Source organism: Flavobacterium sp. CLA17, from assembly GCF_013112255.2.
GTDB classification, from domain to species: domain Bacteria; phylum Bacteroidota; class Bacteroidia; order Flavobacteriales; family Flavobacteriaceae; genus Flavobacterium; species Flavobacterium circumlabens.
On record NZ_CP068294.1, the window covers coordinates 1,268,770 to 1,384,112 of the forward strand.

A 115,343-nucleotide genomic window follows, 5' to 3' on the forward strand; every position below is an offset into this window, starting at 1 on the left:
ACCCTGGTAGTCCACGCCGTAAACGATGGATACTAGCTGTTGGAAGCAATTTCAGTGGCTAAGCGAAAGTGATAAGTATCCCACCTGGGGAGTACGTTCGCAAGAATGAAACTCAAAGGAATTGACGGGGGCCCGCACAAGCGGTGGAGCATGTGGTTTAATTCGATGATACGCGAGGAACCTTACCAAGGCTTAAATGTAGATTGACCGGTTTGGAAACAGATCTTTCGCAAGACAATTTACAAGGTGCTGCATGGTTGTCGTCAGCTCGTGCCGTGAGGTGTCAGGTTAAGTCCTATAACGAGCGCAACCCCTGTTGTTAGTTGCCAGCGAGTCGTGTCGGGAACTCTAACAAGACTGCCAGTGCAAACTGTGAGGAAGGTGGGGATGACGTCAAATCATCACGGCCCTTACGCCTTGGGCTACACACGTGCTACAATGGCCGGTACAGAGAGCAGCCACTGGGCGACCAGGAGCGAATCTATAAAACCGGTCACAGTTCGGATCGGAGTCTGCAACTCGACTCCGTGAAGCTGGAATCGCTAGTAATCGGATATCAGCCATGATCCGGTGAATACGTTCCCGGGCCTTGTACACACCGCCCGTCAAGCCATGGAAGCTGGGGGTGCCTGAAGTCGGTGACCGCAAGGAGCTGCCTAGGGTAAAACTGGTAACTAGGGCTAAGTCGTAACAAGGTAGCCGTACCGGAAGGTGCGGCTGGAACACCTCCTTTCTAGAGCCTTAGTGTTAGCACTTGTGCACGCTGAGGAAAAAAGAAGAAGCTTTAAAGGTTTTAATTTTAAGACTATTTTACTCTTGCTGTTAGTTCAAATAATAAATTTTAGGAATAAGAGTGTCTCGTAGCTCAGCTGGTTAGAGTACTACACTGATAATGTAGGGGTCGACAGTTCGAGTCTGTCCGAGACAACTATTTAAACTTAAAAAAAGGAAATTTTAGAAGTTGAAAGATTAAGGATCAAAAAGTTCATAATTTTTAATTCACGATTTTTAATTTTTAATTAAAAAGGGGGATTAGCTCAGCTGGCTAGAGCGCCTGCCTTGCACGCAGGAGGTCAACGGTTCGACTCCGTTATTCTCCACAAAAGGTTTTAAGCTATATGCTTTAAGCCGTAAGCAAAAAAGCCTAAGGCGTAATGCCTAAAGCTTATAGCTAAACAAAGTTCATTGACATATTGAGATAAGAAATAATAAAAAGTAGAAAGCGTTTTTTACTATTTATAGTAAAAGACAAAAAAAACGGTCATAATTGATTTTATGATTGGTACAATAAGCAAAATAAGGGCGTATGGGGGATGCCTTGGCTCTCAGAGGCGATGAAAGGCGTGATAAGCTGCGAAAAGCTACGGGGACGGGCACACACCGATTGATCCGTAGATACCTGAATGGGGCAACCCACTATGTTGAAGACATAGTACACCGATAGGTGGGCAAACCCGCTGAACTGAAACATCTAAGTAGGCGGAGGAGAAGAAAACAAAAGTGATTCCGTAAGTAGTGGCGAGCGAACGCGGATTAGCCCAAACCAATGTTGTTACGGCAATGTTGGGGTTGTAGGACCACGACATTTTATGTACAAAGAATTAGAATTTACTGGAAAGTAAAGCCGGAGAAGGTGATAGCCCTGTATAAGTAATGAGTATAATAGATAGTGGTATCCTGAGTAGGGCGGGGCACGTGAAACCCTGTCTGAATTTGGCGGGACCATCCGCTAAGGCTAAATACTCCTGAGAGACCGATAGTGAACCAGTACCGTGAGGGAAAGGTGAAAAGAACCGTGAATAACGGAGTGAAATAGATCCTGAAACCATACGCTTACAAGCGGTCGGAGCCCTTTCGTGGGGTGACGGCGTGCCTTTTGCATAATGAGCCTACGAGTTAACGTTGCTGGCAAGGATAAGTGGTTAAGTCACGGATCCGTAGCGAAAGCGAGTCTGAATAGGGCGCTTTAGTCAGTAGTGTTAGACGCGAAACCGTGTGATCTACCCATGGGCAGGATGAAGCTGTGGTAACACACAGTGGAGGTCCGAACCGGTTGACGTTGAAAAGTCTTCGGATGACCTGTGGGTAGGGGTGAAAGGCCAATCAAACTCGGAAATAGCTCGTACTCCCCGAAATGCATTTAGGTGCAGCGTTATTTTAGTTATATAGAGGTAGAGCTACTGATTGGATGCGGGGGCTTCACCGCCTACCAATTCCTGACAAACTCCGAATGCTATATAATGATTGATAACAGTGAGGGCTTGGGTGCTAAGGTCCAAGTCCGAGAGGGAAAGAACCCAGACCATCAGCTAAGGTCCCCAAATATATACTAAGTTGAAAGAACGAGGTTTGTCTGCCCAGACAGCTAGGATGTTGGCTTGGAAGCAGCCATTCATTTAAAGAGTGCGTAACAGCTCACTAGTCGAGCGGACGAGCATGGATAATAATCGGGCATAAGTATATTACCGAAGCTATGGATTTAGAGTTTACTCTAAGTGGTAGGGGAGCATTCTAACAGGGTTGAAGGTGTATCGTAAGGTATGCTGGACTGGTTAGAAAAGAAAATGTAGGCATAAGTAACGATAATGCGGGCGAGAAACCCGCACACCGAAAAACTAAGGTTTCCACAGCTATGCTAATCAGCTGTGGGTTAGTCTGGTCCTAAGGCGAACCCGAAAGGGACAGTCGATGGCTAACGGGTTAATATTCCCGTACTACTAATTACTGTGATGGGGTGACGGAGTGATGAAAGCGCCGCGAACTGACGGAATAGTTCGTTGAAGTACCTACCTATAAGCTGCGCAGGCAAATCCACGCGGCTTGGGGAAATACGATAGTACTCGGAGTCTTCGGACAAAGAGATAGTGCGCCTAAGGGCTTCCAAGAAAAACCTCTAAACTTCAGGTAATTAGTACCAGTACCGTAAACCGACACAGGTAGTTGAGGAGAGAATCCTAAGGTGCTCGAGAGATTCATGGCTAAGGAATTAGGCAAAATAGACCCGTAACTTCGGGAGAAGGGTCGCCCTGTAGCAATACAGGGCCGCAGTGAAGAGGTCCAGGCGACTGTTTATCAAAAACACAGGGCTCTGCAAAATCGTAAGATGAAGTATAGGGCCTGACACCTGCCCGGTGCTGGAAGGTTAAGAGGAGATGTTATCTTCGGAGAAGCATTGAATTGAAGCCCCAGTAAACGGCGGCCGTAACTATAACGGTCCTAAGGTAGCGAAATTCCTTGTCGGGTAAGTTCCGACCTGCACGAATGGTGTAACGATCTGGACACTGTCTCAGCCATGAGCTCGGTGAAATTGTAGTAACGGTGAAGATGCCGTTTACCCGCAGTGGGACGAAAAGACCCTGTGCACCTTTACTATAGCTTAGTATTGACCTTGGATAAATGATGTGTAGGATAGGTTGGAGACTGTGAAGTGGCGTCGCCAGGCGTTGTGGAGTCATTGTTGAAATACAACCCTTTGTTTATCTGAGGCCTAACCCCACAAACGTGGGGGACATTGCTTGGTGGGTAGTTTGACTGGGGTGGTCGCCTCCAAAAGAGTAACGGAGGCTTCTAAAGGTTCCCTCAGTACGCTTGGTAACCGTGCGTAGAGTGCAATGGCATAAGGGAGCTTGACTGAGAGACATACAGGTCGATCAGGTACGAAAGTAGAGCATAGTGATCCGGTGGTTCCGCATGGAAGGGCCATCGCTCAAAGGATAAAAGGTACGCCGGGGATAACAGGCTGATCTCCCCCAAGAGCTCATATCGACGGGGGGGTTTGGCACCTCGATGTCGGCTCGTCACATCCTGGGGCTGGAGAAGGTCCCAAGGGTTGGGCTGTTCGCCCATTAAAGTGGCACGCGAGCTGGGTTCAGAACGTCGTGAGACAGTTCGGTCTCTATCTACTGTGGGCGTTAGAAATTTGAGTGGATCTGATTCTAGTACGAGAGGACCGAATTGGACAAACCTCTAGTGTATCTGTTGTTCCGCCAGGAGCATCGCAGAGTAGCTACGTTTGGAAGGGATAAGCGCTGAAAGCATATAAGCGCGAAACCCACCACAAGATGAGATTTCTTTTAAGGATCGTGGAAGATGACCACGTTGATAGGCTATAGATGTAAAGGCAGTAATGTCATAGTCGAGTAGTACTAATAATCCGTAAGCTTATGTACACCCTTTTCCCGGGCCGCAAGGCTCGGGGAGAAACTTTCTAAAATAAAAAACTTTCTTTATCTCAGTATGTTAAGATATTATTGCAATTTTTTTAATTTTTAATTCTAAATTTTTAATTAATTGCAAGTTACCTCAAGTAACAACGACCTTAAGGTGGTTATTGCGGCGGGGCTCACCTCTTCCCATCCCGAACAGAGTAGTTAAGCCCGCCTGCGCAGATGGTACTGCAGTTATGTGGGAGAGTATGTCGTCGCCTTTCTTTTTAAAAGCCCTGTTTCAAACGAAACAGGGTTTTTTGTTTTATGTTGAATCGTGGAATTTAAACGCAAAGTCCGCAAAGGAGTTTTTGGAGTTTGTGAATGGTATTAAATTGCAAGGGATGCAAGGCTGGAGGGGCTGTTTGGGATTCTTTTGAAAACAGATCTCAAATTGCCCTTAAACTGCGTTAGGGATCGCAGCGGTATCCTTTTGCGGGGAACGTGTATCTCTAAAAGCACCCCAAAACCAATCCCGCAAAAGATTTAGTGAAGAGCCCGGCCCAAAGGGAAACGCCATTGGAAAAATTATAAATTGAAGAGATGTACTATGGTTCTATCTTTTTTTTAAGATACTCAAGCATAGGCTGTGTTATTGGCTTGGAAAGAAAGTCTATAATGATTGGATATTTCTTTGCTTTGGCTAAGTCTTCAGGGTCAATAGTGGAAGATAATACGATTACCTTTGCCTTGTTAAATTCGGTGTAATCCGAAGAGGTGAAGTGATCGAGAAATTCCCAGCCTCCCATAACAGGCATGTTTATACCCTTAAAGTGCGTTAGGTATCGCAGCGGTATCCTTTTGCGGGAAACGTAAATCTCTCAAAGCACCCCAAACCAATCCCGCAAAAGATTTAGCGTAGAGCCCGACCCACAGGGAAACGCCCACAAACAATAACTAAGGATATACCGGAGATGAGTTCTGTTAAATTATAATCAATTTTAGGTTTTAAATTATAGTGGGTTAGCCTATCTAAATGTGAATCTGTATTTTTGTAGTAAATATTATAATTTACATATGAAAAAAAGTATTGTATTGTTGACATTGTTTGTTATCTCAAATTTAAGTGCTCAACAGCGCCCGAAGTTGGTAGTAGGTATTGTAGTAGATCAAATGAAAATGGAATATTTATATCGATTCTCTGATGATTTTTCTCAAAATGGATTTAAGCGACTGATGAATAATGGATATACTTTTCAAAATATGCATTACAATTATATGCCAACGTATACTGCTCCCGGACACGCTTCTATTTATACAGGGACTACTCCTGCAACACACGGTATTGTAGGAAACGAATGGTTTAGCAGAACACTTGGTAAAGAAATGTATTGTACAGATGATGCATCTGTTAAAATTCTTGGAGACGGTACAGTTGAAGAGGGAGCTATGTCTCCTAAAAACCTGCAAGCTACTACTATTACTGACGAAGTAAGAATGGCTACCAATTTTGCCGGAAAGGTGATTGGTATTAGTTTAAAAGATCGTGGTGCAATTTTGCCTGCCGGTCATTTTGCGAACTGGGCCTTTTGGTATAGTAAAACGGGTTCTTTTATTTCCAGTACTTTTTATGGTGATAAACTACCTGACTGGGTTACTCAATTTAATAATGAAAAGCATTATTTGCCTTATATTAATAAAGGGTGGGATTTATTTAAACCAGCTGGAACCTATAACGAGAGCTTACCGGATAATAATCCTTATGAAGGAAAATTGTACGGCAGTACAGCTCCGGTTTTTCCATATGATTTGAAAAAAATGTATGAAAAAAACGATGCCGGTATTTTAAGAGCTACTCCTTATGGGAACGATTTATTGGCAGAGTTTGCTATGAAAGCAATTGAAAGCGAAGGTCTGGGTAAGGATAATGTTACCGATTTCCTGACCGTAAGTTTTTCTTCTACAGATTATGTAGGTCACTTACTAGGACCTCGTTCTATGGAACTTCAGGATACGTATTTGAGATTGGATCAGACTATCGCCGATTTTTTAATTTATCTTGATAAAACTGTTGGAAAAGATAATTACTTGCTTTTCCTGACCGCAGATCACGCTGGAGCTGAAAATGTAATCTATTTAAAAGATCATAAGTACAATGTTGATAATTATCCTTCAAAACACGTTAAGAAAAGCATGCAGGATTTCTCAACTTTAACTTTCGGAGTAGATTTAATTTCCAATTATTCCAATTTTAATGTTTTCTTCAATAAACAAATCATTAAAGAAAAAGGATTAGATCTGATAAATGTTAAAAAGGCTTTTAAAGATTTTTTAATGGGACAGCCACAGGTTAAAAAAGTCTATACAGAAGAGGAAATAATGGCTAATTCCGGAAATGATTATTACTTAGATTTTGTTGCAAAAGGTTATGATGTAACTCAAAACGGAGATTTAGTTATTATTGACAAACCAGGAGACATCGAATATTCAACTACAGGAACGTCGCACGGGACACTTTATAGCTATGACACACATGTTCCTGCAATTTTTTACGGGTGGCATATCAAAAAGGGTGAATCTTACGATAAAAAAGCGATCACTGAAATTGCACCAACAATTGCTCAAAAAATAAAGGTTGCTTTTCCTAATGGTACTGAAGCTAAAGTACTGCAGGAAATTTTAAATGAAAAAGAAATAATTCCTGCTAAAAAATAGTAAAGCGGTTTTAAATAAATAATTTTTGCATAAATAATTTTTATTGTAATATAAAAAAGGCTTTTCAATTAAGAAAAGCCTTTTAAATTCAGTGTTTTAGTAAGCACTTATTTTAATGTCAGCACTATGCGTTTGCTAACACTAATTCTTCGTTAAAAGGAAGATTCCAAGCTTCTGCAACTCCTTTGTAAAGGATTTTTCCATTAGCAACATTTAATCCTTTTTTCAATTCTTCATTTTCAGCACAAGCTTTTTCCCATCCTTTGTTTGCTAATTGCAATGCGTATGGTAAAGTTGCATTTGTTAAAGCCAAAGTAGATGTATAAGGAACAGCTCCTGGCATATTAGCGACACAGTAGTGAACAATATCATCAATAATAAAAGTAGGGTTCTCGTGAGTTGTCGGGGTACAAGTCTCTATACAACCACCCTGATCTACTGCTACGTCAACAACAACAGTTCCCGGACGCATTAATTTTAGCATATCACGAGTAATTAAGTGAGGTGCTTTTGCTCCTGGGATTAACACAGCACCAACAATCAAATCTGCATCTGCAATTGCTCTGGTGATGTTATAATGATTAGACATTTCTGTATTTACATTCGCTGGCATAATATCATCTAACTGACGTAAACGTGGTAAGCTTAAATCCATAATAGTAACCTGAGCTCCAAGACCAGCAGCCATTTTAGCTGCTTGCGTTCCAACGATTCCTCCGCCTAATACTAAAACTTTTGCCGGTGGAACACCCGGAACACCACCTAAGAGAATTCCTCTTCCTTTTAATGGTTTTTCAAGGTATTTAGCTCCTTGCTGAATAGCCATACGACCTGCAACTTCAGACATTGGAACTAATAATGGTAAACTACGATCTGCTTTTTCTACAGTTTCATAAGCTAAACACACCGCGCCTTTTTCCAACATGGCATGAGTCAATTCTTCAGAGGAAGCAAAGTGAAAATAGGTAAAAAGTAATTGATCTTTTTTGATTAATGGATATTCAGAAGCAATTGGTTCTTTTACTTTAATGATCATTTCAGCAATAGCGTATACTTCTTCGATAGTTGCCAAAACTGTTGCACCTGCCTCTTCATATTCATTATCAGCAAAACCACTACCTAAACCTGCAGTTGCCTGAACGTAAACTACATGACCGTGTTTTTTCATTTCAGAAACACCGGCTGGAGTTACTGCTACACGATTTTCGTTATTCTTAATTTCTTTTGGAACACCTATTATCATATTGTTATATTTTTTTGTTTTGTGAAATTGTTTTTTACAAATTTACAGTTAGAGAATATATTATTGATAATTCGCTGATAAATAAGAAAATATTATTTTATTTAGTATTTTTACAGAAAATTTTTCTTTTTGCAAGCGCTATTGTCTTCGGAAAGAGAAAAAATGACTTTTTTTCAATCAAAATTTAAAACGTTTTCGTTATGGCTTTAGATGAAACTGACAAAAAAATCCTACGTCTTTTACAGGAAGATGCGCACTACACCTTAAAAGACATTGCAAACAAGATCAATTTATCGTTAACACCGGTTCATGATCGCGTGAAACGTCTTGAAAAAGAGGGAGTTATTGAGAAATATGTATCGATTTTAAACAAGAAAAAATTAGGAAATAATCTCACTGTTTATTGTCAGGTTACCTTAACCAAACAAACCTATGATACTTCGGAAGGTTTTAATCAGTCGATTTTGAATTTACCTGAAGTGGTAGAATGCAATTATGTTTCCGGGAACTTTGATTATATGCTTAAAATTATTATTCCGGATATGGAAAGCTATCATCATTTTCATCAGAAAAAATTATCTGTTTTACCTGAAGTTTCTCTGATCAATACTGTTTTTGTTATTTCTGAAGTTAAAAGTACGACCGTTTTACCCATCTGATGAAAACAAAAAACCACCAGAATATCTGATGGTTTTAAGCAATAATTGGTTTTGGTTTATATTAATAGTAAGTGAAACGTCTTACTTTGGCAATATATTTGGCTAAACGAATCACCTGGTGACTGTAGCCATATTCATTGTCGTACCAAATATATAACACTATGCTTTTTCCGTCTTTAGAGACAATTGTAGCATTACTGTCATAGATAGATGGTGCTGAAGTCCCAACAATATCAGATGAAACTAATTCGTTGTTTAGGGAATATTTAATCTGCTCTACCAATTCTCCTTCCAGAGCATATTTTTTCATTATTTTATTAATCGCGGCAATACTTGTTCCTTTTTTAACTTCTAAATTCAGAACTACCAACGAACCGTTTGGTACTGGAACTCGTATCGCATTAGACGTTAATTTTCCTTCCAGCGATGGTAATGCTTTTGCTACCGCACTTCCTGCACCAGTTTCTGTAATGACCATATTTAAGGCTGCAGCCCTTCCACGACGGTATTTTTTGTGCATATTATCCACTAAATTCTGATCATTGGTATACGCATGAATGGTTTCTAAATGACCTTTTACAACTCCAAGAGTATCTTCAATAGCTTTTAAAACCGGCGTGATCGCATTTGTAGTGCAAGATGCTGCAGAAAAAATATCGATTTCATCAGGATTGTAATCGTTATGATTTACACCATGAACAATATTAGGGACTCCTTTTCCGGGAGCAGTCAGTAAAACTTTACTAGCACCATTTGATGTTAAGTGTCTTTTTAAAGCGGCTTCTGTCGTAAAAACTCCTGTGTTGTCAATAACCAATGCGTCATTGATTCCGTATTGTGTGTAATCTATTTCTTCCGGTGAATTTGCTGTAATCATATGAACTGTAGTTCCATTGATGATTAAAGCATTATTTTTGGGGTCTGTAGTTACGGAGCCCTGAAAGTCTCCGTGAATGGAATCATAACGTAATAAAGAAGCTCTTTTCTCTAAACTATTAGCGTCGTTGGTATCGCGGGTTACAATTGCTCTCAGACGTAATTGATTTCCCTTTCCGGTTTTTGACATTAGCTCTCGTGCTAATAATCGACCGATTCTTCCAAAGCCATACAGAACTACGTCTTTTGGTTGTATTTCCTCTGATGATTTTGCTTTTTTCAATTTGTCCAGAACAAAATATCTGGCGTCCGGATATTTTTCATCTTCTAAACGGTACTCGTACGTTAATTTCCCCAAATCTAATTTTGCAGGAGGAAGATCTAATGATAAAATGACCTGAGCTATTTCGACAGAATCAAAAATGGTGATGGGTTTGCCGACAAATTCACCTGCATACTGATGCAAGTTGATAATGTCGCTGACATTTTTATCCAATAATTGATTTTTGAATAAAACCATTTCGATGGATTTGTCATACCATAAATCACTTATGATTTTAATTAATTCGACACCAGCTCTCCTTCGGTCGACTTGAAGTGATACTTCTTTTTGGTACAAAGTTTTTTTGCTCATAATTGAAAATTTGAAAAAATAAATAGAGTCCTATTTTAAAATTTTGCGCAAAAGTATCCATTTCAATCGATTTCGTAAACTATTTTAGCATTTATTTTTGAAAATAAAAAAGCCACCTTATTTTTTAAGATGGCTTTTTTGGATGTGATTTTTGATTCGTTTTCAGTCACAATCTCCGTTTTTAGTCTAAAAAACAAACTGTATACTGTCACTGAAAACTGCGACTATAAATCAAATAATAATTCTAAGGATTTCTCCTCCTTTATTGATCATTTCAATACGTACACTTTGTCCTTCGTCTTTTTGTTTCAAAAGTTTCGAAACAGTTTCAACATTTGTCGCTTTTACATTATCAATACTTAAAATAATATTGCCTTGTAACTCATTTTGATACTGCATCAGATTTTCATTTGTAATACTTCTGATTTTTACTCCATAATCAATTCGGAATTTCTTTTTATCAGCAGCATCAATGTTTTCTAGTTCGATTCCTTTAAACTCGGTACTGTAAAATTCATTTTTACTTAAAGTTACGGGAACTACTTTGGTTTTTGCGTCTCTAATAAAAGTTACATTTACCACATCGTTCGGGCGTTTTGTATTGATGTAACCTGAAAGATCTGCATATGAGCTGATTTTTTGAGTGTCCAGTTTTACAATTACGTCACCTTCCTTAAGTCCTGATTTTTCTGCTCCGGAATTTTTGGAAACTTTATTAACGTAAAATCCTTCTGTTTCCGCAATACTTAATTCTTTTGATGCGTTACTATTTAATTCGCGACCTTCAACACCTAAAATTCCTCTTTGAACATTTCCGTATTCCATAATGTCCTCGATAATTTTTCTGGCAATATTAGAGGGAACAGCAAAAGAGTATCCAACATAGGAGCCGGTCATTGAGGAAATCATAGTATTAATACCAATTAATTCCCCTCTGGTATTGACCAATGCACCACCGCTGTTTCCAGGGTTTACGGCGGCATCAGTCTGTATAAAGGACTGAATTCCGTTGGTGTCTAAATTTCTGGCTTTCGCCGAAACTATACCGGCTGTTACCGTTGAAGTCAGATTATATGGATTTCCGACTGCCAAAACCCATTCGCCGATTTTTACAGCATCTGAATTTGCAAAAGCGGTATACGGAAGTTTTTCATCAGCATTAATTTTTAATAATGCGATATCCATTTTAGAATCAGTACCTATAAGTTTGGCAGTGTACGATTTTTTATTGTTTAAGGTAATTTCAATTTCTGATGCATCTTTAATTACGTGATTGTTGGTTACAATGTATCCGTCTTCAGAAATAATAACACCGGAACCTGTTCCTACTTGTTCTTGTTGCTGCTGTCCTCCATAGCCATAGAAAAATTCCATCATCGGATTACTGACGGTTCGTCGGGAGACATTTTTTACGTGCACGACGGTATGAATTGTTTTGTCCGCTGCAGCTGTAAAATCGACAGTTTCAGCAGACAGCGCCACATTTCTGCCGTATAAATCCGGAGCAAGGGTTACAACAGAATTTCCTTTTCCAAAAAAAGAATTGTTGCTTTCAAATAATAACTTGTAAGCACCAAGAGTAATAACGCCGCTTAACAATGACACTAAAAATAAGGCTGAAAATCTTTTCATAATTAGAATTTATGTTTAAGTTATTTAACGTAAAATTAATTGAAAAAATTATATTGAAAAATGGTTTAACGCTCTTTAACAATGATTAACATTTCATTAATTAATAGTTTGTACTTTTGTACTTCTTAACAGAATAAAAATGCAAATAGAATTCTATAAATATCAGGGTACAGGCAATGATTTTGTGATGATTGACAATCGTTCGGAATTTTTTCCTAAAGACAATATTAAACTAATTGAGCGTTTGTGTGACAGACGATTTGGAATTGGGGCAGACGGACTTATTTTACTTGAAAATGACACTGAAACCGATTTTAGGATGGTGTATTATAATTCAGATGGAAACCAAAGTTCCATGTGTGGAAATGGTGGCCGCTGTCTGGTCGCTTTTGCCAATCAGTTAGGTGTTATTGAAAATAGCGCCACTTTTATTGCAACGGATGGTTTACATCATGCTTCAGTAGGGGATGATGCGATTATTTCATTGCAAATGATTGATGTTGATCAAATTCAGAAGAATGATTCTTATACTTTTTTAAATACAGGTTCTCCGCATCACGTACAAATCGTTGAAGATTTAGAGCACTATAATGTAAAAGAAAACGGAGCAGCACTTCGTTATGGCGAATTGTATGGCGAGAAAGGAAGTAATATCAATTTTGTAAAAAAAGTGGATGAAGAAACTTTTTCACTTCGTACTTACGAAAGAGGTGTTGAAGACGAAACCCTGGCTTGTGGTACCGGCGCTACAGCTGTTGCAATTGCTATGAATGCCACTGGTCAGACAGATAAAACGTCAATCAACCTGAATGTGGAAGGAGGGAAACTGGTGGTTTCTTTTGATAAAATCGGCGAACATTTTACCAATGTTTTCCTTACCGGACCGGCAAAATTTGTATTTAAAGGAATTATCGAAATCTAAATCAGGACCTAAATGATAACTCTTAAAGGAGATTCCGTTTATTTACGTGCATTAGAACCTAATGACCTGGAGTTTGTCTATGCCATGGAAAACGATCAGAGTATTTGGGAAGTAAGTAATACACAAACACCTTACAGCAGATTTTTGGTGCGTCAATATCTTGAAAATGCGCATCAGGATATTTATGAAGCCAAACAATTGCGACTGGCGATCTGCCAGGATGAAGATTTTCCGGCTATCGGATTAATCGATTTATTTGAATTTGATCCGAAAAATAACAGGGCCGGAATTGGAATTGTCATTCAGAATAAAGATAATAGAAATCAAAAGGTTGGTTCTGAGGCGCTAGGGTTATTAATTAAATACGCATTTCATCATTTAAACCTGCATCAATTATATGCAAATATTAATGTAGGAAATGTAGCTAGTATAGCACTTTTTACTAAATTTGGCTTTAAGGAAACAGGAATTAAAAAAGATTGGATTTTGCAAAACAACCAGTATCAGGACGAAGCAATTTTTCAATTAATTAATAAACAACTTTAAAATTTTAGCTTTGACTATAAAAAAAGTAATCACGTTAACTGCCGTAGCCGTAATTTCAGTTTTAATGATTTACGGATTCATTCTAATTAGTAGAATTTTTAGTTCTAATACTAAATTCGAAGAAAAAGAAGTATATGTATATGTTCCGACCGGAGCTAATTATACGGATGTAAAAAAAATAGTAGCGCCTTATATTAAAAATTTCGACAATTTTGAAATGGTGGCCAATAAAAGAAGCTATCCCGAAAACGTAAAATCAGGTCGCTTTTTACTTAAAAAAGATATGAATAATATCGATTTGGTAAGAGCGATGCGTTCTAATGTTCCCGTAAAATTGGCCTTTAATAATCAGGAACGTTTAGAAAATTTTGCAGGAAGAGTGGGTTCTGAAATCGAAGCAGACAGTTTATCCCTCATGAAAGCCATTAAAGATTCTACTTTCTTAAAAGAAAATGGTTTTAATGAAGAGAATGTCTTTGCGATGTTTATTCCGAATACCTATGAAATTTACTGGAATACTTCTGCGGAGAAATTCCGTGATAAAATGATTAAGGAATATCATAATTTCTGGACAGACGACAGAATTGCAAAAGCAAAAGCACAAGGTTTAACTCCGGTTCAGGCTACAATTTTAGCTTCTATCGTTCATAAAGAATCCGTTAAGAAAGATGAAAGACCTCGCATAGCCGGTGTTTATCTGAACCGTTTGCGTTTGGCAATGCCATTACAGGCTGATCCAACCGTGATTTATGCCTTAAAATTAAAGTCTAATGATTTTGATCAGGTGATTAAAAGGGTTTTCTATAATGATCTGATCATGAAATCTCCTTATAACACTTACGTAAATGTAGGACTTCCTCCGGGACCAATTGCTATGCCTGATATTACAGCTCTTGAAGCCGTTTTAAATCCTGAAAAACACGATTATATTTACTTCTGTGCAAGCGTAGATCGTTTCGGATACCACGAATTTGCTTCCACTTACGAACAACATACCATAAACGCAAAAAAATATTCAGACTGGATTGCCGGTCAGGGAGTAACAAGATAGTTTTGAATTTAAAAAATGCCCCTATTTTATTGATTTTATTTTTATTGAACTTTCAATCCGTGAAAGCTCAGAGTAAAATCGACACCTTTTTAACGCCTTCAGATACTTTAAATTTAAAAAGACAAAATACAGTTATTGTAACTGAAGCTGCCTTAGCTTCAGCTACTTTAATTGGTTTGAATCAGATTTGGTATGCCGATTATCCGCAGTCTAAATTTCATTTTATAAATGATAATGATGAATGGCTGCAAATGGATAAAGTCGGACATTTCTATTCTGCTTATCATTTAGGAAGATTTGGCGCAGAAGCCCTGAACTGGAGCGGTGCCGATTCTAAAAAGCAATTGGTTTACGGTGCCGGTATTGGTTTTGTTTTTTTAGCTGCCGTTGAAGTTTTAGATGGCTATTCCTCTGAATGGGGAGCTTCTCCGGGAGATATTATAGCCAATACAGCAGGAACTGCCCTGTATGTTTCCCAACAATTACTTTGGAAGGAACAACGTATTACGCCTAAGTTTTCTTTTCACACCACTTCCTACGCCAATAGAAGACCGGATGTATTAGGAAGTTCACTAAATGAACAGATATTAAAAGACTACAACGGACAGACCTATTGGCTTTCTGTAAATCTTCATTCTTTTGCCAAAGAATCAAAAATTCCAAAGTGGTTAAATGTAGCTTTTGGATATGGAGCTGAGGGAATGTTATCCGGAAATGTGCAAAATGGAATTCCGGTTTCAGTCGAAAACCCCGAAAGATACCGTCAGTTTTTTCTTAGTTTTGATGTCAATTTAGCTAAAATTAACATAAAATCGCATTTTTTGAAAACTATTTTTTCCGTTTTGAACACGATTAAAATTCCTGCCCCAACTTTGGAATACTCCGTCAATAAAGGGCTTAAAGCACATGGCTTATATTTTTAAAAATGCTAAACAGTTGATTTTTAGTATAATTACATTTTTTTTTATCTTTGCACCGTAGAAATTTCAAAAAGGTGACAGCGTTTTGAAGAAAAACAATTTATGATAAAGAAATGGTACTTTTACTCGAGTTTGATTGTTATTATTACATTTTTAAGCCTGGGTTTTAAACCCTTTAATCTAAAAACCAAACCCTGGTTTTTAATCGAAAAAACGGATGGATCCGAATACTTACTTCCATCACAAGAAAAGGATGATTATCCTAATTTAAATTTAAACATCCCATACACCGGAAATCATCTGATCGGGTTCAAAGAAGCAGTCGCTTTTAAAGAATCCCAGGGAAAATACCGGTTAGTAAATTCCTTAGGGTACATGGGCAAATACCAGTTTGGTTCTAAAGCTTTGAGGGCTATTGGTATTCAAAATGACAAAGCTTTCCTGAAAGATCCTGCTTTACAAGAAAAAGCTTTTATTGCGTTACTATCCAAAAACAAATGGATTCTGCGCAATGAAATTGAAAAGTATGAGGGAAAAGTTATAAATGGTGTTGAAATTACGGAATCCGGAATTTTAGCAGCTGCACATCTTGGAGGCGCAGGTTCAGTAAAAAACTTCTTTAAAAACAGAGGAAACAGGCGTTTCAGAGATGCCTACGGTACTTCACTGAGAAGTTACATGAAAGCCTTCGGAGGTTATGATCTTTCTTATATTGAAGCAGATAGTAATGCTACAATTAACGATTAATAAAGTGTAAACTTTATAGAAAAACCTGCTGTAAAAAGCAGGTTTTTTTTATGTTTAAATTTTTTAGTCCATTAAAATATCAAGAATCTTGATAGCCGCCTCACTGATTTTGGTTCCGGGGCCAAAAACGGCAACTGCACCGGCATCAAATAAATATTGATAATCCTGTGCCGGAATTACTCCTCCGACGATTACCATAATATCTTCGCGTCCGTGTTTTTTAAGTTCTTCAATTACTTGAGGAACTAATGTTTTATGTCCTGCGGCGAGCGATGAAACACCTAATATGTGTACGTCATTTTCTACTGCTTGTTTGGCAGCCTCGGCAGGAGTTTGAAATAACGGACCTATATCTACATCAAAACCAACATCGGCATAACCGGTTGCAACCACTTTTGCACCTCTGTCATGTCCGTCTTGTCCCATTTTGGCAATCATAATTCTCGGACGTCTTCCTTCTTGTTTGGCAAAGGCATCAGCTAGTTGTTTTGCCTTTTCAAAAGTTTCATCGTTTTTTATTGCTGCACTATACACACCGCTAAAGGATTTAATTTGTGCTTTGAACCTTCCAAAAATACTTTCCAGAGCATCACTTATTTCGCCTAAAGTCGCTCTGTTTCTTGCCGCTTCGACAGCAATTTCAAGTAAGTTACCCTGTCCGGTTTTAGCACAAAGGATTAATTTTTCCAGTGATTGATTTACTTTTTCAGTATCTCTGCTTGATTTTATTTCTTTAAGGCGTTCTATTTGTTGTTTACGAACCATCTGGTTGTCGACATCCAGAATATGTAACGGATCTTCTTTTTCTAACCTAAACTTATTTACCCCAACAATTATATCCTGACCACTGTCAATTCGGGCCTGTTTTCTGGCGGCAGCTTCTTCGATTCGCAGTTTTGGAATCCCCGCTTCGATCGCTTTTGTCATTCCGCCCAGTTCTTCCACCTCCTGAATGAGTTTCCAGGTACTTTCTGTAATTTCATTGGTAAGGCTTTCCACATAATAACTTCCTGCCCAGGGATCCACCGTTTTAGTGATTTTAGTTTCTTCCTGTAAAAAAATCTGTGTATTACGCGCTATCCTGGCAGAGAAATCAGTTGGTAAAGCAATGGCTTCGTCGAGTGCGTTGGTATGCAAAGACTGCGTTCCGCCAAAAGCTGCTGCGGTGGCTTCAATGCAGGTACGGGCCACATTGTTAAAAGGATCTTGTTCTGTTAAACTCCAGCCACTTGTCTGACAATGTGTTCTTAAGGCTAAAGATTTATCACTTTTCGGATTAAATTGCTGTATCAGTTTGGCCCAGATCATTCTTCCGGCTCTCATTTTGGCAATTTCCATAAAATGATTCATTCCGATTGCCCAGAAAAAGGATAAGCGTGGTGCAAACTGGTCAATTGTCATTCCGGTAGAAAGACCGGTTCTGATGTATTCTAAACCATCTGCCAAAGTATACGCCAGTTCAATATCGGCTGTCGCACCTGCTTCCTGCATATGATAACCGGAAATAGAAATAGAGTTGAACTTCGGCATTTTTTTGCTCGTAAATTCAAAAATATCGGCTATTATTTTCATGGAAGGCGTTGGCGGATAAATATAGGTATTACGTACCATGAATTCTTTTAAGATGTCATTCTGGATGGTTCCTGAAAGTTTTTCAATGGCGACTCCCTGTTCCTCTGCTGCTACAATGTAAAAAGCCATTATAGGTAAAACAGCACCATTCATAGTCATGGAAACAGACATCTCATCAAGCGGAATCTGATCAAAAAGTACTTTCATGTCTTCAACAGAATCAATAGCTACGCCGGCTTTACCGACATCACCAACCACACGTTCGTGATCGGAATCGTAACCACGATGTGTAGGGAGATCAAAAGCAATTGACAATCCTTTTTGTCCGGCAGCGAGGTTTCGTCTGTAAAAGGCATTACTTTCTTCTGCTGTAGAAAATCCAGCATACTGACGAATGGTCCAGGGACGTCTCACATACATTGTTGCGTAGGGGCCACGTAAATTGGGTGCATAACCCGCTCCGAAATCCAAAAACTCTAAATCCTCAATATCTTTTTCAGAATAGGTTTTTTTGATCTCAATTCCTTCAGCCGTTATAAAGTTGTCCGTACCTAATTGATTTTGTGAATCAACGTCTGACTTCTCACTCTTAACTTCTAACTTTATATGTTTAAGGTCTTTTCTTATCATGGAAATACTCTTTTGAGCAGTGTTACTAATTACTTTGAAAAATGATTATTCTAATTCTAAACGTTCCTGTTCCAGTTTTTCAGCTAATCTTTTTTCTATAATTGGTGTAATTAATGTTTTTCTGGGCTTTATTTTTACGAAAGGAAACAGTTCTAAATCATGTTTCATTTTGTCGTCTTTATTTGGATATTTATTCGTTCCCAGCAAAACTTCTTTTCTTGAATCGAATAATTCCTGCTCTTTATTGGCGCTTTCCTGAATTTTCTTTTTAATGGTTCCGTCGTTTAGAAGCTTCAGAAAACCTCCATCGGCTTCGATATCTTTGAATAGTTTTAAACTTTTCTCCGCCAGCTGCATCGTTAAACTTTCAATATAATAACTTCCGTCCGCAGGATTATTTACCTTGTCAAAATAACTCTCATGCTTTAAAACCAACAGTTGATTTCTGGCAATCCGATCTCCAAATTCATTGTCTTTGTGGTATAAAGAGTCATAAGGTAAATTGGCAACGGCATCTGCACCGCCAAGAATTGCCGACATGCATTCGGTTGTTGTACGAAGCATGTTGACATTGTAATCATAAATCGTTTTGTTGCGTTTTGTCGGGGTAACCAACAAATGACAGTCTAATTCCGCATTGTACTCGTTGGCAATTAATTTAAAAAGCATTCGTAAGGCACGAAGTTTCGCAATTTCAAAGAAATAATTGGTTCCCACGGAAACCTCAAAAACGATTTGTTTCGGAAGAGTAGGTAAACGGTTCAAATATTCATTAGCATGTGCTAAACTGTAAGCGATTTGTTGCGTAATATTAGCACCGGCATTTTGATATAAACCTGAATCGATACTAATTAACGATAGATTTGTAGTTGATTTTGAAATTAAAGCAATAGTTTCAAAATTATTTTTGTCTGATGTGGTAAACCAGTTTCCTTCTCTTGCAAAGTGGCCAATCGGATCGAAATTACAATAAAAAGCACTCTTTTTCTGAATTGAAATAGTGTCTAATATTTTTACGAAATCGATTGAAATAAATTTCAAATTAAAGTATACGATCCTGTTTTCCAAAGGAAGATTTTCTAACAATTGCTGAACATCGGTTTTTTCGTTTTCAATGGTAAAACGAAGACTTTCAGCGCCTCTTTCGATAGTATTTAGAGCTCTTTGAATTGATTTTTCAATATCATAAACAAAGATGTTCTGACAGATTTTAAAATCGGCAGCTTTTGTCTGTACGGCAGCTGTTTTCGAGAATTCGTCTCTGTGGTAAAATGGTTTTACCTGAATATCTTCAGGGGAATGCCAGATTACAGTTTCGTTATAATCAGCTCCATCAAGTTCAAACTGAATCTTTTGTTTCCACTGTTTGGATGAAATTGGACTAAAATCGTCGAATAGGGTAGTCGCCATTTGGTGCTTTTTTCTGATTATTCTTTAGTATCTTGAATGGTGTCTCCTTCAAATTGAATGATGTATATGTCTTCGCTGTCTTTTTTCATAAAGTACTTTTCGCGGGCATATTTTTCTATCTGTTCCGGATTTTTCAGTTGTTTGATTTGTTCCTGATCTTTTTTAATTTCCTCCTGATAGTATTTTTTATTGTCTTCGAGTCCGTTGATCTGATTGTCTAAAAAGCGATGATCAAAATAGGAATAGTTGTCTAAAAATAACATCCAAACGACAAAAAACAGTAATACCCAAACATATTTATTGCCCAGGAATCTGAACCAGGATTTGCCTTTATACGGATTTGTTAATTTAATTTTCACTTTAAACGATTATTTCTTTATGGTTTGACTGGTCTTTTTAGCCCCGATAGAGCCGATATCCTTTTGCCACTGTGGACCTAAAAAGATAAAGGCGAAAGCGGGTCCTGAAAGCTATCGGAATTATGGAATAAATTTACAATAAAAATTATGAAATTCTCTGATTTATTACTGCCCGGACTACATCAATGGCAACGGTATTGTATTTATCGTTTGGTATAATGATGTCTGCAAAACCTTTTGATGGCTCTATAAATTGCTCATGCATAGGTTTTAAGGTGTTCTGGTAACGTGTCAGGACTTCATCTATATCACGTCCTCGTTCTGAAATATCACGTTTCAAACGACGGATTAATCTTTCATCAGAATCAGCGTGAACGAATATTTTAATATCAAAAAGATCCCGAAGTTCCGGATTTGTTAAAATTAAAATCCCTTCAACAATCATTACTTTTCTGGGATGTGTAGAAACGGTATCGTCGGTTCTGTTGTGTTGTATAAAGGAATATACGGGCTGATCAATTGTTTCTCCCGCTTTTAGCGCTTTTAAATGTTTTACCAATAAGTCAAAATCTATAGCACGCGGATGATCAAAATTAATTAATGCTCTTTCGTCAAATGATAGATTAGTGGTTTCCTTATAGTACGAATCCTGTGAAATTACCCCCACTTCTGTGTCCGGTAATTCGTTCATGATTTGGTGTACTACTGTTGTTTTTCCACTTCCTGTTCCTCCTGCAAGTCCAATAATGAGCATAAATTTGTTGTTATATATTTGTTTGGCAAAAATAATAATTTAAGTGGATTGTGTAACATATTATGTATTTAAACCATATAAGTAATATAAGTAAATGTAAGCAGTCGGATATTTAAAGAAAGGAATACTTCATTGAACTTATATTACTTATATGGTAAAAAAATAAAAAAAATCCCGACAGAAGAACCGTCGGGATTTAGTGCAATCAGTATAGTTTTTTGAAATATTCTGAATTTAGTAAGCACATTATTTATTTACTTATTCTTTTTTGCTTTTATCATCATTTCAAGCTGATCCCAAAGTTCTTCGGGAATTGCTTCCAATAAATTGAATTGTCCTGCGCCTTTCAGCCATTCACCACCGTCAATTGTAATCACGTCACCGTTTACATAAGCAGAAAAATCAGAAACCAGATAAGCAGCCAGATTGGCCAGCTCCTGATGATCACCTACACGTTTCAATGGCACTTTTTTGGCCATATCGAATTTTTCGGCTAAATCTCCGGGCAGTAATCTGTCCCATGCACCTTTTGTCGGGAATGGCCCTGGAGCAATTGCGTTAGAACGGATTCCGTATTTTGCCCATTCTACAGCAAGACTTCTTGTCATGGCCAAAACTCCAGCTTTTGCAGTTGCACTTGGTACTACGTATGCAGAACCGGTCCAGGCATAAGTGGTAACAATATTCAGAATGGTAGCTGATGTCTGTTTGGTGTCAATCCAGTGTTTACCAAAAGCGAGTGTACAGTTTTTAGAACCTTTAAGTACGATATCTATAACAGTATCAAATGCATTTGCAGATAATCGCTCTGTTGGTGAAATGAAATTTCCGGCTGCATTGTTCAAAAGAACATCTACTTTACCAAAAGTTTTCAAAACTTCCTGAAGCATGTTTTCTACTTCTTCATAATGACGGACATCACACTGAACCGGTAAACATTGCCCGCCAGTTTCACTTTCCAGCTCAGCAGCAGTAGTTTTTAGCTTCTCTAAGTCCCTGGAAGTAATCGCTACCTGAGCTCCTAATTCTAAGAAATATTTAGTCATTGCTTTCCCTAAACCACTTCCGCCGCCTGTAACGACAATGACTTTACCCTTTAAAGCGTCATCTCTTAACATTTTATCTGTATAGCTCATATTTTTTTCTTTTTATTACAATATTAAATAAATAAATAGGATGCACGCATAATAATGTTATAAAATTTTGATAAACTTTATATATTACCTAATTTTTTAGCAGCAGATTCTAGGGTAAAATCGTCTTTGGCAAAGCAAAAACGGATTAATTTCTGATCTTTATGGTCGGAGTAAAAAGTAGAAATGGGAATCGCAGCAACACCATGATTGGTGATTAGTTTTTTACAGAACGTCACATCGTCTTCATTTGAAATATTCGCATAAGAAGCCACCTGAAAATAAGTTCCTTCACATGGTTTCAATTCGAATCGGCTGTTTTGAAGCAGTTTTTGAAAGTAATTTCGTTTTTCCTGATAGAATTTTCCCAGCAGGTTTACATCAACAATCTCTAAATATTGGCTGATGGCAGCCTGCGAAATACTGTTGACACTAAAAACCAAAAACTGATGTACTTTTTTGATTTCTTTCATCAGATATTCCGGGGCAACAGTGTAACCAATTTTCCAGCCTGTAATGTGAAATGATTTTCCAAAAGAAGAAACCATGATACAGCGATCCAAAAGGAAATCTTTGGTATGGGCCGAAATGTGTTTTTCTTCGAAAGTGATATATTCGTAAACTTCATCTGATAATACCAGAATTTCAGGATATTTTGAAAGTAATTTTTCCAGTTGCATAAAATCAGCTGCTGTCAAAATTTTCCCCGTTGGATTATGCGGATTATTGATGATAATCATTTTTGTTTTTGACGAGCAGGCTTTTTCGATTGTTTCCCAATTGGGCGTATAATCGTCGTTTAAAGCTACCCGAACCGGTTTTGCATTACAAAGAAGAACGGGAGATTCATAGGAATCGTAACTCGGATCTAAAATAATAACTTCGTCACCGGTTTTTACTAAAGCCAAAATCGTGGTAAAAATTCCCTGAGTAGCTCCGGCTGTAACCAGAATTTCGGTTTCAGGTTCAATCGTTCTGTTATAAGAATTCTGAACTAATTTTGCAATCTCATGCATCAATGGCGGAAAACCGGCCATTGGTGTGTATTGATGTACATTTTCTTTGGTTAATTTTGCCAGAATAGCTGTTAGCCTTTCATCAACAGGAAAATTAGGAAATCCCTGCGAAAGATTTATGGCATTGTATTCATTTGCCATTTTTGACATGACCGTAAAAATACTGGTACCGACGTTTGGAAGTTTACTCATGGAAAAGTTTATGGGTTGAAAACTTGTGAGTGAAATAGGAGAGAGGCTTATTTGATAGTGATAGAACCGCCATTTAAAGTTCGGACTTCTTTGCCATTTTGTTTGCCGGGATTCCATTTTGGAGCTAATTTTAAAACACGAATCGCTTCGTCTCCTGTTTTGAAACCAAGATCCCTTAATATTTTGATGTCACTTAAGGAGCCATCTTTTTCGATAATAAAAGTAAAATGGATTTTCCCTTTTAATGTTGGTTTGTCTGCGGGTTTTATAAAATTCTTTTCCAGAAAGTTGGTGAATTCAATACTGCCGCCCGGAAATTCAGGTTTTACATCTATTCCGTTAGTAGCATAAATGAGATTCTCATTTGCTGCAGTATTTGTTGTCTCTACAGCAGGTTTTCCACGTTCTTTTGTCGTTTGTGAAAATGTAAATTGTGCAAAACAAATCAAAATCAGGAATAGAAACTTTTTCATTACAGATGGTTTTAAGTTAGTTTACATTTTATGAATAATAAAAATAGTTGGTCGATTGTGCAAATCAACTTTCAATTTTTTCCAGTCAGAAACTCTCAGGGTTTTGATGAATTCGGTTGGCAATGTTATATCTGTCGCGATACAAAGATGTGTGGCAGGATTTAGAATCTGCAAAATGTCTTCGACCAATTTGTTATTTCTATACGGAGTTTCAATAAAAAGCTGAGACTGATTTTTATCCTGGGATAATTTTTCAAAATACTTTAACGCTGATTTTTTCTCGTCTTTGTCAATGGGTAAATAGCCATTGAATGTAAAACTTTGACCGTTCATTCCGGAAGCCATCATCGCCAATAAAATAGACGAAGGTCCAACCAGAGGAATTACCTGAATTCCTTTTTCATGGGCAAGCTTAACGATTACTGCTCCGGGATCTGCAACTCCGGGACATCCGGCTTCACTCATTAAGCCCATGTTTTTTCCTTCTAATAAAGGTTTGATGAAGTCTAAATGCTCGCTTGGTTCAGTACGTTTATTAAGGGTAAAGAGCACCAGTTCTGATTGCTTCTTTTCAGGATAAACGGCTTTTATTGATTTTCGGGCCGTTTTGTCGTTTTCAACAATATAATAATCGATAAGTTCGATGCTTCTTTTTACAGTTTGTGGCAAAACATCCATTGGGTCGCTTTCGCCCATTGTGGTTGGAATTAAATATAGTTTTCCCGGAAGTTTCATGTGCGTTTTTTTAAGTGATAAAACGGATTTTGTAAAAATAGAAATTTCTTTTCACGATTTCTTTAGGAAAAAGATGAAAAGAATTAATTAAGGATGTGTTTTGATTAGTTTTTCGGAAATGATTTCGGCAACTTCATCTAACATTTGGTATACAGTATCAAAACCATTTGCTGCTCCAAAATACGGATCCGGTACGTCTACATTTTCATTCGGAAATAATTCGTTTAAAATAAGGTAGACTTTATTTTTGTGCTCCGGAGTTTTGGCCAGATGAATAACATCGCGGTAATTGGAGTTATCCATAACATAGATATAATCAAATTCTTCAAAGTCAGCAGTTTTAAACTGTCTTCCTTTTTGATTGTCAATGCATAATCCGTTTTTCTGAGCGACTGCAATCGAACGTTTGTCGGGAGCATGACCTATATGCCACGATCCTGTTCCGGCCGAATCAACAATAAATTTACCCTGAGGTAATTTTGATGCTAAAATACCTTCGGCTAAAGGTGATCTGCAAATATTACCCAAACAAACCATTAAAATTTTTACTGGCATGACTCGCGTTTACAGCGTTAGTTTTTTATTGATGTCTTCGACAAATTTTTTGAATTGTTTGTCTGTAGAAACTAAATTGTCAACTGTCTTACAAGCATGTAATACAGTAGCGTGATCACGGTCTCCAATTTGTGAACCAATGTTTGCCAAAGAAGCCTTAGTGAATTTCTTTGCAAAAAACATCGCCAGTTGTCTGGCCTGAACGACGTGTCTTTTTCTGGTTTTTGACTGAAGTGTTTCAATATCCAACTGAAAATAATCAGATACAATTTTTTGAATATAATCGATAGAGATTTCTCTCTTTACATTTTTAACAAATTTCTCTACAACGCTTTTAGCCAGCTCAATGGTAACTTCTTTTTTATTGAAAGAAGATTGTGCAATTAAGGAAATAATAGCGCCTTCCAGTTCTCTTACGTTGGTTTTGATATTACGAGCCACATATTCAATAATATCTTCCGGAATTTCAACACCATCGCGATACAGAATATTTTTTAAGATTGAAATACGGGTTTCATAATCGGGCTGATGTAATTCAGCAGATAATCCCCATTTGAAACGGGATAATAAACGCTGCTCGATATCCTGCATGTCAACAGGAGCTTTGTCAGACGTTAAGATTACCTGTTTTCCATTTTGATGCAAATAATTGAAAATATGGAAGAAAACATCCTGAGTTCCTGATTTTCCGGATAAAAACTGAACATCATCAATAATTAAAACATCGATCAATTGGTAAAAGTGAATGAAATCATTACGATTATTCTTTTTTACCGAGTCAATATATTGTTGTGTGAAAATTTCGGCTGAAATATATAAAACCGTTTTTTCAGGGTATTTGTCTTTTACTTCAACACCAATTGCATGCGCTAAGTGTGTTTTTCCCAAACCAACTCCACCAAAAATCAATAATGGGTTAAACGAAGTTCCTCCGGGTTTGTTGGCAACTGCCATACCTGCGGAACGTGCTAAACGATTGGAATCTCCTTCAAGGAAATTGTCAAAACTGTAGTTCGCGTTTAATTGTGACTCAATTTTTAAATTTCTGATTCCGGGAATTACAAACGGATTTTTAAGTTCGGGATTTAAGTTTTTAAACGGCGCATCAACCTCTTGTAGTTTCATCGGCACTCTGTTGGCACTAGGCAGCTGTTCGGTAAACGGCTGTTTATTACCATAAGTGTTTTCCATTTTGATTTTATAGAGTAACTTTGCGTTTTTTCCCAGTTCTTTGGTAAGCGCAACTTTCAATAATTTAACGTAGTGTTCTTCTAACCATTCGTAGAAAAATTTACTTGGTACTTGAATATATAACGCGTTGTCGGTTAGCTCAACTGATTTGATTGGTTCGAACCAAGTTTTATAGGCTTGATCTTGAATATTGTCTTTTATAAAGGACAAACAGTTTTCCCATACCGATTGAGCAGTTTTAGTCATAGATTCAAATAAATTTTTTATTATTGATAAAGATTCTCCTAATAAAAAAGGAGCGATTTTATTCCGAATTTCGGGATAACAAATATGTGAACAAATTTCTGTAAAAAAAAATAAATTGGGCTCTAATTTTATAAAAAAATGTTGTAAGGAGACTTTTAAAAACTAAATTTTTTTAATATATAGATAATGAAAAATCATCAAACTCAAGTGCGGGTTCGCTACTCTGAAACAGACCAAATGGGAGTCGTATATCACGGAAATTATGTTCCTTATTTTGAGATAGGACGGGTGGAATGGCTTAGAGACAAAGGGATTTCCTATAAAATCATGGAAGAAAGCGGAATTGGATTGCCAATTGTTTCCATGCAGATTAATTACAAAAAATCGGCACGTTATGATGAACTGTTAACGATTCATACCACTTTCAAAAGCCAATCTTCTGTTAAGATTGAATTCGACTGCGAGATCTATAATGAAGCAGGCGAGTTATTAACAACTGCGGTGTTTATTTTAGTATTTATTTCGTTAAAATCAGGTCGGCCGACTGCCCCTCCGGATTATATTTTGGAGCTGTTTAAAACCTTAGTATAATTGTTAAAAATGGAATGGTTTTTATATCAATTTATATGATTTTGATGTCAATTTCAAACATTAAATCAAAAATGCCGAATACTGTTTCGGCATTTTTTTTTCGTGTTTTTATAGTTATTTTGCCAATTGGCAAGCCTGAATTTTGATCAATTTCCATTTCCTGAGAAATGATATCCAGTTTTTTTTCTTTAATAACGCGCATTACCTTATTCATGTTTTTGTAATCAAAAGAGATTAAAAACGGAATATCGATTGTTTTTTCGACAATCTCACAAACTTCAAGTGTCATTTGAGCTGTGGTTTTGTAAGCGGTAATCAATCCGCCAACACCCAATTTGACTCCGCCAAAGATCCTGACAACCACAACAAGGATATTAGTCAGTCCAAAAGATTGTATCTGCCCGTAGATTGGAGCGCCTGCGGTGTTGCCGGGTTCCCCGTCATCATTGGCGCGATAAGAAATTTTTGGAGCTACGCCCAATTGATACGCGTAACAAAAATGTACGGCGTGCGGATGCTGTTTTTTTAAAGTTTCAATTATGGGTTTTACTTCATCTTCATGTTCAATAGAAAAGGCATAGCCAAAGAATTTACTGCCTTTTTCTTTAAAAAGTACTTCTTCTGATTCAAAAGCTATGGTTTTATAGGTGTCGTTGTATTCCAAAAGTAAATTTTATAAATTATTTTTAATAGCTGGCTAATTAGTTAGCGTAAAAAAACAGCTAAATATTTTTTTGCCAGAGATTAAAGGATTTACACAGAGTATTGGCTAAACAAATTAACGATCAACAAAGAATCCTTTTAATCTTTAAATCTGTGGCAAAAATAAAGACTTGCTATAACAGGTGTTTGTCAAACAAGTCCACAACATCTTCTTTTCCTACCTGTAAGTTCCATACTTGGAAACCCAAAGCAGCAGCCGAATCCGTGTTTTCTTTTTTGTCGTCTACAAACAAAGTTCGTTTTGGAGATAACTCGTGTTTGTTGATTAAATATTGAAACGCATCAGCATTTGGTTTTCGTTTTCCAATTTCAAATGAAAAATAAACTTTTTCAAAACACTGGTAAAAATCGCTGTAAAAGGAAATGCCGCTTTTGTGTTCGAAAGTTTCAATATGAATGGAATCCGTATTACTCAATAAAAACAATCGGTACTTTTTAGAAAGCATTTGCAGAAATTCTAATCGGTATAACGGAAAATCAGCCAGAACAGCATTCCATGCTTCCAGGATTTCTTCTTTTGAAGCATTCGGAAGTTCTTTTTGGAAACCTTCAATAAAGTCATCGTGCGAAATATCACCCGTTTCAAATAAAAGATTCAGACGATCCAATTCAGTACTCCATTCTTTCAATCCTAATTTCCGGAATCCTGAAATAGTAGCCTGTTTGTCTAAATTGATAAAGATATCACCAAAGTCAAAAATTATAGTATCAATCATGATTTCTAATTTGTATTAGTTCGTCGTTTTCGATATTGATTTTGCCTGAAATTTTCCCGGATAAAACAGGAGCTTTTGTTCCTTTTTCGAACAAACTTTTTCCCTTGAAAATTCTTGCTTCATCCCAACTATTCTGATCTATAAAAGTTTGCAAAGTCTGCAAGCCACCTTCGATTAGTATAGATTGTATTTGATTTTGATATAAAACGTCCAAAATTTGCGGAATTATATTTTGATTAAAATCAATTACTGCAAAGTTAAGATTTTCTTTTTCGCTGACAATTTCAGATTTTGTAATTACAATCGTTTTAACACTGTTGTCAAAAATAAAACTGTCTTTAGAAATTCGGCTATTCTGATCCAGCACAACCCTAACCGGATTATTGCCGCTCCAATCGCGAACATTCAATTTCGGATTGTCGTCAATAACGGTTTGTGTTCCGACCATAATCGCTTGTTCCTCACTTCTCCATTTGTGTACCAATTGCCTGGAATACGTGTTGGTAATCCAAATCGGTTTTCGGTCCTGCTGTTCTGTTTTTTCAGGTGCTAAAAAGCCATCCTCGGTTTCGGCCCATTTGAGGATAATGTAAGGCCGTTTTTTTTGATGAAAAGTAAAAAAGCGTTTGTTGAGTTCGTTGCAATCTTCTTCCAGAACGCCAACGGTAACATTCGCTCCGGCTTCTATAATTTTTCTGATCCCTCTTCCTGCCACTTTTTCATTTGGATCAACAGTTCCGACTACGACATTGGGAATTTTATGTTCAATTATTAAATCACAACACGGCGGTGTTTTTCCAAAATGGCTGCAAGGTTCTAAGCTCACGTAAATAGTTGCCTTTTTTAATAACGATTTATCTTTTACAGATCGAATCGCGTTAACCTCCGCATGCGGTTCTCCGGCTTTTTTATGCCAGCCTTCTCCAATAATCCGGCCTTCGTAAACAATTACACTGCCAACCATTGGATTGGGATAGGTTGTTCCAAAGCCATTTTTGGCCAGCTCAATGCAGCGTTTTATGTATTTCTCCTCTATCTTCACCCTGCAAAAGTAGTTATTTTTGAGTTTACCGTCCAGTTAAGAAAACTATCGGAAAAGTATTTTTACTTTTGTAGTTATAAGACGAATAAAGAAAATGGAAAATTGGAGTATCAGAAGAATTGAAAAGGAAGACAATCAGGCCGTTGCTAAATTAATAAGAGCTGTTTTTGACGAAATGGAAATTCCGAAAACAGGAACAGCTTATGAGGACCCGTATCTGGATTTAATGTTTGAAGAATATAATAAACCGCAATCTGTTTACCTTGTAGTGGAAAATGAAGGCCGAATTGTCGGTTGTGCCGGAATCGCACCTTTAGAAAATGGATCAGCTGAAATTTGTGAATTGCAAAAAATGTATTTTTTGCCTGAAACCCGCGGTTTGGGAATCGGAAGTGTTATGATGGAAAAATGTTTGCAGCAGGCCAGGGATTTTGGTTTTAAGAAGTGTTATATTGAAACCATGCCCTTTATGCATGCCGCTCAAAAATTATATAAAAAATCAGGTTTTGAATATTTAGATGCCCCGATGGGATGTACCGGGCATAGTTCTTGCCCTGTCTGGATGCTGAAAGATTTACACGACAGAGTGTAACATTTTTTGTTGGTGTCGTACTTATTGTAGAATGCATCCGGATTTCGCTTAAAATTAATGCTCAAAAAAACAAAATGAGAATCAAACAATATCGGACTCAGTTTATACAGGAATTATCGCCTTTTTATGATGCATATGAAGCGGAGAGCTTTTTCTATTTAATTTTAGAAAGCAAACACAAACTGCGTCAAATTGACCTGGCACTCAATCATGAGTTAAATTTTAGTATAGCTGATTTAGTGTATTGGAGTTCAATTTTAGAGGAATTAAAAAAAGAAGTTCCAATTCAGTATTTATTGGGGAAAACGAATTTCTACGGAATGGATTTCGAAGTAAACGAAAATGTTTTGATTCCAAGGCCGGAAACGGAAGAATTGGTCGAATGGATTATTAATGAAAATGGAGGAATCGACAAGTCTAAACGTTTAAAAATTTTAGATATCGGAACGGGAAGCGGGTGTATTGCTATTTCTCTGGCAAAAAATCTCCCAAATGCAGAAGTTTACGCGATAGATATTTCGAAGAAAGCGCTTGAAACAGCCAGAAGAAATGCCATAAATAATAATGTTGAAGTCACTTTTATGTTTAAGAACATTTTAGAACTCGAGATGCTGGACTGGAATTTTGATATTATTGTATCCAATCCGCCTTATGTACGGAATTTGGAAAAAGAAGAAATAAAAAAGAATGTTCTGGATTACGAGCCTCATTTGGCGCTTTTTGTGGAAGATAATAACGCATTGATTTTTTACAAAAAAATTGCTGCTTTGGCTCAAAAGAACCTTTTAGAAAACGGACAGTTGTTTTTTGAAATTAATCAATACCTGGGTAAAGAGATGAATAGTTTACTTGAATCAATGAACTTCAGGAATATTGAATTGCGCAGAGATATTTATGACAACGACAGAATGATGAAGGGGAGTCTTTAGTTTTTTAGTCTCAGTTTTCAGTCTCAGTCGCAGTGCACTGAAATAACTGTTCACTGAGACTGTTCACTGAGACTGTTCACTGAGACTGGAAACTATAAAAAGTTACTCATAACGTAACGCTTCAATAGGGTCCAGTTTCGAAGCTTTGACAGCGGGATATAACCCGGAAACAATGGCGACCATAAAACTTGTTGCAAAAGCGGCAAAAATGGCCATCCACGGAATTACAAAAGCAAAGCCCATTGCGGATGAAAAGGCAAAACCAACTAAAATCCCCAGCACAATTCCTACTAGTCCACCAAGCTGACCAATTAATAATGTTTCGATAAAGAACTGAGTGGCAACTGTTATTCTCTTAGCACCAAGAGCTTTTCGGACTCCAATTTCACGTGTACGTTCTGTAACCGAAACAATCATGATATTCATTAAAGCAATTGATGACCCTAAAATGGTAATGATGCTGATGATCCAGGACGCCCAGCCTAAGTATTTCGTTATTCCAAGAATTCGGTTAATTAAATCATCACTGCGGCCAATACCAAAATTATTGTCACGAACCGGACTTAATTTGCGTACTCTTCGCATAGTACTCGTAGCGTTGTCAACGGCTTCGTCTAAAAGTTCTTTTTTGGAAACCATGACACTCATGGTGTAATTAATATTAGGTGCCGTAAACAAAGAACGCGCTACCTGAATCGGAATTAAAACACGTAAATCCTGACTGTTTCCAAATGTGGATCCTTTTTCTTTTAAAACTCCGATAACTTTAAAACGGGCTCCGCGAATGGAGATTATTTTATCAATCGGATTGATATCTTTCAGTAAACCTTTTTCAAAATCAGATCCTACAATACAGGAATACGTATTGTTCTCAATATCGAACTGATTGAAACTGCGTCCCGAACTAATTTCTAAACCGGAATTGCTTATAAAATGCTCGTCGACCCCTAAAATGCTAATTTCCGGATCTGTTTTCTGATCTGAATATTTTACTTCTGCTTTTGAAGTCGCTGTAAAGGAAAGGGATGTTTCCGAAAAAGGATATTTGTATTTGTTTTTAAAAGCTACAGCCTCAGGATAGGAAATAATCGGATTGATGACTTCACGTTCATTACCTCCACGATTTTTAACCGTGTTTTCGTATTGATTAATATTGAAAGTATTGGCCCCCATTGAGGCAAAATTGGTCGAAATGGTATTTTCCAAAGCCGTAACTACTGTCAGGATTCCAACCAAAGCCGTAATTCCGATAGCGATAATTAAAACGGTAAGAATGGTACGTAATAATTGTGTTTTGATGGAACCAAACGCAATCCGGATATTTTCTTTGAATAATTTTAGCATCATGAACAATTTGTCACGAAAATACGTTTTTTGTTACAAGTTTGTTTTCGAACTGGCATTATTTATTTTAAAAAATAAGATATTTGCACTCGATTTAGAATTAGAGAGAAATCTAAAAATCTAAAAAAATGCAATAATCCAGGAAGTTTAGTTTCAGATTTTAAAGAAAAATCGAATCATCCAAAAATCTAAAAATCTAAAAAAATGGCTTCAAAACCAACTATACCACAAGGAACAAGAGATTTTTCGCCTGCAGAGGTGTCAAAACGTCAATATATCATTCAGGTTATAAAAAACAATTTTGAGAAATTTGGTTTTCAGCCTATCGAAACACCTTCCTTTGAGAATTCAGATACCTTAATGGGTAAATATGGTGAAGAAGGGGATCGCCTGATTTTTAAGATTTTGAATTCCGGTAATTTTTTCTTCAATAAGACAAAAATCGAATTGCCTGAATCCCTGGAGCAATTGCAATTGAATTCTGCTGAAACAATCGATCTTAGCCAAAGAATTGAACTGAATAAGTTTACCGGAAAAATATCCGAAAAAGCGTTGCGTTACGACCTGACAGTTCCGTTTGCGCGATATGTGGTGCAGCATCAGAATGAAATTGAATTTCCTTTTAAAAGATATCAGATTCAACCGGTATGGAGAGCCGACCGTCCGCAGAAAGGCCGTTACAGAGAGTTTTTTCAGTGTGATGCCGATGTTGTCGGTTCAAAGTCTTTATGGCAGGAAGTAGAACTGGTTCAGTTGTATGATACCGTTTTTACCGCTTTAGGTCTGGAAGGCGTTACCATAAAAATCAATAACAGAAAAATATTATCCGGAATCGCGGAAGTAATTGGAGCTTCGGATAAATTAATCGATTTTACCGTAGCTTTAGATAAGCTGGATAAAATCGGTGAAGACGGTGTGAAAAAAGAAATGATCGAAAAAGGTATTTCTGAGGAAGCACTAGTAAAAGTGCAGCCGCTTTTTAGTTTTAGCGGGACTTTTGCAGATAAAATCAATCAGCTTTCCACTTTACTGGTTTCATCGGAAGAAGGAATGAAAGGAGTGGAAGAATTGAAGTTTATATGTGACAATGTGGCTACTTTAGGATTGTCAACCGCAACTTTGGATCTTGATGTGACCCTGGCCCGTGGATTAAATTATTATACCGGAGCCATTTTTGAAGTGGCAGCACCTAAAACAGTTTCGATTGGTTCTATCGGCGGCGGCGGAAGATACGATGACTTAACCGGTATTTTTGGTTTGAAAAATATGAGTGGTGTTGGAATTTCCTTCGGATTAGATCGTATTTACCTGGTTTTGGAAGAACTTCAATTGTTCCCGGAAACCGTTGCAGCAACTTCTAAAGCGTTGTTTGTCAATTATGGTGATGCGGAAGCTTTGTATGCTTCACAGGCGATTCAGAAACTGAGAAAAGAAAATATAAAAGTAGAATTGTATCCTGACAATGTAAAAGTCGGGAAACAGTTTCAATACGCTGACAAACGTATGATCCCTTTTGCAGTCATTGCAGGCGATCAGGAAATTGCGGCTAATTTGTACTCGCTTAAAAATCTGGTTTCAGGCGAACAAATTTCAGTTGACTTTGAAGGATTGAAAAACGCTTTGTTAGGCTAGTTTTGAGTTGTGAAGTTTTTTTTGCCACTGATTTTACAGATTAAAAAGATTTTTTTTGCCACGAATTGCACAAATTTTCACAAATTTTAAATGTTGTAAAATCAATTTTTATAAAATTTTACTTTTTTATTTAAGCCATTAATCAGTTTACGAACTAGTTACGCTGAAATAATAATTCGTGCCAATTTGTGGAATTCGTGGCGAACGATAAACAAAAGAAAAAACGCTTTAAATCTGCCTGAAATAGTTGCCGGGGAAGAAAAAATACTTTTAATTTGCGGCCTAGTTACGGGCGTAGTTCAAGGGTAGAATAGCGGTCTCCAAAACCGTTGATGGGGGTTCGAATCCCTCCGCCCGTGCAATTTTTTTACCGCAAAGAACCCAAAGATTTTTATAAAGTTAAAAGTAAAAAACTTACCGTTCTTTGCGGTAAATTTTTTTTTCTCAAAAAGCATAAAAAAAAAGCTTCGTCTGAAAATAGGCGAAGATTTTTTTAATATAAGGTAAACTTGAATTAATAATTATTTATGAAGCCGAGGCCAACCCTTAAATTCAATTTTGATAGTAATACTATAGTTACAATTTGGAATCCAAATATAGTTCAAACTAAAACGTAATAGTCTTAAAATTATACTAAATTTTCCAGCGCTGTTTTTTAGTTTTTTAAAGGATTGCATTTTAATAAAGTGACAATTTGACATTTTAAAACATTTGGCAGTACTTTTGCAATCCAACACAAAGAATAAAAAATGAAGTTTAAAAATATTTTTAAAAATAAAAGTAATATGACTACGGAAAATACAGAGTTCGATCAGGAATTAGATGACGTAACGTTAGAGAACAATGCCAACGGTGAGCAGTTAATTGTTGAAGAATTAAGTGTTGAAGAGCAATTGGCTCAGGACTTGGCAAAAGAAAAAGATAAGTTCTTGAGATTATTTGCCGATTTTGAAAATTACAAAAAAAGAACTTCAAAAGAACGAATTGATTTATTTAAAACAGCCAACCAAGAAGTTTTGCTGGCAATGCTTCCTGTTTTGGATGATTTTGACAGAGCTATTGTAGAAATCAATAAGTCTGATGACGAAATCTTATTAAAAGGAGTAGAGTTAATTCATGACAAACTGAAAAGTACTTTAGTAGCTAAAGGTTTAGAGCAGGTTGAAGTTAGAGCAGGTGATGCTTTTAATGCTGATTTTGCTGAAGCCATTACGCAAATCCCTGCACCTTCTGATAAGCTTAAAGGTAAAATTGTTGATGTAATCGAAAAAGGATACAAATTAGGAGACAAAATTATTCGTTTCCCTAAAGTGGTTATCGGAAACTAAAAAAAATACAGACAATATTCTGAAAGTCAATTTTTTAAGTATTGGAATTTGGAATTTTTGATTTGGAATTTAACCTAAATTATGAAAAAAGATTTTTACGAAATACTTGGCATTTCAAAAAATGCTGACGCTGCCGAAATTAAAAAAGCATATCGAAAAAGTGCATTGAAATATCACCCTGATAAAAATCCGGGCGACAAAGAGGCAGAAGAAAACTTTAAACTGGCGGCAGAAGCCTATGAAGTTTTAAGTGATCCGAACAAAAAAGCGAAATACGATCAATACGGACATCAGGCATTTGATGGTTCCGGAGGATTTGGCGGTGGTCATGGTGGTATGAATATGGATGACATTTTCAGCCAGTTTGGTGATATTTTTGGAGGTGGATTTGGTGGATTCAGCGGAGGCGGAGGTGGCCCTCGTCGTGCTAAAGGAAGTAATCTTAGAATTAAAGTGAAATTGACTTTAGAAGAGATTGCAAATGGTGTTGAGAAAAAAGTAAAAGTAAAACGTAAGGTTCAGGCCAAAGGCGTTACCTATAAAACGTGTTCGACCTGTAATGGTCAGGGGCAGGTAATGCGTGTGACCAACACTATTTTAGGAAGAATGCAGTCTGCGTCAACTTGTCCTACTTGTGGAGGTTCCGGCCAGATTTTAGATAAAAGACCATCTGAAGCAGATGCACAGGGAATGGTGCAGGAAGACGAAACCGTTTCAATCAAAATTCCTGCTGGTGTTGTAGACGGAATGCAGCTTAAAGTTTCCAACAAAGGAAACGATGCTCCGGGGAACAGTATTCCGGGAGATTTAATTGTTGCGATTGAAGAACTAGAGCACGAATTCCTGAAACGTGAAGGTGAGAACGTTCACTTTGACTTATATATCAGTTTCCCTGAAGCGGTTCTTGGAGTTTCCAAAGATATTGAAGCAATCAACGGAAAAGTTCGTATTAAACTGGAAGAAGGTATCCAATCCGGAAAAATTTTAAGATTAAAAGGAAAAGGTATTCCAAGTATAAACGGTTACGGAAGTGGTGATTTACTGGTTCACGTAAATGTGTGGACGCCAAAAACGTTGAACAAAGAGCAAAAACAATTTTTTGAAAATGCTTTAAATGACGAACACTTTGTTCCAAATCCTGAAAAATCAGAAAAATCATTTTTTGAAAAAGTAAAAGATATGTTTTCATAACGACACTTTTTTTTCAAAATGTTTAAATACATATAAAACCCATCCCAATGTAAATATTAGGATGGGTTTTTTGCGTATTAATACGCAGATTCGCTTCGAATTATTTACTTTTACACACGAAGACCACAAAAGATCTAATTGACGCAGAAAATCCTGAAAACAGCATGAGCAACTTACTCGAAGTACATAAAGTCGTAAAACAATACGGTGATTATGTAGCGCTTAACGAAGTTTCATTAAATGTGCCCAAAGGCAGTATTTATGGACTATTAGGTCCTAATGGAGCTGGAAAAACATCTCTTATCCGAATCATCAACCAAATTACACTGCCCGATAGTGGTGAAGTAATTCTGGACGGAGAAAGACTGCAGCCCAAACACGTACAGACTATTGGTTATCTTCCTGAGGAAAGAGGTTTGTATACTTCCATGAAAGTGGGGGAGCAATGTTTGTACCTCGCCCAAATGAAAGGACTTTCTAAAGCCGAAGCCAAAATACAATTGGAATACTGGTTTGACCGCTTAGGAATTCAGGGCTGGTGGAACAAAAAGATTCAGGAGCTTTCGAAAGGAATGGCACAGAAAATTCAGTTTGTGGTTTGTGTACTTCATAAACCTAAATTGCTGATTTTTGATGAACCCTTTTCAGGTTTTGACCCTGTTAATGCCAATGTTATTAAGGATGAAATTTTAGCTTTGAAAGAGCAGGGCGCCACCATTATTTTCTCAACGCATCGAATGGAAAGTGTTGAAGAACTTTGTGATCATATTGCTTTAATTCATAAATCAAATAAGTTAATCGAAGGGAAATTGGTCGATGTTAAGCGTAAGTTCAAAACAAATAGTTTCGAAGTTGGAATACTGACGAGCAATGTCGAAGGCCTGATGTATGATATTACACAGAAATTTACCGTTTCGCCGGCAAGTTTTAAATCATTAAATGATGATCTAAAACTCGATATTCAAATAGGAAATGCGACGCCAAATGAATTATTACATCTGCTGACACAACGCGGGCAAGTGACGCATTTTGTAGAGAAAATTCCAAGCGTAAACGATATTTTTATTCAAACAGTAACGGAATAGATCTTTAGATCGTTAGACTTCTTAGATTTTTAGACTAAATCCGGGAAGCAAAAAATCTAACAATCTAAGAAGTCTAAAAATCTAACTAATCTAAAAAATGAGCATCATTTCATTAATTATAAAAAGAGAATTTATTGCCAAAGTCCGCAATAAATCTTTTGTTGTCATGACTTTTTTAAGTCCGATATTGTTTGTGGCAATTGCCGGTTTTATTGGTTATCTGAGTTCAATGAAAGCCGAAACCAAACGAATTGCGATTCATGATGAGACAGGTTTGTTTGCCGGCGATTTTGTAAAACAGAACAGGAAAGATGCAGAATATAAATACCTCAATCTTTCTGAAATTGATGTAAAAGCACTGAAAGACAGTATCACCAAGGAGAATTTCAGTGGTTTGATTATTATCCCTAAAACCGATAATTTTAAAGAGCTGGAAAGCAGGATCGACTATATTTCCAATAACAGTCCGAGTATTTCTTTTATAGAAAACACACAGGATGTCATCGCGTCAAAAATCACAAAAATTAATCTGGAGCATGCTAAACTGGATACTTTAGCCATTCAGAAAGCACAGGCAGAAGTCAATATTCATCTGGCGAAATCTTCCGGAGAAGAAAGTCTGAAAGGTCTGAACGAAATAAAAATCGGAATCGGAGGCGCATTCGGATATTTGATTATGATGTTTATTATCATTTATGGAAATATGGTGATGCGAAGTGTCATCGAAGAAAAAACAAACAGGATCATCGAAATCATAATTTCGTCCGTAAAGCCCTTTCAGTTAATGATTGGTAAAATCGTTGGAACTTCACTGGCAGGATTATTACAATTTATGATCTGGGCGATTATTGGACTGGGATTAATGTTTGCCGCTTCTGCTTTTTTTGGCGTAAATGTCGGGCCAACCGCCAGAATTTCACCGGAACTAATGCATTCTGCACAACAGGAATTATCAGGACCGGCGCAAATGTATATTGCCGAATTATGGAATTTACCAATTGCCAGTATATTAATTGGTTTTGTGGTTTATTTTATCGGAGGTTATTTTTTATACAGTTCATTTTATGCCGCCATTGGAGCTGCTGTTGACAATCAGACCGATTCTCAACAATTTCTTTTGCCTATTATCATGCCGCTTATTTTGAGTGTTTACATCGGCTTTTTCACTGTCGTGAACGATCCGCAAGGAACTATAGCAGTAGTATTTTCAATGATTCCGCTAACCTCACCAATTGTAATGCTGATGCGACTTCCGTTTGGAGTGCCGTGGTGGCAAATTGCGATTTCGGTATCATTATTGTTTGCTACCTTTTTCCTTGTAGTCTGGTTTGCCGCAAAAATTTACCGTGTCGGGATCTTAATGTACGGCAAAAAACCAACCTGGAAGGAATTATACAGATGGCTTAAATATTAACTTACAGTAACAAAGGTTCAAAGGCACAAAGCTACAAAGGTTTTAAACTTTGTACCTTTGAACCTTTGCAACTTAGAACCTCAAAAATATGAGTAAAATACTAATTATAGAAGACGAAGCAGCGATCAGAAGAGTTTTGGTGAAGATTTTATCAGAAGAAAACGATGCGTATCAGGTAGAGGAAGCCGAAGATGGTGTTGCGGGTCTTGAAAAAATAAAAAACAACGACTACGATTTGGTTTTGTGTGATATCAAAATGCCAAAGATGGATGGAGTTGATGTTTTGGAAGAAACAAAAAAAATAAAACCGGAAATTCCGATGGTTATGATTTCAGGTCACGGTGATATGGAAACGGCGATTCATACGATGCGTCTGGGGGCTTTTGATTATATTTCAAAACCACCGGATTTAAACCGTTTATTAAATACGGTTCGTAATGCCTTAGACAAAAAACAACTTGTCGTTGAGAATAAAATCCTGAAGAAAAAAGTCAGTAAGAATTACGAAATGGTGGGGGAAAGCGAGGCAATCAGTCATATTAAAGTAATGATTGATAAAGTAGCGCCAACCGAAGCCAGAGTTTTAATTACAGGCCCAAACGGAACAGGAAAAGAATTAGTAGCACATCAGTTACATGAAAAAAGCGAACGTGCTAATTTTCCTTTAATTGAAGTAAACTGTGCGGCAATTCCAAGTGAGTTAATCGAAAGTGAATTGTTCGGACACGTAAAAGGTGCTTTTACATCGGCAGTGAAAGATCGTGCCGGAAAATTTGAAGCAGCAGATAAAGGAACTATTTTCTTAGATGAAATTGGCGATATGAGTCTTTCGGCACAAGCCAAGGTTTTAAGGGCTCTTCAGGAAAGTATGATTACCAGAGTAGGAGCCGAAAAAGATATAAAAGTAGATGTCCGCGTGGTTGCAGCGACCAATAAAGACTTAAAAACAGAAATTGCCGAAGGTCGTTTCCGTGAAGATTTATACCACAGACTGGCTGTGATTTTAATTAAAGTTCCCCCATTAAATGAAAGACGTGAAGATATTCCGGCCTTGATTACGCATTTTACAGAGAAAATCGCATCGGAGCAGGGGAATGCTGTCAAAGTGTTTTCTGTGCAGGCCATACAATTATTACAGGAATATGACTGGACAGGAAATATTCGTGAGCTTCGAAATGTAATCGAAAGACTTATTATTCTGGGCGGAAACGAAATCTCAGAAACGGACGTAAAAATGTTTGCCACAAAATAGAAAAAGGGCAATATGCTTTAGGCTGTAAGCCATAAGCCAGAAAGTGAAAAAAAATAAAGTAATTGCATGGGGCCTACAGCTTATAGCTTAAAGCCTATAGCATTAAATAATAAATCAATTTGCTTATGGCAAGCAGCTTATAGCCTACAGCCTACAGCTTACAGCATTAAAAAAAATGAAACTAAAAAAAATAAACGAGAAGTTACAGGACGCCTTAATAGAAAACGGTCTGACAGAACCTAACATATTACAGAAAGAAACTTTTTCGACTATAAAAAGCGGTTCTGACTGTATTGTTCTTTCCCCAAAAGAAAGTGGAAAATCGACGACAATTGTTTTGAACGTCATTCAGCAATTGGCGGGTCAGGTAGAAGAATCACCAAGAGCTTTAATTATTGTAGAAGACAAAACCAAGGTATTGGAAATGGTAGAGCTTTTTGCGAAATACGGAAAATATACCAACCTTGAAGTATATGGTGTTCATGACAAAGGGGATATGGACTACGATAAAAACTATATTTCTACCGGAGTTGATGTTTTAATCGGAACGCCAAATAAATTGAGCGATATGTTTACGACTGCAGGTTATAATGTAAACCGTCTTAAAATGTTTATTCTGGATGATGCAGATCCGATTCTGAAATTGCGTCATGAAACTAAAATCATGCGTATTTCTAACAGTATCGCAAAAACACAACGTATTATTTTTGCAGAAGAATTAACAGAACGTATCGAAATTTTGGCTGACAAAATGTTACTGGAACCTTACCTTTTTGATATGGATGAAGAAGGTGAAGAAGAACTGGACGAAGAAGAAGATCAGATTGAAGAAGAGGAATAAGTCTCAGTCTCAGTTAACAGTGTTGGAATCAAGCGCTGTTATTAAAAAATAAAATAATTAATAAAAAATAAAATGTTATGGGATTAATGAAGGTATTTTCAGGAAGTGAAGTTTTAGCGATTGCCTTACAGCAAAGATTAGAAGAAGCAGGAGTAGAAACTGCAAAAAAAGATAATATCCAATCTGCAAGATTAGGTGGTTTTGGACAAACCGATTTGGCAGTAGAGGTCTTTATACAAGAAACCGATTTTGCAAAAGCAAATCCTGTTATCGAAGATTTCAGGATGAGTATCTAAAAGGCAGTTTTCAGTCTCAATTTGTCGAAGACTGAGAACTGAGACTGGGACTGAAAACTGAGACTGCGACTGAAAACTAAAGAAATATGCAATATAAAATGCTGGTGCTCGACATGGATGATACCTTGTTGAATGACGATCATAAAATTTCGGAATTAAATAAAAAAGTACTTATTGAGGCCCAGGCAAAAGGCGTTTACGTGGTTTTGGCTTCCGGTCGTCCCACTTCTGCAATGACTGCTTATGCCAAAGAATTAGAATTACATTTGAATGATTCGTTTATCATTTCATTTAACGGAGCTATTATTAGTACGGTAAAAGACGATCTTGTTTTATTCGAGCAAAAGCTAACGATCGAACAGATCCATGAATTGTACGATTATAGTGTGAAGATGAAAACGCACATTATTACCTATCTTGATAATGAAATTATCAGTGAAACCGATTCTGAATATATTGAAATTGAAAAAGAAATAACAGGATTGCCACATCGTAAAGTGCCAAGTTTCAAGGATGCCGTAAACAGACCGGCAGTAAAATGTATTTTATTGGAAGAACCTTCTTATTTAAAAAAAGTAGAGCAGGATTTAAAAATAGCAATGCCTCATTTAAGTATTGCCATGTCGAAACCTTTTTTCCTGGAAGCAGCACAAAACGGAATCGATAAAGCGGCGAGTCTGAAACTTCTGGCGGCTAAGCTCAATATTCAACAAAGTGAAATTATTGCAGTAGGAAATGCCGGAAACGACCTTACGATGATTGAATATGCCGGACTTGGCGTTTGGGTTGATAATGTAACCCCGGAATTACGCGAAAGAGCCAATCTGATTGTTGCTTCCAATAATAATGACGGAGTTGCTGAGGTAGTGCAGCGTTATATTTTAAATTAATTTCTGATGAAAGAGCCAATCGAAACGGAACGTTTACTCTTAAGGGAATTTCTTCTTTCGGATGTGGAAGGAATGTTTGAATTGGAATCTAATCCAAATGTGCATACCTATTTAGGAAATAAACCTATTACTCATATTGGTGAAAGCCTTGCTTACATTGAGTTTGTTCAGCAGCAATATAAAGATTTTGGCACAGGTCGTTGGGCAGTTATCCTAAAAGAAACCAATGAATTTTTGGGCTGGTCGGGAATCAAATTTATAACCACTGAAATCAATAATCATAAAGATTTTTATGAAATAGGCTATCGTTTCATCGAAAAACACTGGGGAAAAGGATATGCTACGGAAGCCGGAAAGGCTTTTATAGATTATGCTTTTAAGGTAATGAAAGCAGAGTATCTTTATGCGTATGCAAATGCCGGAAATGAGAATTCCAGAAGAATTTTAGAAAAGCTGGGGTTGCAATATGTAAATTCTTTTGAATATGAAGGAGAATCGGATGTTTGGTACGAATTAAAAAATCCAAACTTGTAAATCCTAAGAAATGCATCCCAAATCTTTTTAAACTTACTCCTGAAGATTTAAAAAGATTTGGAAAACAGCTCGAAGTTTATGTTTCTGAAATATTCAGAACTATTTTTTAGCTACAGAAACAAAATATTTATTTCCGTCACCCATTGTTAATTTTACGCGCTCATCGCAAAGATCAATTGCAAAATTTACACTCTCGTAACAAGTACAGGTTGTGTTTTTGTCTTTAGACATTTCTGTTTTACAATTGTTGTTTTTAAAAGTTGCCAATTGCGGTGTGTATAAACTAACTAAATCAGTAGAAGCAGTTACTAATGAGATAATACTTGCAGAATTATTATTGGTAATTCTGTAAACAATTCTATCCGTATAGTTCACTTCATTTACCATTACTTTGCGGATGTAAGTATATGCAGTAGATCCTTCTCCTGGTTCTTTTACTTCAAATTTAAACCCCACAGCACGAATTGCAATATCAAATTGTGATTGAGAATTTAAACTGGCCCAGCTTGTTAATGTACTAATTGATGGGAACGGATTAGTAGCCGGAGCAGCAGCAGTTTGCGCTTGCGAACTGAAAATGGTTAAGAACATCAAGCAGATTGTGGGTAAAAATGCTTTCATATAAGTTTGGAATTTTTAATTTTTGCCTACTCTTTATGGTTTTCGGCTTTCCCATTTTATTTTTATTAAACAAAACAACAACATAACGACAAAATATCAAAATTGTTATGGGAAAATCTGTTGTTAAATTAATTTATTTATGTTAAATTTTTAATTGCTTAACCTTTTGGGTCAAAAGCACTTTTTTCGAAAGTTAAATGTAAGAAAATTTTAATTTAATTTTAAAAAAAATGCATTTAATCGATATTATTTGCATTTAATCGATGTTTTTGTCATTTTATTCCTATTGAAATAAGATTTATAATCTTTTAAAGATAAAACTTATTTTAGATATTACCGGGTTCAATTTATAGTTTTTATGTCAAATTTAAATATTCGATTAATGCAAAATGTTGATATATAGTATATTATTGATTTTATTTTAAAGAATATTGTACGTAAATTTGCAAACTCCTCAATTGAGAATGTAAATATAATATGTTACTACTTAAAACGTAGTGTATTCCTATGGAAAATAGAAAAAAAGTTGCCTTTTATACGCTTGGTTGCAAACTGAACTTTTCAGAAACTTCCACAATCGCCCGAAATTTTAACGATGAAGGTTTTGATCGTGTCGATTTTGAAGAAATAGCAGACATTTATGTTATCAATACCTGTTCGGTTACAGAGAATGCCGATAAGCAATTTAAGCAGGTGGTAAAAAAAGCAATGAAACTTAACCAAAAAGCTTTTGTAGCCGCAGTTGGGTGTTATGCACAATTAAAACCCGAAGAATTAGCAGCTGTCGATGGCGTTGATTTGGTTTTGGGAGCGACCGAAAAATTTAAAATTACCGATTATATTCATGACTTAAGCAAAAACGATATGGGTGAAGTTCACTCATGCGAAATTGCCGAAGCCGATTTTTATGTGGGAAGTTATTCTATCGGTGACCGTACCCGTGCATTTTTGAAAGTACAGGACGGCTGCGATTATAAATGTACGTATTGCACAATTCCACTTGCAAGAGGAATTTCGCGAAGTGATGACCTTGAGAATGTTTTGCAAAATGCAAAAGAAATATCGACTCAGAACATTAAAGAAATTGTTTTAACCGGAGTAAATATCGGTGATTACGGAAAAGGGGAATTCGGAAATAAAAAACACGAACATACGTTTCTTGATTTAGTTCAGGCTTTAGACAAAGTAGAAGGAATTGAACGTTTGCGAATTTCATCCATTGAACCTAACCTGTTGAAAAACGAAACAATTGATTTCGTATCCAAAAGCAGAACTTTTGTTCCGCATTTTCATATTCCGTTACAATCCGGAAGCAATGATATCTTAAAGTTGATGAAACGCCGTTATTTACGTGAAGTTTATACAGAACGTGTCAATAAAATTCGCGAAGTAATGCCACATGCCTGTATTGGTGTAGATGTTATCGTTGGTTTCCCCGGTGAAACGGATGAGCACTTTTTAGAAACGTACCATTTCCTGAATGAAATGGATATTTCCTATTTACACGTATTTACCTATTCGGAAAGAGATAATACCGAAGCCGCAAATATGCCCGGAATTGTTCCTGCAAACGTAAGAGCAAAACGCAGTAAAATGTTACGTGGTTTATCAGTCAAAAAACGTCGTGCTTTTTATGAAAGCCAAATAGGAACGAACAGGACTGTTTTGTTTGAAAGTGAAAATAAAGAAGGTTACATTCACGGTTTTACCGAAAATTACGTAAAAGTAAAAACACCCTGGAATCCGGAATTAGTGAATACCTTACAGGAAATTAATCTGACGAAAATAGACGAAGACGGAAGCGTTCGCCTGGAATTTCTAAATAAATTGGCGGAAGCGTAAAAAACGAATTGTGTGTCATTTCGACTGTAGGGAGAAATCACACAAGTAAAACCGTTGCTAATTCAGCCAATCTTTGTCGAATTGCTAGTGTGATTTCTCCCTACGGTCGAAATGACAAAATAAAACAGAAAAGCCCTTTAATAAAGGGCTTTTCTGTTTTATAAAAGGGCATATTATTTCTCCTCTTCCTGAATTACTAATTTCAGGGAATTGATATAATCCGTGTCAAATTCAATTACTCTTATTTTTTGCGGATTAAAGCTTAATTCACCTCCAAATTTTCCTCTGGTGTCCACGAAGTCAATGGTGAGTTCTTCGTCGGTTAATTCCAGTAATTTACCTAAATAAGCAGATTTGGCAGATTTTTTTGAAATCTGGAAAATACCGTACTTATTAGTGAGAAAATTTACGATAGAAGCCAGATCCCTAATCGGAATAATATCTTCCGCATTTGTTTTTAAACCTTTCATTCGGATTACTTTTTCAGTAAAAGCAAGATCCTGATCTCTGTGAACGGCTTCGATATTTTTGTTTTTTAAAATCACGAAACCATCAAGGATATAATCAACGGGATTATTCCGCAATAAAATCCAGTCATCGGAATAGTCAATAAGGAATCCGGTAAAAATTTCTTTTTTGTCTGTGAATTCTATCGCAATTAATTGTCTTAGGTATTGTTCCATCCTGTTTGTTTTAAAATTCCAATCTCTGTATTCTGGTGAAAATTCCAAATTCCAAACTCTAAATTCCAAACTCCAAATTCTAATTAAACGAGTAGTTGGACTTTGGAATTTAAAAATTTTGGAATTTATTTTTTAATCTAAGGATTTGTAGACCAGATACTGCTGTTTTTAATAAAGACCCTGCGGCTTAATTTAAGTTGGGCAACAATCAATTCGGCGATATCTTCCGGCTGCATTACTTTGTCAGGATTTCCGTCCGTTAAATTTAAATCCAATGCCAGATCGGTAGCCACAGTGCTTGGTGTTAATGCGGTTACGCGAATATTATGCTTTCTCATTTCCTGCATTAGAGAATCAGTTAAACCTAAAACGGCAAATTTAGAAGCACTGTAGGCACTTGTCAAGGCATTTCCGTTTAAACCTGCGGTAGACGAAATGTTGATGATGTCACCGGTTTGTCTTTCAATCATATTTGGCAAAACAGCGCGGGTCGTGTAATACGTTCCCATCAAATTGACCTGAATTATTTTCTCCCAGGCAGTTGGTTCTAATTCAAGGAACTTTCCAAAAGCAGCAATACCGGCATTATTAATTAAAATATCAATGTTGGTAAATTCGGCCAAAGATTTTTCTACCGCTTTATTGATAGAATTAATATCTGAAACATCGGCGCTTAAAGCCATCGCCTTAACCCCTAAACCCGAAATTTCAGCACTTAGTTGATCTACATCGGCCTGGGTTCTTGAAATCAGGATTACGTTTACGCCTTCTTTGGCTAAAGCTATAGCGATCGCTTTTCCGATTCCTTTTCCGGCGCCGGTAATCAGGGCATTTTTATTTTTTAAATCTGTCATGGTCGTATTTTTTGAAATGCAGAAAGCATCATTCTTAGTGACACAAAAATAATTCTTTTGATTGCTAAAATGATGCTTTCCGTTGTTTCTTAATCTAAGTTTAACAACTTTCTTATTCTTTCAGAACCATATCAATACACATGACAGCTCCAAGGATTAATTGTCTAAGCGGACTGTCAGCAGGTACATTTTCTTCAATTTGCAGCACATAATTGTCAGCACTGGTAAAAAGCTCTTTCCCCATTCCTGCCCATTTTTTGCTTACCTGAGCCAATTGCCTGTTCTCATGCGAAAATTTAAAATCCCAGCCCGTCCATTTTCCCTGAAGGGTCGCACACGGTCTTTCATTTTTATCCAGAATTTCGAATTTCCCTCCAAAAGAGAAGAATTTTTGCTTGAAAGTTCCAATTAAACGATCTTTTTCATCCAGAACTTCAACAGTCGAACGGAAAACCGCCACGCCACGTCTCACCGTAATTAACTTTTCACCTGAAGCGGTTGTAATTTCAACATCAAAGGGAGTCATTCTTTTATAATCAGTAAAACGAAATACTTTTGTGAAAAAGCCCAGGTTGTTTTCGCGGCAATTCATAATGATCTGATTGGTTTCCGGATCATAAACATCATAGTTGTTAGCAGCTTTAAACATACCAACATGCTCTTTTACAAGGAATAAATTCTGATTTAAAATAGGATTCATTAAATTTTATTTAAAGTTAATTTATAAAGGCTTTTATTAAAAAACCAAATGTAGTAAAATAACGACATGAACCCTAAAGCGATTTCAAACACTTTTCAATAATAATTTTTAATCTTTCTGATCTTCTTTTTTGAGAAAAGGAACGGAAGTTTTATTTAAGTCAGTGTCTATTTCTTCCTTTGTAAGATTCTTATAAATTTCGTTTTTTGTACTTATAATGATGGCTCCGTAATAAGCTCTCGGCCCATAGAGAGAAGTAGCCTCGATTTCTTTTAAGACACTAAGATTCTGAATGTCATTCGGATTGATTTTTGCTATTTGCCGGGATTGTACAGGAACCCCGTCAACAATATACAGCGGTTCTTTGTTGGATGGAATAGTATCAGGATTTCTGGTTGCAGAATCTTTTAGTGGGAGATACTGTTTCTTGTTTTTTTTATCAGCGATTTCCGGATTATAACCATATGTTTCCAGGAGCGGAGGAGTGGCGGTTAATTTTACATTAATAATCTTTTTAGTTCCGACGACTTTTTTTTGTATTTCATACCCCACATAACTAAAAACAAGTGTGTCTCCTTTTTGGGCAGCAATTGTATATTTCCCATCAAAATTGGTAGATGCTTCTTTTCCTGATTGTTTAATTGTAACGTGCGTTCCGGGAAGCAGAACGGAATTGTAATCTGAGACAGTGCCGCTTATCGTTTTTTGCTGCGCAACGGATAGGAAACCTACGAGCATAGACAGGACTAATGAAAAAAGTTTTAGACTTCTCATAATAGTAAATTTAAGTTAAGTTTTAGCTATTGCTGCGAAGCTGGTTTTCCTGTTTTGGTAGTGATTATTACCACTCCTTTTTTTCCTTTTTCACCGTATTTTTCGGTGGCTTCAAGATCCTGCAGAATGGTAATCGTTTTTATTTCCTGTTTGTTTAAGGGAGCATAAGGACTTTTTGGGTTCTTTCCGAATAAATCATTTTCCGAATAGTAATTTCCGTCAATAATGTATAAAGGTTCTTCTAATACAACCAGTGATTCTACATTTTCAGGATTTAAGTTGGAAAGCTCTCCCTGCATCATTTTGTCTCTTTTCGCATCATCTGTATGGGAAATTGCTTTTCCGTTCAGGATCACCAGAGGGGCACTTTTTTTAGCCATCTGGGTTTCTTTTTCAGCAACAGCCATTCGATAGGATTCACCTCTCAGAGGTTTTGAAACCGCAGCAGGAGCAAAGGCTTTGTCTTTTTCAACTGAATCTTCTTCACTTGAATAACCGGAAGTTACAGAGGGAGCGGGAGCAGCGGCTTCGTCAGCAGCCATTGACGGTCCTGTTTCGTAAGCGATTTTATCGTTGTTATAATTTTGTGTTTCCTGAAGGGCAACTTTTTCCTGTTTTTTAATTTGGTTATTCAGGATTTCTGTAGCTTCCGCTTTTGGGATTATTTCGGATTCTTCAGAAGTTGCGATTTTATTTTTTCCTAAATTAGTTTCCTGAATTGGCTCTTTTTGAATTTCGTTAGTGACTACCTTAGTTTCTTCAATAGTTGAATTGTTGTTTGTTTTTATAAATTGAGAACCTATAGAAATAACCAATAACAGAGAAGCGGCGATTGCAATTTTTTTCCATAAGGCAATTGTTTTTTTATCTTCTTTTTTGTCCAGTTTTTCTTCAACACGGGACCAGACCTTGTCCATTGCAGCAAAATCTTTGCTTTCGGCGTTATGCGAAGCTTCTTTTATTTTTTCGAATAATTTATCCTGATTGTCCATGACTATTTTGCTTTTTGATAATACAATTTGTTTACTAATTCCTTTAGCTTGGTTTTTGAAGCATTCAATTGTGATTTTGAGGTGCCTTCGGAAATGTTCAGCATAGCGGCTATTTCTTTGTGTCCGTAACCTTCTATGACAAAAAGGTTAAAGACCGTTTTACAGCCGTCGGGAATATGGTTTAATAAATTGAGTAAATCCTCTTCTTCTAAATGATTGATTTCTTCCGTAAAAGGTTGTGACAGCAATTTGACATCATCAAGATACATATTGAAATTTGTATTTTTCTTAATGGTTGCCAAACAATGGTTCACGGTTATTTTTCTGGCCCAGGCCTCAAAAGCCTGAACTTCTTTGAGCTGTTCTATTTTGGTGAATATGGTATAGAAAGCATCGGCCAAAGCTTCTTCTATTTCTTCTTCCTTTTTTAGGTATCGCTTGCAGAGACGATACAGCTTTGGAGCCATATACTCATACACCTGACGCTGCGCATCACGTTGCATTTTTTTGCAGTTGGAAATCTGAGTTTCGTTTATCACAATTGTTGTCTTTATACTAAAGAGGGTTAAAAAGATAAAAAGGTTGGGATGATGATGATTTTTTTTTTAAAGGTTCAAAGGTTCAGAGTTGCAAAGCGACAAAGGTTTATCGTAGAGGGGCGCAGCAGCGGTTCTAACGCTGTAGAGGCGTACAGCAGTGCATCTCCTCTCTCATCCCTGTTAAAATATATTGAATTTACTTAACCGGCAAACTCAATTTAAAAATCTTAGTTTCCAAAAGTTCGTTATCATTATCCTTGCAAAGCAAAAATTCAATTTTGTTGTTTTCGCTTTTGTAGAAAGTTAACTTTCAAATTTGTTGATGCCATTTTTCAATTTTTTTAATTGATTCGATATCGGTTTTTGGATTAGAATTTAAGCCTAGGTTAATTTGTGTTTTTGAAATATAAGAGTTCAAAAAAATTATTGCATAACCACCCACTTCAGCATTATCAGTTAACATACTTGAAGAGAATATATTCATATATCCACAACATTTTTGTTTAGAATACATAATCGAAATTAGATATTCAACATCTTTTGCCTTTACCCAATTATCAGGAAATTCTCCAGTCATTGTTACAGCATTCAGTTTGGAATTTTCTTTATATCTCTCTGTGAAAAGAGCAATAAATGACTTTGGATCCAAATCTTTTGGTTTTAAAGGCTTTAAGTTTTCCATTTGTGGTTTATTTATTTTGAAATCATAAAATAGATAACTGCCACCTAAAAGAATTAAAAGTATAGTTAATGAAAGAATTATTTTTCTCATAAAAATTATTGTTACTTAACCGGCAAACTCAATTTAAAAATCTTCGTTTCCAATAGTTCTGTATCATTGTCCTCGCAAAGCAGAAATTCAATTTTATTGTTTTCTTTTTTGTAGAAAGTCAAACCTTCGAATTTGTTAGTGGACGTTATTTTTTGCGTGAAATCGATTTTCATGGTTTTGAGATCGATGCGTCCGATGAAGCTTCCGAGGATTTCTCCGTCGTCGTAAGTAGATTGGGTATCTTCGGCTGTTGAAAGGAAATAGATTTTGTCTTCGACTAAAATCGCATCGGTAAAACTGGAACGCACACCTTTTATTTTGGGCAGTTTATAGTTGGTGGCTACCAATGCAAATTCTTCCCCTAAATTTTTAGCGTGAATGGTGAAAATGGTGTTTTTGTTAGAAACTCCGTTTCCGCGATTGAATAAATACCAGTTTTCTCCATCGAAAATAGCGCCTTCAAGGTTGAAATCTTCCGGTTTTATTTCTCCAAAACTTTGCATTAAACCGTATAAATCGACCAGATTATTTTTTTGTAAAATGGTTTTGGTTTTCAGATCGAACGCAATCATTTTGTTTCTGTTCTCGGTAGAACCCGAGCCAAAAACATATAAGGTGTCGTTGTGGTGGGTAATGGATTCGAAATCCGGTTTCAGGTTTTTAGGAATGTTCTGTGATGGATTATCCATTAAAGGATGGTGGCTTAATTGCTGGTCCTGCAGATTGTATTCGTATAAGAATCCACTGTTGTCACCAATGATATAAAGGGAATTGTTATTGAAAAACAAGCCTGATGCCGAACCGATTCCGATGATTTGAAATAATATTTCTAAAGTGAATTTTTCCATGAATTTTGTTTTGTAAAAGAGTGCCCAGCCCTGATAGCAATGAAAATACTTTGAGGAGAAATTGTATTTTTTCCGGCAGAACAAAGCGACCAACGGAAGCTCTTGTTGTGGCTTGGAAAAAAACAATTTATTGAAAAAGTATTGCAATGAATAGCAGGAATATGCTTCGTAAAAGTACTATATTTACTATTACGATAAAACGGAATGTTATGAAATTACCCTTAATATGCGGTAATAACAGATGAAATACCACTAAATACATAAAATTTACAAATATGAAATCGATAGACCCGAATGATTTTAAAGTTGTTAAGAAAATAAGTTTAAAGAGTATTCCGACTTTGCTGGATATAAAGGCAGATGATGAAGAAAAAGAAGAAAAACTGGATAAGGTTCAGGCGAAACTGAGCGACTTGCAGGACGTTATGTATTCGCACAATAAATACAGCGTTTTGATTTGCCTGCAGGGAATGGATACTTCGGGAAAAGACAGCCTGATTCGGGAGGTTTTTAAGGAATTTAATCCGCGTGGTGTGGTGGTGCACAGTTTTAAGACACCGAATTCATCGGAACTGGAGCACGATTATTTATGGAGACATTATATTGCACTTCCCGAAAAAGGAAAGTTTGCGATTTTCAACAGAACCCATTACGAGAATGTGCTCGTAACACGTGTGCATCCGGAATTTCTTTTAAGTGAAAATCTGCCCGGAATCAATTCGGTAAAAGATATCAAACCAAAATTTTGGAAAAACAGGATTGAGCAAATCAATAATTTCGAAAAACATATTGCCGCAAACGGAACTATTGTCATGAAATTTTTCCTGCATCTGAGCAAAGAAGAACAACGGGAGCGATTGTTGCGCCGTCTGGAAGAAGGAAAACACAATTGGAAATTTTCCCCCGGGGATTTAAAAGAGCGTGAACATTGGGAGGAATACCAGAAATATTATGAACAGGCCATCAATAAGACATCAAAAGAACACGCGCCCTGGTATATTGTTCCTGCCGATGATAAGGAAATGGCCCGATATATTGTAGCCAAAATTATCTGGGAAGAAATGCAAAAATATACGGACATTAAAGAACCGGAACTGGATGATGAAATAAAAGCCAATTTTGAATTGTATAAAAAGCAACTGGCGAAATAAAATAAAAAACCCGACAGCCTATGAGCAACTGTCGGGTTTTACCAAAAACAAAAGAATAAAAATAAATGTATTTTTACAAATCAAAACCATAGGCTACGCGCAATGCTACCTGATTGGTTCTGAAATCGTGATAGTCTTCATAACGAACACTAAGATCGATGTACTTATTGGCGTACCCGATTCCCGGAGCCCATAAAAATGTTGTGTCGTTGTAACCGTTCGTAACAGCGAAACCGGCACCGACTTCACCTAAAACATAAAATTGGTCTTCCCATACAAAGGCTTTAAAACCTACTTTTGCCGGAATAAATCCAAGATCCTTAGCGTCATCTCCTTTAAATAAATTCGTAAAACCTGTAGTCAGTGTTAATGACGTTCTTTTGGTTAAATCATATTGCAGACGCACATCTCCGCCAAGTGCCCAATCATAATCCTTGTCAGTTGGTATTCCGCCATTTATTCCAAATCCTAATCTGAATCCCTGATCGTAATTTTTAATTTCACTGTCCTGAGCGAAAGTTGTGTTGGCGTATAATAAAGTAATAAGTGCAAGGCATAACATTTTTAGATTTCCTGATTTCTTCATGACAATTTTTTTTAATTATTTAATGGTGTAAAAGTAAAATCCAGGGGTTGGGAGTTTGTTATACAATTTTTTGCAATTGTTATATAATCTCGGTATTATGAAGCATATTCTTAATATTCGCTTATGTTTTTGATAATAGAAAAGAATTCAAAGCTTCTCAGTATCTTTGCCGACTTAAAAGCAGTAAAATTGAATTTAAAAAATTACACAAAAGAGTTTTCTTATAATCTAAGATTGGCGTATCCCATTATTCTGGGAATGGTCGGACACACCTTAATAGGTATTGTCGATAATATAATGGTAGGGAAATTAGGGAGTACCGAACTCGCAGCAGTTTCGCTGGGAAATAGTATGATTTTCATAGCCCTGTCATTAGGAATAGGATTTTCTACCGCTATAACTCCGATTGTAGCAGAGGCTGATGCCGAAAAAAATCCATCAAAAATTCGTGCTGCGTTTCACCACGGATTGTTTTTATGTACCATTTTAGGCGTTTTGCTTTTTGGATTAATCGTGCTGGCAATGCCTTTGATGGAATTACTGCACCAGCCGGCCGATGTTATTGTTTTGGCAAAACCGTATCTGGCCTGGGTTGCCTTTTCATTGGTACCGCTTATCATATATCAGGGTTACAAACAATTTGCTGACGGATTATCAATGACCAAATACTCGATGTACGCGATTATTATGGCGAATGTAATTCACGTTGGGATTAACTATATGCTAATTTACGGCGTCTGGATTTTTCCTAAAATGGGAATTGTCGGTGCTGCTTTAGGAACGGTAATTTCAAGGATTATGATGGTGCTGTTTATGCACATTATCTTGTCGAGAAGAGAACAGCTTAAAACTTATTTTGAGAATTTTAGTTTTGAGGAAATCAAAAAAGAAACCCTTAGAAAAATTATAAACTTAGGTTTGCCATCGGCCATGCAGATGCTTTTTGAAGTAGTACTTTTTACCGCTTCCATCTGGCTTTGCGGCAATATCGGAAAAACAAGTCAGGCGGCCAATCAGGTGGCTTTAAGTCTTTCGTCCCTGACTTTTATGTTTGCTATGGGACTGAGTGTTGTTTCTATGATTCGTGTCAGTAACCAGAGAGGTCTTATGGATTATAAAAATTTGGTAGTCGTAGCACGATCTGTTTTTTTACTTTCCATTATTCTCGAAGTAGTTTTTGCAGCGGTGTTTATCGCTTTTCATAGTATTTTGCCTTATCTTTTTCTGAATATGGAAAATACATTACAGCTTACAGACAATACAGAAGTAATCGAAATTGCTTCCAAATTACTTTTAATAGCCGCAGTTTTTCAGATTTCAGATGGAATTCAGGTCGTGGTCTTAGGTGCTTTGCGAGGTTTACAGGATGTGAAGATACCCATGTACATTACTTTTGTGTCGTATTGGGTGATCGGTTTTCCAATTTCGTACTATTTGGCAGCATACACGCCGTGGAAAGCACAGGGAGTCTGGATTGGGCTTTTGGCGGGATTAACTTCAGCCGCTATATTCCTGTACATTCGTTTTCATTACTTAACCAAAAAATTACTTAATAATTCAGTTGCAAATAACTAAATTTGAAACTTAAAAAAATAAATAAAAATGGAATTACCTAAATTTTTACTCGGAGATAACACTGATTTTCCGGATGATATTTTTATCGTTCACCTTGATTATCCAAGATTTATTATCAACCTTAAAGATGATGAGGTTGAATTTATGGAAGAACCTGAAGATCTTGATGAAGCAGAACTAAATGCCGAAATGGAAGGCCTGATTGTTCTGGCAAATGAATTTTACGACAGAGAAATAAACCGTTACGAAGAGTAATTTTATTTTGGATGTATCTTTTAAGCTCTAAATCTTTCTGATGAAAAAATTAAGTTATTTAAAACCTGTTTTTAATTTTATAGCAATCGGATTGCTAATTACTACTTTAAGTCGAATATTTTTATTTTTTATTTTTAAAGACAGAGTCGTTGAAACGCTAAACTTCTGGTATATTTTTCCAATCGGTCTGCGAATGGATCTGATATTGTTATGTTACCTGTCTTTTCTTCCGGCCGTATTGATTACATTTCTTCCGAATAAATGGCTGAAGTTTACCAATAACTTCCTGGTGATTTACAGCTTTTTATTCCTGTTCCTGATTCTTTTTGTAGAATTGGCCTCGCCTGATTTTGTAAAACAATACGACACCCGTCCGAATAAGATTTTCTTAGATTATCTGATTTATCCAAAAGAAGTGGTCGGGATGCTTCTGAAAAGTTACCTGACTTCTATAATTGTCACATTCCTTATTTTGGGACTGATCTTGTATTTTGCCTTCAAAAAAGGAAAAAAACTTTTTCATACCACCAGTACAGCCTATAAATTGAAATTGATGGTTTTTCCATTAGTGGCTTTTTTATTGTTTTTTGGAGCGCGTTCAAGTCTGACTTCCAAGCGACCAATCAATGCCAGTAATGCTGTTTTTTCTACAGATCAGCTGACCAATACTTTGGGATTGAATTCTTTTTATACCGTTGCTTTTGCTGCGTATTCTATTAAAAATGAAGGAAATACCAAAATGTACGGTAAAATGGAAGAAGCAGAAGCGATTGCCCGTGTAAAAAAATACATGATCGCCGGACCAACTGATTTTACCGATGCTGAAATTCCATTTCTGCATGTGCAGCAACCCGATACAACGGTACAGCAACCCTATAATCTGGTGATCTTTTTGCAGGAAAGCTTAGGGGCAGAGTATGTTGGGATTTTAGGTGGGAAACCGTTAACACCTGAATTTGATAAATTATCGAAAGAAGGGTTATTGTTTACCAATTTGTATTGCACTGGAACCCGAAGCGTACGTGGAATCGAAGCTGTTGTAACAGGATTTCTGCCTTCACCATCTGAAAGCGTCGTGAAATTAGGAAACTCCCAACAAGGATTTTTTACCCTGGCCGATGCCTTAAAACAAAAAGGATACGAAACCAGTTTTATTTATGGCGGAATGGCCAATTTTGATAATATGGCTTCTTTTTTCAACGGAAATGGTTTTCAGGATATTGTTGATCAGGAAGATTTTGAATCTGATGGAAATAAATATGCTTTCAAAGGAACATGGGGCTATTCTGATGAAGATTTAGTGACCAAAGCAAACAATTATTTTAAGGCAAAAGGTAATAAACCTTTCTTTTCCTTAATGTTTTCGACTTCAAATCACGAACCTTTTGAATATCCGGCTGGAAGAATAAAACCATTCGATCAAAAGCCTGCTACAGTGAATAATGCTATGAAATATGCGGATTTTTCGATTGGAAAATTCTTCGAAATGGCTAAAAAAGAAGCTTATTTTAAAAATACGATTTTCATTGTCATCGCCGATCACAATACAAGAACATACGGAAAGAATTTAGTGCCGATCAATAAATTTCATATTCCGGCCTTAATTATAGGGCCCGGAGTTCAAAAAGGAGCAGTATACAGTAAACTGGCGAGCCAGATTGATATTCCGCCAACTTTATTGGGTTATTTAGGAATTCCGTTTGAAACTCCTATGGTGGGAAGAAACCTGAATAAACTAGAGGCTAAAGTTCAGGGAAGATCCATTATGCAATTTAACGATATCAACGCCTTCAGAGTAGAAAATCAGGTTGTGATTATGCAGCCCAATTTGAAGCCACTCCAATTCGAAATCAAAAACGACACGACCTTAATTCCTGTAAAACTAAACGAAGAATTAGCAAAAGATGCTTTGGCTCACGTTATTACAGCAGGGAATTTATATAAGGAGAATAAATATAAGCTTAGAAAGAAATAGGTTTAAAGGCTCAAAGTAACAAAGGTTCAAAGGGACAGAGTAAAAATCTTTGTGTCTTTGAACCTTTGTTACTTTGTCCCTTCCTCAAAATACAACCTCAACAAACGCTGAGCAGCTGCGAAAGGTGATAATTCATCGTTTTGTACTGCTTTTTTGTTTTGTTCCAGTTGTGTGATTATTTCGGGTTTATTGTAGAAGTTTAGTTTCAGTTGTTCGTTTATGGTTTCCATCATCCAAAACTGATTCTGGTCTTTTCGTTTTTCCTGAAAATATCCGGTTTCATTGGTCATTTCGAAATAAGAGGAAATAGTATCCCAGATTTCAGGAATTCCATCGTTTGTAATCGCACTGCAAGTGGTCACTTTGGGCTGCCAGGTTGATTTATTAGGTGGAAATAAATGCAAAGCCCTGTTGAATTCCAGTTTCGCCTGATTGGCTTTTTTAATATTATCACCATCCGCTTTGTTGATGACAATAGCATCAGCCATTTCCATAATACCCCGTTTGATTCCCTGAAGTTCATCGCCTGCACCGGAAATTTTCAATAAGAGGAAAAAGTCAACCATACTGTGCACGGCAGTTTCACTTTGCCCTACACCAACAGTTTCTATAATAATAGTATCAAAACCTGCGGCTTCGCACAAAATAATCGATTCACGGGTTTTTCTCGCTACTCCGCCTAACGTATCTCCGGAAGCGCTGGGTCTTATAAAAGCATTTTCGTCCTTTACCAATTCTTCCATTCGGGTTTTGTCCCCTAAAATACTTCCATGCGAAAGAGAACTGCTAGGGTCAACTGCCAATACGGCAACTTTTTTCCCCAAAGCGGTCAGGAATTTTCCAAAAGCTTCTATAAAAGTACTTTTTCCAACACCCGGAACACCGGTAATTCCGATCCGTATCGATCGATTGGCATGCGGAAGACAGCCTTTGATGACGTCATTTGCTTTTTCAGCATGTTCAGGATGGGTGCTTTCTACTAAAGTAATAGCACGGCTTAAAGCAGTTCTGTTTTGATCCAGAATTCCCTTTATTAATTCATCAGAAGAAGGTTGTTTTCTTCTGTTTATCTGAATCTGACTAATAGCAGTACTATTGGTGATTTCAGGAGGTGAAATCCCGGCTTTTTCTTGCAAACTGCCTGATTGTTTTTTTAAACTTGACAAACTGTACTTTTTAGTTTTGTAAAAGTACAGAAAACAAAAACAGTTTCAAAAAGTTAGTTTGCCACGAATTTCACGAATTCCACGAATTTTTTATTGGAAAGATAAGTTGTGATTGTCATCCTGAAGGAGGAAGGAACACACTAGATGCTCTACAAATATTGGTGACTTGCTATTCAGAGTTACGTGTGTGATTCTTCTTCCGTCAGGATGACAAAATGCAATAAAAAATTCGTGAAAATCAGTGTAATTCGTGGCAGATTACTTAGAACCTCAGGGCCTCAGGGCCTCAGGACCTCAGAACCTTTCTCTTAATATCCCGCTGTAAAACGAACCTGGTGGTGTTTTGCATTTTCTGCTTCATCGGCAATAACCACTGCTAAATCTTCCACAGAAAGAATACTTCTTTGTTCATCATTAAAAACCGGGTTTTCTAAACCTAAACGGTATTTTCCTGTTCTGCCGGTTGTAATTCCCTGATGCATTTCAAAAGCCGGACTAAAAAACGCCCAGTCTAACTCTTTTTCTTCTTTAATGATGTTCAGATAATCTCTGGCAGCACTTGCAGCAGTATAGTATTCTTTTGGAAAATCCGGAGTGTCAACAGCCTGTAAACCCGGAGCAACAAATAAACTTCCGCCTCCGCCAATAACGATGAAACGTTTTACACCTGATTTTTTTACCGCTTCCTGAATTGCTTTTGAACCTGCAATAAAGTCATCATAGATATTTGGGTTGGTCCATCCTGCGTTGTAAGCAGAAATGATAACATCGTTTCCTTTTAGAACTTCTGCCAAAGCATCAACATTAAAAATATCCGCAGCAACCCAATTTACATTTGATGCTTCTTTTGGAGTTCTGGCAATCGCTGTGATGTCCTGGTTTCTTGATGCTAATTCGCTTAAGATAGCTGAGCCAACAAATCCTGTAGCTCCAATAATTGCAATTTTCATAATATATAATTTAATTAGTAATAAAAAATGTTACAGTTTAGTGTAAAAAAAGGTTTTAAAACTGACTTGAAAAATCTTCCAGTGTAATTTTCTTCAATTGTAAACCTACTTTTTCGTTGATATCGGCATATAGCTCAGACAAATTCTGATTGACTTTTTTGCCAACAGGACAGTCTGGGTTTGGTTGATTTTTGGCATATCCTAAATTAATATTATCGAAAGTAAGTTCGAATATTTCTTTTAAAGTAATATCTGAAGCTTCTTTCAATAATTTTGTACCCCCGTTCTTGCCTTCTTTACTTTCTACAATATGATGTGCTTTCAGATTCGCGATCTCTTTACGAACCAAAACAGGATTTAGGTTCATGCTTCCTGCAATAAATTCGGATGACAAAAAATCATTGGGGAATTTAGTGAGTAAAGTTAAAATGTGAATCGTTATGGCAAACTTACCTGAAATCATACTGTAATAAAATATGTTACAAATGTAAAGCGTTTTATCCATTAAAAAAAGATTTTAACTAAAAATTAATGTTCTTCAGTGTTTTATAAATTCTTATTTTTGTCAGGAACCTGCATTATGAACAACTTCATTTTAATATTCTTCTTTTTGAGTTTAGGCTTGCTTTTGCAAAGAGTAAAGCAATTTCCAAGCCATATCTATAAGATTTTAAATAAGATTGTTATTTATCTTTGTCTGCCTGCGATTACCTTATATCATATTCCAAAAATAAAATGGAATCCGGAATTGTTATTTCCGATAGGGGCAGGCTGGATTTGTTTTCTGTTGGCTTTTATCTTTTTCCATTTTTTAGGAAGACGAATGGGCTGGTCGAATAAACTTATCGGCTGCATGATTTTAACCGCCGGATTAAGTAATAGTTCTTTTCTTGGTTATCCGATAATTGAAGCTTTATTTGGAAAAAAAGGTTTAGAAACAGCAGTTTTGGTTGATCAGCCGGGAACATTTGTTGTGGTCTCGACGTTGGGCATTTTTGTGGCTGCTTTTTATTCTAAAGGAACTCCGGATGCTTTGGGTATTCTAAAAAAGGTAGCTCTTTTTCCACCATTTCTCACTTTTGTTTTGGCCTGCCTGATGAATGTTTTTCAGTTTGAATTTAAGGAGGACTTGCAACCTGTTTTATTGAAAATTGGAAGTTTTGTTACACCTTTGGCTTTGCTTTCAGTAGGTTTACAGCTTACTTTTGACCGGAAAAGCAGGCATTGGAAATTTTTGCGACTCGGACTTTTTTATAAATTAATTTTCGCTCCTCTGGTAATCCTTGTTTTATATGTTGTGATATTAAAACAGCATTCTGAGGGGATTAAAATTACCATTATGGAAATGGCAATGGCACCCATGATAACCGGTGCAATTTTGGCCTCCACTTACGGATTAAAACCTAAATTAAGCAGCATGATGATTGGTTTCGGAATACCAGTTTCCTTTGTCACACTGGCTGTTTGGTATTTTATCGTTAGTTTTATATAATTTTTTTTGCTTATCACATTATGAATTCATCTACCCAGACTACTGCAATTGACAGCAGTGCTTTAGCCCAAAAAACAGTTTATTCGGTATTATTTTCAATTGCATTTGCCCATTTGCTAAATGATTTAATGCAATCCGTAATTCCATCGACATATCCGATTCTGAAAGAAAATTTCAACCTGAGTTTTACCCAAATCGGATTGATAACGTTTGTTTTCCAACTGACAGCCTCTTTATTGCAGCCTTTTATTGGATTTTATACTGATAAAAAACCAAAACCGTATTCCTTGGTAGCAGCGATGCTTTTTACCATTTTAGGATTAGGGCTATTATCAATTTCAACTTCGTTTGTAATGATATTGGTTTCAGTGGCTTTAGTCGGAATTGGTTCTTCTATTTTTCATCCTGAAGCTTCCAGGGTTGCCTTTTTGGGGTCAGGCGGAAAACGTGGTCTGGCACAGTCTATCTTTCAGTTAGGCGGAAATGCCGGTAGTGCAGTCGGACCTTTATTGGTAGCCGTAGTCGTGGCACCACATGGACAATCATATGTAATCTGGTTTGTAATTGCAGGCATTATCGGAATAGGCATTTTGTCAAGAATCGCTGTTTGGTACGAAAACCATATGAGTTTAAGGGCTGCCAAAAAAACATCTTTGGAAGAAGAAACGGTTGACTTATCGAATAGAAAAATTACGATTTCGATTATTGTCTTGTTGCTGTTAATCTTTTCGAAGTTCTTTTATATGGCCAGTATGTCCAGTTATTTTACTTTTTATTTAATGAGTAAATTCTCTTTGGGAATTCAGGAATCACAATATTACTTATTTATTTTCTTAGCTTCTGTAGCGGCAGGAACTTTAATCGGAGGTCCGTTGGGAGATCATTTTGGAAGAAAATATATCATTTGGTTTTCTATATTAGGAGCTGCACCCTTTACGCTGCTTCTGCCTTACGCCAATTTATTCTGGACAGGCGTTCTGGCCGTTATTATCGGAATTGTGATTGCTTCTGCATTCTCGGCTATTTTGGTGTATGCGCAGGAATTAAAACCCGGAAAAGTCGGAATGATTTCAGGTTTGTTTTTTGGCTTTGCCTTCGGAATGGGCGGTTTGGGTTCTGCTATTTTAGGCTATATCGCTGATAAAACAAGTATCGAATACGTGTATACCATTAGTTCGTACTTACCTTTAATAGGTGTCCTTGCCTATTTTTTACCTAATATTCAACAGAAGAAAAAAAGTTAATTATCTTAATATTGATAGAAAAAGTAGAGTTTAGTTTTTTTTAATTATTTTTTTTAAGTAATTTTAGAGGAACTAAAAACTTTAAATTATGTCAACATTAAGATTAGGCGATATAGCTCCGGATTTTCAGGCCGAAACAACAGAAGGAACAATCCATTTTCATGAATGGTTAGGCGATTCGTGGGGCGTTTTATTTTCACATCCTGCAGATTTTACTCCTGTTTGTACAACTGAATTAGGTACAGTTGCCAATTATGTTCCCGAATTTACAAAAAGAAATACAAAGGTAATCGCGTTGAGCGTTGATGGTTTGGAGTCTCACAAGGAGTGGATCAAAGACATTAATGAAACTCAAAATACAACGGTTAATTTTCCGATAATCGCTGATGAGGATAAAAAAATTGCGACTTTATACGATATGTTACATCCAAACGCAAGCGAGAAATTTACGGTGCGTTCTGTTTTTGTTATCGGAGCTGATAAAAAAATTAAACTGACGCTGACTTATCCGGCTTCTACCGGAAGAAATTTTGACGAATTGCTCCGTGTTATAGATAGTTTGCAATTAACAGCCAATTACAGCGTAGCAACTCCAGCAAACTGGAAAGACGGAGAAGATGTGGTTATTACACCTGCAGTTCCCGATAGTGATATTCCCGCCAAATTCCCAAAAGGGCATACAGCAATAAAACCTTATCTGCGCATGACTCCGCAACCTAATAAATAAGGTGCTGAGGTGCTGATTTATAAGGTTCTAAGTTTTTAAGTAGAAAAACTTAGAACCTTATTTTTTATTAGTAATTCTTTAAAAAGCCTTAGTTTCTTAGTTCCTCAGCACCTTAGAACCTTAATAAATCAGACATTCTTTTTTTATCTCCAACAACCCAAAGGATATCGTTTTTCTCTAAGACCAAACTGGATTCCGGATTTAATATCCTGTTTCCGTTTCGCTCGATTCCAACAACCATCCCGTTTGTTTTAGATCTGAACTGTCCAATAGATTTTTGAATGAATTCTTCCTGCGAAACTTCCAGCTGACGCAATACGATATTACTTTCTTCTACTTTTTCGGGAGCCTCCATTTCATGTTGATTTAGAAACTTCGTAAATTCAGTCACCTGGGCATCAGTGCCAATAACACAAATTTCATCGCCGGGGAACAGACGTTCGTTTTTAGTGGGAATAGGTATCGTAACTTCTCCACGTTTTATATAGGCAATGTTGATGCCTAATTGCTCCCTGATTCTTAATTCTTCCAGGGTTTTACCTGCCAGATTTGATTCTTTCCCAATATCAAAAAATGACATGTGTCCGTCCCAGGGCATTAAGTTAGCATATCTTCTGTCAATTTTTTTGTTTTCACGATCGTTCAGGTTTTTCAAAAAGTGATTTTCTATTTTATGATATTGTTCGTTCAGTTTTTTAGGGAATATCTGATAAACTCCTATTGCAATAACCAAAGCGATCAATGCAATTAAAGGGGAGAAGAAAATATTAAGTAAAAATCCAACAAAGAACAGACCCAGACTCATTCTGATTAGAATCAGCATCAAGAGTGCGCCTCTGTATTTTCGTTCTGACCACAATTCGTCAACTTCTTCTTCTGCTATACGTCGCAGCGAGAGCGCCCATAAAAACGGCGCAATCACTACCAGAGTAATAAGTGCGGCCAAAGTATTTCCGAATCGGGTATCAATAACCAGTGGTGCTATGAATTTTGAAGACAATAAAATAACTGCCATAATAATAATAGTATGTAAAACAATCTGAAGAATATAAGCATTCAGGACTTTTTGCCACGTGCTGACTGATTTTATAGCCTGAGCATTTACACTGTAACGGTTGATATTTTTAACCCATTTTTTCGGAAGTTTTCGCTCCAGAATTTCTGAAAAAGGAACTGCGTATTTTACCATAAACGGAGTGGTAAAGGTAGTAACGGCAGAAACCGCGACCACTACCGGATATAAAAACGAACTGGTAACATTTAAAGTCATTCCGAGTGTGGCGATAATAAATGAGAACTCACCAATCTGAGACAAACTCATTCCGGTTTGTACCGACTGTTTTAAAGGTTGTCCGGCCAATAAAGCTCCAATGGTAGAACTTACAGATTGCCCCACAATTGTTATCAGCGTTAAAATTGCGACCGGAAGGGCATGTTTATAAAGCATTTTGGGGTCTATTAACATTCCGACTGATACAAAAAAGATAGCCCCAAATAAATCCTTAACGGGTTTTATTAAGTGTTCTATATGTTCAGCCTGAGTAGTTTCGGCGATAATGGATCCCATTATAAAAGCACCCAAAGCGGGAGAAAAACCAACATTAGATGCGAAACTTACCATCATTAAACATAAGGCAAGTGAAATGATAAGGAGCATTTCATCTGTCAGTAAATGTTTGGCTTTTTTAAGAAGCGTCGGAATAAAAAAGATACCGCCCACAAACCAGGCCGTTAAAAAGAAAATCAACTTTAGAACCGACATCATTAATTCACTACCCGAAAATTGCTGACTTACGGCAATTGTCGAAAGTAAAACCATCATTAAAATAGCGACAATGTCCTGCACTATTAAGGATCCGATAACAATTCCGGCAAATTTCTGCGCTTTTACGCCAAGCTCATCAAAGGTTTTTAAAATGATTGTAGTGGAAGAAATAGATAAAATAACACCCAGAAAAATACAGTCCATCTGCGACCAGCCCATCCATTGTCCGGCGAGATAGCCGAGAATAACCATCGTGATAATCTGTGTGATGGCAGTTATAGAGGCTGTTCCTCCTACTTTCATTAATTTTTTAAAACTAAATTCGAGTCCAAGGCTAAAGAGGAGAATAATTACTCCAATCTCCGCCCAGACTTCAACGCTCTTCATTTCTGTAATCGAAGGAAAAAAATCAAAGTGGTTTCCAGCCAGGAATCCTGCAATTAGATAGCCTAAAACAAGTGGCTGTTTCATTTTTTTAAATAATAGTACAGCAATTCCGGCGGTAATCAGAATTAATCCGAGGTCGCTAATTAAGGGTTGTAAATGGTGGGTAGTTGCGGCTGCGGCGTTTAAGGTAATCATATAAAGAGGGTATTTTTTCAAAAGCTTAGTCCCGGCATTCCATTCCAAGCTTTTACTCAAAATACCTTATTTTTCAATTCCGTTAGAGAAGCTTCCAATGGTCGCTCTGTAACAGCCAAAAAAATATAGTTTTTTTATAAAAGGCTTTTTATTTTAATCTGGGCTAACTTCCAATTGGATTTAATAAAAAAAGCTATCGTTAAAGATAGCTTTTTTTGAGAGAATATTTTGTGTTTTATTTAGATTCCGACGTAATTGGCAGGTGTTATTGCCATTAATTCGGCTCTGACAGCATCAGAAACCTCTAAAGTCGCAATAAAATTATGAATTGCTTTTTTGTCAATTGCTTCGTTTGTTCGGGTCAGACCTTTCAAAGCTTCATATGGATTCGGATACGCTTCACGACGTAAAATGGTCTGAATAGCCTCAGCCACAACGGCCCAGTTTTTTTCTAAATCTTCAGCAAATTTAGCTTCGTTCAGAAGTAATTTGTTCAGACCTTTCAGGGAAGCTTCAAAAGCAATAACAGTGTGACCGATCGGAACGCCAATATTACGTAAAACAGTACTGTCGGTCAAATCACGCTGTAATCTTGAGATTGGTAATTTAGCTGATAAATGTTCAAAAATAGCATTTGCCATTCCCAGGTTTCCTTCAGAGTTTTCAAAATCAATCGGATTTACTTTATGTGGCATAGCCGATGATCCAATTTCACCTTCCTTGATTTTTTGTTTGAAATAATCCATCGAAACATAGGTCCAGATATCGCGGTCCAGGTCGATAATAATAGTGTTGATTCTTTTTAGAGCATCGAAAAATGCTGCAAAATGATCGTAATGCTCAATTTGTGTTGTCGGAAAAGAATGGTGTAAACCAAGACCCGTTTCAACAAATTTGCTTCCAAACTGTTTCCAGTCGATTTGCGGATAGGCTACATGATGTGCATTATAATTTCCTGTTGCCCCTCCAAATTTAGCGGCAAACGGAACATTGAACAACAACCGAAGCTGCTCTTCTAAACGCTCCACGAAAACCAGAATTTCTTTTCCTAAACGGGTAGGAGAAGCCGGTTGTCCGTGTGTACGTGCCAACATCGGAATGGCTGCCCATTCTACGCTCAATTCTTTTAATTTTGAAATTAAAGAAATCAGGGACGGCATATAAACCTGCTCAAAAGCTTCTTTTGTAGAAAGCGGAATTGCAGTATTGTTAATATCCTGAGAGGTTAATCCGAAGTGAATGAACTCTTTGTATTGAGATAAACCCAGTTTTTCAAAAGCATCTTTAATAAAATACTCTACTGCTTTTACATCGTGATTGGTCACTTTCTCTGTTTCTTTGATCCAAAGTGCATCTTCGGTAGAAAAGTTTTTATAGATGTTACGCAAACTGTCAAATAAATTGGAGTTTATGTCTTTTAGTTGTGGTAATGGTACTTCGCACAAGGCAATAAAGTATTCAATTTCAACCAATACACGGTATTTGATTAAGGCTTCTTCAGAGAAAAAAGGCGCTAATGAAAGGGTTTTATTTCTATATCTTCCGTCAATTGGAGAAATAGCATTCAATTCGTTTAAAGTAGTCATTGTTATGTTGTTTGTTCGAAAGGTGCAAATATAAACAGAATTTAGGGATTAGAAGTCATCAAAACGGGCAATTGTACTTTTAAATTGATTTTAAACGATCTCTTAAAATCGCCACTCCTTCAGAAGCAATTTTAGGAATGATTTCTACTTTATTCTGAAGATTCGGAATTGCAATTGGCTTTGGATCAATATAAAAAACAGGAGTAGTGCTATACGTATAAGATATCAGTCCGGCAGCGGGATAAACCTGCAGCGATGTTCCGATTACGGCAAAATAATCTGCTTCTTCGACCATTTTAAGGGCTTCCTCGAGAGCAGGTACTTCTTCGCCAAACCAGACGATATGCGGGCGTAGCTGATGTCCGTTCACATCAAAATCTCCGGTAAACAAATCGTCTTTCCAATCCAAAATCAGATTTCTGTTTTGCGTACTTCTCACTTTTAGCAGTTCGCCATGCAGGTGTAATACATTTGTACTTCCGGCGCGCTCGTGCAAATCGTCAACATTCTGAGTGATAATATATACGTCAAAATCCTGCTCTAATTCGGCTAAAATCTGATGACCTAAATTAGGCTGTACTTCTTTGAGCTGCTGGCGTCTTTTGTTGTAGAAATCCAATACCAATTCCTGGTTTTTGCGCCAGCCTTCTGGAGTTGCGACTTCCATTACATCATGACCTTCCCATAAACCATCACTGTCGCGAAAGGTTTTGATGCCGCTTTCAGCACTGATTCCGGCACCGGTTAAAACGACTAATTTCTTTTTCATTTTGATTTGATTCTGAAAAATAAAAATAATCAATTCCAAATGAACACAGTCATTGATTTTATAAAAAATGAATGTATTGAAGTAGTTTTTTTAGTATTTTTACTATGAATAATTTGCAAGGCGTTGATTTTTATTGCTTTGCTTTTTAATAAAAAAAGTTAATGATACTAATACAATTTACAGGTTTGTCAGGTTCCGGAAAGACTACATTGGCTAAAAATGTAGAGCATTTGCTGGTAAATGAAGGACATAAAGTAAAAATAGTAGATGGTGATCTATACCGAAAAACACTCTGTAAAGATCTGGGCTTTTCAAAAGATGACCGGTACGAGAATGTAAGACGTCTTTTTAGTGTAGGACAGGATTTTATTGCGTCCAAAGTTATTGTTCTGATGTCTGTCATAAATCCCTATGAAGATTTAAGAAATGAAATCAGCCGGCATAATTTTGTACGAACGGTCTATCTGGACTGCTCGATAGACAATCTGATTAAAAGAGATCCAAAAGGATTGTACAAAAAAGCACTGCTGCCGGATAACGATAGCAATAAAATCAACAATTTTACCGGAATTAGCGATGTTTACGAAGTTCCTTTAAAAGCTGATTTAACCTTAAAAACAGATTCAGAAGCAGAGTCTGTTTCAACCGGCAAACTGTACTCTTTTATACTGGATAACATAACCAATACGGCTCAGTAATTATTATAAAAAAAATAAATTTAAACATGGAAAATAGCGATCACCCCCTTTTACATTGGATTCCGAATAAGTTAATTGAAAAAGAGGGAGAGGTCTATTTTGAATGGATTTATTTGAGTGACAAAAGGTATTTGGACCCTTTTTTCGAGGAAACGCTGGTAAAATGCGCAGACCATCCTGACAATTTAAAAAGATTTAAAGTGGTAAGCAGCGCCGATAATCTTCTTGACTGGGCTGCCCAATTGGTTTCTGCGGAATTAAACGCATTTGTATTTCATGTCTCGCGTTGTGGGTCTACTATGCTGGCGCAGTCTTTGGCCGTTTCCCCACAAAATATAGTGATTGCAGAAGCGCCAATTATTGATGCGATCGTAAGAAGTGAACTTTTTGATCTGGATAAAAAAAGAGTTTTAATAAAAGCTGTAATAACTTTACTGGGACAAAAAAGATTTCCCGATGAAAAGAATTTAATCGTAAAATTAGATTCCTGGCACATCTTTGAAGCAGGCGAATTAAGATCCATTTTTCCTGAATTGCCTTTTGTCCTTTTGTATAGGAATCCCGCCGAAGTATTAAAATCCCATTCCAAACTCAAAGGAATGCATATGATTCCCAATTTACTTCCTTCCAAAATTTTTGGAATTACGAATAAGGAAATCGAAGAAATTGGTTTTCACCAATATAGTGCAGTGGTTCTGGAAAAGTATTTTCAGGCTTATTTTGATTTTCAACAAACAGATCAGAATGTACTGGTTTACAATTATAAAGACGGAATGCGGGATATTCTCGAAAAGGTTATTGATCTGATAAATGACGATTATTATATCGAAGAAATCGACCAGATGTACGAGCGTTTGAAGAAACATTCTAAAAATGAAACGAACGTCTTTAGCGGTGATTCTTTTATGAATGAAAATTTAGCAATGGATCTCAGCAGGGTGAATCATTTATATGAAAAATTAGAACAGAAATTATCAGGACAGTTGGCCGACAGAAATTGAACACTCCTTTATTAACGATTCTTTTTTTAGTATTTTTGCGGCAAATACAACCCAAATGATTGATTTAGATTACCTCGCCTTTCTTGAAAATATACTGACAGATAACCGAAAAGAAAAATTTCTAAAAGTCCTCGCCAGCCGTACCAAACATTTTACGATTGCTGTGGAAGATGTTTTTCAGATGCACAATACAAGTGCCGTGATGCGCAGCTGCGAAGTTTTCGGAATTCAGGAATTGAATATTATCGAGCAGCGTTACGGTAAAAGGATTGATAAGGAAATTGCAATGGGCGCCCAAAAATGGGTAGATATCAATCAATTTGATTCGATTACGAATTGCCTTTCGACTTTAAAAAATCAGGGTTATCAGATCATTGCCACAACACCTCATGAAAATGATTGTTTACTGGAAGATTTTGACATTACAAAACCAAGTGCCTTATTTTTCGGTACCGAACGCGACGGACTTTCACAGGAAATTCTGGACAAGGCGGATGGTTTCCTGAAAATACCAATGGTCGGTTTTACAGAAAGTCTGAATATTTCTGTTTCAGCTGCCATCATCATTCAAAACCTTACCAACAGATTGCGTAATTCGGATATTGCCTGGCAGTTGTCTGAAGATGAAATCCTTGAAAAACGTCTGGCCTGGGCAAAAAGTTCCATTAAAGATATCAAGAGAATCGAAGCGCGTTATTTTGAGGAAAATCCGCGATAAGGTTCTAAGCTACTAAGTCTCTAAGCCACTAAGAAAAAAAACTCAGAAACTTAGAGACTTAGAATCTCAGTACCTATTTTTTCAAAAACAGAATAAATCCCAACACACTAACAATTAAAATAGTCAGTGCTGCCACAACCATGGTTAGATCGCGAATATTTTTTCCTGCCCAATCCATAAATAAAAATTTATGCAGGATGGCAAACGAATAACCTTCTACTTTATCTGAATTTTTAATAACAGCCGCCAGTCTTGAAGTGGCCGTCTCGATATAATAAGTTGTTTTTTCCGGGGTGTCATAAGTCAGTTTTATGACCGGTAACCTTTTGTTGACAAAACCATATTCCCTGCTTTCAAAGTCAGTTACAATTTTTGATTCCAATAATTTTGTGTTTTCCAGAGAAGGCTGAGGTTCGTCATCAGTACTTTCGATCATTTCGCAACAAGCCTCTCTTGGGGCACCACCCGTAAAATAATACGCCAAAAATTCCGCATAGTCAAAATCCAGATTAGGCGCTATTTGGTTGGTCACGGCATTGATATAAATTACTTCTGATTTTGGATCTTCTTTTTTGCCCCATTTAGAATTGGCGCCTCCTTTTGGTTTTTTGAACTTTTTGGTTTCTTTTTCTGCCAGCTGACAACGATAATAAGTGCTGTCGTTTAAGCTGATGATTCCAATATTTTGAAAACGATTCCAGTCTAAATCTAAGTTGTTATTAGGAAACGGAATTTCTTTGGTTGAAAATGTCGGTTCATAAACCATTTGCGATAATGTGTAGGGCGCCCATTTTGTGGTGGCATGATACGCTCCGCTAAAGGCAAATGTCAAAGTGAAAAGCGAAACCCAGATTCCGATCTGGCGATGGTATTTTCTAAGCCCTTTTTTGGGTTGCAAACTGTCTGTTTTTTTGAATTGTTTCCACAACAGACCATAGATTACTATTCCGCTTAAGGCAGAAAATCCAATGATGGACAATAGAAAAATCATGGTAATGATTCGAATACTGTTGTTCGTAATCGCGTCAATAAACGACCAGTTATGAAAAGTATCAAAAAACCAGATAAAAGCCTGTCTTGAACTTGGGTTATAAGTGGCCAGTTTGCCTGAAGAGGTTTCCACATATACTTCCATAGCATCAGAGCGATCGAAAGTTATTTTGTAAACCGGTAAATAACGGTTTACATATTTGTATTGTGAAGTGAATTCGGTAACAACTTCACTCTTTTGTACGGGACTTTTCTGATCGTCGAGAAAATAACGCGAAAGCCATTCGGCATATTTCTGGTCTCCGTTTTCGAGCTTTTTAGCATTAGAGGTATCAAAATACAACAAATCTCCCGGAATCATTTTTACCTGATAGAAAGTCGTATTATTGAAAGAAACAATACGGAAATTTTTGAAATCATTAATGCTGTTTCTCCTTAACACCTCCTGAATCGAAAAATGTAGCTGATTTTTATCGATTACTTGCTGTTCGAGTTTGTCATGTGCAATTTCGGGCTTAAAAAAATGCGCCATAAAGGGATGCATCAAACCCGATAATGTCCAGAATAGTAACGGAACAATGGTAATTAATCCGATAACACGATGCCATTTGTACATGTGCTGTTTGACTTTCCTGATGAATTTGGAATCTTTCTTTTTCGAAGATTTTTTATTTATTTCTTTACTCATGATTAACTTCTGATATTTTTTTTAGCCACAGATTTAAAGGATTTTTTATTTTGATAAGCATTCTAATCAATGTTAATCATTTCAATCTGTGGCAAAAGTGTTAGATTACTTTTTTAATGAAAAATTATATTGAATTCCAAAGACAAAAGTTCTTGGCGCAGCGGCTGTGTAAGTAGGCTGAGCGTTTGTGGTATTGGCTCTTGAAACATTGTAGGCGTATAATTTATCGGTAAGATTCAGTACGTTTCCGTAGATCTCAATTTTTTTCCACTGATAACCAATTCTGGCGTTGAACAAATTGTATCCGCCATATTTTATGGTATTGATCTGATCCTGATAATAACTGCCCACGAGCTGCCATTCGACCGAAGCCCTTAAATCAGGAAGCCAGTCCGGGTAATAACTCACCTCAGAATTTCCAGACCATTTTGGGGCTGCGGGCATTTCTTTTCCGTTTAAATCCTGAACCGGGTCGCTTGGTTTATCAGAGAGCTTAAAATCGATATAAGTGTGTTGTGCATAAGTCCCGCCAAAACGAATATTGAATTGTTTTGATGGACGGTAAGAAGCACCAAACTCGATTCCTTTATGACGCGTTTCTCCGGCGGAACGATAATCGGTTGAGTTGTCTGCCAGTTTGATGTTTAATAATTCATTTTTGCCTTCCATATAATACAAAGCATAATCGAAGTTTAATTTGTTTTCTAAGAAAGAAAACCAGCCTCCAATTTCGTAATTATTGAATGTTGCGGGTTCCAGATTATAGTAGAAATCAGCAGGAACACTCGTTGTTCCTCCGGTTCCGGTTTTAGTCCTGAAGATTGAAGTAATTCCGGGAGGTGCAAAACCTTGTGAATAGTTACCATAAAAACCGGCATATTCAAACGGGTTATAATTGGCTCCAGCCTTAAAAGTCGCTTTGTCATACACTTTGCTTCCCGAAGAAAGATCCAGTGCATTGTCGTAGTTCACTTTCATATTATCGTATCGGCCGCCAAACGTAAAAATAAATTTTTCGAATGGATTAATACTTATCTGGGCATATCCCGCTGTATTGAAAATATCCGCTGTATAATCAGCCAGTTTCGAATCCGGATGTTCTGCGATAATCTCATAAGAAGCTACGGTTTGTTTCCCTGCTTCTCCCTGGTTTAGGTTGGCTTTTAAGTCAATCACGTACGACCAATAGGTTACGGGAGAATAATCGTATAAAGCACCTGCAACAATTTTAGTATTCAGGAAATCGAACTTTTGAGTATGCTGCCCAATTGCTCCGTAACTTTTGAAATTATTTGAATTTACTTCTCCTTTAGCGGTTGTCGGATTTACGGTTGGGCTCCATCTGATTCCGTATGAAGGATTCTGGCCTAATTTGTTATCCCTTAAATAAGCGGTAATGTAACTGCTTGCTTGTTCATTCCAGTCGTGTTCCAGTGTTAATCTTGTTCTTAAAGCGTCAGATTTTCGATAGGTAAAATCAGAACTGCTTTTGTAGGTTCTGTTGTTGAAGGCATCTTCATTAACACTCCCGCTCATGTCGGAATAGTATTTACCGTACATGGTATTGCTGATCAGTCGGGTAGAAGGTGATATGTTATAATCAATTCGGGCATTCAGATTGTCTTTGTTGTAATCCGAATACGTCATCCAGCCATTTTCCTGAAGGCTTGAAATTCCGGCAATATGAAAACCAACTTTTCCGATTGTGGCACCTCCGGCAGCCTGAAATCTTCTGTAGCCATAATTGTCAGCCTGAACCCCGAATTTAAATTCCGGATCCACAGGTGGTTTTAACGAAATTAAATTGATCGTTCCTCCAACCGCTTCCGGTCCGTACAACGAAGAAACAGGGCCTTTTACCACTTCAATGCTTTGCAAATTAAACTGATTGATTTCTAATAAAGCATTATGATTGAAGATTCCCATTGGACGAATGGGTAAGCCGTCCTCCAGATATAAATAATAAGCATTGGTGGTCATCGGCTGACGAATCGACATCATATGCTGTTCGTTTCCTAAATTAACCATTAAAACCCCCGGCGTTTTGTTGATGATCTCGTAAACCGCCGTTGCTTTGGTTTCATTGATCGTTTTTGCCGTTATTTTGCTAATGGCAACTGGTGTTTCCTTACGTAAAGTAGCGGTTCGGTTGGCAGTTATAAAGACGTTTTCCAGTTCCTGAGATTTTGTGGTGTCTTGTTCCGTTTTATTTTGTGCAAGAACACATTGCCCTATGATGAGTAGGGTAAAGTATATTTTTTTCATTTTAAATTATATAAATTTTAAAAGTAACATGTGATTTTCCTGATGTTAAAACAAGAAAAAAAGCTTTTCAGTTATAAATTGAAAAGAGTAGCTAAAATTTATATAAAATAGGATGGAGGGTGAAAAGTACTGTTTGAAACCGAAATAGGTTTCTCTGTGAAAGATGCAAAAAATGCTAATGCTGATTCGATTGGTGTTACTAATTTGAAATTAGCTGTAGGTGTATTTTGAATGTAAACAATCTCTACTTTTTCTTTCAGGTTGTTTTGCATTTTCTTTTCGTTGTCGGCGTATTTTTTTAAACTTTTTTGAAGTTCACATCGGCCGTTACAGGAATTAAAGATCATTTTACGCTGTACGCAAATGGTTTTTGAAATTTCGTCCTGATTTAATTTGAATGAGGTATAAACAAAGAAACTGCCAAATGATGGCACTAAAAGCATAAAGGAAAGTAGTATGATAAAAAACTTCTTCAAGGGCTGATTTCGTTGTTACGGGAGCAAAAATACATCTTATTCGTTTTACAACGAATAATTTTTGTTATTTTTTTAAATAATAAACCCGACAGATTTTAGAACCTGCCGGGTTTAAGTTTTTTAGTCACAGTCTCAGTTATCAGTCTCAGTGTAAAACTGAATACTGAGACTGATAACTGGATACTACAGTATTATTTATTTAACAAGAACCCATTCGCCATTGGCGATCAAAGTTTCTGCTTTTTTGAATTTCATTGTTTCTGTTTTACCAGTGGCAACTTCCTGAACTGTTACAGTATCATTACGGTTGATTTTTGGCATATCTCTCACAATGGTTTCTGTAACCTGACGTTGTTGCGTTTCTCCGGCTTCGCGGTTGATGTCTTCACTGTTTACAATTTCGTCTTTGCTTAATTTGAAGTTTTCTTTTTGACGAACTTCTTTTGCTTCGTGAATTTCAGGAACGTTCTGAGCTGGTAAATCACCTTTGAATAAGAATGAAATAACCTCTTTGTTTACGTTGTCTAACATTCCTCTAAACAAATTAAAAGCTTCTAATTTGTAGATAAGCAATGGATCTTTTTGTTCGTGAACGGCTAACTGAACGGATTGTTTCAATTCGTCCATTTTACGTAAGTGCTTTTTCCAGGCCTCATCAACAATAGAAAGAGTGATGTTTTTCTCGAAATCAGCAATTAATTGCGCTCCTTCGCTATCGTACGCTTTTTTCAGGTCAGTAACAACGTTCAGCGTTTTGATTCCATCTGTAAACGGAACTACAATGCGCTCAAAATGATTGTTTGGTTCTTCGTAAACTCCTTTGATGATTGGGAAAGCTTCTCTTGCGCTTCTTTCCGTTTTCTCTGTATAGAATGCCAAAGCTTCTTTGTATACTTTCCCTGTAATTTCAATATCAGTTAATTTCGTAAAATCAGCTTCAGAAATTGGAGAAGTAATTCCGAAATAACGAATTAAATCAAAATCAAATGTTTTAAAATCATTTGCCGCTTTGTTTTGGCTTACAATTAATTCGCAAGTATCATAAAGCATGTTGGCAATATCCAGTTTCAGACGCTCCCCAAACAAGGCGTGACGACGACGTTTGTATACCACTTCACGTTGGGAGTTCATAACATCATCATATTCTAATAAACGTTTACGAACACCAAAGTTGTTTTCTTCTACTTTTTTCTGAGCACGCTCGATAGATTTGGTCATCATAGAATGCTGAATAACTTCACCTTCCTGTAATCCCATTCTGTCCATAACTTTAGCGACTCTTTCAGAACCAAATAAACGCATTAGGTTGTCTTCAAGAGAAACATAAAACTGCGAACTTCCCGGATCTCCCTGACGTCCTGCACGACCACGTAACTGTCTGTCTACACGACGGGAATCATGACGCTCTGTACCTACGATTGCTAAACCTCCGGCAGCTTTTACTTCCGGGGATAATTTAATATCGGTACCACGACCAGCCATGTTTGTTGCAATGGTTACCACTCCGGCTTTACCTGCTTCTTCAACAATCTGTGCCTCTTGTTTGTGCATTTTCGCATTCAAGACGTTATGTGTAACGCCTCTCATTTTCAACATTCGGCTTAATAATTCTGAAATCTCTACAGAAGTTGTTCCAATTAATACCGGTCTTCCTGCATTCGATAATTCCGTTACATCTTCAATTACAGCGTTGAATTTCTCACGTGTCGTTTTGTAGATATAATCTTCTTTGTCTTGTCTTGACATTGGACGGTTAGTTGGAATTTCAACAACGTCCAGTTTATAAATCTGCCATAACTCTCCGGCTTCTGTAACTGCCGTACCCGTCATACCCCCTAATTTGCTGTACATTCTGAAATAATTCTGTAATGTTACAGTTGCAAAAGTTTGTGTAGCAGCTTCGATTTTTACATTTTCTTTCGCTTCAATCGCCTGGTGTAAACCGTCAGAATAACGACGGCCATCCATGATACGACCTGTTTGCTCATCGACAATCATAATTTTGTTGTCCATGATCACATACTCCACATCTTTTTCAAATAAAGCATAGGCTTTTAAAAGTTGTGTTAAAGTGTGAATACGCTCGCTTTTTACGCCGAAATCCTGGAATAATCTTTCTCTTGCTTCTGCTTCAGAATCTTTGTCTAATTTTTGTCTTTCGATAGCAGCAATTTCAGTTCCAATATCTGGAAGTACGAAAAAGTCAGCATCTGTATCTCCTGAAAGGTATTGGATACCGTTATCAGTAAGTTCAACCTGATTGTTTTTTTCTTCAATTACAAAATACAAAGCCTCATCGACTTTATGCATTTCGCGATTGTTATCCTGCATGTATTGATTTTCGGTTTTTTGAAGCAATTGTTTAATTCCTTCTTCACTCAAAAATTTAATTAATGCTTTATTTCTTGGTAAACTTCTGTAAGCTCTTAGCAATAAGAAACCACCTTCTTTAGTGTTTCCTTCTTTGATTAATCTTTTTGATTCAGACAAAAATCCGTTTGCCAGCTGACGTTGTTGCGCCACTAAATTTTCGATTTTTGGTTTCAGTTCATTAAATTCATGACGGTCTCCCTGAGGAACCGGTCCTGAAATAATAAGCGGTGTTCTTGCATCATCAATCAATACAGAATCAACCTCGTCGACAATCGCATAATTGTGTTTTCTTTGAACTAAATCGCTTGGCGAATGTGCCATGTTATCTCTTAAGTAGTCAAAACCAAATTCGTTGTTGGTTCCGTAAGTGATATCAGCGTCGTATGCTTTTTTTCTTTGCTCTGTACTTGGCTGGTGATTGTCAATACAATCCACACTTAAACCGTGAAACTCGAATAATGGCGCTTTCCAGGTACTATCACGTTTTGCCAAATAATCATTCACTGTTACCAGGTGCACTCCGTTTCCGGTTAAAGCGTTTAAGTAAAGGGGAAGTGTAGCCACCAAAGTTTTACCTTCACCCGTTTGCATTTCGGCAACTTTACCTTCATGCAAAACCATTCCGCCGATTAACTGAACATCATAATGAATCATGTCCCAGGTAATTTCCTTACCGGCGGCATTCCATTTATTAGCCCAGACTGCTTTATCGCCGTTAATAGTGATATAAGTTTTGTTTGCGGAAAATTCTCTGTCTTTTGGAGTTGCAGTTACTTCGATAAAAGAATTGTCTTTAAAACGACGTGCTGTTTCTTTAACAACAGAAAATGCTTCAGGAAGAATTTCTAATAAAGTTTTCTCCGAGATTTCATAAGCTTCTTTTTCAAGAGCATCAATAGCATCATAAAGATCTTCTCTTTTGTCAATGTCTTCGATGTTTTCAACTTCCGCTTTAAGCGAAACGATTTTAGCATCTTTGTCAGCTCTGGCTTCTTTTATTTTTTCTTTAAAATATGCGGTTCTGGCTCTCAATTCGTCATGAGACAAACTCATTAAGCTGGTTTCGAATGTTTTAATTTTATTTAAATACGGCTGTAAAGCTTTGACATCTTTCTGTGATTTATCACCTACAAAGACTTTAATAATACTGTTTATGAAACTCATGATTAATTGTATTTCTATTTTATGTAAATGTTGTATTTAGAACCAAAAAAAAAGCCTCTGTGATGAGACTTTTTCCTTTGGTTTATTTTTTAATATTCATCCTCATTCCAAAGATAATCTTCGTCTGTTGGATAATCAGGCCAAATTTCTTCCATTGATTCATATATCTCTCCTTCATCTTCGATAGACTGAAGGTTTTCTACTACTTCTAATGGAGCACCAGCTCTAATGGCGTAGTCTATAAGTTCATCTTTGTTAGCAGGCCATGGTGCATCACTTAAATAAGATGCTAATTCTAATGTCCAATACATCTGTTATCTGTTTAGTTTGTGCAAAAATAAATTTTTTACTGAAAAAGACAAGTAAATTTTGATTTATTTTAAGAAAATTTAAGAACGTCTCTTATTAAATTCCAAAAAATAAATTCCAAATTCCAAAAAAGGAACATAAAACCTACTATAGAGGAACTTTTGTATATTGTTTAAATTCGCAGAATTTTTAAATTTTTCCTTGGAATTTGGGATTTGGAAAAATTGGAATTTTAAGAAAATTTATTTTCTCGGAATCCATTTCACCTCATCCGCTTTTAAGTCAGAGGACAACTTCCGTGCCAAGACAAAAAGGTAGTCAGAAAGTCGGTTTAAGTACTGTATTGCAATTTCGGGAACCTGTTCATTATGGCTTAAATGCACTGCCAAACGCTCTGCGCGGCGACAAATACATCTCGCAATATGACAATGTGACACGGTAGGATGCCCTCCCGGTAAAACGAAGTGAGTCATTTGCGGAAGGCTTTCTTCCATTTTATCAATCTCATTTTCCAGTAATTCGATATCCGTATCGACAATTCCCAGATTTTTTAGCCTGAGTTGGCCGTTTTTAAGGACTTCTTTTTCTGCCGGAGTTGCCAAAATGGCGCCCACAGTAAATAAGCGATCCTGAATTTCGATTAAAATGGTTTTATAATGGGAATCGATTTCCTGATCACGAATGAGTCCTATATAAGAGTTGAGTTCATCAACAGTTCCATAACTGTCAATTCTGATGTGGTCTTTAGGAACGCGGTCGCCTCCAAAGAGAGCAGTTGTTCCTTTATCTCCGGTTTTGGTATATACTTTCATTTTTTTTTGAGGTGCTAAGTTTCTAAGTTGCTGAGGAACTAAGTTTTTTCCCTTTCCTTATTAAACGGTAAATCAAATAACAGGTAAACAGTTTCCCGACTAAACGATTCAACAAATAAACAATTCAACTATTTAGAAATTATTTTGTTGTGTCACTTTCAATCACGCCGTCACGAAGGCGTATAATCCGATGCGCGTATGCTGCGATATCTTCCTCATGTGTCACGAGAATTACGGTATTTCCCAGTGCATGAATGTCTCCGAAAAGCTTCATGATTTCTACAGAAGTCTTACTGTCTAAGTTTCCTGTTGGTTCATCGGCCAGAATTATCGAAGGTTTATTGACCAAAGCACGCGCAATTGCGACACGTTGTCGTTGTCCTCCCGAAAGCTGATTGGGCTGATGATCCATTCTGTCGGCAAGATTTACTTGTTTCAGAACCTCTGTGGCCCTTAAAACACGTTCCGACTTAGAATGTCCGGCATATATCATCGGTAAAGCTACATTATCTAAAGCAGTAGTTCGCGGCAAAAGGTTGAAAGTCTGAAAAACGAAACCAATTTCTTTATTTCTGATTTCTGCCAATTCATCATCACGCATCTTACTTACATCTTTTCCGTTTAAAACATAATGTCCGGAAGTTGGTGTATCCAGACAGCCAAGCAAATTCATCAAAGTCGATTTTCCGGATCCTGAAGGTCCCATTAAAGCTACATATTCACCTTTGTTGATTTCTAAATCTATACCTTTTAATACATAAACAATTTCGTTGCCCAGGACAAAGTCTCGTTTTATGTTCGTTATTTTAATTAATGGATTTGCCATTTCGTTTTACAATTTTGGTTTTAAAAGTACAAAACACTTTTCAATAATCGATGAGTAGCCTTTAATTGATTTTTGTTACAGAATGCAGTATTTATTAGTAGTGTTTTTTCTTTTTTAAAAAGTATAAAACATTTAAAAAAAATGTTTGTTATATGATTCTAATTTGTTTTTACATAATTATCATATTTTATAATTTTTATTAAATTATATTTAAAATTGATATTAAATTTTCGCAAATAATTTATAATTATTCAAATATTTAACTATATTTGCTGTATAACATTTAAATAATCAAAATTATGAGAAATATACAAATTGTATCAGGTATTGCACTAATAGCTTTAAGCTTCACATCATGTAAGGATGAAAAACAGGAAAATGCGAAAAAGACAATCGACGCCTATGTGACCTATGTCGATTCAGTAAAGAATGTTGCTGCAGATGATCTGAAAGCGGATTGGAAAGATGTAGATGCTGAATACAACAGAAGAGCAGAAAATGCACAGTTGGCTCTTGCTGATATTAAAGATAATGCAGCAGAAACAGAAAAAATAAACACTAGTAAAGTTAAATACGAAGAGTTTAAAAATGAAATGGCTGCCGTTTTGGCTCCTGCACCAACTGCTAAACAACAATTGCGTAATGCATTATTTGGTGAAGGAAAAATAGGTGACGATATGAGTTTTGCCTGGGTAAATGCTCAAAATATTCATAGTGTGTACCAACAATTTGTTCATACAGTAGAAAATAACAAAGACAGTTATTCACGTGAAGACTGGGATGAGATCAAAATGATGTATGAAGCACTTGACAGCCGTAAAAATACAGTTGAAAAAGAAGGTCTTACTTCTGAAGATAACAGAAAAATTGCAGGTTTAAAATTGAAATTTGCACCAATGTATACGCTTAACAGAATGGGAGCTAAATCTGATGAGACAGCAGCTGCTAAAAAATAAAAAATTGTAATAATTAGGGAAATGGCAATCAGAAATGGTTGCCATTTTTTTTATGCCCTGATGATAAAATGTTCTTTTTCCTGTTCACGTCTGAAAAAGACAAATCCCCATTGAAAAGTATCAATCGTTACTTTTACTTTTGGATGATTTTTAATCATTTCCCAGGCTTCCTCCATTTCGGCAGACCAGTGAATGTCATCGAAAATCCAAACGGAATCATTGGTAACAGTTGGTAATAAAAGTTCAAAATACGCCAGAGTTGCTTTTTTAGAATGGTTGCCGTCGAAATAGATTAGTTCAAAGTTTTCAGTCTCAGTTTTCAGTCTCAGTTTGATCTCTTGCAGATACTTTTCGAATTCTGTTATAACTGAATTGACATTATTCAAATTGAACTTTTGCAATTGTAATTGAGATTGATTTGCAGTTTGTGGACAGCCTTCCAACGTAATTACTTTTGCTTTTGTCCCGAGGCTTTGAGATCCTAAAGCAAGGGCAGAAGTAGCCAAACCCAGCGATGTTCCTATTTCTAAAATGGTATTAGGCTGAAAATAGCGAACGACGCGAAATAGTAATTCGGCACGTTTTGGAGAAATTCCGGCTGTTTGTGCAATTTTGGCAATTTGTCTGGTATTCGATTTAAAAACTTTCGAGCCTGCACCAAAATCGGTTACTTCAATAAAGTTTTTATTTTCCAAAAGTGATTTCCTGTATTTTTTCAGAATTGCATATTCCGGCTTTGCTTTTTTGTCGTAAAAACATTTCGTTATTAAATTGAATACAAACGGAGAGTGAACGGCGTGTTCGTTTTTGGAGTTCCAAAGAAATTTTAGGTATGATTTTATTTGAAATAGCATAGCAACAGGTACAAAATGAGGGCGAAGATACAAATACGAAAGACAATACCCAAAAGACAATAGGTTTTAGGAAGTTTTATTACGCCGCTAAAAGACTATATTTGCGACCTTGAAATAATACCCATTTTATGATGTTGAAGGAAGAATTAGAAGAGAGGAATGTTATAACTCCGGAAGAAATTGAGCGATGCATTGCCATTCTGGCACAATTGAATACGGATACGGATCAGATATTTGATATTCCGAAAGAACAACGAATCGCTTTGATCAAAGAGGCGGGCATGTTCTCCAGACCGGATCGTGGTGAGTTTTCCAGAAGAATTAAGGACGGGAAACAGGCGGCCAAACGCAAAATGGAAAAGAAAGACAAAACGGCGCGTAAAGAAACCGGAATCCGTCATGCGCGTGAAGCAAGTGTATTTGTGGCACCCAAATTATTGGCTTTTAATGATCTGACTCATAAAGAACAATTAGAACTGGAAACACCCAGAAACTGTTATGTGTGTAAAACAGGCTTTACCAAAATGCATCACTTTTATGATACCATGTGTACCGATTGTGGTGATTTTAATTATGCCAAACGTTTTCAGACGGCTGATGTTAAAGGACAAATTGCTGTGATTACCGGTTCCCGTTTAAAAATTGGCTATCACATTACGCTGATGCTTTTACGCGGCGGAGCAACTGTGATTGCAACTACCCGTTTTCCTGTGGACTCTGCCTTGCGTTTTTCTAAAGAAGACGATTTTATGGAGTGGGGACATCGGTTGAAAATTCATGGACTGGATTTACGACATATTCCCAGCGTCGAGATTTTTTGCAATTTTATCGAGCAGAAATACGAGCGACTGGATATTTTAATCAATAATGCCGCTCAGACGGTGAGACGTCCTTCGGGTTTTTATACGCATTTAATGGAAAATGAGGAGCGTCCAGTTGCTTCTCTGCCAAAGCAGGCTCAGGAATTGTTACTCGACCATGTGAATTGTCTCGATGAATTAAAAATCCTGACCACCGGAGCTTCTTCGAATCAAAATATGCCGGTGACCTGGCACGGACCTGAACCCGGAATTGGGTTGCGGGCCTCGGCTAAATTATCTCAGATTCCGTATTCTTTTGATAATGCGTTGGTTGCCAATGAAGTTTTTCCGGAAGGAGAACTGGATGCCGATTTACAGCAGGTTGATTTGAGAAAAACAAACAGCTGGCGTTTGAGATTGGGACAAATCGAAACTACGGAAATGATTGAAGTGCAACTGGTGAATTCGGTGGCTCCTTTTGTATTATGTAACCGACTTTCGGAGGTTATGAAGAAAGACAATACCGGAAAAAAACACATCATAAATGTTTCGGCAATGGAGGGGAAATTTCATCGCTTTTTTAAAGAAGACCGCCATCCGCATACCAATATGGCAAAGGCAGCTTTGAATATGTTAACGCATACTTCTTCGGGAACGCTGGCTAAACATGGTATTTTTATGAATGCTGTAGATACCGGCTGGGTAACCGACGAAGATCCTGCGGAATTGGCCAAAAAGAAACAGGAATTAGAAGATTTTCAACCGCCATTGGATATTGTAGATGGTGCGGCAAGAGTGATGGATCCTTTGTTTGACGGAATAAATACAGGAAAACACTGGTGTGGGAAGTTTTTGAAGGATTATAATCCGATTCCGTGGTAGGTTTTAGTCGCAGTCTCTCCCGATAGCTATCGGGATCAGTCTCAGTCTTCAGTAGGTTTTCAATATAAAAAATCCATAACAAAATAGTTTCTGTTATGGATTTTTTAATTTTTAACCCAAAGAATTTCGACAATTCACTGAAAACTGCGACTGCGACTGAAAACTAAAACTAGCCTTCAATCTTCGCCGAAAGTTCAAACCAGCGTTCTTCTTTAGAATCTATTTTATTGATAATATTTTGCAGTTCGTTTGCTTTTTTCTCGATATCGGCATCTGCTACTTTTCCGTCAGAGAATAATTGTTCGATTTTGATTTTATCAATTTCTAAATCTTTAATTTCTCTTTCCAGTTTTTGATATTCTTTTTGCTCGTTGAACGTTAAATTTCCTGTCGGATTATTTTGTTTCCAGTCTTTCTTTTCTGCTTTGTTTTCTTCTTTTTGCATAACATCGGCACTATCTTCATAGGCTCTGAAATCAGAATAGTTTCCCGGGAAATTCTCGATTTCACCATTTCCTCTGAAAACAAATAAATGATCGACAATTTTATCCATGAAATAACGGTCGTGCGATACCACAAGCAAACAGCCTGGGTAGTCTAAAAGGAAGCTCTCCAGAACATTCAGTGTTACAATATCCAAATCGTTGGTTGGCTCATCCAGAATTAAGAAGTTTGGATTCTGAATCAAAACGGTACATAGGTACAGACGTTTTAATTCTCCACCACTTAATTTTTCTACAAAATCATATTGTTTTTTAGCATCAAAAAGAAAACGCTCCAGCAATTGTGAAGCCGAAATCATTCTGCCTTTTGCAAGCGGAATAAATTCGCCGTATTCCTTAATAATATCAATCACACGCTGATTCGGTTTCGGGTTGATTCCGCTTTGGGTATAATAACCAATTTTTATCGTTTCTCCTTTTACTACGCGTCCGCTATCCAATGGGAGTGTTCCGGTAAGAAGGTTCAGGAAGGTCGATTTTCCGGTTCCGTTTTTACCAATGATTCCGATACGCGCGCCACGCTGGAAATCAAAACTAAACTGATCCAGAATTACGTGATCTTTAAATTTTTTGGAGATTTTGTGAAGCTCAATAATTTTGCTTCCCATACGTTCCATATTGATTTCAAGCTCAACTTTGTTTTCCTGACGACGGCTTTGTGCTTTTTCCTTGATTACATAAAAATCATCCTGACGTGATTTCGATTTTGTCGTTCTCGCTTTTGGCTGACGGCGCATCCATTCCAATTCTTTTACGAATAAGTTTTTGGCTTTGTCAACACTCGCGTTTTCAGACGTAATTCGCTCCTCTTTTTTCTCTAAATAATACGAGTAATTTCCTTTGTACTGGTATAATTTTCCGTTATCCAATTCAATGATTTCGTTACAAACGCGCTCTAAAAAGAAACGGTCGTGCGTCACCATAAACAACGTGATGTTTTCTTTGGCAAAATAACTTTCAAGCCATTCGATCATCTCCAGATCTAAGTGGTTGGTTGGCTCATCCAGAATCAATAAATCAGGACGATTGATCAATATGATGGCCAAAGAAAGACGCTTCTTTTGTCCACCCGAAAGATTTTTTACTTTTAATTTAAAATCTTCGAGTTTTAATTTGAATAAAATCTGCTTGTATTGGGTTTCAAAATCCCATGCATTGTGCTGATCCATTCCGTCAAAAGCTTTTTGATACGCTTCTTCGTCATCCGGATTTTCTAATGCTTTTTCGTAGGCTTCAATTACTTTAAGTGTTTCATTATCTGAAGCGAAAATACTTTCTTCGATAGTCAGTTCTTCCTGCAGTTTGTTGTCCTGCGAAAGAAAAGCCATTCGAATTCCTTTTCGTAAAACGACCTGACCGGTATCCGGTTCATCCAAACCGTTAATAATGCTCATAATGGTTGTTTTTCCAGAACCATTTTTGGCAATAAAAGCAATCTTTTGGTCTTTATTGATTCCGAATGAGATGTTGTCAAATAAGGTTCTTTCCCCAAACGACTTCGATATGTTTTCTACAGATAAGTAATTCACTTTGTAAATTATGAGTTATAAATTATAAGTTCTGAATGTTTTACAAATCACAACTTTTTTGCAAAAGTAAGGTATTATATTGCGATTTGCGAATTATTTATGCAGATGAGAGCCCAATACCCCGGTTACGCTTAAAGAAGCGCCGAAAGGTTAATTTACAAAACCAAAAAAGAGACTCGAAAGTCTCTTTGTGTATTACTATGTCTTATAAATAATTATTCAGTAACTATTTATTGATTAATTTTTCAAGTCGTTGCATCATTTCGTCTTTCTCTTTCAGCATACGCTCAAATAATGCAATCTTTTCTTCATGCAATTGGATAACTTTTTCAATTGGATTGTAGTTATTGATTACAAATCCAATTGCACTATCATTATTATTAAATGTATTTGCAATTACATTCACCGCCTGTTCCTCATCAAAGTTCTGAAAAGCTTCGACAGGAATTTTTAACTTATCTGAGATTTGATTCAGAATATCCTCTTCAATTATATCTTTTTGTTCCAGCATGGAAATTTTCTTCTGATTCCAGTCATTTCCCAAATCAAAAGCCAATGCCTCTTGTTTGATTCCAAGCATTTCTCTAAAACGTTTTACGTTTCTTCCCTGATGTATTTTTTGTTCCATAATGAATATCAATTTTACGAAGGCTCAAAGATAAAGCCATTTGGATGAAAAAGTATGAATTTCAAAGATAAAAAAATTTTATGTAAATATCTTTTTTGTAATAATAAACTTATACTATGTCGGTTTGCGAATTATTTATGGAGATCCGAATTCAATAGGGCACTCAAATCAAAATAATGAATTTGCTGGGGAACATTCAGAATTGGTTTCCGGACCAGGCTTTCATTCGTGACATAATAATGCAGGCCGTCCCGGGTTGCAATGCCTTCAATCTGATGAAAAGGGAGTTTCAGGTCGATTTTCCTTTTGTTTCCGGTTAAGAAATTATGATTTTTAAAATCATACAAAAGATATAAAAAAGTTTTTCCTGTTTTGGAATACCCACAAAGGACAATCCGTTTTTTTGATTCCAGATAAGTGGCTCCGGTCACCAAACCATCTGTGTTAAGGGTTTCTTTGTATTGGGCAATCTGTTTTCCGGGTTGATTGGGCAACACATAAATACTGGTTTTGGAAGAATTCCATTGTTTGGAAAATAAATAAATACTGTCTCTGGTTGCAATAAAAGCTTCACAATCAAAATTGGTCGTGTTTCCTTTTTGGGCAGTGAAATCGGTTTGGTCTGAGTAGGAGAATGAAATGGTGTCGATAACAGGATTTCCTTCTAAAAAAGATTTTTTTTCAATTTTTAAAATATGCAGATCGGTTCGGTTTCCCGTGAAATTATTTCCAAAATCACCGATATACAAATGTGTACTATCCTGTGAAATTTCCTCCCAGTCGTGGTTTACAGTATTGAGAATTACTTTTTTTCTAATTTTTCCCAAAGAATCCAATCCGTACAATGTGGTATCGTGATCATCATTGTGTGACCATAACAAACCGTCAAAAGCAATTAATCCGGAAGTTTCTTTTATGGAATCACTTAATCGGATGGAATATTCCGGTTTTATTTTTAAAGATTTATACTCGCAACTCCCGTCGTTGATAGTGGCGGCCGGATTGTAATTTATGGAAAGCGGGTCTGTACAGCCCGAAATCTGGCCATAAGAAACTGATATTGTTGTTATAAATAATAAAAAGAATTTTAGCATGGAAGGCGTTTTATATTCAAACGGGTTAAAAGTAAAATTTTAAAATAAATTGATTTTAAAATAACGTTAAAAAATATAATTTAAATGTTATTTTGCACCGTCATTGCTTCGGTCAGAATTTTATTCTAAAAAAGTAGTGCACATAGTTCCCCAAATATGAAAATTTCTGAAAAAATATCACATTACCGTTTTTCCCGCTACTTCAAAATTTTGTTTGTCTGCCTGGATATTCTATTGTTGAATCTGGCAATTAATCTTTCGGCATTGGCCCGATTTGGAGGTTTGAAGGAACTTCTGTTAAAGGAAGAAAAAACGATTGCCTTATTAATGAATTTAATCTGGATCGGTTTGTTGTTGCATAGAAATTCCTATCGAATGATTCGCATTGAACGTATCGAATCGATATTGAAAAGAACCATCAATAAAATTGTGATCCATGCGGCACTGGTGGCGATCTTTGTTGTTTTTTTAAAATATGCCGATATTTCGAGGCTTCGATTGCTGTATTTTTATCTGTTTTTCTTTTTGCTGATCATGATTTCGCGTTACGCATTAATGAAACTTTTAAAAGAAATCAGGGCGAACGGCTTTAATTTTAAAAAAATAATTATTGTCGGGGCTAATGATACGGGAGAAAGAATGCAAAAAATCCTGGCGAAAGATTTAACATACGGTTATCGGTTTTTAGGTTTCTTTGATGAAAAAGAAGCAATCTCTCCCGGTTTTTCAGGTCCGCTTTTAGGTGGATTTGACCGTATTGAGAGTTTTATCATTGAGGAAAAAATAGACGAAATGTATGTTGCACTTCATATTGATAAAATTGAAGTAATCAATAAGCTCACGAAAATATGCGAACAGAATATGATTCGTATTAAGTTTATTCCTGATTTTCAGTTGTATACAAAGTCAAGTAAAGTTGAGGTTACCTTTTATGGAAATACTCCGGTATTGATGCTACGCCCTGAACCTTTAGAATTTGCTTCCAACAGGCTTATCAAAAAGGTTTTTGATATTTGTTTTTCGCTTGGGGTTATTTTATTGATTTTTCCGTGGCTTTTGCCAATAGTAGCCCTGATCATTAAAATGGAATCCCGCGGTCCGGTTTTTTTCAAACAGGAACGTTCGGGAAGGGACAACCGTTCTTTTATGTGTCTTAAATTCAGAAGTATGTATGTAAATGATCTGGCACATAACAAACAAGCCGGAAAAGGAGATAGCAGGATTACCAAATTTGGAGCTTTTATCCGTAAAACCAGTATTGACGAATTGCCACAGTTTTTCAATGTTTTCTGGGGAGATATGTCTGTTGTCGGTCCAAGACCGCATATGGTCAATCTGGCAAAAGAATATAGCGAACTGATTAATAATTATTTAGTGCGACAATATGCTAAACCGGGAATCACAGGCTGGGCACAGGTGAATGGGTATCGCGGCGAAACGAAAGAGCTTATCGATATGGAAAACAGAGTCGATTACGACATCTGGTATATCGAAAACTGGAGTTTGCTTCTGGATATTAAAATAATTGTCAGAACGATTATTAATATTTTCAAAGGAGAAGAGAACGCCTATTAGCTAAAATTTAAAAAATTGATTGTTTGCAATAACGTCTTTTAAAGCAGAAACATTTTTTATTTTTATTTTTTTACCCAATTCCTTCATGTGGTTGCGATGATGCACATCTGAACCAACAAAATCATACATTCCTTTTTTCAGTAACTCTTCGCTAATTTTAGTGACTCCGCTACCGTAATAGCCCACTGCAGCCAGTAAATTCAATTGAAACAAACAGCCGGACTTTTTTAGTTTTTCGTATTCCCTAAAGTTTTGATGATAATACAAATACCTTTCCGGATGTGCCAAAACCGGAATGTAACCCGCTACCTGCAAATCAAAAAGTGTTTTGTGTAATTGTGCCGGCGGACTGATGTACGATATTTCTACGAGTACATAATTGTCTTTTAGGGTCAGTAGTTTTTCAGTTTTAAAATGATTTTCAAACCAGTCGTCCATAAAATATTCTGCGGCGGCACGGAAGGGAGTAGTTATGCCATTTTCTTTTAATGCCATTGCCGTTTCCTGGTGATTAGTCCTGATGACCTCAAGCGAATTATCCCAGAAATGGTGTTTTATATGCGGCGTGGTTACAAATTGAGAAATGCCAATTTCAGCAAAAGCCTTTGCGAGTTTTAGGGTGTCGCCTATAGTTTTGGCGCCGTCATCAATTCCGGGTAAAAGATGCGAATGAATGTCGATATAATTATCGGAAAGAAGATCTTTCAGGAACGGTTTTGATTTGAAAAGTGATAACATGCTGCAAAAGTAAAAAAAAGGATGTGTTTTTGAAGAATTTGTTAAATGGAAATTCACCACTCAAAATTAAGGTAACAATGTAACTGGTCATTTCGTAATTATATTATATTTGGAGTTATTAAAAATGCAATAATTTATGAAAATAAAGGAAAACTTATACAATCAAAGGATTATTTCGATAGACGCCCTGCGCGGAATTACCATTTTTGTAATGATTTTTGTCAATGAACTGGCAAGTGTAAAAAACGTGCCGCAATGGATGAAACACATGCCGGCAGACGCAGATGCCATGACCTTTGTTGATTTGGTCTTTCCGGCATTTTTATTTATTGTAGGGATGTCGGTTCCGTTTGCATTTAACGCCCGACTGTTAAAAGGTGATAGTGCGAGAACGATTTGGACACATACTTTTAAAAGGGCATTGGCCCTAATCATCATTGGAGTGTTTATGGTCAATGCCGAATATGGCTATGACGCCTCAAAAATGATTATAACTCCGGCGCTTTGGGGCCTTTTAGCCTATGCAATGCCAATTCCGATTTGGAATAAGTATGCCAGAGATTTTCCGGTTTGGTTAAAGAATACGCTTCAATATGGCGGAATGTTAGTATTAGTGGTCTTATATTTTTTATACGTTCAGGATACGGGAGAAATGGGTATGACGCCCAAATGGTGGGGAATTCTGGGCTTAATTGGCTGGGCGTATCTTTTTACAGTAGTGTATTATTGGCTTGTTTCAGGAAAATTAGGAGCCATGATTTTGTTTTTGGTAATTTGTGTTCTTGTCAATTCACTTAATTTAATCGAAGAATCACTGGTTCATCAAAATGCAGTACTTAGTTTTATTGCCGGACATTTAACGCATGCTGCTGTAGTAACCGCCGGTGTAATTATTTCGCTATTATTTTTCGATCGAAAAATCACTCCAAAAATCAATTGGCCCGTGATAGGTTTTGCAGTATTGTTTTTGGTAACCGGATATTTGTTAAGACCATATTTCGGAATCTCAAAAATAAAAGGAACGCCATCCTGGACGATGTTTTCGGCTGCAATTTGTACCGTGCTGTTTTACTTTTTGTACTGGCTCATGGAAATAAAAAAACAAACCAAATGGAGTGGTTTCTTTATGCCAGCTGCTGCAAACCCATTGTTGATTTATATTTTACCGGGTGTTATTTATTATTTTAACCTCGTTTTTAATCTGCATATCATTCCGGATTATTTCCGTGAAGGCATTCCGGGAATTATCTGGAGTCTGGTTTTTTCAACAATTATGTTATTAGTAATGAAAATCTGTAACAAGTATAAAATTCAGTTGCATTTGTAGGAGTTTTTAGTCTCAGTATTCAGTCTCAGCTAGGCTGAAAACTGCGACTGCGACTGAATACTGCGACTAATTCTCAACTATAACTGATTTTATTTCTAACAATGCGCCCGAAACCGGGTTGTAATTCACGAAGTTTAATTTGCACAGCTTGTGTATGTCTAATAATTTTCCGTTTGGCAAGCCATCCTGCCTGAAATCAGACCAGGGAATTTTGATTGTTTTAAATTTTTCAGGAGAAGCCGGCAAATCAACTCTGGGATGAGATCCGCCGTGTATACAGCCTGTTCCTTCATCGTTTCCTTCACGAGCCTGTAGTTTGATAAGTTGTGAGGATTTATAAGTGATGATTACGAATTTAGATGTGTCAGATAAATTCGTAGCAGGACCATCATTCGAGTTAGAAGCTGTAATCATAACATTCAGCTCAATTTCCCCAACAGGTGTATCTTTGGCTGTCACGCGGATAATACCTTCTTTTTCGCGCACGGTATTAATCGTTTCCTGAGTTTCCTTTGCCGGGCCCGCAATAAACCAGGTATTGGATTCTACAAGATTTATGTCCGTATGATTCGGGTTCTCGCTAAGAAAACCACAGGATATAAATAAGACTAAAATTAAAAAAGGGAAACGAATCATACTTAGAAGCCGGTTTAAAGAATTGGGTTTTAATTTCAAATATACCTTTTATACAAATACCACGAATCAACTGGCTAAATGAAACCGAAAAGCGGAACTTATTCGAAGGAAGTAAAATAAATCAAAAAGCAATGATTTAGTATTAAATCGGCACATCAGTAAAAACGATGGCTCTTTCCGGCTGGGTTTATCTGAAAATTTCTAACTTTCCGAAAAAATCAAGAGACCCATTTTTTCATGCAGCTATCAGTTATTATTCTTAATTATAATGTCCGTTACTTTCTGGAACAATGCGTTTTAAGTGTTCAGGAAGCAATTTCGACGCTCGATGCCGAAATTATTGTCATTGATAATAATTCGTCCGATGATAGTTGCCTGATGATGCAAGAGCGCTTTCCGGATGTAAAACTGATTCAGAACAAAAAGAATTTCGGTTTTCCAAAAGGCAATAATATTGGAGTCAAAGAGGCACAGGGAAAATACATCTGTATTCTCAATCCCGATACGGTGGTGGCGGAAGATACTTTCGGTAAGATTTTAGCTTTCGCAGAAAAACAAACCAACTTGGGGATTATTGGCTGTAAATTAATAGATGGAACGGGAGAATTTCTGCCCGAAAGCAAACGCGGCATTCCAACGCCCTGGGTTGCTTTTACCAAGATTTTTGGCTTGTATAAAGTTTTTCCAAATTGGAAGCTCTTCAATCAGTATTACGCACAGCATATTTCGGAAAATGAGACTGGTAAAGTCGCTATTTTGGTAGGTGCTTTTATGTTGATGGAAAGCAATTTATATCTGGAATTAGACGGTTTCGATGAAGATTGTTTTATGTACGCAGACGATATCGATCTTTCGTACCGCGCATTACTGAAGGGGAAGCATAATTATTACTTTCCTGAAACAACCGTTTTGCATTACAAGGGTGAAAGTACCGTGAAAGATGAGAAATATATGAAGCGTTTTCAGGAAGCGATGACTTTTTTTTATCAGAAACATTTCAGGAAATCACTGTTTTTCTCTATTTTTATCAAAATCGGGATTGTGTTTTTTTCGTTTGTTAAAATGTTTCAGGGAAAATCAAAAGACAAACCGATACCTGAAAGTTATGTTTTGTATTCTTCTGATGTGAAATTATCTGAAAAATTGGCTTCTGTTTTTGAAAATAAAGTAGTGGTTTTCGATTTCAAAAAAGAAAAAATGGTAAATTCGTACCTGATTTTGAAGGGTAAAAGAGTAGAGATTATTTTAGATAATCAGCATGTTTCATTCGGAAATTGTATCAAAATCATAGAAACTCTTAGGGATAAGAGTATTACTTTTAAAATTTTCCCCAAAAGTACCAGTTTTATTATTGGAAGTAATTCAAGAAATGACAGGGGGCAAGTTATAAAAATCGAGTAAAAAATTATATTAAATGTAATTTATATTTAAAATATTCAGTAATTTCGCAATCTGAAAATCAAAATCACCCTTGAGGTTAACAATATGGCAAGATTTGAATTAAAACTTCCCAAAATGGGAGAAAGTGTAGCTGAAGCAACTATCACAAACTGGTTGAAAGAGGTTGGAGACAAAATTGAAGCTGACGAAGCGGTACTCGAAATAGCAACTGACAAAGTTGACAGTGAAGTGCCAAGCGAAGTGTCGGGAATTTTAGTCGAAAAATTATTTGGCAAAGATGATTTAGTTCAGGTAGGACAGACTATTGCAATTATCGAAACAGAAGGCGGCGTTGAAACAGCATCGTCATTTTTAGTCGATAAAGTAGTAGAGGATGAAACTGCTCCGGCCGCGGCAGCTGAAATAGAAAAAACAATCGATGCCGCTAAAGAAACCGTTACTCCTCAGGATTTTTCAACATCGGATAAATTCTTTTCTCCGCTAGTGAAAAATATTGCAAAAGAAGAAGGTGTTTCTGTTGCTGAATTAGAGAATGTTCAGGGTTCAGGAAAAGACGGACGTGTTACAAAAGAAGATATTTTAAAATATGTTGATGATCGCAAATCTGGTCCAATTGCTGCTCCAAAAGCTGTTGTTGAAACAGTTAAGGAAGTAGCGGCTCCGGTAAAAGCGGCAGAACCGGTAGTGGTTCAGAAAAGTCAGCAGGCAGTTCCCGTTTCTGTAAACGGAGGTGATGAAATCATCGAAATGGACAGAATGCGTAAATTGATTTCAGGATATATGGTGGCTTCGGTGCAGACTTCGGCTCACGTACAATCGTTTATTGAAGTTGATGTAACCAATATCGTGAAATGGAGAGATAAAGTAAAAGCTGCTTTCGAGAAAAGAGAAGGCGAGAAACTTACTTTTACGCCAATTATGATGGAAGCTGTTGCAAAAGCACTGAAAGATTTCCCGGGAATGAATATTTCTGTTGATGGTGATTATATCATTAAAAAGAAAAATATAAATTTAGGAATGGCTGCGGCTTTACCAAACGGAAACTTAATAGTACCCGTTATTAAAAATGCAGATCAGTTAAACCTTGTCGGAATGGCAAAAGCGGTTAATGATTTGGGTAATCGTGCAAAAGCAGGAAAACTGAAGCCGGACGATACGCAAGGTGGAACGTATACTGTTACCAACGTAGGGACTTTTGGAAGTGTTTTCGGGACGCCAATTATCAATCAGCCGCAAGTTGGAATCCTGGCACTTGGGGCAATTCGTAAAGTGCCTGCAGTTATCGAAACTCCGGAAGGTGATTTTATCGGAATCCGTCAGAAAATGTTCCTGTCTCACTCTTACGATCACAGAGTGGTAGATGGTGCACTTGGAGGAAGTTTTGTAAAGAGAGTTGCAGAATATTTAGAAGCTTTTGATGTAGACAGAGATTTCTAAAAAGAGCTGTTTTATAAATAATTAACCCTTTCCGTGTTTTAAACGTGGAAAGGGTTTTTCTTTTTAGATTATTAAAGTCGGAACAGAAATCGGGAACTTTATAAAAAAAACGAGTGAAATTCAGCTTTAAAATTTATATTTGTAGACTTATAAAAATCAAAAATGGAACTCAAACTCAACAAACCAATTTGCTTTTTCGACCTTGAAACTACAGGTATAGATATCGGAAAAGACAGAATAGTAGAAATTTCAATATTTAAAGTTTTTCCAAACGGAAATAAAGAAAGTAAAACTTGGTTGGTGAATCCGACAATTCCTATTCCGCCTCAGACTACTGCCGTACACGGTATAACAGATGAAAAAGTAGCGAACGAACCTACTTTTAATGAGTTGGCGCCACAGGTCTATAATATGATTAAAGACAGTGATTTGGCAGGGTTTAATTCAGATCGTTTTGATATTCCGTTATTGGCAGAAGAATTACTTCGCGCCGGAGTTGATTTTGATATGAAAAATAAAGTGTCTGTAGATGTACAGACTATTTTTCATAAAATGGAAGAACGTACCCTGAGTGCCGCTTTGAAGTTTTACTGCGGGAAAAGTCTTGAAAATGCCCATTCGGCAGAAGCAGATACTATGGCGACTTACGAAATTCTGAAAGCGCAATTAGATCGTTATCCGGAATTAGAAAATGATATGAAGTCATTATCTGAATTCACAACACGTAAAAAAATTGCCGATTTCGCCGGAATGATCGCTTTTGATAAAGACAATGAAGAAGTTTTTACTTTCGGAAAACACAAAGGTGCCAAAGTCGGAAAAATATTAGAAACAGAACCGGGCTATTTCAGCTGGATTCAAAATGCTGATTTTCCATTGTATACCAAAAAAGTTTTAACAGCTATTAAGTTAAGAAAGTTAAATACTAAGTAAGGCTCTAAGTCGCTAAGGTTGTGAGGTGCTAAGTTTTTTTGCACATTCTCTCAGAGCCTTAGCGACTTAGTTTCTTAGCAACTCTAAAAGAAATGAAGATAATCTGTATCGGTAGAAATTATGCCAATCATATTGAAGAATTAAAAAACGAGAGACCAACAGAACCTGTTGTTTTTATGAAACCGGATTCTGCGGTTTTATTAAAGCAGCATCCTTTTGTAATCCCCGAATTTTCTGAGGAAATTCATCACGAAATTGAGATAATTGTTAAAATAAATAAAGTAGGGAAGTATATTGAACCTAAGTTTGCGCATAAGTATTATGACGAAATTAGTGTAGGTATCGACTTTACTGCCAGAGATTTACAGGATCAGTTAAAAGCAAAAGGATTGCCTTGGGAAAAAGCCAAAGCCTTTGACGGTTCAGCTGTTATCGGTGATTTTTTACCCAAAACCGATTTTGTTTCTATGGAAAATCTTACTTTTGAATTGACAAATAACTCTAAAACGGTTCAAAAAGGAAACACCGGCTTTATGCTTTGGAAAATTGATGAACTGGTATCGTTTGTGTCGCAGTATTTTACATTAAAAATTGGCGACATTATTTTTACAGGAACACCGGAAGGCGTTGCCTCTGTTAAACCAAACGACGTTTTGGAAGGCTTTTTAGAAGATAAAAAATTATTCAGAATACAAGTAAAATAATGGCTTTAAAGTACAACCTTTCGAAAGTATATGCACTTTCAGATAATGATCCTGAATTTGTAAACGAAATTCTAAAACTATTTGTTACCGAAGTTCCCGAGGATTTGAAACAAATCAAAGAGGGAATTAAAAAGAAAGATCATAAGTATGCTTATTCTTATGCGCACAAGATAAAACCAACATTGGATTTAATGGGGTTAAATGTGGCATTCGAGGAAATTCTGCAAGTTGAGGCCTGGACAAAAGCCGAAGGCAAGAAAAAAGAAATTATCGAAACTTTTAAAAGTATTAAAATACAAGTGAAAGATGCGATCAAGGAGATCAAAAAAGACTTTGATTTGTAATATATAAGAGCGACCCGGTTTTTGACTTATTTAAAATCGGTCAAAAACTGGGTCGTCCCGATAGCTATCGGGGTCCCATATCTTTTGTTCCGGAAATATTTTGCCTAAAACAGGTTTCTTTTGTTACAAAGGATACCGTTTCTACCCCGCACGCAAACCGGAATATCAGTAACCTTCTTTTAAATAATGACTTACAATAAGTGAGTAAAAATATTCCACAGCTATGAAAGCAACTATCATTACTATTGGAGACGAAATTTTAATCGGTCAGATTGTAGATACAAACTCCGGTTTTATCGCAAAATCGCTGGACCGGATCGGTGTTGAAGTTCATGAAATGATTTCGATAAGCGATGATAAAAAACACATTTTAGACACCTTTGCGCAACTTCAAAACAAAGTTGATGTCGTAGTCATTACAGGCGGATTAGGGCCAACAAAAGATGATATCACCAAAAAAACATTCTGCGAATATTTTAATGATGAGATGGTTGTAAATCCCGAAGTTCTGGCACATGTAACGGAATTGATAGAAGGGTTTTACAAGCGACCGATTTCACAATTAAATAAAGATCAGGCTTTGGTTCCCTCAACCTGTACCGTACTGCATAATAAAGTGGGTACGGCGCCGGGAATGTGGATGAAGAAAGAAAATACGGTATTTATTTCGCTTCCGGGAGTTCCGTATGAAATGAAATATTTAGTCGAAAACGAGATAATTCCAAGAATTATTAACGAATACAAGCGGCCGTATATTATCCATAAAACGATTTTAACGTATGGGCAAGGCGAGAGCCTAGTCGCTGAACGTATAGAAGAGTGGGAGAATAATCTGCCTGATTTTATCAAATTAGCCTATCTGCCAAATCCCGGAAGAGTGCGTTTGCGTCTTTCGGCAAGAGGTACCGATAAAGAAGTGCTCGAAGAGGCGCTTGAAGCCAATATAAAATCATTAGATGCTATAATTCATGATATTATAGTAGGTTACGAAGAAAACGAAACGATAGAGTCGGTAGTCGGAAAACTATTGACGAAACAAAATAAAACCATTGCTACGGCTGAAAGTTTTACGGGTGGAAAAATCGCATCGGTTCTATCAGCAGTTCCCGGAGCTTCCAGCTATTTCAAAGGCAGTGTGGTTTCTTATGCAACAGAGGCTAAGGTTAACGTTCTTGGGGTCTCGCAGGATATAATAGATCAATATTCGGTGGTAAGTGCCGAGGTTGCATCGGCTATGGCTTTGAATGTGAAAGAGATACTTAAAACAGACTACGCAATTGCCACTACCGGGAACGCCGGACCGGCAAAAGGAGATTCAGATGCTGAAATTGGCACTGTTTTTATCGCTTTGGCAACACCGGATGGTATAATTACAGAAGAATTTAACTTTGGTCAACCACGTGAAAAAGTGATAGATAGAGCGACGATTAAGAGTTTAGAAATATTACAGAAAGAAATTTTAAAAATTGTGCAATAATTTTTTGCTACAATGGTTTATTTTTCTTTTCTTTGCACCCTGATTTTGAATAACGATAAAAGATAAGTATAATGTCAAGAGTTTGTGACCTTACAGGTAAAAGAGCGATGGTAGGAAATAACGTTTCTCACGCTATGAACAAAACTAAGAGAAAATTTTCTGTAAACTTAGTTAAAAAGCGTTTTTATCTTCCAGAAGAAGATAGATGGATTACTCTTAGAGTAGCAGCATCTACGATAAAAACAATTAATAAAAATGGAATTTCTGCTGTTTTGAAAAAAGCGCAGTCAGAAGGATTTATCAAATAATCTTTTCCTAAATAAATATATAGCAAGATGGCAAAGAAAGGTAATAGAATCCAGGTAATTTTAGAATGTACAGAACACAAGACTTCTGGTGTTGCAGGTACTTCTAGATATATAACAACTAAGAACAAGAAAAATACTCCGGACAGACTTGAGATTAAGAAATTTAATCCAATCCTGAAACGTGTAACTGTTCATAAAGAAATTAAATAATTAAGTCATGGCAAAGAAAACCGTAGCATCGTTACAAACAGCTTCTAAGAGATTATCAAAAGCCATCAAAATGGTGAAATCTCCAAAAACTGGTGCATATACATTCGTAGAATCTATTATGACTCCTGAAGAAGTTGATAATTTCTTGAAAAAGAAATAATAACATACATCGCATATAGAAAAGCTACTTTCATTCGGAAGTAGCTTTTTTATTTTTTATATTTGTCTAAAATTTACAGAAACAAAATAATATCGTTCTTCATAAAACGTTTCCGATTTTTCTTATAACAAGTGAAATCAATTGCTGAGGTAAGCAGAAACAGCAGGAAGGTTAATTTATTCTGTAAACATTAAGACTATAGCGTTCAAAAAGCATATAGTCTAGAACTAACAACAAATAAAAAATGAGTTTTTTTAAAAAATTATTCTCTACCGACAAAAAAGAGACTTTAGACAAAAGTCTTGAAAAATCAAAAAATACTTTTTTCTCAAAGTTAAGCAAAGCTCTAGCCGGAAAATCTAAGGTTGATGACGATGTTTTAGATGATCTGGAAGAAATTCTGGTGGCTTCCGATGTTGGGGTAAATACAACATTGAAAATAATTTCAAGAATCGAAAAACGTGTTGCTGACGATAAATATTTAGGAACAGAAGAATTAAACCAGATTCTTCGCGAAGAGATTGGTTCTTTGTTATCTGAAACAAATACCGGGGAAGCTACTGAATTTGAAATTCCGAAAGATAAAAAACCATATGTTTTAATGGTGGTTGGAGTTAACGGAGTTGGTAAAACCACTACAATCGGTAAATTGGCTTATCAGTTTAAAAAAGCGGGTTATAAAGTAGTTTTAGGAGCTGCAGATACTTTTCGTGCCGCTGCTATTGATCAGTTACAGGTTTGGGCAGACAGAGTAGATGTGCCAATCGTAAGACAGAATATGGGAAGTGATCCTGCTTCTGTTGCTTTTGATACCCTGCAATCTGCGGTAGCCCAAGATGCCGATATTGTTATTATTGATACTGCCGGACGTCTTCATAATAAAATCAATCTGATGAACGAACTTACCAAAGTAAAACGCGTGATGCAGAAAGTTGTCGCTGATGCGCCTCATGACGTTCTTTTGGTTTTAGATGGTTCAACCGGTCAGAATGCTTTTGAGCAGGCAAAACAGTTTACGGCAGCTACAGAGGTAACTTCGCTGGCTGTAACTAAATTGGACGGAACTGCTAAAGGTGGTGTGGTGATTGGTATCTCAGATCAATTTCAGATTCCTGTAAAATATATTGGAGTTGGTGAAGGAATTGAAGATTTACAGGTCTTTAATAAATATGAATTCGTAGATAGTTTCTTTAAATAATAGCAGAATGAGTTTTTCTTCTTTAAAAAATATAACGCCTGTTACTTTTTATTTCGCCAGCGTTATAAGTTTTGTTTTAGCAAATGTTTTAAAAGATAAAAGTTTGTCTTTTTATTACATTCTATTGGTTTTAGGTTTGGCTTTCTTTTTTATGGGAATGCTAAAAAGAGTTCGTACAAAGCGATAAATTAAATAAAAAAAGTTAATTTTTTTAAATCCCAAATTCCAATTTTAATCGTTGGAATTTGGGATTTTTCTATTGGAGTATGAAGCTTCTCTATTGGAATTTGAGATTTCTCTATTGGAATTTATCCAAAACTATTGGTACAAAGCATTAATTTTCTCCCATAAAGTTTTATCAAAATCCGATAACGCCAGGTTGACATCGTCCGCTGCGTCTCCCATTCTGATCACCACCATATTTTTACTTGGAATAACATATATTTTCTGGTCATTTTTTCCTAATGCCATAAACATATCGTTTGGTGCAGTTGGAATTATACTTCCCGGGATGGTAAGTTGTGATTGTGGTAAGTGGTAATTGGCTTTTCCGTTCAGCCACCACAAATAGCCGTATCCTAAATTGATGTTTTGTGAAGTAGTGGTAGCTTCGTTAAAATAACTTTCATTCAGGATAGTTGTATTCTCCCATTTTCCCTTATTGAGCATTAGGAGTCCGAAACGGGCCATGCTTCTTGTGGTGCTGGTATACACGCTGTTCACCCCAAGTTGTACCCAGTTTCCGTTCATACCAATTTTGTCCCTTAATTTAGTGTTGAAATAATTCTCCCAGGTTTGGTTACTTGACTTGGCAACGACATCCTGGAGTTTGACATAAACGTTGTGATAGGCCCAGCGTTTTCCGGCATCGGCTTTGTAAACTAAACTGGCGGGATCTACATCGTCTGTGCTTTCATCAAGCCCTGATGTCATGGTGAGTAAATGTTTGCAGGTGATCAGGTTTTCCTGCGCAGGTGATTCGCTTGTCCAGCCTGTTCCGATATAATCTGAAACTTTATTGTTAATGTTGAGCAATCCTTCCTGTTGTGCAATTCCGGTCATGGTCGACGTTAACGTTTTTCCTGCGCTTGCCCAATACCAGTTGGTGGTTGCGGAATGGTTGTTGAAATAATTTTCTAAAACAATTCGCCCATTTACCAAAATAATAAACGATTTGGAATGTTTTAGTTCTAAATAATCTAAAAGCGGCTGCACCGCATTTTGATTCCATTTGAGGTCTGAAATGGACTTCGTTTCCCAGGTACTTCCGGTTAAAGGAGGAAAATACATGGTTTCTGCCGGAGTGGATTGATCATCGGATGATTCTTTGCTGCAACTGATAAAAGTTAAGAGTATCAGCAGCTTAAAAATAGTTTTGGTCATGTTTTTGGTTTTTAGGTTTGGGGTTTGACCAAAAATATGCAAAATAGTTTAATGGGTTTTATGAATTTTTATTTCTTTTGAATTTTTATAAGGTTAACTTTGTAACTCACGAAATATTCTTTTGAAAACGGGAGTCTTAGCCCTGATGGGAGCGGCATCCTTTTATGGCGGTGTTCGCCATAAAAGATATAGCAGACAGCAGGAATCAGCTCCTTTATTAATATTATACTTATTATGAAAAACTCTTTTATGATCCTGGTTTTATCTTTTTTGTTTGTGAGCTGCAAACAGGAAATTAAACCAACGGATATTGCAAAACTGAACGGCTACTGGGAAATTACGAAAGTTGTTTTTGATAAAGGTGATGAGAAGGATTATGGAATGAATGAAACTTTTGATTTTTTTGAAATTAAAAAAAATAAAGGAATCCGAAAGAAAGTAATGCCGCAATTTGACGGAACTTTTTTGACAAGTGATTCTTTTGAAAATGTTTCGGTTCGTTTTGCTGATGGAAAGACTTTTCTAGATTATAAAACAAATTATGCCAAGTGGAGTGAGGAATTGATTTCGATTTCAGATGAAGAATTGGTGGTAAAAAACCAGGAAAATAAGGAATATCATTATAAAAAAGCAGGACCCATAAATTTATTAGACGATGGCAAAAAGGTTAAATAATCAAAGTTCAATTGGAGATGTATTGCAACAGATTATTCAGGTGAATAAACTGCAGCCCGGAATGGATCAGATTGATGTAAAAGAAGCCTGGAGGCAGTTGATGGGGAATGGAGTAAATACGTATACCAAAAACGTTGTCCTGAAAGGAAGCACGCTTTATGTAGAACTTGGATCTGCTGTTTTAAGAGAGGAACTGAGCCACGGAAAATCTAAAATTGTCAAGATGATTAATGAAGATTTAGGGCGTGAAGTGGTAAAGGATGTCGTTTTACGTTAAATTTTATTTGGCTTTTAAACGATTTAGATCTTTAGGTTTTAATATTAAAAATAAAATTAACACTTCTACTCTGGAAGTGTTTTTTTTATGATATATTTGACCGATAAGTATTTTTTTTAATACATATTTTTTTAATAATTAAATCCAAAAACAATCCAAAAACAATCCAAAAACAATGAAAAAAGTATTCCTTATTTTAACCGTATTATTAGCTTTAAACAGTTATTCGCAAAAGAAAAAAGTCGCAGTTGTCGGTTTTTACACAGACAAAACTATCAGTCTAGCTGATTTGGGACTAGGTAGTTTGGCTGCGATAGCTGATTTAGGTAATAATCCTGATTTTAATCTTACCCCTATTTTAGAGAAGTATCATAATTCTTTTTTTAATGTTTTTTCTAAACAATTCCCTTTTGATTTACTTCCTGAAAATGAAGTAATCCAAAAACAGGAATATATTGATTTCATTCCTAAATTTGCCAGAGAAGGAGATGCCGGGAAAACAATCATCAATTACCCTGGATACAAATATATTTATGAAGGTATGAATGGTTCTGAAAATGAAGTAGGAACTGCTACCATGTTTAAAGATGTTGCAGATGGTGTTTTATTTACTGAAATACATTTTGCTTTACAAAAAGGATTCGCTGTTGGTGGAACCGGAACGGTTAAAATGAAAGCGTATGCCAGAATTGCATTATATGATAAAACAGGAAAAAAAGTATTTGCGTTTAGTGAAGGAGCAAATTCTAAAAAGACTGGGGCTATTATAGGTGGAATTCCTGTTTTAACTGCTGAAAAAATATTACCAATGTGTGAAAGTGCTTTAGACGAACTTTTGAAAGATTTAGATGAAAAAATAGCTAAAATCGTTAAAAAGACAGACGGTAAACTTTAATCATTTTACAATCAGAATAAAAAAAATCCATTCGCATCGCGAATGGATTTTTTTTTTGTGCTAAAATCTAAAATCTAAAATTGCTCTCTTCCAGCAAAGTGGAATGCACCTTCGATAGCAGCATTTTCGTCGCTGTCTGAACCGTGAACTGCATTTTCTCCGATAGAAGTTGCGTATGCTTTACGAATAGTTCCTTCAGCAGCTTCAGCTGGATTTGTAGCTCCAATTAAAGTTCTGAAATCTTCTACTGCGTTTTCTTTTTCTAAAATTGCAGCAACAATTGGTCCGCGTGACATGAATTCAACTAATTCTCCGTAGAAAGGTCTTGCAGCGTGAACAGCATAAAATGCCTCAGCATCAGCTACAGTTAATTGAGTTAATTTTAACGAAACGATTTTGAAACCTCCGTTAGTAATCATTGCTAATATGTTCCCGATGTGTCCGTTTGCTACTGCATCCGGCTTAATCATTGTAAAAGTTCTATTTGTTGCCATTTTCTTGCGTTTTTTAAATTTTGTGCAAAAATAGACTTTTTTTATGAATTGATTTTAATTAATTCATAATTAAAACATCATGAAATGCTGTTTTGCTAATTCTTTTACCATATAAGTTATATAAGATATTATAAGCAGAGGCCCAGAACAACTTTGTCTTTTCCTTTTCTATCGCTTAACATAGCGATATTGACTTAAATGAACTTATATAACTTATATGGTAAGAAAAAAATTAAACTTTAAAAATGAGTTTGTTTTTATAGAAGATCCATAGAATAAAGGTCCAGATCGCGACATAAACCAATGCACCGGCGAAAGACGCCATCATTGGATTACCGAAAAACGGAGCAATTCCATAACCATATAAATAACTGAGAAGATTAATTTGTTCTCCGGCCTTATGTGGATTTTCAAACTGAATCATGACCAAAGCCTGCGGTATAATCTGAGAGGCAAAAAACACAATCATTGGATTTACACCCCAGATTAAAAATAATTTGAAACCTTTTTTATAGGCTGCAATATCAATAATGTAATAGAGAAGTGATAAGGCAGTTGTCGCCAGTCCGGTGGTGTATAATACGTAGCTGCTCGTCCAGATCGATTTGTTAATTGGGAAAACAATATTCCAAAGCAAACCACCTATAATTAATGCTATTCCAACTAAAGCCATTTTTTTAGCGATATCAGTTTTTGCAATTTTAAGTTGTAATAACTGACCAATTAGTAAACCGATAATTCCATTTACGATGGATGGAATGGTGCTCAGAATCCCCTCCGGATCCCAGGTTACAGTGCCACGGTACATATGACCTTTTAGGAGAACACTGTCCAGCCATGCTGCTAAATTGGTTCCTTTGTCAAGATTCGCTTCGCCGATTCCGGGAACCGGTATCAAGGTCATAGCGGCCCAATAACCCAATAATAAAACAACTCCTGTTATGATTTGTGTCTTTTGTGATGTTTTTAGATATAAGAGGGACACAACAAAATATACCACTGCAATTCGCTGTAAAACTCCGGGAAGACGCACATCGTGATAGGCTTCGATTCCGCTGTATGCCAAAAAGAGGTAGATCAGTAAGATCGAAAAAGCAAATATATTTTTTAATTTAGAATTAAAATTCCCCATCAGGGCATATCCAACACCGATTGTAATAATTAGTCGGCCCATAAGTAATGGAATTCCTTCGAGACCAAAAAGCTGTATTTTCCCGAAATAATTGAAGAAAATCCCAAGGCATAACATTCGTAAGGAACGTACCAGGATTTTATTAAAGGTAGTGCCGTCGTATTTTTTATCCGGCATGGCAAGAGGAACTGCCACTCCCATAATAAATACAAAAAAAGGAAATACTAAGTCGGTTAGCGTACAGCCATTCCATTCGGCATGTAAAAGTGGAGGAAAAACGTGGCCCCAATCTCCGGGATTGTTGACAATCGTCATTAATAAAATTGTGAGTCCGCGAAAGACATCTAGCGAAATTAAGCGTTCTTTTACCATTGGTTTTGGGTAAATTGGTTAGTTAATAAATTTTAAAAGTCGCTATTTGGTTTAAAAACAATACTTTCAGGATCAGGTGGTTATTTTATCCTGAAAGTATTGCGGTAAAGTATAAATTATATGGTTATAATGGAGAAATTGGTTGATAAAGGTTTTAATTTCTGCGTTAATAATGGAATCAGTTGTTCACCTTTTTCTAAATAAAACTCAGAAAAATTACTCTGGCGTTCCTGTAAGCTGTTATTCGGAAACAATTGACATTGTAAATCTACGACACGCTCTAATTGGTCGTTTAATTTTCTTTTTTGCGCCTTAAGCAAACGTTTCTCCAGATTTTCCAATCCTTTTTTCTGCTTTACTTCCTGGGCTTTTACTGCTCCGGTAAACGATTTGTCCGTTTTTTGAGCTAACTCAGACAGATATTCAAATTGTTTCTCCAGAATTTCTTTTTGAGGAGTCAGGTCAATTGGGAATTCTGAAATTTTATGCGTTACAGCATTGACCAAATCGGCTGGTTTGGTAAATAAATCTTTCCAGCTTAAACCTAACTGATCGGCTTTTTTAGCCTGTTTCTCCGTTGTCAGCAATACGGAATTTCGAACCAGAATCATTGGGAAGGTAATATTTACAGCATCAAAGAAAGATTTTAATTCCAGCCAGTACGCAATTTCCCCTCCTCCGCCGATGTAACATAAATTAGGCAAAATAATTTCCTGATACAACGGTCGCATAATCACATTTGGACTGAATTTTTCAGGATTACTTTCCAGTAAGTTTAAAATTTCTTCTTTTGAAAATGAAGTTTTGGTGTTATTGACCATGAATTTATCATTTTCAAAAACAATGCGTTCACGCAGATTATCTTCAATATAAAACAAATTGATTTCACGAGGATTTACCTGAACCGTATAATTTTTTAATTTTTCAATAGTTTCCTGAACGGCTTTAAAAGAAGTCTGCTCTAACAATTCTTCTTTGATGTAAGGAACAAAGGCGCGTTTTAAATCGGCACTATCAGCATCTATAATGACTAAACCCTGGGAAGAAAATAATCCATTCGCTAAAAAACGGGTAGCATCCGCAAGTGTATTATGTTTTAGGTAAGCGTCTTCAAATAGTTTTTTCAGGACATTGGCATTCGTACTGGATCCTAATTCTAAGGCATAAATTTCGAAAAATTCGGTTAAACCTTCGGTTGAAAGTCTTCCTACAGGGCCAGTACTTTCGGTGTTCCAACGGAATTTTTTCCCTTTAAAATTGAAATAATTGATCTCTTCAAAATCGTGATCCTCGGTCGCCATCCAGTAAACAGGTACAAAATTGAAATTAGGATATTTTGATTTCAATTCCTTGGTCAGATTGATGGTCGATATGATTTTATAAAGAAAATATAAAGGGCCGCTAAAAAGATTTAACTGATGTCCCGTCGTAACCGTAAACGTACTTTCGTGGGCCAAAAGCTCGATGTTTTGTTGGGTTAAATCTGAAATTTCAAGGGCAGCATATTGCTCTTTTAAAACAGAAACTAACGGAATTCGGTTTTGATTATTGAAATTCTGCTGTTTTTCAATGATTTGTTTTTCAAAGTTTTCCAGTACTGGAAAATTATTATATAGCGGTTTTAAATCCGGTTTTTGTTCTAAATAATCTTGTATCAAAGTCGAGAAATATCCTGAGTTTTGGTAGCTGATACAGTCGGTTGGCATAATTTTGGGTTTATTTTTTGATAGCTGTAAATTTAAGCAAAATATGTAGTTAAAATTGGTTTTAACGATTGCTTATGATTTGAATTTTATTTTTAAGTTTAAACAACTGTAAATCAGATGTTTTGTATCGTTTCTGAAAAATATTTCGATAATAATTTGTTTATTAGGAAAATATTTCACAAAATTTGCCTCAGAAAAATAAATCATTAATTATTAATAACGAAGACAATGTTTGTATTAAACTTTACCTCTCAAAACATCGCATCAGGATCAGATTCTGTTGGCATGTGTCTTCGTGGCTTTTCTCAATCCTAGTAAATCAATTTTAGATATAAGAAGAAGCCCGAAGGAAATAACTTTCGGGCTTTTTTTATTCTGGACACTTCAAAAAATTCCCGATCAAAGAACTTAATTTATCTGTTTCAGATAAAATGTTTTGCCCTGCATTTTTAAATGTTTGGGTCAGAAATTAATTTAATTTTTTTAATGGACAATTCTCTTTTCGACGATTACATTCAATGTAGTCGTTTAAAGAAAAAAAGACGCAAAAAAAGATTGGTTAAAGAGGATTTTGAAAAACATCTTGTTCAATTATCAAAAAGAAAACATGCAATCTATCTGGCAATTAAAGAATTGCCTTTAATAGCATTGAAAGAGCCTTATCAAAAAGGCTGGGTTCGCTTTTTTGTAGTTCGAAAAGATATTTTACGCTCAGACGAAGCGATGTTTTATGTGAATGTATTGGAAAAAATAAACACTTTTCAATTTTCGAATCAAAAAACATTCACCAGTCGGAAAAAGCGCTTTGGAAAAAAAACAGAGAATCCAAAGGAGCAATTTCTAGCGAAAATCAATGTCAGCGAATGGAATACGAATAAATTCGAACTAACTGACAAAGAAAAATCCTGCTTTACACGAATCGAAAAATGGTCGGATCGATGCCGTTGTTTTAAGACTTATTATCAATTTACGGAATCCTGGCGTTTTGTATTTAAAATTGAGCCGAATATCATTACACATCAAAAAGCTGTAGACGCAGTGCTTGAAAGTGAATTAAGGCTTATAGAAAATTACATACAAAATCGGGATCTGGGATATAAGATTTATAAAAGCGGTAACAGAGACGCCAGTTATTATTACAGTTTGGAGAAACTAAAAAATAACAATCAAATCAATACTAAAAATCTGAATACGATATATGAAGCGTATCTGGAAGAAAAATATACCTAATGGGAAATAAATTATCAGGAAAGGATCTTATTAAGATAGGCTTTCCAAAAAATAACAGTATCAATATTGCTTTAGGGCAGATCAACAGATACAGAAAAAGAGAAAAAAAAGAGAGCATATTAACCGAAGCCAAAGAAGTTTTGTTGTTTCCGGAAAAATTTATGGGACACGGAACCTGGGGAAAAGTTGCGGAAGGATTGGTAAATCCGGTACAGGTAAGAATGCATCAGCTCAATAATGCCCGGGCGCCGTTTTCGATTTTCGGGGAAAATGAAATTGATGAGCAGGCAAAGTACCAATTGTATGATGCTTTAAAATTGCCAATTTCAGTTGCCGGAGCTTTAATGCCTGACGCGCACTCCGGTTACGGATTGCCGATTGGCGGTGTGCTGGCAACAGACAGTGCCGTAATTCCTTACGGAGTTGGCGTTGACATCGGATGCCGCATGAGTTTGTCCATTTTTGACATTCCGGCTTCATTTTTCAAAGGAAAAGAGCATCAGCTGCAGGCGATTTTAAAAGACAATACGAAATTCGGAATGTACGAAACCCACGCCATAAAAGGAGATCATGAATTATTCAGCCGGAGTGAATTTCAGGATATTCCGCTTTTGAAAAATCTTTTGCCTAAAGCGTACAAACAACTTGGGACTTCCGGCGGAGGAAATCACTTTGTAGAATTTGGAATTGCAAAAATTACTGACCCGCTTAATGAATGGAAAATTGGTGTCGGGGAATATTTTGCGGTGCTTTCACACAGCGGCTCAAGAGGATTGGGAGCCAATATTGCGAAACATTATACGTATCTGGCGACTAAACAATGTCCGTTACCAAAAAATGTACAGCATTTGGCCTGGCTGGATCTGAATACACATGATGGTCAGGAATACTGGCTGGCGATGAATTTAGCCGGCGATTATGCCAAAGCCTGTCACGATGACATTCACCGCCGGATTGCCAAAGCGATCGGAAAACGAGTGGTGGTGACCATTGAAAACCATCACAATTTTGCCTGGAAAGAGACTGTAAACGGCAAGGAAGCCATTGTACATCGCAAAGGGGCAACTCCTGCCAACGTTGGGGAACTGGGTATTATTCCGGGTTCCATGACGGCTCCGGGATTTATTGTGAAAGGAAAAGGAAATGCCGAGAGCTTAAACTCTGCATCGCACGGTGCCGGAAGGCTTTTCTCGCGTAGAAAGTGTAAAGAGTCCTTCACCCAAAGCGAAATTAATAAAGTTCTGAAAGCAAACGATGTCACTTTAATTGGAGGAAATATAGATGAAGCTCCAATGGCCTACAAAGACATTAATAAAGTAATGGCAAACCAAAACGAACTGGTTGATGTGCTTGGTACATTCACTCCAAAAATCGTTAGAATGGACCGCTAAATGAGTAAGAAATGGAAAAAATAATTCAAATAACATCAGGTCGCGGCCCGGCGGAATGCAGCTGGGTTGTGGCTCAGGTTTTAAAAACCTTTATAGAAGAAGCCAAGGAAAATAATATCAAAACCACCATGCTTCACAGGGAAACCGGAATTGAAAACGGAACAGTAGAAACCGCAACGATTTTACTCGAAAGCGATACGCTGGATACGTTTATCAATTCATGGATTGGTACGATTCAGTGGATTGGGCAAAGTCAGTTCAGGAAATTTCATAAAAGGAAAAATTGGTTTATCGGCATTTTCGAAATAGAAACCTCGACAGCAACTGAAATTTCTGAAAAGGATATTCACTATCAGGCCATGCGAAGTTCCGGAGCCGGAGGGCAGCATGTCAATAAGGTCAGCTCGGCGGTTCGGGCGACACATATTCCAACCGGAATTAGTGTTGTTGCAATGGATTCGCGATCACAGCATCAGAACAAAAAATTGGCAACCGAAAGATTATTGCAGAAATTTAAAGAAGAAGCCGTAAAACAGTTTAAAGCCGAATTTCAGGCACAATGGATGAATCAGCTGCAAATTCAGAGAGGTAATCCTGTAAGGATCTTTCAGGGTTCTGATTTTAAAAAACAGAAACAGGAAAAAACAAACAAACAGGAAAGACAAAAATTAAAAAGAGAAGATTATTTCGACAGGGAATAATCCCTTTGATTTTTGAATTTCCAAATCAAAACGATTTATGAAAACAGTAGACAAATACATTTTTGAAGCCTTAGACAATTATCCGTATTCATTGGTTGAAACCATAGAATCACTGGATTATGCTTTGTCTTATGACGATAAAAATACAATGGCATTATGCCTTTATGGCCGCGTTCAGGCCGATCAGTTATTGAAATATGAAGAAGCCAAGGAATATTTTCAGCAGGCCATTTCGATTAATATTAATGCTATAGAAGTTTATTCGTATTACATCAATACTTTAATATTGAATGAAGATTATGCGGAAGCGACAAGGCTTATCGATTTTGCCTTGACGATTAAAGGGATTAACAAAGTAGAGATTCTTCTTAAAAAAGTAATGCTTTTAGAAAGCCGAAAAGATTTTAAAAAGGCATTGAAAGCGCTAAAAGAAGCAAGACTCGAAACATTAAGCAATGAATATGATTATCTTATCGAAGAAACCGAAAAACGATTGCATAAAAAAGTAAATAAAAAATCGAAGAAGGAATCTAAAAAAGAAAAATCAGACGGTAAAAAGAATAAGTAATACCAGAAAGGATGTCATTGCGGCATCCTTTTTTATTTTATAAATGAATTGGAATGCGTAGTGTTTTGGTTTTGAATTTTTCACAACGATTTTTTATTTTAACAGATAAATGTTTGTTACTTTCGAAAAATAGATTCATTTTTATACTCTATTTTCTTAAAAAAAAATCTATATCAAAACCGAATGAAAAATAACCCTAATCAGAAGAACTCGCTGCGACATGTTCTTTTTGGCAGCTTGATTGGTACCACCATCGAATTTTTTGACTTTTATATTTATGCTAATGCCGCGGTGTTGGTTTTTCCGCAATTGTTTTTCCCGGGTTCTGATAAAACTATGGCCACTTTAGAATCACTGGCTACTTTTTCGATAGCCTTTTTATCGCGCCCTTTAGGTTCCGCATTTTTCGGTCATTATGGCGATAAAATCGGACGTAAGTTTACCTTAGTTGCAGCTTTGTTAACGATGGGTATCTCAACCGTAACTATTGGATTTTTACCAAGCTATGCCAGTATTGGTGTCCTGGCTCCTTTATTATTAATGTTGTGCCGATTCGGACAGGGTGTTGGTTTAGGAGGTGAATGGGGAGGAGCTGTTCTGCTCGCGATCGAAAATGCACCGCCACATAAACGGGCCTGGTATGGTATGTTTCCGCAATTAGGTGCGCCAATCGGATTGTTGCTTTCGGGAGGAACTTTCCTGCTGTTAACGGATTCTATGAGTAATGAAGATTTCATGAATTATGGATGGAGAATTCCTTTTATTGCCAGTTCACTTTTGGTGGTAGTCGGGTTTTACATCCGGACTAAAATTACGGAAACACCGTCTTTTGAAAGTTCAAAAAAAGAACATGAAGAAGTGAAAGTTCCCTTCTTTACTTTGGTCAAATCGTATAAAAACCAATTGATTTTTGGAACATTTGCTGCTATTACTACCTTTCTGGTATTTTACCTGATGACGGTATTTACCCTGAGCTGGGCGACTTCTGATCTGGGTTATGCCAAAAGGGATTTCCTATTGATTCAGATGTTTTCAGTGTTGTTTTTTGCTGCTTTTATTCCTGTTTCAGCAGTCGTTGCAGATAAAATTGGACGTCGCAAAATATTGATTATAACTACAATTGCTATTGCTGTTTTTGGTTTTTTCTTCTCTCATTTTTTAAATTCAGGAAGTATATTTATGGTAACTTTCTTTGTATGTTTAGGAATGTCATTGATGGGATTCACTTACGGACCTTTAGGAACTTTCTTATCCGAATTATTCCCTACAAATGTTCGGTATTCCGGAGCTTCGTTAACGTTTAATCTGGCAGGAATACTTGGCGCAGCCTTTGCTCCGATGATTGCGATTTGGCTCGCCAGTACTTATAGTTTGACCTATGTTGGTTTCTATCTGACTATAGCGGCCTGTATTTCCTTGTTTTCTTTACTGGTAATCAGTAAAAAGGAACATAAGTTTTAAATAAATCTGAAATAAATAATTAAAAAGGTTGTCCGAATTTGATTTGGACAACCTTTTCTGTTTTTAACGTTTCAGGCTAAAATGCCCTCTAAATTCAGTGCCATTTAAACGGGTTACTACAAACCAATAATCGGAGGCAGGTTCGTTCTGGCCTGTGTAAGTTCCGTCCCATGAGCTGTTGGTGGTTAGCTCTTTGATGAATTTACCGTAACGATCAAATATCCTGATTCCTGTACGCGGAGCCAAATAGGCAAAATCAATCGTCCAGGTGTCATTGTGACCATCATTATTCGGCGTAAAGAATTTAGGAAAGGGAAGTTCATCGACATAATTGATACACTCGGCAGTTGTGGCGGCAAAGATTTTTATCGTTACCGGAGTTCTTTCGCTTTCGCATTCATTAACTGTTTGAGAAGCAAAATAGGTAATTCCATTTTCGAGCGGTGTTGATTCAGCTAAAATTATTCCCGCTGTAGCCTGATCGTACCATTTTATATTTTCGCCCGTAATCTTAATTTTTTCTATGGAGCTGTTTTGCTGGATGCAGAATACTTGTGGGGAGTCACTCATCGGACTTTGAGTGTCTTGTATTTTAACGGAAACGGCAAACCTTTCACTTTCGCAATTGTTCAGTGTTTGTGTTACATAATAGATACCGTCTTGTAACAGGGTTGTTTCAGGCAAAATATTTCCATTTGTTGCGGCATCGTACCATTTATTAGCTGTTCCTGTAAAGTTCAGATTAGCGATAGTTGCTTTTTCATCAATACAAAATTGCTGATCCTTATTTCCGGTTGGGAATGGTGTGTCATAGATTTTTACCAATACCGGGACTCTTTCACTTTCACATCCAATAGTTTGCGAAGCATAATAGGTTTTATTGTTTTCCAGTAAAGTTGTGTTTGGTAAGGTACCTGCTGCAATAGTAGAATCGTACCATTTTATATTTTGCCCGTTAAGACCAATATTGTTTAAAGTAGCATTTTCGCTTTTACAAAACTTCGGATTTAAATCTCCTGAAGGTATAGAAGGTGTGTTTTGCAGGGAAATCGTAACGGCTAATCTTTTGCTTTCGCATAAATTTAGCGTTTGGGAAACATAATAGGTTCTTCCGTTTTGCAGACTGGTATTATCCGGCAAGCTGTTTCCATTGGTAAGCGTATCATACCATCTTTTGTCTTCTCCGTTAACAGTAATACTATTTAAAGTCGGATCCTGACCGGTACAAAAAGGCTGATTTGTATCTCCAGTGGGTACGGGAGTGTCCTGAATTTTTATGGTTACAGCTATTCTTTCGCTTTCACATCCGTTTATAGTTTGAGAGGCATAATACGTTTTATCATCTTGAAGTGCTGTTGTAATAGGCAAAAGTGCTCCGGCGGTTGCTGCATCGTACCATTTGATGTTTTGGTCGTTTGTAATACTGATATTGTTTATAGTTGCATTTTCCTGAATGCAGAAGGTTTGTGGGGAATCAATTTGGAGATTTTCGGGTTTAGTAACGGTGAAAAGTTTTAAATCCCCTTCAATAAAGCAAGACGGGTTGTTCTTAAAATAACTTTTAACTTTTATAGTTTCTTCATTTTTATAGGTGTTAGTATAAGGATTTGGGAGTGGACTGGGTAATAAAATTCCGTTCTGGTCACGATATTCAACAATCAGATTTGTTTGATTTCCTACAACAGCAGCGTTCACCTCTGATGTATCAAACAAATTAGAATAACCGGTTCCTGATTTTTTTTCACAAGAATAAATAGCATTTAAAGTGTAATTGTTTGGAATTTTTGTAATTGTTATATCCTTTTTTATTGTTTGTGTTTCTGTTCCACATTGTATTGTTGCAGAAACATTATATGTCCCTATTGTTATAAATTGATGTTGCGGATTATTTATTGTTGAAGTATTATTTGTTGAATTTGGATCATCAAAATTCCATAATATAGAATCAAACGATCCTTTTACTTCGAAATTAACGGGTGTATTAATACAGGTATTTTCGGCTATTATTTCACCAGAAATTACAGATGAATCAAACCTAAGTTTATAAAGCAATCCATTAGTTGCATTGTTTCCACTACTACTTTGTATCACAGAGTTATTAATCTTTAAAGGATAACTTTGAAAATTTGAAGTAAGAAAGAGGTCATTTCCATCAAATAGGATTGGTCCTGCAGCATCAACCGAAAGACCATTTGTATAATAATTTGAACCGGATGATTTTAAAATAAATTTGGGTTCAAAAGTATTTAAATCCATTTTAAACAGGACTAATTCTTCATTGTAATAAAATGTGTTTCCGCCTCCATTAAAAATTCTGGATTCAATAATTGTTTCGGGAAATTTCATTACGCCTGAAAAACTGGACAGAATAAATAATTCATTATTTTTTTCTGTCATAAATGATTTATTTAAGCTGCTTGGACGATTATTTCCTTCCCCAGGATATTCTAATAAGGAATTATTATTAATTTGTTTGAAATTTTCCAGATTTCCATTAGAAGTATTGAATTCAGTCAATATAGACTGAAGGAATCCATTATTTGGGGAGTTAGTTGTAAATTCATTTCCTAAAATGTTTACTGTTCTGTCAAAACAACCCCATAAATATAATTTGTCATTGATAGGATTATAATGAAGTAGTGTAGGTCTGTAAGAGGCTGTATTAGTTATATTACCATTGTTAGAAATTTCTTTTTTCCATACCATTTCTAAGTTTGAATTTATTTTATCAATACAGGAATAGGTTAGATTTGGATCTGTTCGTGCAAAATAAATATTTCCATTTTTATCAATTTCAGACGTCATAAAAATATCGCTTCCTGAACCATATTTTTTAGCATCAATTAAATTTCCCGAAGTATCAAATTTTGCAATGAATGCACGCCCATAATAAGCGGAATCATTTAATGAAATCTGATTATTGATATTAATATACTCATTAAATGCACCAGTAACAAAAATATAACCTTGATTGAAAAATATTCTCTTAGATAAGTTTCTAGTAGTGCCAATTTTTCGATTCCATATAATATCACCATTTGGAGAGAGTTTGTAAAGATTTAATCCAAAATAAAATGCTAAACCATCAGTATAATAAGGCTCAATCCCACTATTGTAATTTTGACCAAGAAGTTCGTTAACTAAAATATACAAATTTCCCTGATCGTCTATAGTGAAATAATCAGCAAATGCGGAGTCAGTAAAATCTTTTTTCCAAATTAAATTACAATTTAAATCATATTTATAAATACCTGATTTATCTGTTGTATTGGCTCCAGATATATGTGAGTTAATTGTTACATATACAGCATCGTTTGTTTTTTTTAAATCAAAAACACTTCCACCAATCCATCCGCCATAAATTTTAGCACAATCAAAACATTGACTTTGCATTGTAAAAGAAAAAAATAATAAGACAAAGAGTAATTTGTGTTTCATATGTGATTTTTAGAGCCGTCGCAAATGTAATTAAATATCTACTAAATAAGTCTAAAAGTTCCGGTTTCAAAAGACAAACAAATCCTGCATAATCTTTTCCTGAAAAGATTATAAATATCCCGTATTTTTGCAGAAAATAATTCCTTTTGAAAACCAAGCTTTTTGTAATCACGCCTCCATTTACCCAACTGAATACTCCGTATCCGGCAACCGCTTATATCAAAGGGTTTCTGAATACCAAAAATGTAGCAGCGGTCCAGGCTGATTTGGGTATTGATGTGATTTTGGAATTGTTTTCGAAGAAAGGACTAATAGATTTGTTTCAGGTTTCATGTTCCAAGTTTGAAGTTGTCGGAAATGAAATCTCGGATAATTCGAAGCGTATTTTTGCTTTACAGGACG

The 115,343-nt window shown here is 36.5% G+C and carries 106 protein-coding genes, 3 tRNA genes and 3 rRNA genes (2 of these 112 only partly in view); 61 read left to right on the plus strand and 51 right to left on the minus strand.

Features of this window, described 5'->3' with window-relative positions; translation table 11 throughout:
- From HAV12_RS05635 to pafA, 6 genes are all read left to right on the plus strand, one after another.
- A 16S ribosomal RNA gene (locus HAV12_RS05635) occupies nucleotides 1-733 on the plus strand; it begins 781 nt to the left of the window's first position.
- 121 nt (nucleotides 734-854) lie between these two features.
- Nucleotides 855-928 (plus strand) — tRNA-Ile (locus tag HAV12_RS05640).
- Between the two features lie 98 nt (nucleotides 929-1,026).
- Nucleotides 1,027-1,100 (plus strand) — tRNA-Ala (locus HAV12_RS05645).
- 185 nt (nucleotides 1,101-1,285) lie between these two features.
- Nucleotides 1,286-4,169, plus strand: a 23S ribosomal RNA gene (locus HAV12_RS05650).
- Nucleotides 4,170-4,319: 150 nt separating this feature from the next.
- Nucleotides 4,320-4,429: ribosomal RNA gene (rrf, locus tag HAV12_RS05655) — 5S ribosomal RNA — on the plus strand.
- The 16S, 23S and 5S rRNA genes sit together here with 2 tRNA genes alongside, the layout of an rRNA operon.
- A gap of 793 nt (nucleotides 4,430-5,222) precedes the next feature.
- A complete protein-coding gene (pafA, locus tag HAV12_RS05660; RefSeq protein ID WP_171568809.1) occupies nucleotides 5,223-6,860 on the plus strand; it encodes an alkaline phosphatase PafA in 1,638 nt (545 codons plus the stop codon).
- A 124-nt stretch (nucleotides 6,861-6,984) separates the two neighbouring features.
- Here the strand turns inward: pafA and ald are convergent, their stop codons facing one another.
- The gene (gene ald, locus HAV12_RS05665) at nucleotides 6,985-8,103 is read right to left on the minus strand and encodes an alanine dehydrogenase (protein ID WP_171568810.1); all 1,119 of its coding nucleotides are present in this window, start codon (nucleotides 8,101-8,103) and stop codon (nucleotides 6,985-6,987) included.
- 200 nt (nucleotides 8,104-8,303) lie between these two features.
- Between ald and HAV12_RS05670 the strand changes: the two genes are divergently transcribed.
- Nucleotides 8,304-8,762 carry an Lrp/AsnC family transcriptional regulator gene (locus HAV12_RS05670; RefSeq protein WP_127339627.1) on the plus strand — a complete coding sequence of 153 codons (459 nt, stop codon included), beginning with the start codon at nucleotides 8,304-8,306 and terminating at the stop codon, nucleotides 8,760-8,762.
- Between the two features lie 61 nt (nucleotides 8,763-8,823).
- Here HAV12_RS05670 and HAV12_RS05675 read toward each other — a convergent pair whose 3' ends face one another.
- Nucleotides 8,824-10,272 carry a glyceraldehyde-3-phosphate dehydrogenase gene (locus HAV12_RS05675; protein WP_171568811.1) on the minus strand — a complete coding sequence of 483 codons (1,449 nt, stop codon included), beginning with the start codon at nucleotides 10,270-10,272 and terminating at the stop codon, nucleotides 8,824-8,826.
- A 231-nt stretch (nucleotides 10,273-10,503) separates the two neighbouring features.
- Nucleotides 10,504-11,904: a trypsin-like peptidase domain-containing protein gene (locus HAV12_RS05680; RefSeq protein ID WP_171568812.1), complete on the minus strand. Its 1,401-nt coding sequence runs from the start codon at nucleotides 11,902-11,904 to the stop codon at nucleotides 10,504-10,506.
- Nucleotides 11,905-12,043: 139 nt separating this feature from the next.
- Between HAV12_RS05680 and dapF the strand changes: the two genes are divergently transcribed.
- The 5 genes from dapF to HAV12_RS05705 all read left to right on the plus strand — a co-directional run bounded on the left by dapF (nucleotide 12,044) and on the right by HAV12_RS05705 (nucleotide 16,090).
- Nucleotides 12,044-12,826: a diaminopimelate epimerase gene (gene dapF / locus HAV12_RS05685; RefSeq protein ID WP_171568813.1), complete on the plus strand. Its 783-nt coding sequence runs from the start codon at nucleotides 12,044-12,046 to the stop codon at nucleotides 12,824-12,826.
- A 12-nt stretch (nucleotides 12,827-12,838) separates the two neighbouring features.
- Nucleotides 12,839-13,372 carry a GNAT family N-acetyltransferase gene (locus tag HAV12_RS05690; RefSeq protein WP_171568814.1) on the plus strand — a complete coding sequence of 178 codons (534 nt, stop codon included), beginning with the start codon at nucleotides 12,839-12,841 and terminating at the stop codon, nucleotides 13,370-13,372.
- A 10-nt stretch (nucleotides 13,373-13,382) separates the two neighbouring features.
- Nucleotides 13,383-14,423: an endolytic transglycosylase MltG gene (mltG, locus tag HAV12_RS05695; protein WP_132038116.1), complete on the plus strand. Its 1,041-nt coding sequence runs from the start codon at nucleotides 13,383-13,385 to the stop codon at nucleotides 14,421-14,423.
- Nucleotides 14,424-14,482: 59 nt separating this feature from the next.
- Nucleotides 14,483-15,346 (plus strand): DUF2279 domain-containing protein, encoded by an 864-nt coding sequence (locus HAV12_RS05700; protein WP_240345237.1) that lies wholly within the window; start codon nucleotides 14,483-14,485, stop codon nucleotides 15,344-15,346.
- 99 nt (nucleotides 15,347-15,445) lie between these two features.
- Nucleotides 15,446-16,090 carry a peptidoglycan-binding protein LysM gene (locus HAV12_RS05705; RefSeq protein WP_171568816.1) on the plus strand — a complete coding sequence of 215 codons (645 nt, stop codon included), beginning with the start codon at nucleotides 15,446-15,448 and terminating at the stop codon, nucleotides 16,088-16,090.
- Nucleotides 16,091-16,153: 63 nt separating this feature from the next.
- Here the strand turns inward: HAV12_RS05705 and scpA are convergent, their stop codons facing one another.
- The 10 genes from scpA to dnaA form a co-directional block, all read right to left on the minus strand.
- Nucleotides 16,154-18,292, minus strand: a complete 2,139-nt coding sequence (gene scpA, locus HAV12_RS05710) for a methylmalonyl-CoA mutase (RefSeq protein WP_171568817.1) — start codon at nucleotides 18,290-18,292, stop codon at nucleotides 16,154-16,156.
- 45 nt (nucleotides 18,293-18,337) lie between these two features.
- Complete coding sequence (locus HAV12_RS05715) at nucleotides 18,338-19,702, minus strand: methylmalonyl-CoA mutase subunit beta (RefSeq protein ID WP_171568818.1); 1,365 nt, start codon at nucleotides 19,700-19,702, stop codon at nucleotides 18,338-18,340.
- A gap of 17 nt (nucleotides 19,703-19,719) precedes the next feature.
- Nucleotides 19,720-20,055 (minus strand): septum formation initiator family protein, encoded by a 336-nt coding sequence (locus HAV12_RS05720; RefSeq protein WP_132038129.1) that lies wholly within the window; start codon nucleotides 20,053-20,055, stop codon nucleotides 19,720-19,722.
- A gap of 151 nt (nucleotides 20,056-20,206) precedes the next feature.
- Nucleotides 20,207-20,815 carry a uridine kinase gene (gene udk / locus HAV12_RS05725; RefSeq protein ID WP_132038112.1) on the minus strand — a complete coding sequence of 203 codons (609 nt, stop codon included), beginning with the start codon at nucleotides 20,813-20,815 and terminating at the stop codon, nucleotides 20,207-20,209.
- A 254-nt stretch (nucleotides 20,816-21,069) separates the two neighbouring features.
- Complete coding sequence (locus tag HAV12_RS05730; RefSeq protein WP_171568819.1) at nucleotides 21,070-21,951, minus strand: SDR family oxidoreductase; 882 nt, start codon at nucleotides 21,949-21,951, stop codon at nucleotides 21,070-21,072.
- 77 nt (nucleotides 21,952-22,028) lie between these two features.
- Nucleotides 22,029-23,156: a methionine aminotransferase gene (locus tag HAV12_RS05735; protein ID WP_171568820.1), complete on the minus strand. Its 1,128-nt coding sequence runs from the start codon at nucleotides 23,154-23,156 to the stop codon at nucleotides 22,029-22,031.
- Nucleotides 23,157-23,203: 47 nt separating this feature from the next.
- On the minus strand, nucleotides 23,204-23,629 hold the full coding sequence (locus HAV12_RS05740; RefSeq protein WP_171568821.1) for an energy transducer TonB: 426 nt from the start codon (nucleotides 23,627-23,629) through the stop codon (nucleotides 23,204-23,206).
- Nucleotides 23,630-23,650: 21 nt separating this feature from the next.
- A complete protein-coding gene (locus HAV12_RS05745) occupies nucleotides 23,651-24,364 on the minus strand; it encodes an SAM-dependent methyltransferase (RefSeq protein ID WP_171568822.1) in 714 nt (237 codons plus the stop codon).
- 87 nt (nucleotides 24,365-24,451) lie between these two features.
- Entirely contained in the window at nucleotides 24,452-24,919 is a 468-nt protein-coding gene (locus HAV12_RS05750) for a low molecular weight protein-tyrosine-phosphatase (RefSeq protein WP_171568823.1), read from the minus strand.
- Nucleotides 24,920-24,928: 9 nt separating this feature from the next.
- Entirely contained in the window at nucleotides 24,929-26,356 is a 1,428-nt protein-coding gene (dnaA, locus tag HAV12_RS05755) for a chromosomal replication initiator protein DnaA (RefSeq protein WP_171568824.1), read from the minus strand.
- Nucleotides 26,357-26,542: 186 nt separating this feature from the next.
- Between dnaA and HAV12_RS05760 the strand changes: the two genes are divergently transcribed.
- Nucleotides 26,543-26,947 carry a thioesterase family protein gene (locus HAV12_RS05760; protein ID WP_132038107.1) on the plus strand — a complete coding sequence of 135 codons (405 nt, stop codon included), beginning with the start codon at nucleotides 26,543-26,545 and terminating at the stop codon, nucleotides 26,945-26,947.
- A 31-nt stretch (nucleotides 26,948-26,978) separates the two neighbouring features.
- Here the strand turns inward: HAV12_RS05760 and HAV12_RS05765 are convergent, their stop codons facing one another.
- From HAV12_RS05765 to ribD, 3 genes are all read right to left on the minus strand, one after another.
- Nucleotides 26,979-27,611, minus strand: coding sequence for a YigZ family protein (locus HAV12_RS05765; RefSeq protein WP_171568825.1), 633 nt, complete (start codon nucleotides 27,609-27,611; stop codon nucleotides 26,979-26,981).
- Nucleotides 27,612-27,783: 172 nt separating this feature from the next.
- Nucleotides 27,784-28,386: an HAD family phosphatase gene (locus HAV12_RS05770; RefSeq protein WP_171568826.1), complete on the minus strand. Its 603-nt coding sequence runs from the start codon at nucleotides 28,384-28,386 to the stop codon at nucleotides 27,784-27,786.
- On the minus strand, nucleotides 28,379-29,428 hold the full coding sequence (gene ribD / locus HAV12_RS05775) for a bifunctional diaminohydroxyphosphoribosylaminopyrimidine deaminase/5-amino-6-(5-phosphoribosylamino)uracil reductase RibD (protein WP_171568827.1): 1,050 nt from the start codon (nucleotides 29,426-29,428) through the stop codon (nucleotides 28,379-28,381). The genes HAV12_RS05770 and ribD overlap by 8 nt, the downstream gene beginning before the upstream one ends.
- Nucleotides 29,429-29,522: 94 nt before the next feature.
- On the opposite strand from ribD, the gene HAV12_RS05780 reads away from it, so the two are divergent.
- On the plus strand, nucleotides 29,523-30,020 hold the full coding sequence (locus tag HAV12_RS05780) for a GNAT family N-acetyltransferase (RefSeq protein WP_171568828.1): 498 nt from the start codon (nucleotides 29,523-29,525) through the stop codon (nucleotides 30,018-30,020).
- 74 nt (nucleotides 30,021-30,094) lie between these two features.
- On the plus strand, nucleotides 30,095-30,949 hold the full coding sequence (gene prmC, locus HAV12_RS05785; RefSeq protein ID WP_171568829.1) for a peptide chain release factor N(5)-glutamine methyltransferase: 855 nt from the start codon (nucleotides 30,095-30,097) through the stop codon (nucleotides 30,947-30,949).
- A 102-nt stretch (nucleotides 30,950-31,051) separates the two neighbouring features.
- On the opposite strand, the gene HAV12_RS05790 is transcribed toward prmC, so the two are convergent.
- Complete coding sequence (locus HAV12_RS05790) at nucleotides 31,052-32,296, minus strand: ABC transporter permease (RefSeq protein WP_132038101.1); 1,245 nt, start codon at nucleotides 32,294-32,296, stop codon at nucleotides 31,052-31,054.
- A 201-nt stretch (nucleotides 32,297-32,497) separates the two neighbouring features.
- Between HAV12_RS05790 and hisS the strand changes: the two genes are divergently transcribed.
- The 11 genes from hisS (at nucleotide 32,498) to HAV12_RS05845 (ending at nucleotide 42,756) form a co-directional block, all read left to right on the plus strand.
- A complete protein-coding gene (hisS, locus tag HAV12_RS05795) occupies nucleotides 32,498-33,925 on the plus strand; it encodes a histidine--tRNA ligase (RefSeq protein ID WP_171568830.1) in 1,428 nt (475 codons plus the stop codon).
- A gap of 288 nt (nucleotides 33,926-34,213) precedes the next feature.
- Nucleotides 34,214-34,284: transfer RNA gene (locus tag HAV12_RS05800), tRNA-Trp, on the plus strand.
- A 390-nt stretch (nucleotides 34,285-34,674) separates the two neighbouring features.
- On the plus strand, nucleotides 34,675-35,253 hold the full coding sequence (locus HAV12_RS05805) for a nucleotide exchange factor GrpE (protein ID WP_171568831.1): 579 nt from the start codon (nucleotides 34,675-34,677) through the stop codon (nucleotides 35,251-35,253).
- 81 nt (nucleotides 35,254-35,334) lie between these two features.
- A complete protein-coding gene (dnaJ, locus tag HAV12_RS05810; RefSeq protein WP_132038098.1) occupies nucleotides 35,335-36,444 on the plus strand; it encodes a molecular chaperone DnaJ in 1,110 nt (369 codons plus the stop codon).
- 164 nt (nucleotides 36,445-36,608) lie between these two features.
- Nucleotides 36,609-37,529, plus strand: a complete 921-nt coding sequence (locus HAV12_RS05815) for an ABC transporter ATP-binding protein (RefSeq protein ID WP_171568832.1) — start codon at nucleotides 36,609-36,611, stop codon at nucleotides 37,527-37,529.
- Nucleotides 37,530-37,626: 97 nt separating this feature from the next.
- Nucleotides 37,627-38,943, plus strand: a complete 1,317-nt coding sequence (locus HAV12_RS05820) for an ABC transporter permease (protein ID WP_171568833.1) — start codon at nucleotides 37,627-37,629, stop codon at nucleotides 38,941-38,943.
- Between the two features lie 88 nt (nucleotides 38,944-39,031).
- Nucleotides 39,032-40,195 carry a sigma-54 dependent transcriptional regulator gene (locus HAV12_RS05825; RefSeq protein ID WP_171568834.1) on the plus strand — a complete coding sequence of 388 codons (1,164 nt, stop codon included), beginning with the start codon at nucleotides 39,032-39,034 and terminating at the stop codon, nucleotides 40,193-40,195.
- Nucleotides 40,196-40,370: 175 nt separating this feature from the next.
- Nucleotides 40,371-41,036, plus strand: a complete 666-nt coding sequence (locus tag HAV12_RS05830; RefSeq protein WP_132038094.1) for a DEAD/DEAH box helicase — start codon at nucleotides 40,371-40,373, stop codon at nucleotides 41,034-41,036.
- Between the two features lie 77 nt (nucleotides 41,037-41,113).
- Nucleotides 41,114-41,332: a putative signal transducing protein gene (locus HAV12_RS05835; RefSeq protein ID WP_132038092.1), complete on the plus strand. Its 219-nt coding sequence runs from the start codon at nucleotides 41,114-41,116 to the stop codon at nucleotides 41,330-41,332.
- Nucleotides 41,333-41,418: 86 nt separating this feature from the next.
- Nucleotides 41,419-42,222, plus strand: a complete 804-nt coding sequence (locus tag HAV12_RS05840) for a Cof-type HAD-IIB family hydrolase (RefSeq protein ID WP_171568835.1) — start codon at nucleotides 41,419-41,421, stop codon at nucleotides 42,220-42,222.
- Between the two features lie 6 nt (nucleotides 42,223-42,228).
- A complete protein-coding gene (locus HAV12_RS05845) occupies nucleotides 42,229-42,756 on the plus strand; it encodes a GNAT family N-acetyltransferase (protein ID WP_171568836.1) in 528 nt (175 codons plus the stop codon).
- Between the two features lie 99 nt (nucleotides 42,757-42,855).
- Here the strand turns inward: HAV12_RS05845 and HAV12_RS05850 are convergent, their stop codons facing one another.
- A complete protein-coding gene (locus HAV12_RS05850; RefSeq protein ID WP_132038086.1) occupies nucleotides 42,856-43,377 on the minus strand; it encodes a hypothetical protein in 522 nt (173 codons plus the stop codon).
- Between the two features lie 507 nt (nucleotides 43,378-43,884).
- On the opposite strand from HAV12_RS05850, the gene mtaB reads away from it, so the two are divergent.
- On the plus strand, nucleotides 43,885-45,219 hold the full coding sequence (gene mtaB / locus HAV12_RS05855) for a tRNA (N(6)-L-threonylcarbamoyladenosine(37)-C(2))-methylthiotransferase MtaB (protein WP_171568837.1): 1,335 nt from the start codon (nucleotides 43,885-43,887) through the stop codon (nucleotides 45,217-45,219).
- 173 nt (nucleotides 45,220-45,392) lie between these two features.
- Here mtaB and HAV12_RS05860 read toward each other — a convergent pair whose 3' ends face one another.
- From HAV12_RS05860 to HAV12_RS05895, 8 genes are all read right to left on the minus strand, one after another.
- A complete protein-coding gene (locus HAV12_RS05860) occupies nucleotides 45,393-45,902 on the minus strand; it encodes a hypothetical protein (protein WP_132038082.1) in 510 nt (169 codons plus the stop codon).
- A gap of 137 nt (nucleotides 45,903-46,039) precedes the next feature.
- A complete protein-coding gene (locus HAV12_RS05865; RefSeq protein WP_171568838.1) occupies nucleotides 46,040-46,756 on the minus strand; it encodes a 3-ketoacyl-ACP reductase in 717 nt (238 codons plus the stop codon).
- A gap of 112 nt (nucleotides 46,757-46,868) precedes the next feature.
- Nucleotides 46,869-47,456, minus strand: coding sequence for an LURP-one-related/scramblase family protein (locus tag HAV12_RS05870; protein WP_132038078.1), 588 nt, complete (start codon nucleotides 47,454-47,456; stop codon nucleotides 46,869-46,871).
- A 108-nt stretch (nucleotides 47,457-47,564) separates the two neighbouring features.
- Nucleotides 47,565-48,230, minus strand: a complete 666-nt coding sequence (locus HAV12_RS05875) for a carboxypeptidase-like regulatory domain-containing protein (protein WP_171568839.1) — start codon at nucleotides 48,228-48,230, stop codon at nucleotides 47,565-47,567.
- A gap of 26 nt (nucleotides 48,231-48,256) precedes the next feature.
- Complete coding sequence (locus tag HAV12_RS05880; protein WP_171568840.1) at nucleotides 48,257-49,222, minus strand: hypothetical protein; 966 nt, start codon at nucleotides 49,220-49,222, stop codon at nucleotides 48,257-48,259.
- Between the two features lie 2 nt (nucleotides 49,223-49,224).
- Complete coding sequence (locus HAV12_RS05885) at nucleotides 49,225-49,725, minus strand: RNA polymerase sigma factor (RefSeq protein WP_132038127.1); 501 nt, start codon at nucleotides 49,723-49,725, stop codon at nucleotides 49,225-49,227.
- Between the two features lie 346 nt (nucleotides 49,726-50,071).
- Nucleotides 50,072-50,533, minus strand: coding sequence for a hypothetical protein (locus tag HAV12_RS05890; protein WP_171568841.1), 462 nt, complete (start codon nucleotides 50,531-50,533; stop codon nucleotides 50,072-50,074).
- 11 nt (nucleotides 50,534-50,544) lie between these two features.
- On the minus strand, nucleotides 50,545-51,381 hold the full coding sequence (locus HAV12_RS05895) for a hypothetical protein (protein WP_171568842.1): 837 nt from the start codon (nucleotides 51,379-51,381) through the stop codon (nucleotides 50,545-50,547).
- Nucleotides 51,382-51,656: 275 nt separating this feature from the next.
- Here HAV12_RS05895 and HAV12_RS05900 point away from each other — a divergent pair, with 275 nt between their 5' ends.
- Nucleotides 51,657-52,532: a PPK2 family polyphosphate kinase gene (locus HAV12_RS05900; protein WP_171568843.1), complete on the plus strand. Its 876-nt coding sequence runs from the start codon at nucleotides 51,657-51,659 to the stop codon at nucleotides 52,530-52,532.
- 73 nt (nucleotides 52,533-52,605) lie between these two features.
- On the opposite strand, the gene HAV12_RS05905 is transcribed toward HAV12_RS05900, so the two are convergent.
- Nucleotides 52,606-53,118 carry a hypothetical protein gene (locus HAV12_RS05905; protein ID WP_132038068.1) on the minus strand — a complete coding sequence of 171 codons (513 nt, stop codon included), beginning with the start codon at nucleotides 53,116-53,118 and terminating at the stop codon, nucleotides 52,606-52,608.
- 189 nt (nucleotides 53,119-53,307) lie between these two features.
- On the opposite strand from HAV12_RS05905, the gene HAV12_RS05910 reads away from it, so the two are divergent.
- Genes HAV12_RS05910 through HAV12_RS05920 form a run of 3 tightly spaced genes read left to right on the plus strand, consistent with a single transcriptional unit; the run spans nucleotide 53,308 to nucleotide 56,923 of the window.
- Nucleotides 53,308-54,693, plus strand: coding sequence for an MATE family efflux transporter (locus HAV12_RS05910; protein WP_171568844.1), 1,386 nt, complete (start codon nucleotides 53,308-53,310; stop codon nucleotides 54,691-54,693).
- A gap of 27 nt (nucleotides 54,694-54,720) precedes the next feature.
- A complete protein-coding gene (locus HAV12_RS05915; protein WP_171568845.1) occupies nucleotides 54,721-54,948 on the plus strand; it encodes a hypothetical protein in 228 nt (75 codons plus the stop codon).
- 40 nt (nucleotides 54,949-54,988) lie between these two features.
- Complete coding sequence (locus HAV12_RS05920) at nucleotides 54,989-56,923, plus strand: LTA synthase family protein (protein WP_171568846.1); 1,935 nt, start codon at nucleotides 54,989-54,991, stop codon at nucleotides 56,921-56,923.
- 68 nt (nucleotides 56,924-56,991) lie between these two features.
- On the opposite strand, the gene meaB is transcribed toward HAV12_RS05920, so the two are convergent.
- The 3 genes from meaB to HAV12_RS05935 all read right to left on the minus strand — a co-directional run bounded on the left by meaB (nucleotide 56,992) and on the right by HAV12_RS05935 (nucleotide 59,544).
- A complete protein-coding gene (gene meaB / locus HAV12_RS05925; RefSeq protein ID WP_171568847.1) occupies nucleotides 56,992-58,089 on the minus strand; it encodes a methylmalonyl Co-A mutase-associated GTPase MeaB in 1,098 nt (365 codons plus the stop codon).
- Between the two features lie 308 nt (nucleotides 58,090-58,397).
- Nucleotides 58,398-59,039 (minus strand): NAD(P)-dependent oxidoreductase, encoded by a 642-nt coding sequence (locus HAV12_RS05930; RefSeq protein WP_132038061.1) that lies wholly within the window; start codon nucleotides 59,037-59,039, stop codon nucleotides 58,398-58,400.
- A 55-nt stretch (nucleotides 59,040-59,094) separates the two neighbouring features.
- Nucleotides 59,095-59,544: an Rrf2 family transcriptional regulator gene (locus HAV12_RS05935; RefSeq protein ID WP_238698783.1), complete on the minus strand. Its 450-nt coding sequence runs from the start codon at nucleotides 59,542-59,544 to the stop codon at nucleotides 59,095-59,097.
- Between the two features lie 75 nt (nucleotides 59,545-59,619).
- Between HAV12_RS05935 and HAV12_RS05940 the strand changes: the two genes are divergently transcribed.
- The 3 genes from HAV12_RS05940 (at nucleotide 59,620) to HAV12_RS05950 (ending at nucleotide 62,502) form a co-directional block, all read left to right on the plus strand.
- On the plus strand, nucleotides 59,620-60,531 hold the full coding sequence (locus HAV12_RS05940) for an AEC family transporter (protein WP_171568848.1): 912 nt from the start codon (nucleotides 59,620-59,622) through the stop codon (nucleotides 60,529-60,531).
- A gap of 20 nt (nucleotides 60,532-60,551) precedes the next feature.
- The gene (locus HAV12_RS05945) at nucleotides 60,552-61,775 is read left to right on the plus strand and encodes an MFS transporter (RefSeq protein WP_171568849.1); all 1,224 of its coding nucleotides are present in this window, start codon (nucleotides 60,552-60,554) and stop codon (nucleotides 61,773-61,775) included.
- An 88-nt stretch (nucleotides 61,776-61,863) separates the two neighbouring features.
- Nucleotides 61,864-62,502 (plus strand): peroxiredoxin, encoded by a 639-nt coding sequence (locus HAV12_RS05950; RefSeq protein ID WP_132038056.1) that lies wholly within the window; start codon nucleotides 61,864-61,866, stop codon nucleotides 62,500-62,502.
- 112 nt (nucleotides 62,503-62,614) lie between these two features.
- Here the strand turns inward: HAV12_RS05950 and HAV12_RS05955 are convergent, their stop codons facing one another.
- The 3 genes from HAV12_RS05955 to HAV12_RS05965 all read right to left on the minus strand — a co-directional run bounded on the left by HAV12_RS05955 (nucleotide 62,615) and on the right by HAV12_RS05965 (nucleotide 67,204).
- Nucleotides 62,615-64,849 carry a cation:proton antiporter gene (locus HAV12_RS05955; protein ID WP_171568850.1) on the minus strand — a complete coding sequence of 745 codons (2,235 nt, stop codon included), beginning with the start codon at nucleotides 64,847-64,849 and terminating at the stop codon, nucleotides 62,615-62,617.
- Nucleotides 64,850-65,088: 239 nt separating this feature from the next.
- Nucleotides 65,089-66,435: an adenylosuccinate lyase gene (purB, locus tag HAV12_RS05960; RefSeq protein WP_171568851.1), complete on the minus strand. Its 1,347-nt coding sequence runs from the start codon at nucleotides 66,433-66,435 to the stop codon at nucleotides 65,089-65,091.
- Between the two features lie 79 nt (nucleotides 66,436-66,514).
- On the minus strand, nucleotides 66,515-67,204 hold the full coding sequence (locus HAV12_RS05965) for an NAD-dependent deacylase (RefSeq protein WP_171568852.1): 690 nt from the start codon (nucleotides 67,202-67,204) through the stop codon (nucleotides 66,515-66,517).
- A gap of 161 nt (nucleotides 67,205-67,365) precedes the next feature.
- Here HAV12_RS05965 and cysC point away from each other — a divergent pair, with 161 nt between their 5' ends.
- Genes cysC through HAV12_RS05980 form a run of 3 tightly spaced genes read left to right on the plus strand, consistent with a single transcriptional unit; the run spans nucleotide 67,366 to nucleotide 69,621 of the window.
- Complete coding sequence (gene cysC / locus HAV12_RS05970; protein WP_171568853.1) at nucleotides 67,366-67,902, plus strand: adenylyl-sulfate kinase; 537 nt, start codon at nucleotides 67,366-67,368, stop codon at nucleotides 67,900-67,902.
- 26 nt (nucleotides 67,903-67,928) lie between these two features.
- Nucleotides 67,929-68,903, plus strand: a complete 975-nt coding sequence (locus tag HAV12_RS05975) for a sulfotransferase family protein (RefSeq protein ID WP_171568854.1) — start codon at nucleotides 67,929-67,931, stop codon at nucleotides 68,901-68,903.
- 55 nt (nucleotides 68,904-68,958) lie between these two features.
- A complete protein-coding gene (locus HAV12_RS05980) occupies nucleotides 68,959-69,621 on the plus strand; it encodes an RNA methyltransferase (protein ID WP_132038044.1) in 663 nt (220 codons plus the stop codon).
- A 73-nt stretch (nucleotides 69,622-69,694) separates the two neighbouring features.
- Here the strand turns inward: HAV12_RS05980 and HAV12_RS05985 are convergent, their stop codons facing one another.
- The 7 genes from HAV12_RS05985 to HAV12_RS06015 form a co-directional block, all read right to left on the minus strand.
- Nucleotides 69,695-71,299, minus strand: a complete 1,605-nt coding sequence (locus tag HAV12_RS05985) for a PepSY-associated TM helix domain-containing protein (protein ID WP_171568855.1) — start codon at nucleotides 71,297-71,299, stop codon at nucleotides 69,695-69,697.
- 105 nt (nucleotides 71,300-71,404) lie between these two features.
- A complete protein-coding gene (locus tag HAV12_RS05990; protein ID WP_171568856.1) occupies nucleotides 71,405-73,564 on the minus strand; it encodes a TonB-dependent receptor in 2,160 nt (719 codons plus the stop codon).
- Between the two features lie 98 nt (nucleotides 73,565-73,662).
- Nucleotides 73,663-74,040, minus strand: a complete 378-nt coding sequence (locus tag HAV12_RS05995) for a hypothetical protein (RefSeq protein WP_240345238.1) — start codon at nucleotides 74,038-74,040, stop codon at nucleotides 73,663-73,665.
- Between the two features lie 195 nt (nucleotides 74,041-74,235).
- Entirely contained in the window at nucleotides 74,236-77,577 is a 3,342-nt protein-coding gene (gene secA, locus HAV12_RS06000; protein WP_171568857.1) for a preprotein translocase subunit SecA, read from the minus strand.
- 89 nt (nucleotides 77,578-77,666) lie between these two features.
- Entirely contained in the window at nucleotides 77,667-77,888 is a 222-nt protein-coding gene (locus HAV12_RS06005) for a DUF2795 domain-containing protein (protein WP_007138072.1), read from the minus strand.
- Nucleotides 77,889-78,128: 240 nt separating this feature from the next.
- The gene (locus HAV12_RS06010) at nucleotides 78,129-78,698 is read right to left on the minus strand and encodes a cob(I)yrinic acid a,c-diamide adenosyltransferase (RefSeq protein ID WP_171568858.1); all 570 of its coding nucleotides are present in this window, start codon (nucleotides 78,696-78,698) and stop codon (nucleotides 78,129-78,131) included.
- 139 nt (nucleotides 78,699-78,837) lie between these two features.
- The gene (locus tag HAV12_RS06015) at nucleotides 78,838-79,524 is read right to left on the minus strand and encodes an ABC transporter ATP-binding protein (RefSeq protein WP_171568859.1); all 687 of its coding nucleotides are present in this window, start codon (nucleotides 79,522-79,524) and stop codon (nucleotides 78,838-78,840) included.
- Between the two features lie 299 nt (nucleotides 79,525-79,823).
- Between HAV12_RS06015 and HAV12_RS06020 the strand changes: the two genes are divergently transcribed.
- The gene (locus HAV12_RS06020; RefSeq protein ID WP_171568860.1) at nucleotides 79,824-80,480 is read left to right on the plus strand and encodes a DUF6565 domain-containing protein; all 657 of its coding nucleotides are present in this window, start codon (nucleotides 79,824-79,826) and stop codon (nucleotides 80,478-80,480) included.
- A 50-nt stretch (nucleotides 80,481-80,530) separates the two neighbouring features.
- Here HAV12_RS06020 and HAV12_RS06025 read toward each other — a convergent pair whose 3' ends face one another.
- A complete protein-coding gene (locus HAV12_RS06025; protein WP_171568861.1) occupies nucleotides 80,531-81,334 on the minus strand; it encodes an O-methyltransferase in 804 nt (267 codons plus the stop codon).
- Nucleotides 81,335-81,462: 128 nt separating this feature from the next.
- Between HAV12_RS06025 and HAV12_RS06030 the strand changes: the two genes are divergently transcribed.
- Nucleotides 81,463-83,016, plus strand: a complete 1,554-nt coding sequence (locus HAV12_RS06030; protein ID WP_370528478.1) for an SDR family oxidoreductase — start codon at nucleotides 81,463-81,465, stop codon at nucleotides 83,014-83,016.
- Between the two features lie 169 nt (nucleotides 83,017-83,185).
- Here HAV12_RS06030 and HAV12_RS06035 read toward each other — a convergent pair whose 3' ends face one another.
- The 3 genes from HAV12_RS06035 to HAV12_RS06045 form a co-directional block, all read right to left on the minus strand.
- Nucleotides 83,186-85,048 carry an ABC-F family ATP-binding cassette domain-containing protein gene (locus HAV12_RS06035; RefSeq protein ID WP_171568862.1) on the minus strand — a complete coding sequence of 621 codons (1,863 nt, stop codon included), beginning with the start codon at nucleotides 85,046-85,048 and terminating at the stop codon, nucleotides 83,186-83,188.
- A 226-nt stretch (nucleotides 85,049-85,274) separates the two neighbouring features.
- Nucleotides 85,275-85,676 (minus strand): helix-turn-helix transcriptional regulator, encoded by a 402-nt coding sequence (locus tag HAV12_RS06040; RefSeq protein ID WP_171568863.1) that lies wholly within the window; start codon nucleotides 85,674-85,676, stop codon nucleotides 85,275-85,277.
- 131 nt (nucleotides 85,677-85,807) lie between these two features.
- Nucleotides 85,808-86,770: a T9SS C-terminal target domain-containing protein gene (locus HAV12_RS06045; protein ID WP_171568864.1), complete on the minus strand. Its 963-nt coding sequence runs from the start codon at nucleotides 86,768-86,770 to the stop codon at nucleotides 85,808-85,810.
- A 156-nt stretch (nucleotides 86,771-86,926) separates the two neighbouring features.
- Here HAV12_RS06045 and HAV12_RS06050 point away from each other — a divergent pair, with 156 nt between their 5' ends.
- Nucleotides 86,927-88,345, plus strand: a complete 1,419-nt coding sequence (locus tag HAV12_RS06050; RefSeq protein ID WP_171568865.1) for an undecaprenyl-phosphate glucose phosphotransferase — start codon at nucleotides 86,927-86,929, stop codon at nucleotides 88,343-88,345.
- On the opposite strand, the gene HAV12_RS06055 is transcribed toward HAV12_RS06050, so the two are convergent.
- A complete protein-coding gene (locus HAV12_RS06055; protein ID WP_171568866.1) occupies nucleotides 88,346-89,083 on the minus strand; it encodes a tyrosine-protein phosphatase in 738 nt (245 codons plus the stop codon).
- Between the two features lie 136 nt (nucleotides 89,084-89,219).
- On the opposite strand from HAV12_RS06055, the gene HAV12_RS06060 reads away from it, so the two are divergent.
- Complete coding sequence (locus HAV12_RS06060) at nucleotides 89,220-90,410, plus strand: DUF5009 domain-containing protein (RefSeq protein WP_171568867.1); 1,191 nt, start codon at nucleotides 89,220-89,222, stop codon at nucleotides 90,408-90,410.
- A 66-nt stretch (nucleotides 90,411-90,476) separates the two neighbouring features.
- On the opposite strand, the gene HAV12_RS06065 is transcribed toward HAV12_RS06060, so the two are convergent.
- Nucleotides 90,477-91,046, minus strand: a complete 570-nt coding sequence (locus HAV12_RS06065; RefSeq protein WP_171568868.1) for a hypothetical protein — start codon at nucleotides 91,044-91,046, stop codon at nucleotides 90,477-90,479.
- A gap of 237 nt (nucleotides 91,047-91,283) precedes the next feature.
- Between HAV12_RS06065 and HAV12_RS06070 the strand changes: the two genes are divergently transcribed.
- The 11 genes from HAV12_RS06070 (at nucleotide 91,284) to HAV12_RS06120 (ending at nucleotide 99,405) form a co-directional block, all read left to right on the plus strand.
- Nucleotides 91,284-92,447 (plus strand): glycosyltransferase family 2 protein, encoded by a 1,164-nt coding sequence (locus HAV12_RS06070; RefSeq protein ID WP_171568869.1) that lies wholly within the window; start codon nucleotides 91,284-91,286, stop codon nucleotides 92,445-92,447.
- 84 nt (nucleotides 92,448-92,531) lie between these two features.
- A complete protein-coding gene (locus tag HAV12_RS06075; protein ID WP_171568870.1) occupies nucleotides 92,532-93,884 on the plus strand; it encodes a dihydrolipoamide acetyltransferase family protein in 1,353 nt (450 codons plus the stop codon).
- Between the two features lie 162 nt (nucleotides 93,885-94,046).
- The gene (locus HAV12_RS06080) at nucleotides 94,047-94,817 is read left to right on the plus strand and encodes a 3'-5' exonuclease (protein WP_171568871.1); all 771 of its coding nucleotides are present in this window, start codon (nucleotides 94,047-94,049) and stop codon (nucleotides 94,815-94,817) included.
- 92 nt (nucleotides 94,818-94,909) lie between these two features.
- Nucleotides 94,910-95,521, plus strand: coding sequence for a fumarylacetoacetate hydrolase family protein (locus HAV12_RS06085; protein ID WP_132038008.1), 612 nt, complete (start codon nucleotides 94,910-94,912; stop codon nucleotides 95,519-95,521).
- Entirely contained in the window at nucleotides 95,521-95,865 is a 345-nt protein-coding gene (locus HAV12_RS06090) for an Hpt domain-containing protein (protein ID WP_127339700.1), read from the plus strand. Before HAV12_RS06085 ends, HAV12_RS06090 begins: the two co-directional genes overlap by 1 nt.
- 223 nt (nucleotides 95,866-96,088) lie before the next feature.
- Complete coding sequence (locus HAV12_RS06095; protein WP_171568872.1) at nucleotides 96,089-97,342, plus strand: CinA family nicotinamide mononucleotide deamidase-related protein; 1,254 nt, start codon at nucleotides 96,089-96,091, stop codon at nucleotides 97,340-97,342.
- Nucleotides 97,343-97,413: 71 nt separating this feature from the next.
- Nucleotides 97,414-97,650 carry a 50S ribosomal protein L28 gene (gene rpmB, locus HAV12_RS06100; protein ID WP_007805815.1) on the plus strand — a complete coding sequence of 79 codons (237 nt, stop codon included), beginning with the start codon at nucleotides 97,414-97,416 and terminating at the stop codon, nucleotides 97,648-97,650.
- Between the two features lie 27 nt (nucleotides 97,651-97,677).
- Nucleotides 97,678-97,860 carry a 50S ribosomal protein L33 gene (rpmG, locus tag HAV12_RS06105; RefSeq protein WP_017495179.1) on the plus strand — a complete coding sequence of 61 codons (183 nt, stop codon included), beginning with the start codon at nucleotides 97,678-97,680 and terminating at the stop codon, nucleotides 97,858-97,860.
- A 7-nt stretch (nucleotides 97,861-97,867) separates the two neighbouring features.
- Nucleotides 97,868-98,020 carry a DUF4295 domain-containing protein gene (locus HAV12_RS06110; protein ID WP_127339701.1) on the plus strand — a complete coding sequence of 51 codons (153 nt, stop codon included), beginning with the start codon at nucleotides 97,868-97,870 and terminating at the stop codon, nucleotides 98,018-98,020.
- Nucleotides 98,021-98,264: 244 nt separating this feature from the next.
- Complete coding sequence (gene ftsY / locus HAV12_RS06115; RefSeq protein ID WP_171568873.1) at nucleotides 98,265-99,218, plus strand: signal recognition particle-docking protein FtsY; 954 nt, start codon at nucleotides 98,265-98,267, stop codon at nucleotides 99,216-99,218.
- A 7-nt stretch (nucleotides 99,219-99,225) separates the two neighbouring features.
- On the plus strand, nucleotides 99,226-99,405 hold the full coding sequence (locus HAV12_RS06120; RefSeq protein ID WP_132038003.1) for a hypothetical protein: 180 nt from the start codon (nucleotides 99,226-99,228) through the stop codon (nucleotides 99,403-99,405).
- Between the two features lie 131 nt (nucleotides 99,406-99,536).
- Here HAV12_RS06120 and HAV12_RS06125 read toward each other — a convergent pair whose 3' ends face one another.
- Entirely contained in the window at nucleotides 99,537-100,601 is a 1,065-nt protein-coding gene (locus HAV12_RS06125) for a serine hydrolase (protein ID WP_171568874.1), read from the minus strand.
- A gap of 234 nt (nucleotides 100,602-100,835) precedes the next feature.
- Here HAV12_RS06125 and HAV12_RS06130 point away from each other — a divergent pair, with 234 nt between their 5' ends.
- The 3 genes from HAV12_RS06130 to HAV12_RS06140 all read left to right on the plus strand — a co-directional run bounded on the left by HAV12_RS06130 (nucleotide 100,836) and on the right by HAV12_RS06140 (nucleotide 102,448).
- On the plus strand, nucleotides 100,836-101,276 hold the full coding sequence (locus HAV12_RS06130) for a hypothetical protein (protein ID WP_171568875.1): 441 nt from the start codon (nucleotides 100,836-100,838) through the stop codon (nucleotides 101,274-101,276).
- On the plus strand, nucleotides 101,257-101,553 hold the full coding sequence (locus tag HAV12_RS06135; protein WP_171568876.1) for a DUF721 domain-containing protein: 297 nt from the start codon (nucleotides 101,257-101,259) through the stop codon (nucleotides 101,551-101,553). The genes HAV12_RS06130 and HAV12_RS06135 overlap by 20 nt, the downstream gene beginning before the upstream one ends.
- A 175-nt stretch (nucleotides 101,554-101,728) precedes the next feature.
- Nucleotides 101,729-102,448 carry a hypothetical protein gene (locus tag HAV12_RS06140; protein WP_171568877.1) on the plus strand — a complete coding sequence of 240 codons (720 nt, stop codon included), beginning with the start codon at nucleotides 101,729-101,731 and terminating at the stop codon, nucleotides 102,446-102,448.
- Nucleotides 102,449-102,522: 74 nt separating this feature from the next.
- On the opposite strand, the gene HAV12_RS06145 is transcribed toward HAV12_RS06140, so the two are convergent.
- From HAV12_RS06145 to bshC, 3 genes are all read right to left on the minus strand, one after another.
- Entirely contained in the window at nucleotides 102,523-102,942 is a 420-nt protein-coding gene (locus HAV12_RS06145; protein ID WP_132037993.1) for a nucleoside-diphosphate kinase, read from the minus strand.
- 232 nt (nucleotides 102,943-103,174) lie between these two features.
- Nucleotides 103,175-104,446 (minus strand): acyltransferase family protein, encoded by a 1,272-nt coding sequence (locus tag HAV12_RS06150; protein ID WP_171568878.1) that lies wholly within the window; start codon nucleotides 104,444-104,446, stop codon nucleotides 103,175-103,177.
- A 116-nt stretch (nucleotides 104,447-104,562) separates the two neighbouring features.
- On the minus strand, nucleotides 104,563-106,152 hold the full coding sequence (gene bshC / locus HAV12_RS06155) for a bacillithiol biosynthesis cysteine-adding enzyme BshC (protein WP_171568879.1): 1,590 nt from the start codon (nucleotides 106,150-106,152) through the stop codon (nucleotides 104,563-104,565).
- Between the two features lie 486 nt (nucleotides 106,153-106,638).
- Between bshC and HAV12_RS06160 the strand changes: the two genes are divergently transcribed.
- From HAV12_RS06160 to HAV12_RS06180, 5 genes are all read left to right on the plus strand, one after another.
- Entirely contained in the window at nucleotides 106,639-107,382 is a 744-nt protein-coding gene (locus tag HAV12_RS06160; RefSeq protein ID WP_171568880.1) for a hypothetical protein, read from the plus strand.
- Complete coding sequence (locus HAV12_RS06165) at nucleotides 107,382-108,773, plus strand: RtcB family protein (RefSeq protein ID WP_171568881.1); 1,392 nt, start codon at nucleotides 107,382-107,384, stop codon at nucleotides 108,771-108,773. The genes HAV12_RS06160 and HAV12_RS06165 overlap by 1 nt, the downstream gene beginning before the upstream one ends.
- A gap of 11 nt (nucleotides 108,774-108,784) precedes the next feature.
- On the plus strand, nucleotides 108,785-109,474 hold the full coding sequence (prfH, locus tag HAV12_RS06170; RefSeq protein WP_171568882.1) for a peptide chain release factor H: 690 nt from the start codon (nucleotides 108,785-108,787) through the stop codon (nucleotides 109,472-109,474).
- Between the two features lie 37 nt (nucleotides 109,475-109,511).
- Nucleotides 109,512-110,042 carry a hypothetical protein gene (locus HAV12_RS06175; protein WP_171568883.1) on the plus strand — a complete coding sequence of 177 codons (531 nt, stop codon included), beginning with the start codon at nucleotides 109,512-109,514 and terminating at the stop codon, nucleotides 110,040-110,042.
- A gap of 183 nt (nucleotides 110,043-110,225) precedes the next feature.
- Complete coding sequence (locus tag HAV12_RS06180) at nucleotides 110,226-111,503, plus strand: MFS transporter (RefSeq protein WP_171568884.1); 1,278 nt, start codon at nucleotides 110,226-110,228, stop codon at nucleotides 111,501-111,503.
- Nucleotides 111,504-111,566: 63 nt separating this feature from the next.
- Here HAV12_RS06180 and HAV12_RS06185 read toward each other — a convergent pair whose 3' ends face one another.
- Complete coding sequence (locus HAV12_RS06185) at nucleotides 111,567-114,941, minus strand: T9SS type B sorting domain-containing protein (RefSeq protein ID WP_171568885.1); 3,375 nt, start codon at nucleotides 114,939-114,941, stop codon at nucleotides 111,567-111,569.
- A 146-nt stretch (nucleotides 114,942-115,087) separates the two neighbouring features.
- Between HAV12_RS06185 and HAV12_RS06190 the strand changes: the two genes are divergently transcribed.
- Nucleotides 115,088-115,343, plus strand: the 5' end (the start) of a protein-coding gene (locus tag HAV12_RS06190) for a radical SAM protein (RefSeq protein ID WP_171568886.1). Its footprint extends 1,970 nt past the window's final position; the window shows 256 of its 2,226 coding nt (coding positions 1-256); its start codon is at nucleotides 115,088-115,090; the stop codon falls past the right edge of the window.

Excerpts from the sequence above, each read along its gene's own strand:
- HAV12_RS06125 (WP_171568874.1), bottom strand. The coding sequence starts at position 100,601 with ATGACCAAAACTATTTTTAAGCTGCTGATACTCTTAACTTTTATCAGT.
- HAV12_RS05830 (WP_132038094.1), top strand. The coding sequence starts at position 40,371 with ATGAAACTAAAAAAAATAAACGAGAAGTTACAGGACGCCTTAATAGAA.
- HAV12_RS06160 (WP_171568880.1), top strand. The coding sequence starts at position 106,639 with ATGGACAATTCTCTTTTCGACGATTACATTCAATGTAGTCGTTTAAAG.
- HAV12_RS05985 (WP_171568855.1), bottom strand. The coding sequence starts at position 71,299 with ATGAGTAAAGAAATAAATAAAAAATCTTCGAAAAAGAAAGATTCCAAA.
- HAV12_RS06145 (WP_132037993.1), bottom strand. The coding sequence starts at position 102,942 with ATGGCAACAAATAGAACTTTTACAATGATTAAGCCGGATGCAGTAGCA.
- HAV12_RS05940 (WP_171568848.1), top strand. The coding sequence starts at position 59,620 with ATGAACAACTTCATTTTAATATTCTTCTTTTTGAGTTTAGGCTTGCTT.
- HAV12_RS06075 (WP_171568870.1), top strand. The coding sequence starts at position 92,532 with ATGGCAAGATTTGAATTAAAACTTCCCAAAATGGGAGAAAGTGTAGCT.
- HAV12_RS05750 (WP_171568823.1), bottom strand. The coding sequence starts at position 24,919 with ATGCCAGTAAAAATTTTAATGGTTTGTTTGGGTAATATTTGCAGATCA.
- cysC (WP_171568853.1), top strand. The coding sequence starts at position 67,366 with ATGATACTAATACAATTTACAGGTTTGTCAGGTTCCGGAAAGACTACA.
- HAV12_RS05745 (WP_171568822.1), bottom strand. The coding sequence starts at position 24,364 with ATGAAACTTCCGGGAAAACTATATTTAATTCCAACCACAATGGGCGAA.
- HAV12_RS05690 (WP_171568814.1), top strand. The coding sequence starts at position 12,839 with ATGATAACTCTTAAAGGAGATTCCGTTTATTTACGTGCATTAGAACCT.
- dnaJ (WP_132038098.1), top strand. The coding sequence starts at position 35,335 with ATGAAAAAAGATTTTTACGAAATACTTGGCATTTCAAAAAATGCTGAC.
- bshC (WP_171568879.1), bottom strand. The coding sequence starts at position 106,152 with ATGCCAACCGACTGTATCAGCTACCAAAACTCAGGATATTTCTCGACT.
- HAV12_RS06110 (WP_127339701.1), top strand. The coding sequence starts at position 97,868 with ATGGCAAAGAAAACCGTAGCATCGTTACAAACAGCTTCTAAGAGATTA.
- HAV12_RS05835 (WP_132038092.1), top strand. The coding sequence starts at position 41,114 with ATGGGATTAATGAAGGTATTTTCAGGAAGTGAAGTTTTAGCGATTGCC.
- secA (WP_171568857.1), bottom strand. The coding sequence starts at position 77,577 with ATGAGTTTCATAAACAGTATTATTAAAGTCTTTGTAGGTGATAAATCA.
- HAV12_RS05955 (WP_171568850.1), bottom strand. The coding sequence starts at position 64,849 with ATGATTACCTTAAACGCCGCAGCCGCAACTACCCACCATTTACAACCC.
- HAV12_RS06135 (WP_171568876.1), top strand. The coding sequence starts at position 101,257 with ATGGCAAAAAGGTTAAATAATCAAAGTTCAATTGGAGATGTATTGCAA.
- HAV12_RS06095 (WP_171568872.1), top strand. The coding sequence starts at position 96,089 with ATGAAAGCAACTATCATTACTATTGGAGACGAAATTTTAATCGGTCAG.
- HAV12_RS05905 (WP_132038068.1), bottom strand. The coding sequence starts at position 53,118 with ATGAAGAAATCAGGAAATCTAAAAATGTTATGCCTTGCACTTATTACT.
- HAV12_RS05770 (WP_171568826.1), bottom strand. The coding sequence starts at position 28,386 with ATGATTGATACTATAATTTTTGACTTTGGTGATATCTTTATCAATTTA.
- HAV12_RS06005 (WP_007138072.1), bottom strand. The coding sequence starts at position 77,888 with ATGTATTGGACATTAGAATTAGCATCTTATTTAAGTGATGCACCATGG.
- HAV12_RS05730 (WP_171568819.1), bottom strand. The coding sequence starts at position 21,951 with ATGAGCTATACAGATAAAATGTTAAGAGATGACGCTTTAAAGGGTAAA.
- udk (WP_132038112.1), bottom strand. The coding sequence starts at position 20,815 with ATGCTCATTATTGGACTTGCAGGAGGAACAGGAAGTGGAAAAACAACA.
- HAV12_RS05715 (WP_171568818.1), bottom strand. The coding sequence starts at position 19,702 with ATGGCGACTACCCTATTCGACGATTTTAGTCCAATTTCATCCAAACAG.
- HAV12_RS06015 (WP_171568859.1), bottom strand. The coding sequence starts at position 79,524 with ATGGCAAATCCATTAATTAAAATAACGAACATAAAACGAGACTTTGTC.
- HAV12_RS05840 (WP_171568835.1), top strand. The coding sequence starts at position 41,419 with ATGCAATATAAAATGCTGGTGCTCGACATGGATGATACCTTGTTGAAT.
- HAV12_RS06060 (WP_171568867.1), top strand. The coding sequence starts at position 89,220 with ATGAAAATAAAGGAAAACTTATACAATCAAAGGATTATTTCGATAGAC.
- HAV12_RS05805 (WP_171568831.1), top strand. The coding sequence starts at position 34,675 with ATGAAGTTTAAAAATATTTTTAAAAATAAAAGTAATATGACTACGGAA.
- scpA (WP_171568817.1), bottom strand. The coding sequence starts at position 18,292 with ATGATAAGAAAAGACCTTAAACATATAAAGTTAGAAGTTAAGAGTGAG.
- HAV12_RS05820 (WP_171568833.1), top strand. The coding sequence starts at position 37,627 with ATGAGCATCATTTCATTAATTATAAAAAGAGAATTTATTGCCAAAGTC.
- HAV12_RS05735 (WP_171568820.1), bottom strand. The coding sequence starts at position 23,156 with ATGAGTAAACTTCCAAACGTCGGTACCAGTATTTTTACGGTCATGTCA.
- HAV12_RS05670 (WP_127339627.1), top strand. The coding sequence starts at position 8,304 with ATGGCTTTAGATGAAACTGACAAAAAAATCCTACGTCTTTTACAGGAA.
- hisS (WP_171568830.1), top strand. The coding sequence starts at position 32,498 with ATGGCTTCAAAACCAACTATACCACAAGGAACAAGAGATTTTTCGCCT.
- HAV12_RS05815 (WP_171568832.1), top strand. The coding sequence starts at position 36,609 with ATGAGCAACTTACTCGAAGTACATAAAGTCGTAAAACAATACGGTGAT.
- HAV12_RS06165 (WP_171568881.1), top strand. The coding sequence starts at position 107,382 with ATGGGAAATAAATTATCAGGAAAGGATCTTATTAAGATAGGCTTTCCA.
- HAV12_RS06150 (WP_171568878.1), bottom strand. The coding sequence starts at position 104,446 with ATGGTAAAAGAACGCTTAATTTCGCTAGATGTCTTTCGCGGACTCACA.
- HAV12_RS06130 (WP_171568875.1), top strand. The coding sequence starts at position 100,836 with ATGAAAAACTCTTTTATGATCCTGGTTTTATCTTTTTTGTTTGTGAGC.
- ald (WP_171568810.1), bottom strand. The coding sequence starts at position 8,103 with ATGATAATAGGTGTTCCAAAAGAAATTAAGAATAACGAAAATCGTGTA.
- HAV12_RS06080 (WP_171568871.1), top strand. The coding sequence starts at position 94,047 with ATGGAACTCAAACTCAACAAACCAATTTGCTTTTTCGACCTTGAAACT.
- HAV12_RS05705 (WP_171568816.1), top strand. The coding sequence starts at position 15,446 with ATGATAAAGAAATGGTACTTTTACTCGAGTTTGATTGTTATTATTACA.
- HAV12_RS05680 (WP_171568812.1), bottom strand. The coding sequence starts at position 11,904 with ATGAAAAGATTTTCAGCCTTATTTTTAGTGTCATTGTTAAGCGGCGTT.
- HAV12_RS05945 (WP_171568849.1), top strand. The coding sequence starts at position 60,552 with ATGAATTCATCTACCCAGACTACTGCAATTGACAGCAGTGCTTTAGCC.
- HAV12_RS05895 (WP_171568842.1), bottom strand. The coding sequence starts at position 51,381 with ATGGAAAAATTCACTTTAGAAATATTATTTCAAATCATCGGAATCGGT.
- HAV12_RS06045 (WP_171568864.1), bottom strand. The coding sequence starts at position 86,770 with ATGCTAAAATTCTTTTTATTATTTATAACAACAATATCAGTTTCTTAT.
- HAV12_RS05930 (WP_132038061.1), bottom strand. The coding sequence starts at position 59,039 with ATGAAAATTGCAATTATTGGAGCTACAGGATTTGTTGGCTCAGCTATC.
- HAV12_RS06070 (WP_171568869.1), top strand. The coding sequence starts at position 91,284 with ATGCAGCTATCAGTTATTATTCTTAATTATAATGTCCGTTACTTTCTG.
- pafA (WP_171568809.1), top strand. The coding sequence starts at position 5,223 with ATGAAAAAAAGTATTGTATTGTTGACATTGTTTGTTATCTCAAATTTA.
- HAV12_RS05860 (WP_132038082.1), bottom strand. The coding sequence starts at position 45,902 with ATGGAACAATACCTAAGACAATTAATTGCGATAGAATTCACAGACAAA.
- dnaA (WP_171568824.1), bottom strand. The coding sequence starts at position 26,356 with ATGACTAAAACTGCTCAATCGGTATGGGAAAACTGTTTGTCCTTTATA.
- HAV12_RS06055 (WP_171568866.1), bottom strand. The coding sequence starts at position 89,083 with ATGTTATCACTTTTCAAATCAAAACCGTTCCTGAAAGATCTTCTTTCC.
- HAV12_RS05845 (WP_171568836.1), top strand. The coding sequence starts at position 42,229 with ATGAAAGAGCCAATCGAAACGGAACGTTTACTCTTAAGGGAATTTCTT.
- dapF (WP_171568813.1), top strand. The coding sequence starts at position 12,044 with ATGCAAATAGAATTCTATAAATATCAGGGTACAGGCAATGATTTTGTG.
- HAV12_RS05880 (WP_171568840.1), bottom strand. The coding sequence starts at position 49,222 with ATGGACAATCAGGATAAATTATTCGAAAAAATAAAAGAAGCTTCGCAT.
- HAV12_RS05825 (WP_171568834.1), top strand. The coding sequence starts at position 39,032 with ATGAGTAAAATACTAATTATAGAAGACGAAGCAGCGATCAGAAGAGTT.
- HAV12_RS06175 (WP_171568883.1), top strand. The coding sequence starts at position 109,512 with ATGAAAACAGTAGACAAATACATTTTTGAAGCCTTAGACAATTATCCG.
- HAV12_RS05920 (WP_171568846.1), top strand. The coding sequence starts at position 54,989 with ATGAAAAAATTAAGTTATTTAAAACCTGTTTTTAATTTTATAGCAATC.
- HAV12_RS06090 (WP_127339700.1), top strand. The coding sequence starts at position 95,521 with ATGGCTTTAAAGTACAACCTTTCGAAAGTATATGCACTTTCAGATAAT.
- HAV12_RS05990 (WP_171568856.1), bottom strand. The coding sequence starts at position 73,564 with ATGAAAAAAATATACTTTACCCTACTCATCATAGGGCAATGTGTTCTT.
- HAV12_RS06120 (WP_132038003.1), top strand. The coding sequence starts at position 99,226 with ATGAGTTTTTCTTCTTTAAAAAATATAACGCCTGTTACTTTTTATTTC.
- HAV12_RS05980 (WP_132038044.1), top strand. The coding sequence starts at position 68,959 with ATGATTGATTTAGATTACCTCGCCTTTCTTGAAAATATACTGACAGAT.
- prmC (WP_171568829.1), top strand. The coding sequence starts at position 30,095 with ATGAGAATCAAACAATATCGGACTCAGTTTATACAGGAATTATCGCCT.
- HAV12_RS05935 (WP_238698783.1), bottom strand. The coding sequence starts at position 59,544 with ATGGATAAAACGCTTTACATTTGTAACATATTTTATTACAGTATGATT.
- HAV12_RS05865 (WP_171568838.1), bottom strand. The coding sequence starts at position 46,756 with ATGACAGATTTAAAAAATAAAAATGCCCTGATTACCGGCGCCGGAAAA.
- HAV12_RS05850 (WP_132038086.1), bottom strand. The coding sequence starts at position 43,377 with ATGAAAGCATTTTTACCCACAATCTGCTTGATGTTCTTAACCATTTTC.
- HAV12_RS05950 (WP_132038056.1), top strand. The coding sequence starts at position 61,864 with ATGTCAACATTAAGATTAGGCGATATAGCTCCGGATTTTCAGGCCGAA.
- HAV12_RS05885 (WP_132038127.1), bottom strand. The coding sequence starts at position 49,725 with ATGCAACGTGATGCGCAGCGTCAGGTGTATGAGTATATGGCTCCAAAG.
- HAV12_RS05890 (WP_171568841.1), bottom strand. The coding sequence starts at position 50,533 with ATGAGAAAAATAATTCTTTCATTAACTATACTTTTAATTCTTTTAGGT.
- HAV12_RS05915 (WP_171568845.1), top strand. The coding sequence starts at position 54,721 with ATGGAATTACCTAAATTTTTACTCGGAGATAACACTGATTTTCCGGAT.
- HAV12_RS05975 (WP_171568854.1), top strand. The coding sequence starts at position 67,929 with ATGGAAAATAGCGATCACCCCCTTTTACATTGGATTCCGAATAAGTTA.
- ftsY (WP_171568873.1), top strand. The coding sequence starts at position 98,265 with ATGAGTTTTTTTAAAAAATTATTCTCTACCGACAAAAAAGAGACTTTA.
- HAV12_RS05900 (WP_171568843.1), top strand. The coding sequence starts at position 51,657 with ATGAAATCGATAGACCCGAATGATTTTAAAGTTGTTAAGAAAATAAGT.
- HAV12_RS05965 (WP_171568852.1), bottom strand. The coding sequence starts at position 67,204 with ATGAAAAAGAAATTAGTCGTTTTAACCGGTGCCGGAATCAGTGCTGAA.
- HAV12_RS05790 (WP_132038101.1), bottom strand. The coding sequence starts at position 32,296 with ATGATGCTAAAATTATTCAAAGAAAATATCCGGATTGCGTTTGGTTCC.
- HAV12_RS06180 (WP_171568884.1), top strand. The coding sequence starts at position 110,226 with ATGAAAAATAACCCTAATCAGAAGAACTCGCTGCGACATGTTCTTTTT.
- HAV12_RS06030 (WP_370528478.1), top strand. The coding sequence starts at position 81,463 with ATGATGTTGAAGGAAGAATTAGAAGAGAGGAATGTTATAACTCCGGAA.
- HAV12_RS06185 (WP_171568885.1), bottom strand. The coding sequence starts at position 114,941 with ATGAAACACAAATTACTCTTTGTCTTATTATTTTTTTCTTTTACAATG.
- HAV12_RS06020 (WP_171568860.1), top strand. The coding sequence starts at position 79,824 with ATGAGAAATATACAAATTGTATCAGGTATTGCACTAATAGCTTTAAGC.
- HAV12_RS05870 (WP_132038078.1), bottom strand. The coding sequence starts at position 47,456 with ATGAATCCTATTTTAAATCAGAATTTATTCCTTGTAAAAGAGCATGTT.
- HAV12_RS05675 (WP_171568811.1), bottom strand. The coding sequence starts at position 10,272 with ATGAGCAAAAAAACTTTGTACCAAAAAGAAGTATCACTTCAAGTCGAC.
- prfH (WP_171568882.1), top strand. The coding sequence starts at position 108,785 with ATGGAAAAAATAATTCAAATAACATCAGGTCGCGGCCCGGCGGAATGC.
- HAV12_RS06025 (WP_171568861.1), bottom strand. The coding sequence starts at position 81,334 with ATGCTATTTCAAATAAAATCATACCTAAAATTTCTTTGGAACTCCAAA.
- HAV12_RS06040 (WP_171568863.1), bottom strand. The coding sequence starts at position 85,676 with ATGGAACAAAAAATACATCAGGGAAGAAACGTAAAACGTTTTAGAGAA.
- HAV12_RS06010 (WP_171568858.1), bottom strand. The coding sequence starts at position 78,698 with ATGAAAGTATATACCAAAACCGGAGATAAAGGAACAACTGCTCTCTTT.
- HAV12_RS06140 (WP_171568877.1), top strand. The coding sequence starts at position 101,729 with ATGAAAAAAGTATTCCTTATTTTAACCGTATTATTAGCTTTAAACAGT.
- HAV12_RS05740 (WP_171568821.1), bottom strand. The coding sequence starts at position 23,629 with ATGAAAAAGTTTCTATTCCTGATTTTGATTTGTTTTGCACAATTTACA.
- purB (WP_171568851.1), bottom strand. The coding sequence starts at position 66,435 with ATGACTACTTTAAACGAATTGAATGCTATTTCTCCAATTGACGGAAGA.
- rpmG (WP_017495179.1), top strand. The coding sequence starts at position 97,678 with ATGGCAAAGAAAGGTAATAGAATCCAGGTAATTTTAGAATGTACAGAA.
- HAV12_RS05760 (WP_132038107.1), top strand. The coding sequence starts at position 26,543 with ATGAAAAATCATCAAACTCAAGTGCGGGTTCGCTACTCTGAAACAGAC.
- HAV12_RS05780 (WP_171568828.1), top strand. The coding sequence starts at position 29,523 with ATGGAAAATTGGAGTATCAGAAGAATTGAAAAGGAAGACAATCAGGCC.
- HAV12_RS05875 (WP_171568839.1), bottom strand. The coding sequence starts at position 48,230 with ATGAGAAGTCTAAAACTTTTTTCATTAGTCCTGTCTATGCTCGTAGGT.
- HAV12_RS06085 (WP_132038008.1), top strand. The coding sequence starts at position 94,910 with ATGAAGATAATCTGTATCGGTAGAAATTATGCCAATCATATTGAAGAA.
- rpmB (WP_007805815.1), top strand. The coding sequence starts at position 97,414 with ATGTCAAGAGTTTGTGACCTTACAGGTAAAAGAGCGATGGTAGGAAAT.
- mtaB (WP_171568837.1), top strand. The coding sequence starts at position 43,885 with ATGGAAAATAGAAAAAAAGTTGCCTTTTATACGCTTGGTTGCAAACTG.
- HAV12_RS06065 (WP_171568868.1), bottom strand. The coding sequence starts at position 91,046 with ATGATTCGTTTCCCTTTTTTAATTTTAGTCTTATTTATATCCTGTGGT.
- HAV12_RS06050 (WP_171568865.1), top strand. The coding sequence starts at position 86,927 with ATGAAAATTTCTGAAAAAATATCACATTACCGTTTTTCCCGCTACTTC.